The organism is Nitrosospira sp. CT (assembly GCF_059489795.1).
In genome coordinates this window covers 1-89,708 of record NZ_JCAHZJ010000050.1, presented here as the reverse complement: position 1 = coordinate 89,708, position 89,708 = coordinate 1, and the positions used below count along the sequence as shown (strand labels likewise).

General features: G+C 53.9%; 84 protein-coding genes, 1 tRNA gene and 2 pseudogenes. 28 read left to right on the top strand and 59 right to left on the bottom strand.

The window, feature by feature from the left end:
* The 4 genes from AC52W5_RS08780 to AC52W5_RS08765 form a co-directional block, all read right to left on the bottom strand.
* A partial coding sequence (locus AC52W5_RS08780; RefSeq protein ID WP_495670719.1) for a hypothetical protein occupies positions 1-445 on the bottom strand: 445 nt, incomplete at its 3' end.
* A 472-nt stretch (positions 446-917) separates the two neighbouring features.
* Positions 918-2,300 (bottom strand): erythromycin esterase family protein, encoded by a 1,383-nt coding sequence (locus AC52W5_RS08775; protein WP_495670718.1) that lies wholly within the window; start codon positions 2,298-2,300, stop codon positions 918-920.
* Positions 2,301-2,491: 191 nt separating this feature from the next.
* Positions 2,492-3,070 carry a phosphoribosyltransferase gene (locus AC52W5_RS08770; protein WP_495670717.1) on the bottom strand — a complete coding sequence of 193 codons (579 nt, stop codon included), beginning with the start codon at positions 3,068-3,070 and terminating at the stop codon, positions 2,492-2,494.
* 26 nt (positions 3,071-3,096) lie between these two features.
* The gene (locus AC52W5_RS08765) at positions 3,097-3,762 is read right to left on the bottom strand and encodes a dienelactone hydrolase family protein (protein WP_495670716.1); all 666 of its coding nucleotides are present in this window, start codon (positions 3,760-3,762) and stop codon (positions 3,097-3,099) included.
* A 275-nt stretch (positions 3,763-4,037) separates the two neighbouring features.
* Here AC52W5_RS08765 and AC52W5_RS08760 point away from each other — a divergent pair, with 275 nt between their 5' ends.
* Positions 4,038-5,594: a LodA/GoxA family CTQ-dependent oxidase gene (locus AC52W5_RS08760; RefSeq protein ID WP_495670715.1), complete on the top strand. Its 1,557-nt coding sequence runs from the start codon at positions 4,038-4,040 to the stop codon at positions 5,592-5,594.
* A gap of 68 nt (positions 5,595-5,662) precedes the next feature.
* Here AC52W5_RS08760 and AC52W5_RS08755 read toward each other — a convergent pair whose 3' ends face one another.
* The 16 genes from AC52W5_RS08755 to AC52W5_RS08680 all read right to left on the bottom strand — a co-directional run bounded on the left by AC52W5_RS08755 (position 5,663) and on the right by AC52W5_RS08680 (position 27,099).
* Positions 5,663-7,024 carry a sigma 54-interacting transcriptional regulator gene (locus AC52W5_RS08755; RefSeq protein WP_074974327.1) on the bottom strand — a complete coding sequence of 454 codons (1,362 nt, stop codon included), beginning with the start codon at positions 7,022-7,024 and terminating at the stop codon, positions 5,663-5,665.
* A gap of 14 nt (positions 7,025-7,038) precedes the next feature.
* Positions 7,039-7,581, bottom strand: coding sequence for a dihydrolipoamide acyltransferase (locus tag AC52W5_RS08750; RefSeq protein ID WP_495670714.1), 543 nt, complete (start codon positions 7,579-7,581; stop codon positions 7,039-7,041).
* The gene (locus AC52W5_RS08745; protein ID WP_495670713.1) at positions 7,578-9,080 is read right to left on the bottom strand and encodes a HAMP domain-containing sensor histidine kinase; all 1,503 of its coding nucleotides are present in this window, start codon (positions 9,078-9,080) and stop codon (positions 7,578-7,580) included. Before AC52W5_RS08745 ends, AC52W5_RS08750 begins: the two co-directional genes overlap by 4 nt.
* Before the next feature lie 200 nt (positions 9,081-9,280).
* Positions 9,281-9,694: a hypothetical protein gene (locus AC52W5_RS08740; protein WP_074974330.1), complete on the bottom strand. Its 414-nt coding sequence runs from the start codon at positions 9,692-9,694 to the stop codon at positions 9,281-9,283.
* A 121-nt stretch (positions 9,695-9,815) separates the two neighbouring features.
* Entirely contained in the window at positions 9,816-10,181 is a 366-nt protein-coding gene (locus tag AC52W5_RS08735; RefSeq protein WP_074974331.1) for an arsenate reductase family protein, read from the bottom strand.
* 95 nt (positions 10,182-10,276) lie between these two features.
* A complete protein-coding gene (locus tag AC52W5_RS08730; protein ID WP_218155117.1) occupies positions 10,277-12,037 on the bottom strand; it encodes a cation:proton antiporter domain-containing protein in 1,761 nt (586 codons plus the stop codon).
* 375 nt (positions 12,038-12,412) lie between these two features.
* Positions 12,413-13,528, bottom strand: a complete 1,116-nt coding sequence (gene ald, locus AC52W5_RS08725) for an alanine dehydrogenase (RefSeq protein WP_495670724.1) — start codon at positions 13,526-13,528, stop codon at positions 12,413-12,415.
* A gap of 193 nt (positions 13,529-13,721) precedes the next feature.
* Complete coding sequence (locus AC52W5_RS08720; protein WP_495670712.1) at positions 13,722-14,480, bottom strand: dienelactone hydrolase family protein; 759 nt, start codon at positions 14,478-14,480, stop codon at positions 13,722-13,724.
* Between the two features lie 48 nt (positions 14,481-14,528).
* Positions 14,529-15,908, bottom strand: a complete 1,380-nt coding sequence (locus tag AC52W5_RS08715; protein WP_074974335.1) for an NAD(P)(+) transhydrogenase (Re/Si-specific) subunit beta — start codon at positions 15,906-15,908, stop codon at positions 14,529-14,531.
* Between the two features lie 3 nt (positions 15,909-15,911).
* Entirely contained in the window at positions 15,912-16,217 is a 306-nt protein-coding gene (locus tag AC52W5_RS08710; RefSeq protein ID WP_011380496.1) for an NAD(P) transhydrogenase subunit alpha part 2, read from the bottom strand.
* Between the two features lie 104 nt (positions 16,218-16,321).
* Positions 16,322-17,449, bottom strand: a complete 1,128-nt coding sequence (locus AC52W5_RS08705) for a Re/Si-specific NAD(P)(+) transhydrogenase subunit alpha (RefSeq protein ID WP_495670711.1) — start codon at positions 17,447-17,449, stop codon at positions 16,322-16,324.
* Positions 17,450-17,825: 376 nt separating this feature from the next.
* A complete protein-coding gene (locus AC52W5_RS08700; RefSeq protein WP_495670710.1) occupies positions 17,826-21,404 on the bottom strand; it encodes an FAD-dependent oxidoreductase in 3,579 nt (1,192 codons plus the stop codon).
* A 262-nt stretch (positions 21,405-21,666) separates the two neighbouring features.
* Complete coding sequence (gene cysN / locus AC52W5_RS08695; protein WP_495670709.1) at positions 21,667-22,956, bottom strand: sulfate adenylyltransferase subunit CysN; 1,290 nt, start codon at positions 22,954-22,956, stop codon at positions 21,667-21,669.
* A gap of 141 nt (positions 22,957-23,097) precedes the next feature.
* Entirely contained in the window at positions 23,098-24,033 is a 936-nt protein-coding gene (cysD, locus tag AC52W5_RS08690; RefSeq protein WP_495670723.1) for a sulfate adenylyltransferase subunit CysD, read from the bottom strand.
* Positions 24,034-24,240: 207 nt separating this feature from the next.
* Positions 24,241-24,963 (bottom strand): phosphoadenylyl-sulfate reductase, encoded by a 723-nt coding sequence (locus AC52W5_RS08685; RefSeq protein ID WP_495670708.1) that lies wholly within the window; start codon positions 24,961-24,963, stop codon positions 24,241-24,243.
* Positions 24,964-25,005: 42 nt separating this feature from the next.
* The gene (locus AC52W5_RS08680; RefSeq protein ID WP_495670707.1) at positions 25,006-27,099 is read right to left on the bottom strand and encodes a nitrite/sulfite reductase; all 2,094 of its coding nucleotides are present in this window, start codon (positions 27,097-27,099) and stop codon (positions 25,006-25,008) included.
* A gap of 185 nt (positions 27,100-27,284) precedes the next feature.
* Between AC52W5_RS08680 and cysB the strand changes: the two genes are divergently transcribed.
* The 11 genes from cysB to AC52W5_RS08625 all read left to right on the top strand — a co-directional run bounded on the left by cysB (position 27,285) and on the right by AC52W5_RS08625 (position 35,153).
* Positions 27,285-28,211 (top strand): HTH-type transcriptional regulator CysB, encoded by a 927-nt coding sequence (cysB, locus tag AC52W5_RS08675; protein WP_107761446.1) that lies wholly within the window; start codon positions 27,285-27,287, stop codon positions 28,209-28,211.
* Positions 28,208-30,058 carry a DNA mismatch repair endonuclease MutL gene (gene mutL, locus AC52W5_RS08670; RefSeq protein ID WP_495670706.1) on the top strand — a complete coding sequence of 617 codons (1,851 nt, stop codon included), beginning with the start codon at positions 28,208-28,210 and terminating at the stop codon, positions 30,056-30,058. Before cysB ends, mutL begins: the two co-directional genes overlap by 4 nt.
* Before the next feature lie 141 nt (positions 30,059-30,199).
* Positions 30,200-31,336 (top strand): JmjC domain-containing protein, encoded by a 1,137-nt coding sequence (locus AC52W5_RS08665; RefSeq protein ID WP_495670705.1) that lies wholly within the window; start codon positions 30,200-30,202, stop codon positions 31,334-31,336.
* A 263-nt stretch (positions 31,337-31,599) separates the two neighbouring features.
* Positions 31,600-32,109, top strand: a complete 510-nt coding sequence (locus AC52W5_RS08660) for a hypothetical protein (RefSeq protein WP_495670704.1) — start codon at positions 31,600-31,602, stop codon at positions 32,107-32,109.
* Positions 32,110-32,156: 47 nt separating this feature from the next.
* Positions 32,157-32,432 carry a permuted SH3 domain-containing protein gene (locus AC52W5_RS08655; RefSeq protein ID WP_495670703.1) on the top strand — a complete coding sequence of 92 codons (276 nt, stop codon included), beginning with the start codon at positions 32,157-32,159 and terminating at the stop codon, positions 32,430-32,432.
* A 105-nt stretch (positions 32,433-32,537) separates the two neighbouring features.
* Positions 32,538-32,924, top strand: coding sequence for an efflux RND transporter permease subunit (locus tag AC52W5_RS08650; protein ID WP_495670702.1), 387 nt, complete (start codon positions 32,538-32,540; stop codon positions 32,922-32,924).
* 106 nt (positions 32,925-33,030) lie between these two features.
* Entirely contained in the window at positions 33,031-33,225 is a 195-nt protein-coding gene (locus AC52W5_RS08645) for a P-II family nitrogen regulator (RefSeq protein WP_495670722.1), read from the top strand.
* A gap of 390 nt (positions 33,226-33,615) precedes the next feature.
* A complete protein-coding gene (locus tag AC52W5_RS08640; RefSeq protein WP_074708697.1) occupies positions 33,616-33,840 on the top strand; it encodes a hypothetical protein in 225 nt (74 codons plus the stop codon).
* A 178-nt stretch (positions 33,841-34,018) separates the two neighbouring features.
* A complete protein-coding gene (locus AC52W5_RS08635; protein ID WP_113066760.1) occupies positions 34,019-34,228 on the top strand; it encodes a hypothetical protein in 210 nt (69 codons plus the stop codon).
* Between the two features lie 174 nt (positions 34,229-34,402).
* Complete coding sequence (locus AC52W5_RS08630; RefSeq protein WP_074974347.1) at positions 34,403-34,708, top strand: hypothetical protein; 306 nt, start codon at positions 34,403-34,405, stop codon at positions 34,706-34,708.
* Positions 34,709-34,946: 238 nt separating this feature from the next.
* Positions 34,947-35,153: a hypothetical protein gene (locus AC52W5_RS08625; RefSeq protein WP_495670701.1), complete on the top strand. Its 207-nt coding sequence runs from the start codon at positions 34,947-34,949 to the stop codon at positions 35,151-35,153.
* Between the two features lie 81 nt (positions 35,154-35,234).
* Here AC52W5_RS08625 and AC52W5_RS08620 read toward each other — a convergent pair whose 3' ends face one another.
* Positions 35,235-36,002: an MBL fold metallo-hydrolase gene (locus AC52W5_RS08620; protein ID WP_495670721.1), complete on the bottom strand. Its 768-nt coding sequence runs from the start codon at positions 36,000-36,002 to the stop codon at positions 35,235-35,237.
* Positions 36,003-36,261: 259 nt separating this feature from the next.
* Positions 36,262-38,559 carry a GGDEF/EAL domain-containing response regulator gene (locus AC52W5_RS08615; protein ID WP_495670700.1) on the bottom strand — a complete coding sequence of 766 codons (2,298 nt, stop codon included), beginning with the start codon at positions 38,557-38,559 and terminating at the stop codon, positions 36,262-36,264.
* Positions 38,560-39,036: 477 nt separating this feature from the next.
* Here AC52W5_RS08615 and AC52W5_RS08610 point away from each other — a divergent pair, with 477 nt between their 5' ends.
* Positions 39,037-39,441, top strand: a complete 405-nt coding sequence (locus AC52W5_RS08610; RefSeq protein WP_074974351.1) for a phage holin family protein — start codon at positions 39,037-39,039, stop codon at positions 39,439-39,441.
* 86 nt (positions 39,442-39,527) lie between these two features.
* Here AC52W5_RS08610 and bioD read toward each other — a convergent pair whose 3' ends face one another.
* The 5 genes from bioD to bioB all read right to left on the bottom strand — a co-directional run bounded on the left by bioD (position 39,528) and on the right by bioB (position 44,311).
* On the bottom strand, positions 39,528-40,208 hold the full coding sequence (bioD, locus tag AC52W5_RS08605) for a dethiobiotin synthase (RefSeq protein WP_074974352.1): 681 nt from the start codon (positions 40,206-40,208) through the stop codon (positions 39,528-39,530).
* Positions 40,209-40,222: 14 nt separating this feature from the next.
* Positions 40,223-41,146, bottom strand: a complete 924-nt coding sequence (gene bioC / locus AC52W5_RS08600) for a malonyl-ACP O-methyltransferase BioC (RefSeq protein ID WP_495670699.1) — start codon at positions 41,144-41,146, stop codon at positions 40,223-40,225.
* Positions 41,133-41,945 carry an alpha/beta fold hydrolase gene (locus tag AC52W5_RS08595; protein ID WP_495670698.1) on the bottom strand — a complete coding sequence of 271 codons (813 nt, stop codon included), beginning with the start codon at positions 41,943-41,945 and terminating at the stop codon, positions 41,133-41,135. Before AC52W5_RS08595 ends, bioC begins: the two co-directional genes overlap by 14 nt.
* Before the next feature lie 72 nt (positions 41,946-42,017).
* On the bottom strand, positions 42,018-43,208 hold the full coding sequence (bioF, locus tag AC52W5_RS08590; protein ID WP_495670697.1) for an 8-amino-7-oxononanoate synthase: 1,191 nt from the start codon (positions 43,206-43,208) through the stop codon (positions 42,018-42,020).
* Between the two features lie 74 nt (positions 43,209-43,282).
* Entirely contained in the window at positions 43,283-44,311 is a 1,029-nt protein-coding gene (gene bioB, locus AC52W5_RS08585) for a biotin synthase BioB (protein ID WP_495670696.1), read from the bottom strand.
* A gap of 177 nt (positions 44,312-44,488) precedes the next feature.
* On the opposite strand from bioB, the pseudogene AC52W5_RS08580 reads away from it, so the two are divergent.
* The 3 genes and pseudogenes from AC52W5_RS08580 to trmL form a co-directional block, all read left to right on the top strand.
* Positions 44,489-44,635 (top strand): annotated as a pseudogene (locus AC52W5_RS08580) (double zinc ribbon domain-containing protein); the annotation flags it as partial.
* A 48-nt stretch (positions 44,636-44,683) separates the two neighbouring features.
* Positions 44,684-45,160, top strand: a complete 477-nt coding sequence (locus tag AC52W5_RS08575) for a ComF family protein (RefSeq protein WP_495670720.1) — start codon at positions 44,684-44,686, stop codon at positions 45,158-45,160.
* A gap of 22 nt (positions 45,161-45,182) precedes the next feature.
* Positions 45,183-45,644: a tRNA (uridine(34)/cytosine(34)/5-carboxymethylaminomethyluridine(34)-2'-O)-methyltransferase TrmL gene (gene trmL, locus AC52W5_RS08570; protein WP_495670695.1), complete on the top strand. Its 462-nt coding sequence runs from the start codon at positions 45,183-45,185 to the stop codon at positions 45,642-45,644.
* Between the two features lie 58 nt (positions 45,645-45,702).
* Here the strand turns inward: trmL and AC52W5_RS08565 are convergent, their stop codons facing one another.
* From AC52W5_RS08565 to AC52W5_RS08545, 5 genes are all read right to left on the bottom strand, one after another.
* On the bottom strand, positions 45,703-46,704 hold the full coding sequence (locus AC52W5_RS08565) for an NAD(P)H-dependent glycerol-3-phosphate dehydrogenase (protein WP_074974359.1): 1,002 nt from the start codon (positions 46,702-46,704) through the stop codon (positions 45,703-45,705).
* Complete coding sequence (locus tag AC52W5_RS08560; protein WP_495670694.1) at positions 46,701-47,186, bottom strand: SH3 domain-containing protein; 486 nt, start codon at positions 47,184-47,186, stop codon at positions 46,701-46,703. Before AC52W5_RS08560 ends, AC52W5_RS08565 begins: the two co-directional genes overlap by 4 nt.
* Positions 47,187-47,193: 7 nt before the next feature.
* A complete protein-coding gene (gene secB, locus AC52W5_RS08555; protein ID WP_495670693.1) occupies positions 47,194-47,673 on the bottom strand; it encodes a protein-export chaperone SecB in 480 nt (159 codons plus the stop codon).
* Positions 47,674-47,827: 154 nt separating this feature from the next.
* Positions 47,828-48,097, bottom strand: coding sequence for a glutaredoxin 3 (gene grxC, locus AC52W5_RS08550; RefSeq protein ID WP_074974362.1), 270 nt, complete (start codon positions 48,095-48,097; stop codon positions 47,828-47,830).
* On the bottom strand, positions 48,094-48,504 hold the full coding sequence (locus tag AC52W5_RS08545; protein ID WP_074974363.1) for a rhodanese-like domain-containing protein: 411 nt from the start codon (positions 48,502-48,504) through the stop codon (positions 48,094-48,096). The genes grxC and AC52W5_RS08545 overlap by 4 nt, the downstream gene beginning before the upstream one ends.
* Positions 48,505-48,904: 400 nt before the next feature.
* Between AC52W5_RS08545 and gpmA the strand changes: the two genes are divergently transcribed.
* The 6 genes and pseudogenes from gpmA to AC52W5_RS08515 all read left to right on the top strand — a co-directional run.
* Complete coding sequence (gene gpmA, locus AC52W5_RS08540) at positions 48,905-49,660, top strand: 2,3-diphosphoglycerate-dependent phosphoglycerate mutase (protein WP_495670692.1); 756 nt, start codon at positions 48,905-48,907, stop codon at positions 49,658-49,660.
* A gap of 133 nt (positions 49,661-49,793) precedes the next feature.
* Positions 49,794-51,077 carry a murein hydrolase activator EnvC family protein gene (locus AC52W5_RS08535; RefSeq protein ID WP_495670691.1) on the top strand — a complete coding sequence of 428 codons (1,284 nt, stop codon included), beginning with the start codon at positions 49,794-49,796 and terminating at the stop codon, positions 51,075-51,077.
* 36 nt (positions 51,078-51,113) lie between these two features.
* Positions 51,114-52,559 carry a S41 family peptidase gene (locus tag AC52W5_RS08530; RefSeq protein ID WP_495670690.1) on the top strand — a complete coding sequence of 482 codons (1,446 nt, stop codon included), beginning with the start codon at positions 51,114-51,116 and terminating at the stop codon, positions 52,557-52,559.
* Between the two features lie 309 nt (positions 52,560-52,868).
* Positions 52,869-53,630: a HesA/MoeB/ThiF family protein gene (locus AC52W5_RS08525; RefSeq protein ID WP_495670689.1), complete on the top strand. Its 762-nt coding sequence runs from the start codon at positions 52,869-52,871 to the stop codon at positions 53,628-53,630.
* A 316-nt stretch (positions 53,631-53,946) separates the two neighbouring features.
* Positions 53,947-54,117: a type II toxin-antitoxin system RelB/DinJ family antitoxin gene (locus AC52W5_RS08520; RefSeq protein WP_256210384.1), complete on the top strand. Its 171-nt coding sequence runs from the start codon at positions 53,947-53,949 to the stop codon at positions 54,115-54,117.
* 166 nt (positions 54,118-54,283) lie between these two features.
* Positions 54,284-54,385: pseudogene (locus AC52W5_RS08515) on the top strand (type II toxin-antitoxin system mRNA interferase toxin, RelE/StbE family); the annotation flags it as partial.
* Between the two features lie 38 nt (positions 54,386-54,423).
* Here the strand turns inward: AC52W5_RS08515 and slmA are convergent.
* The 5 genes from slmA to AC52W5_RS08490 all read right to left on the bottom strand — a co-directional run bounded on the left by slmA (position 54,424) and on the right by AC52W5_RS08490 (position 61,926).
* Entirely contained in the window at positions 54,424-55,026 is a 603-nt protein-coding gene (slmA, locus tag AC52W5_RS08510) for a nucleoid occlusion factor SlmA (protein WP_074974367.1), read from the bottom strand.
* 399 nt (positions 55,027-55,425) lie between these two features.
* Positions 55,426-56,310: an acetylglutamate kinase gene (argB, locus tag AC52W5_RS08505; protein ID WP_177219713.1), complete on the bottom strand. Its 885-nt coding sequence runs from the start codon at positions 56,308-56,310 to the stop codon at positions 55,426-55,428.
* Positions 56,311-56,442: 132 nt separating this feature from the next.
* Complete coding sequence (locus AC52W5_RS08500; protein ID WP_495670688.1) at positions 56,443-59,565, bottom strand: efflux RND transporter permease subunit; 3,123 nt, start codon at positions 59,563-59,565, stop codon at positions 56,443-56,445.
* Positions 59,566-59,569: 4 nt separating this feature from the next.
* On the bottom strand, positions 59,570-60,721 hold the full coding sequence (locus tag AC52W5_RS08495) for an efflux RND transporter periplasmic adaptor subunit (protein WP_495670687.1): 1,152 nt from the start codon (positions 60,719-60,721) through the stop codon (positions 59,570-59,572).
* The gene (locus AC52W5_RS08490) at positions 60,718-61,926 is read right to left on the bottom strand and encodes a TolC family protein (protein WP_495670686.1); all 1,209 of its coding nucleotides are present in this window, start codon (positions 61,924-61,926) and stop codon (positions 60,718-60,720) included. Before AC52W5_RS08490 ends, AC52W5_RS08495 begins: the two co-directional genes overlap by 4 nt.
* Between AC52W5_RS08490 and AC52W5_RS08485 the strand changes: the two genes are divergently transcribed.
* Both AC52W5_RS08485 and nhaR read left to right on the top strand, forming a co-directional pair.
* Positions 61,925-62,125 carry a hypothetical protein gene (locus tag AC52W5_RS08485; protein WP_495670685.1) on the top strand — a complete coding sequence of 67 codons (201 nt, stop codon included), beginning with the start codon at positions 61,925-61,927 and terminating at the stop codon, positions 62,123-62,125. The two genes, AC52W5_RS08490 and AC52W5_RS08485, sit on opposite strands and share 2 nt — an antisense overlap.
* Before the next feature lie 352 nt (positions 62,126-62,477).
* A complete protein-coding gene (nhaR, locus tag AC52W5_RS08480; protein ID WP_495670684.1) occupies positions 62,478-63,386 on the top strand; it encodes a transcriptional activator NhaR in 909 nt (302 codons plus the stop codon).
* Positions 63,387-63,440: 54 nt separating this feature from the next.
* Here nhaR and htpG read toward each other — a convergent pair whose 3' ends face one another.
* On the bottom strand, positions 63,441-65,363 hold the full coding sequence (gene htpG / locus AC52W5_RS08475; protein WP_495670683.1) for a molecular chaperone HtpG: 1,923 nt from the start codon (positions 65,361-65,363) through the stop codon (positions 63,441-63,443).
* A 165-nt stretch (positions 65,364-65,528) separates the two neighbouring features.
* On the opposite strand from htpG, the gene AC52W5_RS08470 reads away from it, so the two are divergent.
* From AC52W5_RS08470 to AC52W5_RS08455, 4 genes are all read left to right on the top strand, one after another.
* Positions 65,529-66,644: a PQQ-dependent sugar dehydrogenase gene (locus tag AC52W5_RS08470; protein ID WP_495670682.1), complete on the top strand. Its 1,116-nt coding sequence runs from the start codon at positions 65,529-65,531 to the stop codon at positions 66,642-66,644.
* 76 nt (positions 66,645-66,720) lie between these two features.
* Positions 66,721-67,701, top strand: coding sequence for a serine/threonine protein kinase (locus AC52W5_RS08465; protein WP_495670681.1), 981 nt, complete (start codon positions 66,721-66,723; stop codon positions 67,699-67,701).
* A gap of 108 nt (positions 67,702-67,809) precedes the next feature.
* Entirely contained in the window at positions 67,810-68,262 is a 453-nt protein-coding gene (locus AC52W5_RS08460; RefSeq protein ID WP_495670680.1) for a YchJ family protein, read from the top strand.
* A gap of 384 nt (positions 68,263-68,646) precedes the next feature.
* Positions 68,647-69,756, top strand: a complete 1,110-nt coding sequence (locus tag AC52W5_RS08455; RefSeq protein WP_495670679.1) for an SLC13 family permease — start codon at positions 68,647-68,649, stop codon at positions 69,754-69,756.
* Positions 69,757-69,931: 175 nt separating this feature from the next.
* Here the strand turns inward: AC52W5_RS08455 and nuoN are convergent, their stop codons facing one another.
* The 21 genes from nuoN to pstC form a co-directional block, all read right to left on the bottom strand.
* Complete coding sequence (nuoN, locus tag AC52W5_RS08450) at positions 69,932-71,377, bottom strand: NADH-quinone oxidoreductase subunit NuoN (protein ID WP_495670678.1); 1,446 nt, start codon at positions 71,375-71,377, stop codon at positions 69,932-69,934.
* A gap of 34 nt (positions 71,378-71,411) precedes the next feature.
* A complete protein-coding gene (locus tag AC52W5_RS08445) occupies positions 71,412-72,899 on the bottom strand; it encodes an NADH-quinone oxidoreductase subunit M (RefSeq protein WP_107761414.1) in 1,488 nt (495 codons plus the stop codon).
* An 84-nt stretch (positions 72,900-72,983) separates the two neighbouring features.
* Positions 72,984-74,936: an NADH-quinone oxidoreductase subunit L gene (gene nuoL / locus AC52W5_RS08440; protein ID WP_495670677.1), complete on the bottom strand. Its 1,953-nt coding sequence runs from the start codon at positions 74,934-74,936 to the stop codon at positions 72,984-72,986.
* A gap of 66 nt (positions 74,937-75,002) precedes the next feature.
* Positions 75,003-75,308 carry an NADH-quinone oxidoreductase subunit NuoK gene (nuoK, locus tag AC52W5_RS08435; RefSeq protein WP_177171084.1) on the bottom strand — a complete coding sequence of 102 codons (306 nt, stop codon included), beginning with the start codon at positions 75,306-75,308 and terminating at the stop codon, positions 75,003-75,005.
* 46 nt (positions 75,309-75,354) lie between these two features.
* Positions 75,355-75,960 (bottom strand): NADH-quinone oxidoreductase subunit J, encoded by a 606-nt coding sequence (locus AC52W5_RS08430; RefSeq protein WP_074974382.1) that lies wholly within the window; start codon positions 75,958-75,960, stop codon positions 75,355-75,357.
* Between the two features lie 10 nt (positions 75,961-75,970).
* A complete protein-coding gene (locus tag AC52W5_RS08425; protein ID WP_495670676.1) occupies positions 75,971-76,156 on the bottom strand; it encodes a hypothetical protein in 186 nt (61 codons plus the stop codon).
* Positions 76,153-76,641 carry an NADH-quinone oxidoreductase subunit NuoI gene (gene nuoI, locus AC52W5_RS08420; protein WP_011380443.1) on the bottom strand — a complete coding sequence of 163 codons (489 nt, stop codon included), beginning with the start codon at positions 76,639-76,641 and terminating at the stop codon, positions 76,153-76,155. The genes AC52W5_RS08425 and nuoI overlap by 4 nt, the downstream gene beginning before the upstream one ends.
* A 14-nt stretch (positions 76,642-76,655) precedes the next feature.
* Positions 76,656-77,756 (bottom strand): NADH-quinone oxidoreductase subunit NuoH, encoded by a 1,101-nt coding sequence (gene nuoH / locus AC52W5_RS08415; RefSeq protein ID WP_495670675.1) that lies wholly within the window; start codon positions 77,754-77,756, stop codon positions 76,656-76,658.
* A gap of 22 nt (positions 77,757-77,778) precedes the next feature.
* Positions 77,779-80,220 carry an NADH-quinone oxidoreductase subunit NuoG gene (gene nuoG / locus AC52W5_RS08410; RefSeq protein ID WP_495670674.1) on the bottom strand — a complete coding sequence of 814 codons (2,442 nt, stop codon included), beginning with the start codon at positions 80,218-80,220 and terminating at the stop codon, positions 77,779-77,781.
* A 61-nt stretch (positions 80,221-80,281) separates the two neighbouring features.
* Positions 80,282-81,559, bottom strand: a complete 1,278-nt coding sequence (gene nuoF / locus AC52W5_RS08405) for an NADH-quinone oxidoreductase subunit NuoF (protein ID WP_107761408.1) — start codon at positions 81,557-81,559, stop codon at positions 80,282-80,284.
* A complete protein-coding gene (nuoE, locus tag AC52W5_RS08400; RefSeq protein WP_074974388.1) occupies positions 81,556-82,032 on the bottom strand; it encodes an NADH-quinone oxidoreductase subunit NuoE in 477 nt (158 codons plus the stop codon). The genes nuoF and nuoE overlap by 4 nt, the downstream gene beginning before the upstream one ends.
* Positions 82,033-82,059: 27 nt before the next feature.
* Complete coding sequence (locus AC52W5_RS08395; protein WP_074974389.1) at positions 82,060-83,313, bottom strand: NADH-quinone oxidoreductase subunit D; 1,254 nt, start codon at positions 83,311-83,313, stop codon at positions 82,060-82,062.
* 21 nt (positions 83,314-83,334) lie between these two features.
* A complete protein-coding gene (locus AC52W5_RS08390; protein ID WP_074974390.1) occupies positions 83,335-83,952 on the bottom strand; it encodes an NADH-quinone oxidoreductase subunit C in 618 nt (205 codons plus the stop codon).
* Positions 83,953-83,960: 8 nt separating this feature from the next.
* Complete coding sequence (locus AC52W5_RS08385) at positions 83,961-84,437, bottom strand: NuoB/complex I 20 kDa subunit family protein (protein ID WP_011380436.1); 477 nt, start codon at positions 84,435-84,437, stop codon at positions 83,961-83,963.
* Between the two features lie 4 nt (positions 84,438-84,441).
* Positions 84,442-84,798, bottom strand: a complete 357-nt coding sequence (locus AC52W5_RS08380; RefSeq protein ID WP_074974391.1) for an NADH-quinone oxidoreductase subunit A — start codon at positions 84,796-84,798, stop codon at positions 84,442-84,444.
* 102 nt (positions 84,799-84,900) lie between these two features.
* Positions 84,901-84,985 (bottom strand) — tRNA-Leu (locus tag AC52W5_RS08375).
* 97 nt (positions 84,986-85,082) lie between these two features.
* A complete protein-coding gene (gene secG, locus AC52W5_RS08370) occupies positions 85,083-85,436 on the bottom strand; it encodes a preprotein translocase subunit SecG (protein ID WP_074974392.1) in 354 nt (117 codons plus the stop codon).
* Between the two features lie 17 nt (positions 85,437-85,453).
* Complete coding sequence (tpiA, locus tag AC52W5_RS08365; protein WP_074974420.1) at positions 85,454-86,209, bottom strand: triose-phosphate isomerase; 756 nt, start codon at positions 86,207-86,209, stop codon at positions 85,454-85,456.
* Positions 86,210-86,415: 206 nt separating this feature from the next.
* Positions 86,416-87,225, bottom strand: a complete 810-nt coding sequence (pstB, locus tag AC52W5_RS08360) for a phosphate ABC transporter ATP-binding protein PstB (RefSeq protein WP_074974393.1) — start codon at positions 87,223-87,225, stop codon at positions 86,416-86,418.
* Positions 87,219-88,145 (bottom strand): phosphate ABC transporter permease PstA, encoded by a 927-nt coding sequence (gene pstA, locus AC52W5_RS08355; protein ID WP_495670673.1) that lies wholly within the window; start codon positions 88,143-88,145, stop codon positions 87,219-87,221. The genes pstB and pstA overlap by 7 nt, the downstream gene beginning before the upstream one ends.
* A 113-nt stretch (positions 88,146-88,258) precedes the next feature.
* On the bottom strand, positions 88,259-89,191 hold the full coding sequence (gene pstC / locus AC52W5_RS08350; protein WP_495670672.1) for a phosphate ABC transporter permease subunit PstC: 933 nt from the start codon (positions 89,189-89,191) through the stop codon (positions 88,259-88,261).
* Positions 89,192-89,708 lie beyond the last annotated feature (517 nt).

Here is an 89,708-nt window from a genome sequence, read left to right as displayed (position 1 = left end):
TCGTATTGCCCACATTGATGATGCGCCCATCCTCAATATCCTTGCGCGCCCCGCCAGTGATGGACAAACCACCATCAAACTGAGTCGTGGCCGCACCCCTGATGCTTCCGCCAGTCCAGGTACTCAAACCGCTGAGCGTAAGGTTTCCTGTACCTCCAAGGACGCCTCCTGATAAATCAAGACTGGTTATCGCCGTGTTGATTGACAGAGTGGAGTTCCCGCTATTGATAACTGCCTTATCACCGCTGCCCGGCACACCCGTGGGCGACCAGTTCGTATCGACTCCAAACTCTCCCGTGCCACCAAACCATGTGCGATCGACAGCAAAAGCGGGCTGAATAACGCCGGATGCAGCCATTGCTGCTGCGATCGGCAGTATCTGAAAAACGTTGCGACCCACGGATTCAATTTTTATACCCTGATGATTATTCTTTGTAGTTTTCATTTTATGCCTCCTCCGAGTTCATTTCATTTTTGTCTGTTCACGGCTCTTTTTATCTACAAGGGCAGCATTTTTAAAAATAGACCGCATTTTTCAAAAAGCAAGGAAATCGAGGCATTGAGTATGAATACATACGGAAGTAGCGGAGGCGGATTTTCGCGTAGTTGGAATCAGAGCGGACCGGTTAGATAGGAACTTCGCCAACTATTCGCACACAGGAGAAAGGAGAAGATTTATTCGGTTCGCCGACAGGATGAAGATACCGGAATTCAGGGCAAAGCCGGTCCTATTCACGCACTGACGTCTGCCCACCGGGAGACCGGCAAACGAATATTTTTCAACTTTGAGGGATGGAGTACGGGAGGAGACGACTTACTCAGCTCTCCACGCAGGCGGTTCGCTTGAACGGTCGCGATGCAGGGCGCTTCGCTTCCTGCACGCACCTTAAGAATTAAGAATTGAGAAAGACGATCTCCTACAAGCCTGAAGGATAAGTCTCATCCATTTCACCGGCCCGGCGGTGGACGAATGCGGGCAACGGTTGCAGCGCTCCCGTCTTGTCGATATGAATCATGAAATCGAATTGCCGCGGGAGACAGGCATAGAAGTAATGGCTCATGCGCTCGGTTTCAGGCCGGTAGATCACGCCAATCGCACGCTGCAGCCGCTCCTCCTCCAAAAATCCTACGGCTTCACCTCCAGCGGTGAGGTCGAAAAAGAAGCGTTTCTTTTCGAGTTGCGAAAAAATTTCTTCGTAACTGCCCGCAAGCGGTTCGCGGACAGTCTTCGTTTCGGCGGCTCCGTCCCAGTCGGTCGCCGCTGTCACTGTTCCGCGGCTGGTTGAAAACCCGACGCGCAGCGACTTATCCCGATATTTCTCGGTAACGAGCTGGCCGATGTTGAATTCGCCGCGGTGCCCCATCTCGGTGGCCGCCGCATTGCCAAGATGAGAATTGTGAGCCCAGACAACAATGCGCGCTTCCCGCTTCAGTTGGTCTTCCAGATGGCTCGCGAGCTTTTCGAGCGTCTGGAACATATGCTGGTCTCTCAGGTTCCAGGTATTGGGTCTTCCCCTGAACATGGCGCGATAATATTCCTCCGCATTTTTTACCAGCTCAGCATTCTGCTGCGCCGAGAAATATTCGTTTCCGGCAAACGCGCCATCCTTTTCAACGTAAAACCGCCCTTTCCGCTGAAGCTGCATGAGCTGTGCGATCACTTCCTGCTCGCACGAATCCCATCGCCCAGATGCAATGGCATAACCGTACGCCTGCGGATTTTCGATGAATTGGCCGAAGCAACCGTAGCGCGCCCGGGCGGCGAGAGCTTCTTCCGGATCGACCTTATCCAGATATGCCAGCACGGCCTGCATCGAAGTTGTCATGCTGTATAAATCGAGTCCATAAAACCCCACTGACCCCACCGGTGCCTGCTGCTCGCGCTTGTATCTCCCCGTCTCCTGGTTATAGTTGCGCAGCCATGTGATGAAAGCGAATACTTCGGTATTCCTCCACATCCACGTGGGAAACCGTTCGAAATTGGACAAGGCCGCATCCGCATCCTTGTCTTCCGACCGGCCCGCAACAAAGCGGTTAACCCGATAGGCATCCGGCCAGTCCGCCTCGACCGCAACAGCGTCGAATCCGTCCTCGACAATGAGGTGTTGAGTAATTTCAGCACGCAGGCGATAAAATTCGGCTGTACCGTGGCTCGCTTCACCGATCAGGACAAACTTTTTTCCCTTCACATGCTCGCGTACCGCGCGTATCAACTCACGGCCAGCATCGTACTCCGCCACAGGGCGAGCGTCCTGCTCCAGCACATCGATCAAATGGTAATCAAAATCGATATCAGCCATAATGAAATCCTCCTGGACCCTCAGGCGAGGGAGTCCTGCAATTCCCTCAGTCTCCCCTGAGTGCCTCCCTTGAATCCCCCCTTAAGCCGCTCCCTTTGGAGCTTCGGTTGTTCGCCGATGGGTTGTTTCCTGTCCCAGGAGCGCCAGTACCTCCTCATCCGGAGTTTGCATGAAGTTGTCATACCATTGCCCTACCCCGAAAAAAGGTTCGGGTGTATACAGGCACACGAGATCGTCCGCCTCCTGGCGTATTTTCGACATGCCGATGTTGTGCCGACGGGTACAGCCACAACGATTCTTGCAGCACCGGCGTCGTGTAAAGAAACAATAGCAGCATGCATGGTCGCACCCGTAGCCAGGCCGTCATCGACGAGAATGATTGTTTTCCCCTGAATGTCCGGGGCAGGCATGCCTCTGCGATAAAGTTTGTTGCGCCGTTCCAGTTCAGTCCGCTCCCTGGTTATGGGCGCATCGATGGAAGCCTCATCGATATTCAGAAGCTTGATGATTTCCTTGTTGAGGACAAGAGGGTCTGTCCCTGCCATCGCTCCCATTGCCAGTTCCTCCTGGCCTGGCGCACCTAGTTTCCGTACAAGCCACACATCCAGCGGTACGGCCAGCATCCGCGCAATCTCGTAAGCAACGGGCACCCCACCGCGTGGAAGCGCCAGAACAAGCACGTCGGTTCTTCCCGCGTAGACCGACAACGCTTCCCCCAGCATCCTCCCTGCTTCGGCTCTGTCTGCGAAGTGATATTCACCGCCTGGCATGGCTTTATTGCCTGTCTATTACTTGTCTAGCAATGGCCCTGAAACCATTCGGCGGCAAGACCGGCGGCTGCCTCCAGCGTTCCCGGTTCTTCAAACAGGTGAGTGGCGTTCGGCACGATCTCCAGCTTCGATTCGGTATTGAGGCGGGCGAGCGCTTCCTTGTTGAGTTCCAGAACCTGAGGGTCGTTTTCCCCTACGATGAGAAGTACAGGCGCTACAACCTCCGGTAAATAAGCACCTGCGAGATCGGGACGTCCGCCTCGTGAAACCACGGCCATGATATTTTCCGGACGCTGCGCCGCTGCAATCAGCGCTGCCCCAGCGCCGGTGCTCGCTCCAAACCAGCCTATTTTCAAATCTCTCGTCTGCGACTCCTGCTGGAGCCAGGTAGCGATATCGATCAACCTGTCCGCCAGCATCGGTATATCAAACCGTAGATGCCGCGTGCGCATGTCTATGACTTCCTCTTCTTCAGTCAGGAGATCGGCAAGGAGAGTGGCGAAGTTATATGTGTTCAACATTTCAGCCACGTAGCGATTGCGAATGCTGTGGCGGCTGCTGCCGCTGCCATGAGCGAAGGCGACAATGGCCCGCGCGTGGGGCGGCATCGTCAGATCGGCATTCAGCACGACCCCGCTTGCCGGGATGCGAACAGCCCGGGCTTCAGAAACATCATCATACAAGGAACTCATAGCGCACATCCCTAGTGATTAAACGCAGGTACTTAACAAAAAAAAGCAAAAGGAGCAATGCGACAAAATGATCCGTTATGTGAATAGTTTGTAGGACGCTGGCTTCCTTTTCCGTTCGTTGCCGAACATAGTCAACTCCCGGATATTTCACCAAACCAGCCTGAGAATTAGGAAAGCGGTAGCAACAAAGAAAGTATGGAAATATTTGTGGCAGCAGCTATGATTTGGAGTAACCGATATTCGCCGCACAATCAACGGAAAGGGAAGCGACTCGAATGAAAACGGTCTATCGCATTTATCCGGCAGTAGGAATTGCGCGCATAGGAAACAGCGAGAGCGCGTATTTTTTTGGTCCCGAATCTCCCGGAATCGTTCCCCCTGGACCCTATCGCGACAATTCCGGAAAAATAAAGCCGCAGGCAGCCCGATTCAGGATTTATAAATTTATCAGGGATGATTTCGGCAAGGAAACCATTGACAGCGAGATCGTTGCGAATGAAAAAACAACGATTACATGGAGTGTTCACCTTGCCAATCGAAAAGCGGCGGGAGGGAATTTTCCTCCGGGCGGTCCTGGAGGTTCGCCGCGGAATCCAGGATATGATCGAGCGGGACTGGTCGTGGATGCTACGTTGCGGTCAATCTCGGGAAAGAGCAAACCGGCTGTCCCCTTGAACGGAGAAATAGATTTCATAAAGAATGGCAACATGGAAGGCAGCGCAAAAATCGATCTCGGACGGCTGCTTACCGATGAGAACGGGCGGCTGATCATTATTGGCGGCCCAGGCAAGTCAGGCTCTCCCCTTGGCAAGGGATTGAACAGTTTTGCCAACAATGATGGCTGGTACGATGGGGTTTCCGATGGTCCGGTGAATGCCGTGGTGGAGGTCGAGGGAGAAGCGCCCGTCACTGCCGAAGAAGGCGCCTGGGTTGTCGTCGCCCCGCCTTCCTACGCACCAGGCATCGAAAACGTAACCACCTGGTACGATCAGGCCGTCAATGTTGCCTCCAGAAATTTCTCTCCTCTCCTGATAAAAAATGTGCCTTCGTTCACTCGCCATATCTACCCGATACTGAAGCGCGTAGTCCTGATTCACTGGGTAGTCGAGGAGAGAAACCGGCATCACGGGGGTGCCGGCAATTTTCTGAATCCGGCTCGATTGAGCAAACTCGCGGACAAGACCGAGAATGGAAGGTCCGCGCGCGAGACGGTCTTGAGCTGGCTGACAAAACCCAACACGCGTGTCGATCCCAATACCCCGCCGCGCCAGACGCCACCCAGCATGCCTAAAGTGAACAGCGGACTGGATCCGGACAACCCCGAGCGAGGAGAATACACCGCACTCACGGAGTATCAGTACACCCTCATGGAGAGATGGGCACGGGGTGATTTCGAAGCGGACTGGACGAGTGAACCAGCGCCGGTTGCTTTCGACGAATTGCCATTGAATCAGCAGCCGGACGCTTTGACCCGTGCTGTCCTGGAAGGATGTATCGGAGCGCCGTTCTTTCCGGGTATCGAGGTCACATATGTGATCGCGCAGGCAGCAACTTACCAGGCACCCTTTCGGATCAGGCAGACGCTTCCTCCGGGTTTTCTGACGGAACGGATGGCGTTACCTTGGCAGGCGGATTTTCTCGCTTGCGGAGAGCTGTGGTGGCCGGCTCAACGCCCTGTCGATGTTATCACCGCCTCCGGTCTGCAGCCGTTTTCTCGCGGCATAGATGACTATGTTGACATGGTCCGGTGGTGGACCGAACTGGGCTTTATCGTGAAGAAAGGCGACCAATATGTCGAGGATGAGCGCAGACCCATCGCGGGTCAGACCTGATCCGGTCAGAAAGGGAAAAAGGAGGACGCCAGTGGAACCTGTACCGCTTAGTCCAGTTCCTCTTTTTCTCAGATCTGCGCCTGCTTGAAGACGGATGGATCGAGCTGGTATCGCTGCAGCAGCTTGTAGAACTCCGTCCGATTACGCTTGGCGAGGCGTGCTGCCTGGGTGACGTTTCCTCCCGTGATTTTAAGTACGCGCACCAGATAATCCCGTTCAAAACTTCTGCGCGCATCCTCGAAAGACACGAGTTGCTCTTCTTCCCGGTGCATTGCATCGTAGACCAGCACCGGCGAGATAAGGGGTGCAGTACTCAAGGCAACGCATCTCTCGACGACGTTCATGAGTTGGCGCACATTGCCGGGCCAGGATGCGGCAACCAGTGTTTCCATGGCTTCGGGAGAGAAACCATTGATATTTTTCTGGTATTTCTCTGAAAACGTGCTGAGAAAGTAATTTATCAGTAAGGGAATATCTTCGCGCCTCTGCGCCAGAACCGGGATGGTAAGTGACACTACGTCCAGCCTGTAATACAGATCTTCCCGAAATGTTCCAGCAGCGATTTCTGTTTTCAAATCGCGGTGAGTGGCCGAAATAATACGCACATCCACCGGGATCGATTGCGTCGATCCAACCGGTCGAACTTGCCTTTCCTGCAGAACGCGCAACAGCTTGACCTGAAGCAAAACCGGCATATCGCCGATTTCATCGAGGAAGAGAGTGCCTCCCTCAGCCAGCTGGAATAAACCCTTATGATCCCTGACAGCTCCGGTAAATGCTCCTTTGACATGCCCGAACAGCTCGGATTCCAGCAACTGTTCCGGAATGGCCGCGCAATTGATGGCGACAAACGGATGGTCGGACCGTTTGGATGCATCATGTATGGCATGCGCGAACAGTTCCTTGCCCACGCCGCTTTCTCCATAGATCAGCACGCTGGCGTCACCTTCCGCAACCAGTCCTGCCCGAGTGAGAATATCCTCCATGACAGCGCTCTGGGTGATGATATTCTTGCGCCACGATGCCTGCGACAGTTCTTTCTGCGATACGGCGCCCGGAACGAACTTGAGCGCCTGACTGATATTGGCCAGCAACGTCTTGCTGTCAAAAGGTTTGGCAAGATAACCGAATACCCCTCGCTGGACAGCCGTGACGGCATCGGGAATCGTCCCGTGCGCCGTGAGTATGATCACCGGCAAGGTTGGCAAGGTGCGATGGATTTGCTCAAATAATGCCATGCCATCCATGCCACTCATCTGCATATCGCTGATGACCAGTTGCGGACGGGACACATCCAGATAGTTCAGGGCAGCCTCTGCGCTTGGGACGGCGTCCACTTTGTATCCCGCCGCCGTAAGGCGCATGGTCAGCAGCTCAAGCAGATCGGTGTCGTCGTCAACGATCAGAATTTTGGGTTTTGCATCGGACATGATTTTACGTTTCTTTACAATTCTTTAAGCAGATTCTTTTCCATGCTTTTTATGGCATCGATCTGACTCTGCAGGGTTTCTGCACGCTTCTGCTCATCTTTCAGTTTCTGCGAAAGTTCCTCGATGCTGTGACTCAGCCGTTGTTGCTCTGCGAGCAAGCCGGCCAGCAGGTTTCTGAAACTCTGCAAATTATTTGCCGATTTCGAGTCTTTCGGCCATTCGTTGAGCAGATGGGTTGCAGAGGTAACGTCTCGAAAGGACGTATTCGGCAGGATGAGGAGCAGTACCAGACGGGCGCGGTTGGTGTCGCTTTTGTTCCGTATGAAGCTCTGTTTCGCCTTGTCGTATACCCGGCTCACCTCCGCCGGCGACTGCTTGCGGATGGAATCATAAAACTCCATCATATCATCCATCTGCCCGGTCACAACCAGTTCGGCCGGCGGCGGCTCGACAGCCCGGGGGCTTTCAACGCTTTCAATGGCTGCGCACCCGGCCAGAAACATCAACGCCGCTACCGGAACCAGCCATAATCCTCCTATGCGCAGCACGCTCCTCATGCTGATCCCTCAGGCACATCATGAACGGGGAGGGTAAGCCGGAAGTGGGCGCCGCGATTAGCCAGCGGCACAAGCTCGATGTTCCCGCCGTGCGCAAATGCATACTCCCGGGCGATCGACAATCCCAGGCCCGTTCCCCTCACGTGGCTGTCGAGCACTTTTCGCCCCTGGTAGAACGGTTCGAATACTTTCTCCCGATCGGCGTCATCCACTCCGGGTCCAGCGTCCACTATATCCAGTTGCGCAATCCCAGCTGTCTCACTTGTCCAGATGCGGATGCATCCTCCCCTGGGTGAGAATTTCACGGCGTTCGATAAAAGATTGTCCACGATCACTTTGACTTTTTGCGGTTCGCACTCCAGCATCACTTCCGGACAAGACAAATCCATTCTCAGGCCTTTGTTCATAATGATGAGATTCTGATCGTGCAATACCGCATCCAGAATCTTCTTCAAACTCACCTCCTGTTTCACCAGCGCGGCTTTCTCGGTCTGGAGGGCGCTATAACTCAGCAAATCCTCGATGCGCCGCTGCAACTGCAGGCTATTGCTGTGAAGGATGCTGGCAACGCGCTGCTGCTCTTCCGTCAGCTTTCCAGCTACACCTTCCACGAGCAAATCCGCCCCTTCCCGCATGGCCGTCAGCGGGGTCTTGAGTTCGTGAGAAACATGCTGCAGAAACCGCGTCTTCTGCTCTTCGAGCTTTAGCAGGCGCTGCCTCATCCAATCCAGTCTTTCGCCAAAATAAACCAGGTCCTGGGGGCCATCCACCCGAATCGCCTTATGCAGCTTCCCCTGCCCCATGCTGCGAATGGCCTCTTCAATCTGGCGGATCGGGCGGGCGATCCGGAAGGAAAAAAAGAAGGCGAGCAATATGGCAAATGGAATCAGTGCAAGCAGTTGCCAGCCAACCGTAAAGCGCGCGGATCCGGCCATATCCTGCATTTCGTCCACCTCGCGCTCTATTAGCGCGTACCCGAGCGAGAAAAAGAAGCGTGCGGAATCCCGCAGGTGACCGAAGTTGCCGATTAGTTTACGCAGCTCTTCCGGTGATTCCTTGACGGCAGAAACCCTTTCGAAAATGACAGCTTCCTCTGATTTCAACTGCACCAGCAATCGTCCCTGCTCGTCGCTGAGAGAAAGCTCGGCAAGGCTTGCAGCGATTTTCTCGAATCCGGCATGCCCGCGGAAATAACCCTCCAGCAGAGCAGTATCACCCAGAATGTGAGTCTGACGCACCGCCCGCTCCATATTCGCGATTTCATCCGCAAGAGCGCGGCTGCTGTGCGCAATCTCCGCCGCCTGATATACAGCCTTCCGGCTCTGGTTCGCCAACCGGTCAATGGAAAAAGCGCTATTGATGAGCGCAACGATCAGCGGCAAGCCGACCAGGGCAAAGCCCAGCAGAATGAGTTTGACAAAGGATTTGGGCTTACGCCGCAGCCTTACCCACGAACCGCTTGCGCTATCCTGTCTTCCGGACTCCCCGGGGGCAATCATTTCTCTTCTTTGGTTCCTTTGAGGAATCGGAGCAATTTTATTTGCCCTTGCCTCATACTGATCCTGCCACGCAGGCCTGGAAAACCCCATTGAGGCAGTTCAAACGATCGGAAGTGCCGGGATCCGGCAGCGATGATGCAGGATGCTTACTGTTCTATCCAGTACGCTATCCAGTCCGGGCATGCGGCCTTTTCTGATTTCTATTTTTTCGTCCTGGATGAATTCGCTGGGGCACTGGAGGCGCCGGGAGCAAGATAAGATTTGCAATAATGCTTGGAAGGAAACTCCTTGTTCCGTCGTGAATTCATGACAACGTCACCACCATTTCTTACACATTCCATGATCGATTTATCCAGGCTCGCATAATGCTCGTCCGGGTCGGTATTTGCGGAAACCGGTGGCACTTTTTCCCTGATCTTGCGACAGACATCCGACTCGTCCTGCATCGCAGAAGCATTTTTTGATGAAGGTGGCAATGGACACAATCGGCAGGGATTTCCAGGGCAAAGGCATCCGGAACATTCGGCTTCCGCAGCAGTAGCAGTCGCTCCCGCCAGGGCAGCGGGAATAAGGCAGGAAATTATCCTTAACGCTTTGATTAATCTGAAATTCATTATCGCTTTCCGTACATGGTTAGCATATCACAAATTGATTCGCGAGTTTCCCCAGCTCCAGGGTGCATCCCTTTCATGGGTGCAAGCCGCGTCAAGGGATGCCGGCTTTGAAGAGGATATGTTACAACAACTTCGTTACATTCTCCGGGGGACGGCACAGCACCGCCTGATTGCCTCTTACAACGATCGGACGCTGAATCAGATCCGGGTTCTCCACCATGATTTTCATCAATTCCTCATCGGATAACTGCCCTGCCTGGTGCCGCTCGACAAGCTTGAGGTCGTGTGCGAGCGATTCCTCTCGACGCAATACATCCATTATCGGAATACCAAGCTTGTCAATCAGTTCGCGCAGCCGTTCAACGGTCAGCCGTGCGTCATAATAGTTCACTGCATCGAACTCTTCCCCGCTTTCTTTCAGCAGAGCGAGCGTCGCCCTGCATTTACTGCATGTCGGTTTCTGATAAATGGTGATCCTGTCAGTCATTGAATTCTCCTTCCTATCTCCTTCCTGGATCCCGAACCTCTACCGGGATCCGGTAATTCACCCTGCGAAACGATGAAAACGCATTCAAATCAAACCTAAGTCAAACCTTGAGGCCGCTTTATCTGTTCGTGTACCTCATGCTCGGCATCCATGTCGGCTTTGGGGAAGTTCGCCAGCACATGCCGGACCATGCTGGATGCAAGTTCGTGTTCCCCGAGAAACACCATTCCCCCGCTTTCCTTTCTCAGTAGCGCTGCCTCTTCTTCGTTGTGCGTACGCACAATAATCCCGATCGGCGGGTTAAGTATACGTGCAGTTTCGATCATTCGGCGAGCGCGTAGTGTATCGGGAACCGCGATCACCAGCATCGCGGCCCGCGCGATATGCGCCTGGATAAGCACCGCAGGCTCCGCGGCGTCTCCAGCGACGGCGTGAATGCCGCGCTTGCGCAACCCTTCGACGGTCTCCCGATTTTGCTCGGCCACAACCAGGGGAATACTCTCTTTCCTGAGCGTTTCACCGATGCGCTCGCCTACGCGTCCATATCCCACCAGCACGACGTGACTCGTAACATAACTTGATGTGACAGTGGTCGGCAACTCCGCCAGGGGATCGTCCGAACGTTCAAGGATACGCGCCACTCCGGAACGGGAACGTATCCATGCCTGCGCCGGTTCAATCAGCTTGAATACCAGCGGATTCAATGTGATTGAGATGAAGGCTCCCGCGAGTATTAGACTCTGCGCTTCAACCGGCAGGAGTCCGAGCGACACTCCCAGACCGGCAAGGATAAACGAGAATTCACCGATCTGTGCCAGGCTGGCTGATACAGTAAGCGCCGTATTCAAGGGGTAGCGGAAGGCGAGTACCAGCAGGAAGGCAGCGAGCGACTTGACAATGATGATGATGCCGAGTGTGGCGACCACGTGAAAAGGTTGCTCTATCAGTACATCGGGATCGAACAGCATTCCCACGGAGACAAAAAATAAAACCGAGAATGCATCCCGAAGGGGCAGCGATTCATGAGCGGCGCGATGACTGAGATCCGATTCCCTCATGACCATGCCGGCAAAGAATGCGCCCAGCGCGAACGAAACGCCGAAGAGCATGGCTGAGCCATAGGCGATGCCTATCGCAACAGCGATCACACTCAGGATGAAGAGTTCGTTGGAGTTGGTGCTGGCAACATACCAAAGCAATCTGGGAAAAACACGCCTCCCCACGACAAGCATCAGCGCAATGAAAATGGCCACCTTGCCAAAAGTAACCAGGACCGAGATCAGCAAACCCAGGCTCGATACACTCGTTTTGGCACCGCTCACGTCGCTGTGCAACCAGTCCGCAAGCGGGGGCAGCAATACAAGAACAAGAACCATCGCCACATCTTCAACGATCAGCCATCCCACTGCAATCGAACCATTGACTGATTTGAGCAAGCCCCGCTGCTCCAGCGCTCTCAGCAATACAACGGTGCTCGCGGTCGAAAGCGACACGCCATATACGATACTGATGGCCGGATTCCAGCCCCAGGAGAGAGCAACAGCGGCGCCGAAGGCCGTAGCGACGCTAATCTGAACGAGGGCGCCAGGCAAAGCGATACGGCGCACCGCCAACAGATCCTTGAGCGAGAAATGCAATCCCACCCCGAACATCAGTAAAATGACACCGATTTCCGCCAGTTGACCTGAAAGCTCCATATCGGCCACGAACCCCGGTGTGTTGGCGCTCATGATGACGCCTGCAGTCAGATAGCCCACCAGGACGGGCAACTTCAGCCGATTGGCGATCACCCCCATTAGCAGGGCAAGACCGAAGCTGACAGCAATGGTAGTGATCAGGGTAAAACTGTGAGGCATGGGATTTGCCGGAGATAGTAAGGAGACCATGATAAACCCCTTTTTCTGCCGGGCTTATCGGGAATTCGCCTGAACAGGGTCAAGAACTGATACAGGAACGCGATCAGCGGTATGGATTCGGCGTGCGCCGACATGGAAAGACGATGGTTTATTTTATTATTATGGGTGCGTAAAAATGCTTGGGCTAAATAATCCGGGCGTATCGAGACCGAGTTGACGTGAGCCTCTGCGTCGAGGCGCGCTTGGCTGGCCAGGTAATCCCAATCCGGCAAGCATCATGGCTCGGATTTCCGTCTCCGGTACCGGAGAAGCATCTCAGCCATTCATGGGTGCATGATCCATTCCATAAAATATTTGCGCAGGTTAGGGTTTTATTCAGGCATTCCCCAGCGCCTGCAAGGGATCGACATATCGCATATCAAATTCCTGCGCAATAGCGGGATAAGTGATCGATCCACGATGCGTGTTCATTCCGTATTTCAATGCCGGATTTTTTCCGACCGCATCCAGGCCTTCATCTGCTAACTGTACGGTATAGATCGCCGTCTGGATATTAAGTGCGAAGGTGCTGGTACGAGGAACGGCACTGGGCATGTTCGCGACACAATAATGCACCACCCCGTCGATCTCATAGGTTGGATTGCTGTGGGTAGTGGGTCGGCTTGTTTCGATGCATCCCCCCTGATCCACGGCCACATCGACGATGACCGATCCTCTTCGCATTTTCGGCAACATATCCGCCGTTACCAGCCAAGGGGTTCGTCCCCCTGGGATCAAAACCGCACCGATGACAAGATCGGCATTGTAGACCGCCTCCTCGATATTGTATTCATCGCTGAAGCGCGTCTGCAACTGCCCGCGATATATGTCATCCAGGTATTTCAGACGGTCGTGGCTCACATCCAGCACGGTGACCTGGGCCCCACATCCCGCGGCGACGCGCGCAGCATTCGTTCCCACGATGCCCGCACCGAGAATGGCGACGTTGGCCGCGGCCACACCAGGAACGCCGCCCATCAACACGCCTCGCCCCCCTTGTGTTTTTTGCAGATAGGTCGCGCCGATTTGAGTAGCCATGCGTCCCGCCACCTCGCTCATGGGCGCCAGCAGTGGCAATTTCCCATCTGTGGTTTGCACCGTTTCGTAAGCCACAGCGGTAACGCCGCTCTCGAGCAGAGCCTCGACAAGCGGACGGTCTGAGGCCAGATGAAGATAAGTGAAAAGGATCATGTCCCGATGCAGATAACCATATTCCGCAGGAATCGGCTCCTTGACCTTGACCACGAGTTGCGCTGCCCACGCATCTTCCGCCCGCGGAACAACCGTAGCCCCTGCTGCGCGATATTCGTCGTCCGAAAGGAAACTGCCTTCTCCTGCTCCGCTTTGCACAAGTACGCTGTGACCACGCCGCGTGAGTGCCTTTACGGTACTCGGGGTCATGCCGACTCTGTTTTCAGAGTCTTTCGTTTCTTTGGGCAATCCGATCAGCATCGGCATATATAACTGGGTAATCAGAAAATGAGGAAAGCGTTTTTTTATTGTACGACTGAACCTCGGAAGGTTGGCAGAGATGGCGCATAAATGGCTACAACTGCCGGGAAGCGCCTCCCATCACTCTCACAAGTATACAACCGGCGTGAAATCACTCGAAAAAAATATTCGACGGGGGTTGCAACGGATAGAACTATGGGGAGCGGAGCAATTGTTTACGCAAGTGCTGGAGTACAGCCTTTCGCGTATCGACTCCACCTTTGAGAGCTGTCGGATAATCCAGCGTGAGGGTGGAATGCGCTTCCCCGGGTACCGTAACAGAGTGAAAGCGCGGAACGGATGATCCCGGGGCAGATTGAAGTGAGGCTTCCAGCCGCCTGAATCGAGCTGCGGGACAATGCGCATCATCCTCGAAACGGAGTCCAAGTAACGACATCGTATCCTTGCGGCTGGATGCAAAGGCCAGCACTTCGGGTTCGACATCGAGCCCTGCGGGCCGACAGAGCGGCAAACTCGGCTGTGCGGCGACGGGCGCGAGGAGGGATGCTTCGAGCATCATGGCCAGAACGAATCCCCCCGTATAGCACATACCGATGGCGCCCACACCGGGACCGCCACATTCCGCATGTATTTTTCGGCACAAAGCCCGAAGCGGTACTGTGATGCTGCTCGATTTGCCAGCAGCAAGAATGTTGAACTCCTTCCGTATGCATACGAAAGGCGCTTTCAGCAGGCCGAGCGTTACGGACTGGAGCGGCCTGCCGAACAGAAGTGGCATGACAACGTGAAATCCCCGATCTGCCAACCACTCCGCAAACTCGACAGTCTCCGATGTGAGGCCCGGCAGTTCGTGCAGGAGGATGACGCCGTACCCTCCACCTTTCCGGAAAATCGGGAATGTATGGTCGCCCGCAGTGAACAGTTCTTCCGAAAAGCCCTTGACTGCGCTCACTGCGTCATTACATCCGGCATCATCATCCAATTGCAGTTGATGTTCGACCTATAGAGCCTTGACCATGTCTTCAACGACCTTCTTGGCATCCCCGAATATCATCATGGTCTTGTCCATATAGAAGAGATCGTTGTCCAAGCCGGCATAACCCGCAGCCATGCTGCGTTTGACCACCATTACCGTACGCGCTTTATGCGCGTCCAGAATGGGCATGCCGTAGATCGGGCTACCCGGCACATTTGCCGCCGGATTCACCACGTCATTTGCGCCAAGCACAAGCACCACATCGGTATTGGAAAAATCGCTGTTGATCTCATCCATCTCCAGCACCTGCTCATACGGTATCTCGGCTTCCGCCAGCAGCACGTTCATGTGCCCCGGCATGCGTCCTGCAACAGGATGGATGGCAAAACGCACGTTCACGCCTTTCTTATGCAGCATTTCCGCCAGTTCCTTCACCGCATGCTGCGCCCTGGCTACGGCCAATCCGTAGCCTGGCACAATGATGACGCTGTCAGCATTTCCCATGATGAAAGCGGCATCGTCCGCGCTGCCGCTGCGGTAGGTTTTCTGCGTTCCATCTCCTGCTGCAACGGCCCCTCCCTCGCTACCGAATCCCCCCAGTATGACGGAGAGGAATGGGCGGTTCATCGCCTTGCACATGATATAGGACAGGATCGCGCCTGAACTGCCCACCAGTGATCCCGCGATGATCAGCATGGGATTGCCAAGCGAGAACCCGATACCGGCCGCGGCCCAGCCAGAGTAGGAATTAAGCATGGAAATGACCACGGGCATGTCAGCGCCGCCAATCGGGATGATGATGAGAAAGCCGAGCACGAACGCAATCGCGGTCATGGTGGCGAAGGCAGTCCAGTTCGTGGTGGCGCTGAAGAAAAACCACAGGCCGAACCCAACCATGATGATCGCCATGACCAGATTGACCCTATGCTGACCGTTGAAGGTGATGGGTGCACCACTCATCCGGCCTGACAATTTGAGGAAGGCTATCACCGAACCCGACCAAGTCATGGCGCCGATGAATGTGCCGAGGAACAGTTCCAGCTTGCTGCCCATCGGCAATATCTCGGGCAGGCCAAAGGAAGCGGGATTATTGACTGCGGCGATGGCGATGAATACCGCCGCCAGACCGACGAGGGAGTGCATGAACGCAACCAGTTCCGGCATCGCGGTCATCTGCACACGTCGCGCCACAACAGCACCAATGGCGCCCCCCAATGCGATACAGACAATGATCAGCGCCCAGTTCCTGGTGATGGTAAGCGTGGTAATGACCGCGATTACCATTCCGATGATCCCGAACATATTCCCGCGTCGGGCGGAGAGCGGCGAGCTTAAACCTTTTAGCGCCAGGATGAAGAAAACCGAGGCGATAAGATACGCGAGAGCGACCGTATTTGCCGACATTGACTAGCTTCCTTTTTTATCTTTTTTTCTGAACATTTCCAGCATCCGCTGGGTAACAAGAAATCCGCCGAATACGTTGATTGCAGCCAACGTTACCGCAGCAGCCCCCAGCCATACGCCCCAGTCGGTTTCCGCCGGTCCGGCGGCGAGCATGGCACCGACGAGAATAATGCCGGAAATCGCGTTGGTCACCGACATCAATGGCGTGTGCAGGGCCGGAGTCACATTCCAGACCACGTGATAACCCACGAACACGGCCAGCACGAATACCGTGAGATTAATAATGGTTGGGTCAATTTCGCCAATCATGATCGCTCCTTCTAATCTATTAATTTTTTACCAGGACCGAGCCAGGGGAGGAAAAGCAGCGATAAAAACTTATGGACTGCTTTTCAGTCTAGGCCCGTGTCCTTTCAGGTTTTCCCGATAACTTCCCCATTGGCGCACACCAAGGTTCCGGTGATGATTTCGTCTTCACGATTTATGTTGAGTTCGCCCGTCTTTGCATCGAGCATCAGGTTGAGGAAATTCATCAGATTGCGTGCATACAGGGCGCTGGAATCGGCGGCTACCAGTCCGGGCAGATTGGCAATGCCGACGAGATGCACGCCATGTTTCACGACGACCTTGTTCAATTCAGACAAGGGACAGTTACCGCCGGCTTCAACCGCCAGGTCGACAATGACAGAACCCGGTTTCATCGCACGCACCGTTTCTTCCCTGATCAACACAGGCGCCGGGCGGCCGGGAATCAGTGCCGTCGTAATGATGATGTCGGCTGCTGAGGCACGCTGGTGCACCAACTCACCCTGACGGCGTTTGTAATCCTCTGACATTTCACGTGCGTACCCGCCCGTGGTTTCCGCTTGCGCCTTTTCCTCGTCGCTGAGCGAAACCTCGACAAACTTGGCGCCCAGGCTTTCCACCTGTTCCTTGGCCGCCGGGCGCACATCGAATGCTTCGATTACCGCTCCCAGCCGTTTAGCGGTGGCAATGGCCTGCAATCCCGCTACCCCTGCGCCCAGAACCAATACTCTCGCCGCCTTTACCGTACCCGCCGCTGTCATCAGCATGGGAAAAAATTTCTGATAAATGTTGGCCGCCATGAGCACCGCCTTGTATCCGGCGATGTTAGCCTGCGACGACAGCACGTCCATGCTCTGGGCACGCGAGATACGCGGCAGCTTTTCCATCGAAAAAGCGGTAATGCCGTGAGCGGCGAGTGTTTCGATGCCCTCGGTCTGATGCGGAGAAAGCAGTCCAATCAATACCGCATCCTTGCGCATCAATGCGAGCTCAGCCGCCTCGGGCGCGCGCACCTTGAGCACGATCTGAGACTGGCCATACAACTCACCGGGATCAGTCACAATATTTGCGCCGGCAGCCTGGTATTCCGCGTCCGGTATGCTCGCGCCCGCACCCGCGCCGGACTGTACCAGAACGACATGCAAACCTTTGGCGGTAAATTTCTTGACCGTCTCCGGCGTGGCGGCAACCCGGGTCTCTCCCCCACGGGTCTCTGCCGGTATTCCTATATGCATGAATATCTCCCTTTATCTTTCTTGTATGCGCCACGCCCGGTGGCGAGGTGAAAAGCCCCTGGCACCTGTCGCGGAGCCCTGTTCCAACAAAAACCCCGAATTATAAATGAACCTGGGCACAATGCAGTGCTCGATCAAATGAAAACCGATTCTTTTCTCCAACTTTCCGATAACCATTCCTGCAGAGGGGATCAGCGCAGGCATGAAATGATTCCGATTCCAGATTCGCGCACTTCTGGCTGTAAAATTCATGGAAGTGCAGAAGCGTAGGTGGGAGCTCTGCCCCACAACGTTTTCATTGTCCGCCAGAGCCGACCTACACTTGTGCTGGTTTGGAAAAGGCCCGGATTCCCGCTTTCTTGAAAGACGATGCTTCCTATTTAACGAGCGGCTCCGCAGAAACTTCGAGTTCCGGCTGGCCCGTCTCTTTCAGGCAATGGCTGATCCAGCGGGTGGTCAATTTCTCCTGCACGCTGTTCTGGCGCAAACGCGACGCCAGTCCGCCGAAATCGACCTGGTCGAGTGGTTGATCCTGATTGAAGCACGAAAAAACATACGTAACCTCTCCGCTCTTCGGGTCCTTATGCGGTTGCAGGCATTGAGCACAGATTTCTTTCATCATGCACTGCATAGGCGAGTTGATGGAGCCAATGGCGAAATGGTCCGTTTTCAGGTAGGGTTTCAGCTTGGCATGGCGGGCCGCGCCTACAGCCGCCATCATCCTGTCGGAACCGATGGCAATGATACGGTCGGCATCCGCCAGACGGATTTTCTGCGGTCCCAGCGCGCCGCTTCCATAAGCGGCCATTGCCTCGACGATATTCCCCACAAAACTATAATCGCCCGGCCTGGAAGGCGTGAAACCCGGTGCTTCATCGCAGCACCAGATCACCACGTCGGCCGCAGCCTCGATTTCGGCCACCTTGTAACGGTCGATCAGCTTCTTGTACCCTGCAAAATACAGGATTTTCGATCCCGCAGCCCGTGCCGCAGCGCCGATGGAGAACAGCACAGCGTTCCCGAGTCCCCCGCCCACCAATGCCACGGTCTCATCCGGCAGAATTTCTGTAGGCGTGCCGGTCGGGCCCATCAGAACGACAGGATCTCCCGGATTAAGTCTTGCACATAAATCCGCGGACCCGCCCATCTCCAGTGCAATGAGCGAAACCAGCCCGCGGGAAACATCCACCGAAGCGCCAGTAAGCGCAATGCCTTCCATCGCAAGTTTGGTATCGCCTGCGGTTGTGGCAAGCGTTGCAAAATTCTGGAAGCGATAGAATTGCCCCGGATGAAAGCGTTCCACTGCCATCGGCGCATGCACGACGACCTCCACGATATTGGGCGTGAGGCGTTCGACTTTGTGCACGGTTGCGCGCAGCCTGCCATTGATCTCTGCAAAAAACAGCCAGGCGGGCTTCGTGGAAGCAGGTGCCAGGCGTTCAAGCACGTGACTGACCACGGGATAACCCTGCTTGGCGCTGGACATCGCTTTCACCACATTCCCCGAATAGGACGGATGCAGGTCGCCGAAGAAGCTGATGAAACGCCCATCCTCGTTACGACTCAGCAGTACGGTGGGATGCTCAGGCTTGGGATTCCCGCGGGCCGGACTTGCCGGATCGCCGTTTTCATCGCAGGCGGCAAAATAGCGCCCATGCAGCTTGAAATGTTTATCGTCCTCCCGCGCAAGCACCGTATTGGGCTGCGTTCCCGCCGCGACCAGAACAGCGCGGGCAGGCAATACGGCTTGCCCAGTTTTCTGCCAGGAGCCGGTTTCGTCGAGCGCCTGTACCGCAAAATGCACAGCCTTTGCATGCTCCCATCTATCGGTATCCACACGGACGGGAGTGAGCCCTTCGGCAAACCATATACCCTCCTCCATGGCTTTTTCGACTTCTTCATGGTTGAGCGTGTAGGAAGGGCTGTCGATGAGGCGTTTTCGATAAGCGATCGTCGCGCCCCCCCAGGATTGTAGCAACTCCAGTATTCGCGGGGCGCGTCCTTCCCGTTCCGCTTCCTTGCGCTCTGCCCGAATAGCGCGGGCATGGTTGAGAAACTCCTCGGCAATTTCGCGTTCTTCCTCATCCCAGGCTCCACGAATCGCTGCTTCGCCCTGAACGGCAACAAGAATTTCATAGCGGCGGAGGAACTTGTCGACTTGTACGGGATAGTATGCCAGTGCTTCGGTCGCGGTATCGATGGCCGTCAGCCCACCCCCGATGACCACCACCGGCAGGCGCAACTGCATATTGGCAACCGAGTTGCTCTGAGCCGCCCCGGTCAGCTGCAATGCCATCAGGAAATCGGACGCAGCGCGAACTCCCCGCGCCAGACCATTGGGCAAATCGAGCACGGTAGGACGTCCTGCTCCTGCAGCGAGCGCTACATGATCGAATCCCATGGCGAACGCATCATCCGCAGTGAGTGTTCCGCCGAAGCGGACACCGCCAAAAAGCGCAAACTCTTCCCGCCGCTCCAGAAGCAGGCGGATTAGTTTGAGAAAGTTCTTGTCCCAGCGGACGGTGATGCCGTATTCCGCAACACCGCCGAAACCGCCAGGCATGCGCTCATCCAGATTCTCTGCCAGCTCATCCGTATTGCGGACGGCCCTGAACGGAACGTGCTCCCCCTGCTTGTTCACGCCGGAGAGTTCCGGTTCCAGGGGTTCGATCTTGAGACCATCGATTCCAACCACGGTATGACCGTCATTCATCAAATGATGCGCCAGGGTATATCCCGCCGGCCCCATGCCCACGACCAGCACCTTGCGGCCCGTCGGTGCCTTCGGCACAGGTCGGCGCAGATTGAGCGGATTCCAGCGAGTCAGGAGGCTGTATATCTCGAATCCCCAGGGCAGTTCCAGGACATCCTTGAGGGTGCGCGTCTCGGCCTGCGGGATATCGACTGGTTCCTGCTTCTGATAAATGCAGGATTTCATGCAGTCATTGCAGATACGATGACCCGTGCCGGCACACATGGGGTTGTCGATGACAATCATCGCGAGGCCGCCTATCGCCACGCCCTGCGTCTTGAGTTTGTGAAATTCCGAAATGCGCTCTTCCAGAGGACATCCTGTCAGCAGCACGCCAAGCTGGCTTTTCTTGAAGGTAACAGGCTCATCGGGTGTTTTCTGTTTTTCTTTCATCCCCTTGGAACAGGAATCCTTCCCCTGTTCATGGCACCAGATGCAGTAATTCGCCTCATCCAGGGCTCCCACCAGGTCAGTTCCCCGGTCGGTGAGGGAAAATCCTTCCCGGCGGCGTATATGATGAAGCTTGTGAATCGTATAACCTGCCGACGTGTCCGTTTCTGTTGACAGCAGATGCAGGAAATCGAGCTTGGCCGGGGCCTTGAACAATACGCCAGTTGCATTGCGCTCCCGTCCGGCAGGAGTCTTCAACGCCCAGGCGGCATACAGCAAGGCATCCTTGAGGCGATCTTCATTCGCGCTCTCGTTCAGCAGCCACTCCGACACTTTTGTCGCAAAAACCAGTTCTGAGAAAGAAGTGCCGAATTCAGCCGCCAGTTTTGCTTCCAGTGCAACGCCATCCACTGCGGCAGCATCCGCCTCACTGACCTTGTTCATGGCGCGCCGCTGCACGAACAGCCTCTTGCAGGAATAAAGGGGCGCGAGCTGATGATGACGTGCAGCAAGCGCTCCGGCTTCTTTCTCTATGCCGAATAGCTTGGCAATGAAATCCTCCATCCAGGGCCCGACTTCAATCAGCAGTGCAGCTTCTTCCTTGCGATCGAGATAATCGGGTTGGATTCGCGCATGCTCCAGACGAACACGTAGTCCCGGCTCTCCTTCATCGAGAAAACCAAGGAATGCCTGATCCAGTCTCACCAGCCCTTCCCGACGATACAGGTCGGCAAAAGCCATGCCAAACCCCAGCGCCGGAGATGGAACGTCAGATGCCTGTGCCGGGTGAAGCGCCGATTGTAAACTTGTCATGATAAAGTCATTCAAAAGTTATAAGTGAAATCAAAAAGAGGAAAAAATCATCAGCTATCAAAACTGATTACGTACGAAAAGTTTTATATCCCTTTTCAGTTTGTGCTTTTTCCCGCTTTAAAAATACAAAAGCGGCAAGGTCCTGTTCCCCTTATCCGCCCTTATCTCCCATACGCCTTATTGAGCTTTCCGGACTGCGTGTTGCTGCCAGTCCTGCAGCATTAAACACCCCGGCTACTACCTAGCAGCCTCGGGCTTACCGTCAGCCCTGGCCTTTAGAAGGACAGATCATCCCCGCGGCCACGGTATTGTTCGTAACCTCATCAATCACGATGAAGCTGCCGGTCGCATGGTTACGCTGGTATGCATCCCATACGAGAGGTTGATGGACCTTGAGCGATACCCGCGCAATGTCATTCATTTTGAGAATATCGGCGGCTTCATGTTTCAGGGTATTGATATCCAGCCGATACTCTATGCGGGATATGACGGCTTTTACCAACCGTGTAGAGTGCTTGATCAGGTATTTGCGTCGGGGATCAAGGCTCTGCTCAGACAACCAGCACAGCATCGCATCAAATTCTTTTGTAACCTGGGGAAGCTGGGAAATTTTTACCAGCATGTCCCCCCTTGATATGTCCAGATGATCTTCAATCGTCAGCGTTACCGACTGGGGCGCAACCGCACCCTCGACATTTCCTTCATAGGTAACAATCTCCTTGATGCGCGAAGTCAAGCCGGAAGGCAGAACCTGCACCTCGTCACCCACACTGATGGAACCGGATTCGATACGCCCCATGTAGCCCCGGAAGTCATGCCATTCCTCCGTTTGCGGGCGGCACACCAATTGCACGGGAAAGCGAAAATCTTCAAGGTTGATGTCATGGTCAACCGGAACCTTTTCCAGTAAATCCATCAACGTCATGCCTTCGTACCAGCCGAGGTTGTTGCCGCGCTCGACCACCATATCGCCGTTCAGCGCAGACATCGGAATATAGGCGATATTTTTTAGATTGAGTCCGGCAACGAAACGGTGAAACTCCTGGCAGATTCGTTCAAATACGTCCTGGGAGTAATCCACCAGATCCATCTTGTTGACCGCCACCACCAGATGAGGAATACCGACGAGGCTGGCGAGGTAGGCATGACGACGGGATTGCGTGAGCACGCCCTTGCGCGCATCGATCAGGATAATGGCAAGATTGGCGGTGGAAGCGCCGGTCACCATGTTGCGGGTATATTGCTCATGGCCCGGCGTGTCAGCAATGATGAACTTGCGCTTGGGCGTGGCGAAGTAACGATAGGCCACATCGATGGTAATGCCTTGTTCGCGCTCTGCCTGGAGGCCATCGGTGAGCAGCGACAGATCGACAGCTTCCATCCCGCGCTTGCGCGAAGTATGGGTGATCGCGCTCAACTGGTCTTCAAAAATCGATTTCGAGTCATGCAGCAAGCGGCCGATCAGCGTGCTTTTGCCGTCATCCACACTACCTGCGGTAATGAAACGCAACAACTCCGAATGATCGAAAGAAATATTTTCAATAGCTGACATTTAACACTCGTCTTGAAATTCTGCTTTCCCGTTACTTTATAAACTGAAACAAGGATGAAACAAGATCGGAGATTACCCGCTTTCCGAAGCTGTCATCTTAAAAAAGGAAAACCGGAGTCCCGCGGGAGATGGCAAGACCTCTCAGAAATATCCTTCTCTCTTGCGCAACTCCATGGAAGCCTCCGATGTCTGGTCGTCCATGCGCGTTGCGCCCCGCTCGGTAATTCGCGTAACCGCCGTCTCTGCAATGATTTCCCCAATACCGACCGCTGCCGACTCCACCGGGCAGGTGCAGCTCATGTCACCCACCGTGCGGAAGCGCACCATGAGATTTTCAACCTTTTCCCCTTCCTTCGGCTGAACCAGGTGGGATATCGGCAAAAGCCCACTGCCGCGCCGGATGACATCACGCCTGTGGGCGAAATAGATATGCGGCACCTCCAGCCCCTCGCGTGAAATGTATTCCCACACATCGAGTTCCGTCCAGTTGCTGATGGGAAATACGCGGATATTTTCTCCCGGATGAACCCTTGCGTTGTAAAGATCCCATAATTCCGGGCGCTGATTCTTCGGATCCCATTGGCCGAATTCATCCCGGAAGGAGAATATGCGTTCCTTTGCCCGAGCTTTCTCCTCGTCGCGCCGGGCGCCGCCAATACAGGCATCGAAACCATGTTCGGCGATGGCATCCAGCAGCGTCACGGATTGAAAGGGATTACGGCTTTGATTTTCCGAGCGCAGCACCACCCTTCCCTGCTTGATCGAGTCTTCCATGCTGGCAACAATCAAGCGCTCACCGAGCTGTTTGACACGGCGGTCACGAAACTCGATCACTTCCGGAAAATTATGGCCGGTATCGACATGCATCAAAGGAAACGGGAAACGTCCTGGACGGAAAGCCTTTTCCGCCAGACGCAGAAGAACAATCGAGTCCTTGCCACCGGAAAAGAGTAGAGCTGGACTGGCACACTCGGCCGCGACCTCGCGCATGATATGGATTGCTTCGCTTTCCAGTGCTTCAAGGTGGCCAAGTTGTCGCGCGACACGCCGCTTGATGACCAGCGGTTCATTCTTCATCACAAGACCTGCAACCGGTCCTGCAGCAGGTGCAAATTCATCCATTTGATTCAAAATAACGTCCATCAAACAATCCCCATTCAGTTCAGGGCGCTTCATGCGATTCCCTTGTCTCTGCTATCCCTGCTGCGCCCGCTGCCGCCTTTTATTCCCGCTCTCCGGAACCTGCATTCAGTCTGAAACAGCCAGATCCTTTACTGCCGCGCCTTAACCGGCAGAGGTGGCGCTGGCGGCATTATGGGTGCCGCTTTTTTTGCCGGGGTGCAGGCCACATTCCTTGATTTCCGGATCCTCCCACCACCAGCGCCCGGCGCGAACATCCTCACCAGGGGTAATAGCGCGCGTGCAAGGAGCGCATCCGATACTCGTGTAACCTTTGTCGTGCAGAGCATTGTATGGCACATCGAACTGCTTGAGATACGCCCACACGTCAGCCTGACTCCAGTCCAGCAGAGGGCTGAATTTTTGCAGGCCGTTCTCGGCATCGAACTCCGATTCGGCCAGATCCTTCCGACTGGGCGCCTGGTCCCGGCGCAAGCCGGTAATCCATGCCTGCTTACCCCTCAAGGCCCGTCTCAATGGCTCCACCTTGCGAATGTGGCAGCACTTCTTGCGCAAATCCACGCTGTCGTAAAACGCATTGGGACCATTCTGCACCACGTACGCTTCCACTGCGGCAGTATCCGGAAAATAGACTGGAATCCGGCTGCCGTACCGCTCGGTAACCTGCTGCATGAGGTCATAGGTTTCCTGCGGAAGCCGCCCGGTATCCAATGTGAACATTTCGATATCCGGATAATGCCGCGCAATGAGATCGGTCAGCACCATATCCTCAGCGCCGAAACTGTTGGCGAAGGTGGCAGGCGAATGGTCTTTCCGCACCTTCTCCAGCAATGTTCGCGCCTCTGCAATTTTTTGATCCAGGCTCATGCCCCCAACCAGTTATTCCCAGTCAATCATTCATCGGGTTAATCAGACAGTCGCCGAGGAAGGCGCCCGTCCCAACGCGGATCTGACAGGAAGCGGCCTCGGCAGCGCACCCTCCAGATCGAGCCCGCGGTCGAAATCCAGGCAGAACTGCGCGACCTCCATCGTCCACGTATCCAATTCGGCAAACCACTCGGTCAGGCGAGCGTCATTCAACTCTTCCGCGGGGCTCGCGAAATCTTCTGCGAATTTGGCCAACGACCGGGACAACTGCGGTTTGGTGGGCAGCAAACGTCGGAATTCCTCCGCTAAACTCGACAGGTCGTCGCGCTTCTCACCGCCAATCAGTTCCAGCGTGCCTTGTGCGAGCAAGCGCGCAATCTCTTCGGCGCACCCAACAGAATCGGCAAATTTCAGTTGAAACTTGAGCGCATCCCGATAATTGCGCTCATGTGCCGCTTCGAAAAAGCTCGTACCAGTCCTTGTTTGCACTATGCCGGCACACTCACCCCCGCCCAATTGCAACACCTTGAAATCAGCCTTCTGGCCATGATCGCGTAGAACAGATTCCACTTGTTCGGGCTTGACCTCCACCAGATCCGCCAGCAGATCATTGAAATAGGCCTTATCCTTCCGATGCGCCCAGGAAAAGAATGGCTCATCCGCCTCACGTGTGGCTGAAAAAGCCGATTGCACACGTTTCACCGCCTCCTCGATACGCGCTGTCGGTATCGATGGACCTTTGAACGCCAGGGCGCCGCGCGCCATCCCATTACCACCGAAATGCATCTGGTAATGAGGCACGAGTTTGCCGTGCATACGCTTGCCTTCACCGTAGATACCGATATCTCCCGCTTCCGGCTGCGCGCAGCCGTTATGACATCCTGATACCCGTATCTTCAGGTCGTGCTCGCCCCCGCTCAGTTTGGGGCCCACGATCGTGCTGGAAGTAATCCCCAAACGGCACGTCGATGTTCCTGGACAGGCCACTACATCATCGCCTGCCTTCGGCACTCCCAGTCCCAATGCAGCAAGAGCAGCGCGCAGGGGCTCGATTTTAGCTTCGGGTACGTCGGACAGGAACATGTTCTGATCCTGGCTGGTGCGGATATCGGGCAACTCGAAGGTGTCGCAGATATCGGCAAGGGCGCGCAATTGGCTTGCGGTCAGGTTGCCCATCGGCACGCTAATGGGGAATACATAGTAGCCTGCCTGTTTCTGCGGAAAAATGCGGCGGGGAGCGCCAATGCCCGGCGCTTCCCCATCCTTGCCGGGGCTCCATTCGCCTTTGGGGTAATCAATGTTTGCCAGTGCCGATTTGGTACGCACCAGCTCTTCGCGATATTTTTCGACAAACCCTTCAGGACCGAATTTGTCCACCAGAAACTTGATTCGCGATTTCGCACGTTTGGTACGATCCGAATAGCGGTTGTGCAGTTGAATCACTGCTTCCATCACCGCCAGCAGGTCCTTCTCCTCGATGAATTCTTCTACAACGATAGCTTCATGCGGCTTGTGGCCGAGACCACCGCCCGCGACCACCTTGAAGCCGAAGCGGTCCCCATTGCGTACCGCGATGACGCCGAGATCATGCATCATCCCCTGCGCACAATCAGCCTCGCACGCTGACAGGCTGATCTTGAATTTGCGCGGCATCTGCTGCGTCAGGGGATTGCGCAGCATATGCCGAACCGTTCCCTCCAGGTGACGGGTGACGTCGGTATGCTGGCGAGGACACACCCCCGAAAGCGGACAAGTCGTTATATTCCGTATCGTATTGCCACAGGCTTCGCGGGTGGTCAAGCCACCCTCCGCCAGGTGGCGCAAGGTTGCCGGCGTCTGTTCCAGGGGCACGTAATGCATCTGGATATCCTGGCGCGTGGTGATATGGACCACATCATGCCGAGAGAATTTCTCCAGGGCGGAGGCGATCGTTCTCAGTTTCGGTGCGGATACCCTCCCTCCGGGCAGCTTGATACGCACCATGTTGACCCCTTCCTGCCGCTGGCCGTAAATCCCCATCTGCAGGCGACCGGCAGTAAAGCGCGTAACATCCATTTTCAGATCGCGATACTCCTGTACCGACTGATCGTATAAAGCTATTTCCCCGTCATTTGCGAGGTTATCCAGATAACCCATTTACATCCTCCCCTATTCCACTATGTATGCCATACCCCACCACCTCTCCTCACTTCACCCACGCATGCGAGGAGCAGGAAACCGCGCATAATGCATCGAAAACGTGATAATAGCAATGAACATATATATCGCAAAAGAATATTATGTTAGATTAACATAACCAAACATTATTTAGATTACGACTCATGAAATTGCAGCAATTGCGTTATCTATGCGAAGTCGCTAACCAGGGGTTGAACTTATCCAAGGCGGCAGAAATTCTCCATACCTCCCAGCCTGGCATCAGCAAGCAGATTCGCCTGCTGGAAAACGAACTGGGGGTGGATATTTTTGTACGGAACGGCAAGCGGGTGGTTGAAACCACGCCGCCCGGCCGGGCGATTCTCGAAATTGCCGAAAGAATGTTAAGAGACGCAAAAAACCTGAAGCAGGTGGGGCAGGAATTTGCCAATGAAGCCAGCGGCTCTCTGACTATCGCGACGACCCATACACAGGCGCGGTATGCGCTGCCTTCCGCAATCCAGCATTTTACCGCACGCTACCCCAAGGTGCGACTGGTTTTACGCCAAGGCAATCCGACACAGATCGCTGAACTGGTCACCTCCGGGGTGGCTGACATAGCAATTGCCACAGAAGCGATCGAACTATTCAGCGAACTCGTCATGCTGCCCTGTTACCAGTGGAACCGCTGCGTAATCGTTCCGGCCAGGCATCCGCTGCTCAAACTCAAGGAATTGACACTGGAAGCGATCGCCGAACACCCGATCATCACTTATGATTTTGCATTTACCGGCCGCTCGAAGATCAATCAGGCATTCGATGCAAAAGGCCTGGTCCCCAATGTCGTGCTCACGGCGATTGATGCGGATGTCATTAAAACCTATGTGGAACTGGGGCTGGGAATCGGGATACTGGCGCAGATGGCGTTTGAGCCTTCACGCGACAGGCATTTGAGAGCCATCGACGCCAGCCACCTGTTCGAACCCAGCACGACACGCATTGGTATCAGCCGCAACAGTTATCTGCGCAAATACGTGTATGATTTCATCGAAATGTTTGCCCCACATCTTGATCGGGCAACCGTTGCGGCGGCCATGACGGAACGGCCATGAATGCGATCCAACCCCTGCCCGATCTTCTCATCAGCCAGATTGCAGCGGGAGAAGTCGTTGAACGCCCCGCTTCGGCACTCAAGGAACTACTGGAAAACAGCCTCGATGCGGGGGCAACCGAAGTAACGGTGCAGCTTTGCCAGGGCGGCGTCAAACTTGTGCGGGTAGCAGACAATGGAGCGGGAATTCCCGGAGAAGATCTGCCCCTTGCACTTGCCCGCCACGCCACCAGCAAGATAAGGACTCTGGAGGATTTGCAGAATGTGCCAAGTCTGGGTTTTCGCGGTGAAGCGCTTGCAAGCATAGCTTCCGTTTCCAGACTGGCTCTGGTAAGCCGCAGTGCGGGAGATAAGCATGCTTGGCGGATAGAGGCGGAAGCAGGACGACTCACCCTGCCTGAGCCTGCTGCATTCGCCCAGGGAACAGCCGTGGAAATGCGCGATCTCTACTTCAACACTCCTGCCCGGCGGAAATTTCTGAAAACAGAAGCTACCGAATTTGCGCATTGCGAGAGCGTGTTCAAGCGTATTGCTCTGTCACGACCTGGCGTCGGTTTCACCTTACAACATAACAGTGTAGTACGCAGCCATTTGCGGACAGCGGATGCAAGGTTGCGCATTGCGACAGTATTAGGAGATGAATTCAGTCAGGCCTCGGTATTCGTCGATGATCAGGCAGCAGATCTACGGTTATGGGGCATGGCCGCACTTCCTGCCTACAGCCGATCTTCCGGTGATGCCCAATATTTCTTCGTCAATGGGCGTTTCGTGCGTGACAAACTCGTTGCTCACGCCCTGCGCGAAGCCTATCGCGACATCCTCCATCTGGATCGGCATCCGGCATTTGTACTATTCCTGGAAATAAATGGTGGCGGTGTGGATGTTAACGTGCATCCAGGCAAAACAGAGGTGAGATTCCGTGATCCGCGTGCACTCCATCAATTCATCTTCCACACGGTTGACAAGGCTCTGGCCATGCCGCACTTGACGAGTGGAGCAGCAGTAACTGTAGCCGGAAAACTTCCTGAATTCACCCGGAAGGCAGCCGGAGAAGTACCCGGTGCGCCTCCCGCTTATTCCCGGCAGGACGCGATTCCTTTTGCCTCGGCGCCGCCTCAGATAAAAGCGGCTCAACCGCAGGCGTTCTACCAGGTGCTTTTCGGTTCCGGTTCCGAGGCCAGCGCTCGTCAAACGGGATATCAGGCTAGGTTCAATGAGCAATCTGCCTCTATGGAGCCGGAAGGGGCTATTCGGGAGCCAGAAATCCCGCCATTGGGGTTCGCGCTGGCGCAGCTTCTCGGCGTCTACATCCTGTCGCAGAATGAAAGAGGCCTGCTTATCGTGGATATGCACGCCGCGCACGAACGCATCCTGTACGAGAAACTCAAGTCGGCACTCGACAACCACACGCTCTCCATGCAGCCCTTGCTGATTCCGGCCACATTTCGGGCAGATAGCCAGGATATTGCTACGGCGGAAGAAAACAGTGCTGTTCTGCATGAAATCGGTTTCGAGATCTCCCCGTTCTCACCGACGATGCTCGCGGTACGAGCCGTACCTGCCGCGCTCAAGGATGCCGACGTGGTCACGCTCGCGCGTGACGTGTTGAACGAAATCCGGGAATTTGGAGGGAGCCAGGTACTCGTCGGCAGGCGAAACGAACTCCTCGCCACGATGGCCTGCCACGGAGCGGTTCGGGCCAACCGCAGCCTGAGCATTCCGGAAATGAATGCACTGCTGCGGGAAATGGAAATAACCGAACGTTCCGGTCAGTGTAATCACGGCAGGCCGACATGGTTTGAGATCAGCCTTGCTGACCTGGATAAGATGTTCATGCGTGGCAGGTAAGAGAATGGCTTGCACGATTATCACCGGGAAGGTCCGAAATGATTGCACCGTTAATCCGCTGCACCTGTCTCTGTCTGTCGTTGCAGTCATTGTTACCTTTACCCAGACGCTCACACCCGATTGCTTACACCCGATGATCCCATGACGAAAATCCGGCTTTTAGGCGGCATCTCGCCAGACCACTTCCTGCGGGATCATTGGCAGAAAAAACCATTGCTGATACGCGAAGCCTTGCCGGATTTCAGAGGGCTGCTGGATGCGACTGAGCTTATCGACCTGGCCTGTCAGGAGGATGCGCAGTCGCGTCTGGTTACCCGCAGAAACGGCCGGTGGGAGGTAAGGCATGGTCCCTTCGCGCCTCGCACTTTCGTACGCTTGCCGAAGAAAGGCTGGACTCTGCTGGTGCAGGACGTCAATCACTTCTTTCCGGCGGCGCGTGAACTGCTGCTGAAATTCAACTTCATTCCGCATTCCCGTCTCGACGATCTGATGGTCAGCTATGCTCCCGAAGACGGAGGCGTGGGACCGCACTTTGACTCCTACGACGTTTTTCTGCTGCAAGGGACAGGCCGCAGACGCTGGCGGATATCGGACCAGAAGGACAGAACGCTGCTGGCCGCCGCGCCGCTCAAGATTCTGCAGGATTTCAGGCCGGAGCAGGAATGGGTACTGGAACCGGGCGATATGCTGTATCTGCCGCCCGGCTACGCGCACGACGGCGTGGCGGTGGAACCCTGCATGACCTACTCCATCGGCTTTCGCGCGCCAACCTATCAGGAGCTCGCGACACAGTTTCTCGTTCATCTCCAGGATAGCTGCGAAATGGCGGGCATGTACGAGGATCCGGATCTCAGGATTCAAACCCATCCCGGACGAATCAGTTCCGCGATGCTGGACCAGGTTAGCGCGGCGCTCGGCAAAATCGAGTGGGACAACGTGGAAGTGGAACGTTTTATCGGTATGTATTTAACCGAGCCCAAACCTCACGTTTTTTTTACGCCTCCCCCGGAGCCGATATCCGAACGGGAGTTCGCGCGTCGGATAAGAAAGGGGAAACTGCAACTGGATCTGAAAAGCCGCATGCTCTTCAGGGCAAACAGGATTTTCCTGAACGGAGACGTATATGAAGTTGGAAAAACTGCACAACGGATATTAGGAGAGCTGGCCGATCGCCTTGCCTTATCTCCTGTGAAGGATATCGATGCCGAAGCACAGGCACTGCTTTATCAGTGGTACCTCGATGGTTACGTTTATGTTGAAGATATCGAAGCAGATTGATCAAAACCAGGAATCGATAATAGAGAAATGACCTGAAATTATCAAACCGACTGGCAGGTGAGTAGATCCATGAATTCCGGGCTCCGTTACCTTATCTGTTTAGCGGTCGGGTTATTGAGCCTGCTTTTACCGGGCTGTCGATCCAGTCATGAGCCGCCAAAATCGAGCCAGACCTCCACGAATGATGAAGTAATACTTGGCGGTGATTCCCCGAAACGCAAGTACATCAAGGACAAACCGTCGAACCGATCCGACGCCCGCTGATGGAGCCCGTCACAGGTAAAATAGTTTACGGCGAGAGCAATACCGCACGCATTTCCTCCCCTGTTTCCGGCAGGGTGACAGCAGGCGCAATTGCCGCGCTGGGCGACCAGATCCACAGTGGCGACACCTTAGCAGAGATCGACAGCCCGGAGTTGGGACAGGCGCAGTCCGCCTACAGAGATGCAGTAGCCGATCTCAAACTGGCCAATCTGGGCGCGGATAATCTGCGCCTCGATAACCGCTTCGCTTTACATTCGCCGATTTCAGGGATAGTTACCGAGCGTAATATCAACCCCGGCATGGAAGTAAGACCCGATCTGCCCACGCCCCTATTCGTCATTTCCGACCTGGATCAATTGTGGGTCCAGATGGATATTTTTGAAAAGGATATCGGATTGATCTATGTCGGCACTACGGTATTGCTGGAGGTGCCGGCCTATCCGGGAGAGGAATTTAAAGCGACAGTCGGCTATATCAGCAAGGTGGTGGATGAAACACGCGAACTGTAAAAGTGCGATGCATTGTACCCAATGTGGAAAGAAGACTTTTGCCCGCGATGTTTGCCCGCCTCCCGGTACTGAGCAATATTGACGATTTATCGATCGTCGTTCCGCTGGACGCCCTGTTTGTCGAGGATGAATCCGACTGGGTATATGTGAACGCGGGTGACTATCACTATCAGTTGCGCCCGGTCAAAGTAGGGCTCCGCCTCAAGGATCGCGCGGTCATCCTTTTCGGCCTGAAGCCGGGTGAGCGACTCGTGGTAAACGGCGCCTTGATGCTGCGCGCCGAGCAAAAGACAGAGCAGCAAGCCAAAAAAGGCAGGCAGTGATTCACAGAATCATTGCGTTTGCCTCCAGCAACGCTTGCTGATCAGTACTGCCCTGCTGCTCTTCATTATCGGTGTTCTGTCTTTCGAGTGCCTGCCGCATTGATCGTGCCTTTTTCCCTGATTGGAAGGCTCGTGGCATTGCTGTTGACAGGCATACACTTAAGTGTATCGGCAGCGAGCGGATTCATCGCTCTTTTCGGCATTGCCGTGCAAAATGTTGTTATTCTCCTATGGCAAATCAATCTGATGCGACAGGAAGGCGTTCCCGTGCAGGATGCAATCCTGCAAGGTTTCCTCAGGCGGCTGCACCCTGTGGTGATGACAGCCCTGATGGCGATGCCGGGTTTGTTGCCGGCGGCCCTGTCGGCAGGCGTCGCTTCGGAGATGGTCAAGCCTTTTGCGGTCGTGATCATCGGTGGATTACTTACTGCGACACTGCTGACCTTGACCATGCTTCCCGCCCTTTATCGCACGATCGAAGAATGGGCGTAACCGGAAGCCTCTTCATGCAAGAAATCCGTGCCTATATCCAGCCATTCATGCTGCCAAGAGTTACCCAGACATTACTTAAGATACCTGGCTTCCCTGGCATGAATGTATCCGACCGCGAGGGATTCGACGGAAGCGCGACGGATATGGTTTTACCCCTTATACCCCAAAAAAACGCATTGAAATATTTGCACCTGACGAATTGGTAAAAATTATATTTGATACCCTGATACAAGCAGCAAATACTCATCACTCCGATGCAGGAAAGGTCTATCTCATCGAAGTCAGCAAAACGAGAGAATAAACGCGGGGCAAGCGGGAACTCGAGTTAATGCAAGAGCGGAGTCAAACCACTTTCACGTCATCCCCATCATTTATGCGACCACCGATGCGGCTACCTCTGGGCATGGGGCATTTCTCCCAGGACAAAGAAATGCAATCTGCGGGCTCTCTGAGTTCCATTCCAGTTAAAAATGGATATCTCAGCCAATCCCTCAGTGAGAACCAAAACCATTACGGGGAATGACGTAAGCACAATGACTAGACAATATTTCCTAATTCTGCTATTAAAGTAATGGCAATTCTGCTATTACGATAGGTGCTGCTAGATGGTGGTCCGCTCAGATTTGAATGGCCGAAACGCTCTTGTAATTTACCCATGATTTGTTATAAACCTTATAAGGAGATTAAAAAAATGAAGTACTCGCTCCTCGCTGCCGCGTTGGTGACACTGACATTTTCCGCCTGTGATCAAATGAAGGAGCACAAGGCGGGAGAAGGAAAACCCGGCCAATATCCACCCAGCCTCTGGGAGAAACGTGAAGGGCAACTTAGCGATGCGGATATTGAAGCGGCCCAGAAAGAAGGTGCCGGGACGGAGACAAAGAAAGATGAACCACCGAAAGACGAGGCAAAGTAACAATACGCCTAACCAAGCATTAAAAAAGGCCGTCCCCCGGGACGGCCTTTTTTAATGACCTAGATCCAGGTTCCGTTGTATTTCCGTTCCAGGAAGAAAAGGACCAGAATAAGGGGATTTGAATCCTCAAACGCTTCTGTTAAACTATCGTTTTTGTACTCTATAGGATGATTGAATAATGAAATACTCACTCCTTGCCATTGTCTTGGCGGCAGTTATGCTGTCCGCTTGTGAATACAAAAAACATCCTATGGATAAACCGCCTCCCTCGGCAATGGCCGAACGCGACTCAGCGCCCGATTTTAGCGAACTTGATAAAGAAGAACCTGCTGGCAATGCACCAGCACCTGCCGGTGGTGATACTAAGCAGGAAGCCCCGGCACAATAACCAATAACGGCAGATAACAAGTAATCAAGTAATTTTCGTCAATCGAGAAAGTGCAATCCGTGAACTCGATAACTCGATGCTTCAAGAGGCAGGAAATTTCGATTGAATGGAAATTTTTTACTATATAATATGATTCCCGTCATATCTATTTCATTTTACTAAGGACGCTCGACAATGAAACTTTCGCTTCTCGCCGCCGCTTTGATGGCAGCACTTGCTCTTTCCGCATGCAAGAGACCGGAACAGGCTTTGCCTGCCAATTCGACAACCTACGGTACCCGCACTGAAGAAGGTACAACTCTGGATCAAGAGCGTGGCGACAAGACTTCAGCAGCTCCAGCCGGTGAGTCAACCGCTGCAGCCGCTGGCACAAGTCCGGATGATGAATATTCCGGCCAGGCTGTTCTCCCTGGGCATAAACTCGACGGCAACGGCAATCCTTTGCCAGAGGGACAAAGCGCAATACCGGAAGGGCACTAAGCCCAGGTATCAGGCAAAAAAAACCATCCCTTCGGATGGTTTTTTTTTGCTCCAGATATTCCAGATATTCGAGATCCCCGGGTGACAGGAGCAGGCGAACGGCACTTGCCTGTTCGCCTGCTATCTTTCCCCACCGCTTATCAGCGATCCTATCCTCCTTATTCTCCTTGTCTCTTGAAGCAGACAGACATTCCGAGGTAGAATGTCGATTTCATAATTAACTATTAAGAGGGAATAAATGATAAAACTCTCGCTTCTGGCTGCCACCGTGGTACTGACAATGACGGCTTGTGGCAAGCCGAACCAAGCGCTTCCCGAGCAGGAAAAGGAAAACTATTCGAAAATTATGTCTCAGGAATCTTCAGCCCCGAATCAGTCGGCTGCCACACCTGAAGCAGGCGCTGCCACAGGTTCCGACACTTCCTCAGACGAAGCTCCCAAGTAAAGTAAAACGCTTTATAGCGTAATAAACGAAGCCGTCCCAGGACGGCTTTTTGCTTTGCTGCTCCTGAGTTTTGCTGTTCCGTCAGAACAACTGGCGCCATCCAAAGCCCTCGCTCTGGGTAGCTACGCCAATCCAGGCTGCTTCACAGTTTAAAGCATCGCTCAGCATTCCCTGCACAAGCAGAGGTGTATTGTTCTTCTGGCTCAGATGGGCTGCTATGACATGCTGCAGGCGATTGCAATTGAGTCTGGCGAGAAGACCTGCCGAAGCAGCATTCTCAAGATGACCGAAACGCCCTCCCACCCTTCGCTTCAGGCTTTCCGGATAGTCGCTGTTTGCCAGCATCCGGGCATCATGGTTGCATTCCAGCACGAGAGCGTCACAGTCACTCAGGACCGCCTCGATATGGGGAGTCGAGCAACCTGTATCAGTCAATACGCCCAGTCGCAGCGAACCGTTTCCAAACACGAATTGCGCAGGCTCCTGTGCATCATGCGGGACCGGGTAAGGCTCTACCTCAATGTCCCCGATGGAAAAACGCTGGTAACCCTCTATGATATTGACTCCTGGCAATTTCCCGAACGCTTTTCCCGCACTGCGCAACGTGCCATGTGTCAACCAGACAGGGATGCCGAACTTGCGTGCAAACCGGGCAACACCGCAAATATGATCGCCATGCTCATGGGTTACGACAACCGCATCTATCGTGTCCGGTTCGAGACCAAGCCGGGCGAGGCGAATAACGGTTTCCTGGAGCGTAAAACCACAATCCAGCAACAACCGGGTGTTCCCTGCTTCGACTACCAGAGCGTTGCCCTGCGAACCACTTCCCAAGCAGGCAAAGCGCATGCTCATGAACAAGAAAAATTATGAGAGATAACAGAAAGGAACAGGTACATATTTTACCCGTTCCAGATCCCAACAGTAATGCTATCTGTTCTGATCCTGAATTTATTACTCCCCTTCTTCTTTTCCCCTTGCGCTCGGCTTGGCTGTGGCGCGCGATCAGCGACCGTCGAAGCATATTCAATACAGATGAAGGAACCGCTGAACAAATCACTCCAGGGGGAAGTGGCGGAAGAATCTGTCAGGTGCTCAGGCGGGGAGATCAAGGATTACAAGCAGATTCGCCGGCATTGGGCCGGCATGGAGTTGGTTTAAGCCGACGGTTTCCGCTCAACAACAATTGGGATATTTCGTTTGCCGGGAGCGGAGGTGAAAAGTAGAAACCCTGCACTTCGTCGCAGCCTCTTCCTTTCAGGAAATCAAATTGTTCGGCGGTTTCCACACCCTCCGCTACTACTCTCACATGAAGGCTGTGCGCCATATCGATGATTGCAGTCGTAATGGCGGCATCGGCGGAATTTGTAGTGATCTCCTGGATAAAAGAACGGTCGATCTTTAACACATCTATTGGAAACCGTTTTACGTATGACAAGCTTGAATAACCGGTTCCAAAGTCGTCGATCGAGATCTGGATTCCCAGCACCTTCAACCTCTGCAGAATACTTACTGTCTTTTTTGCATGCGTCATCAAAGAGCTTTCCGTCAGTTCCAGTTCCAGCAGATCGGAATCAATGCTGTTTTCCCGCAATGCCCTTTCCGTCTGCAATTCGAATTCGAGCAGTGCGGGCTGGATACCGTTGGCCTGAGTTGCCCGAATAACATCCTGGTTCAAAGTGCTCCGCGAAAACTGTCTTCCCGAGACATTGACCGAAACCGGGATTTCTCCTATCCCCGCATGCCGCCACTCCGCAATCTGCCTGCATACGCTCTCGATTACCCAGGCGCCCACTTGGGTAATCAACCCGGTCTGTTCGAGTGCCGGAATGAATTCCAGCGGCCCCACCACGCCATGTTCGGGCCGTTTCCATCTCAGGAGGGCTTCCATGCCGGTGACCCATCCGCTGGAGAGATCCACCTTCGGCTGATAATGCAAGACGAACTCATCCCGATCGAGCGCCTTCCGCAACGCATTTTCCTGGTCGAGTTTCTCGATTGCGCGGGCATTCATTTCCGGCGTAAAGAAGCGGTAAGTGTCCCTGCCTGCCGTCTTCGACCGGTACATCGCAATATCTCCATTTTTTACGAGCGTATCGGCATCGATCGAATCTATCGGGTACACACTGATTCCAATGCTCGCTGTTACCGTGACCTGGTGACCCTGTAGATCGAAGGGTTGGCGCAATGCTTCCCTGATCTTGCTTGCAACCACGCCCGCATTCCCCAAACCGTCAGCGCTGACAATAATGCAACCGAATTCATCTCCTCCGATGCGCGCGATGATATCGGTTACACGCAGGCATTCCAGCAAACGAAGACTGAACTCACGCAGCAGTTCATCTCCCAGCGCGAAACCCAGCGTGTCATTTATATTTTTGAAGTTATCAATATCGAGAAACAGTACTGAAACGATCCGGTGATTCATTTCAGATTGTTTGATTACCTTGCGGAGTGACTCATAGAACAGGACGCGGTTGGGAAGATGCGTAAGCGCGTCATAATGGGAAACCTGCAGCAACTGCTGATCAGCCTGCTTGCGGTGGGTGATGTCATCCATTACACCCACGATTCGATGCACGCCGGTTGAATCCTTGATCGGGAAAGTGCGCGAGTGGACCCAGCGTATCGACATATCTGGTAATAGCAAGCGGTAATCATGATCCACGCCCCCGAGCGGCAGATCTGCCGCTTCGCGCAAGACACGTTCCATGTCTTCCGGATGCACAGGTTCGAAAATCGTTTCCAGCTTATCTCCCTGGACAACCCGCTGCCCCGTCATTTTCTCCCACTCAGGATTAATATAGCGAAAGGTTTTGTCATGGACATCCCAGATCCAGAAGACCTGGGGAAGATTACCCGCAAGCTGATCAAACAAATCTCCAGTTTCCGGGGGAAAAGTTTTTTCCCCTGGCACGACTTCACTGCGCACAGCAAATTTCTGCAGCTTTTTCTGTAACTGCCTGATCTCAAGCACGTCGTGAATATGGGTCAGCATCTGCAGACGGTCAAAAGGCTTGGTAATAAAACCTTTTGCGCCTGCCTGCAAGGCTCTCTCCTTATGCTGCGGCTGGGCAGTGATTACCAGGACGGGAAGAGCAGAACGCTCACCTTGAGATTCAACCTGAAACCCGCTTTCATATCCTGCTTCCGATTCTATTTGCGCTTCTATTTCTCTCAAACATTCCATCACCTGAAATCCATCCATTCCCGGCATCATCAGATCGAGGAGAATGAGATCGTACCGATTGGTGCGATGAAGATCGCACACTTCCCAAGGATTCATGGTGCAGGCGATTGAAGTGTAACCCGCGCTCGAAAGCATGCCGTGAAGGAGCTCGACATTACCTTTCCGGTCGTCGACCACTAAAATCCGGGCGTTAAGAATATCGGCAGAAGACGTCATCGAATTTTCCGTTTTAATATTTGTTTAATGCTGGCGCCGTCCATGGCTAATAAATTTTTGTTCCGATTCTCAACCCAATCTGTTGCTTTGCATATAGCATCGCTCGTCCGCTTGCATGCCAGATTGATTACCCGGATTTACCCCTTATGTAGATGGGGGCGAAGACGCCGCATCATAATCCTGTTCACACCACCCTACAACATCTGTGAAAGGTGGAAATACCACAGGACAAATACCGCAGGACTCTCAATACATCAGAACCGATACCGAAACGCCGCACTTTAAAAATAAGCAGGATCTGTGCCATCCGCTTGACCTCGCCATGCAGGCCGTTCTTCACAAACGACAGTCAAATCGCTGTAAAATTTACCGATACCCCTGAAGGCAAATGTACTATCATGCCAAACTTTCTGCGCTCACCTGGCGGTAGCTGTTAATATACCAATCAAATATGACCCCGGAAATCAGGACTGAAAAATGCTGGATAACATGATGGCATTTCTGGCTCATTGGGGCGTCACATCGCTCTCGCTATGGATAGCGAGCCTGATGTTTCAGGGGATTTCATTCAGCAGTAAAAAATCTCTGTTCATATCCGCCTTGCTGTTGGGCCTGGTCAATGCTGTCGTGAAACCAGTCATCATCATTCTGACCATCCCGCTGACATTGATCACCTTTGGCTTTTTTTTGCTGGTTATCAATGCCCTTATGATGATGCTGGTATCGGCACTCGTGCCCGGATTCAGGATTTCCGGATTCTGGACTGCCTTTTTTGCAAGTATCGTTGTCACAGTCGTCAGTCTGTTCATCGGCACGATGGTATTTCAACCCGAAAAGAATTATTTCGAGATGCCCACTCAGCAAAAAGGCGTGATGATCTGAGAGCAATAAACCAAAGTTCGCGCCCTCACTCTCGTATATTGATAAAGACTCTGAGCAGATCCTGGGGGGACGCATTTCTGTATTAGTCATGAGCCCATCCTGATTCTTGCAATATCCAGCAAGGGCGACAAATCCCTGGCACTATGACTCCGATCGTAAGGCAATATGCCAAGCAATGGACAGTCAAGCCGCCGCTCCAGAGCCAATACATTCTCCTCGAAAACCGTCATTTCGGGATCGATCCGGTTTGCCACCCATCCCGCCAGGGGGACTTGGGCTGCTCGAACGGCATGAGCCGTCAACAGTGCGTGATTAATGCAGCCAAGCCGCATCCCGACCACCAGCAGGACCGGTAGACCCAAAGCCTGTACCAGCGCGGCGCTGTCCTCATGGTCGTTCAAGGGGACGAGAAACCCTCCTGCTCCTTCCACGATCACGATATCCGCTTTTTTTCTCAGCTCAAGGTGTGCCTGATGAATCACTTCAAGATCGATTTCAACGCCTGCCCTATCTGCAGCAATGTGGGGAGCAATCGGAGGAACAAGCGCATAAGGATTAATATGCTCGCGTCCCACGGAAACGCTGCTTGCCGCAGCAAGTAATTCGACATCAGGCCATGTCCCGTTTTCGCTTCCGGCTGCGACGGGCTTCATTCCCGCCACAGTTTTTCCCGCGGCAGCAAAGGCATGCAGCAGAGCGCAGCTCACGCGCGTTTTACCCACGCCGGTATCTGTCCCGGTGACGAAATACCCGCTTCCCATTCCCATAAGGCGAAATACCCTTATTCCAGACCGATGTGGCGGCGTGTTTCCGGTGTAAGAATGGATGTTCGAGACCCGGGTTTCCACGCATGGCCATACACCACTTCAAAAGTCGCTGGCAATTTCCCCCCTGAACGCAGCGCCTCATAATGGCCGACCGCTTTTTGCCATACATTTTTTCCGGTCAGGCCGCGGGGCCGCGCCCCAGTGGCGTTATGGGCGCCGATGGCTTTGAGATCGCGCATCACACCGATTACTTCATCATAGGTCAGCGTAATATATTCCATATCCATAACCGGAGTTGCAAAGCCGCTATGCACCAGCATGTCGCCAATGTCGTGCATGTCCGTAAAGCGATTGACGTGGCTGTAATCATCCGCCTGGCGAAAAGCCTGCCGCAACTCTTTCAGCGTATCCGGCCCGAAAGTGCTGAACATGAACAAGCCGCCGGTTTGCAGGATACGCCGTATCTCGTCAAAGGTTTTTTTGAGATCATTGCACCATTGCAGTGTCAGGTTGGACCAGGCGAGACCGGCGCAGGAATCTTTCAACGGTAGTTGTTCGATATCGCCTGCGACATATCGGGTCCGGCTTATGCCTTGGTTGCGGCCCATCCCGAGCAGCTGGCGCCAGCGCGGGATTGTGGAATTTACTCGATGTCGAGCCTGCCAGTGCATTCCGGGTGCAATATCGATGGCAAGCATGGATGCATCCGGATAGCGTTCAAGCAGTTTACGCGTCCCATAGCCGGTGCCGCTTCCCGCATCGAGAACAACACCGGGTGTATATTTGATGTATTCAAGGCGGGACAACATCCGGTCGCACACTTCGCGCTGGAGAATCGCGGCCTGGTCATATAAGGGTGCAGCCCGTTCGAACGCCTTACGCACCCGGCGCTTATCGATGAAATGGTCGTGATTCACTGCAGGCTCATTTGAACTCATCTGTGAAGCGAACGATATTCGCAACGAATTTATCAGGATAGGACAGGAACGGCACATGACTGCAATTCGGTAGCATGACTAGCTCGGCATCCTGAAACTGCTGCTTCATCCATTCCGCTGCCTCAGGATAGGCAATAACGTCGTTCTCACCGTGTATCAGCAAAGCGGGTTGAACGATGCTTCGCAGCTTTCGGCGAAGGTCGTTCGCAAGCACTATCTGTAATCCCGCTTCCAATGCTTCCGGCTCTGGCACACTGCGCTCGAACAAAAGTCTTCGCATCTCGGGCAATACCTTCCCGGCATCTCCCCTTCCATTCACCTGCAGGGTAAGAAATCGCTTCATGGTGGTGCTGAAGTCTCGTTTGAGATTTTCCGCAAACGCCCTCAATGTCAACTCCTCCATTCCCCATTGCCAGTCCTTGCGTTTGACGAAGCTGGGCGTGGTGGAAGTCAATACGATTTTCTTCACGCGCGCCGGCTCGCGCAATGCGAGTTCGATTGCGAGTTGGCCGCCCAGCGACCATCCACAAATTACACAGCCGGGAGGCAGAACCTCCACCACCCTCTCGACCATGCACTCGCCGACATCAGTTTTTCCTCCCGTTTCATAAAGGGAGGGGAACCGGCTGAACCCATGGCCCGGCAAGTCGATGAGATGCACGCGGAAATGCTGCGCCAGAAATTCCGGGGCTTCCCCCCACATTCCGCTATGCATGGCCCACCCATGCAGTAGAACGAGATCAGGGCCTTCACCAAGAGATTCAACATAAAGGCTCACCTCGCCCATCCACCATCCCACATTGTATCCGCGAACTTCACCCTTACAAGGCGAATGTCATATCGGGTGTAAAGGTGCTGAGTCATTCTATAGTCATTCCATATCCCGGTCGATTTCCCGTAGTGCTGCGCCCAGTTGCACGACATCCTCTATATCATGTGAACTGGATAACGAGATGCGCAAGCGCGCTGCCCCCTGGGGCACAGTAGGCGGTCGAATGGCGGTTACCAGAATACCTTTCTGGCGCAACGCTTCGCTGACCTGCAGAGCCTTGGCATTCTCTCCCATGACCAGTGGCTGGATGGGAGTATCCGACGGAAGCAGTTTCCAGGGCAGGGAACGGCATTCCTGCTTGAGCAGCCCGGTGAGTCGCGCCAGTTTTTCACGTCGCCACGCACCGCTTCCGATCAGCTCCAGGCTTTTCAGCAAGGCATGAGACAGGAACGGCGGAGTCGCAGTGGTGTAGATGTAGCTTCGCGCACACTGAATGAGCATTTCGATGATTTCTCCCTGGGCGGCTACGAAAGCCCCAAATACACCTGCCGCTTTGCCGAGTGTCCCTATGTAGATAATGCGCGGCGAACTGATATTGAAGTGCGCCAGGCTCCCCCTCCCCTGATCGCCCAGCACTCCGAACCCATGCGCATCGTCGAGCAACAACCAGGCGTCGTATCTTTCACACAACTCCAGCAACTTTGGAAGCGGTACGATATCTCCATCCATGCTGAACACCGCGTCCGATAACACGAGTTTGCGTTTGGCTTGAGATGCGGCAAGCTGCCGCTCCAGAACAGCCAGATCCAGATGGGGATAACGGCTCAACCTCGCGTGCGATAGAAGCGCTGCATCGTTGAGCGATGCATGATTGAGTTTGTCCGCGAATATGGCATCACCCCGCCCGGTCAACGCTGTTACTACGCCTGCGTTTGCCATGTATCCGGTAGAAAACAGCAATGCCCGAGGATGCCGGGTAAAGGATGCTAGCGCTTCCTCCAGCAGATGGTGGGCCCGCGAATGCCCGTTGACAAGATGCGACGCACCTGCTCCCACCCCATACTGCGCCGCACCTTCGCAAACCGCTGCAATCAGTTCGGGATGATTGGCAAGACCGAGATAATCATTACTGCAAAATGCAAGGTATTCACGACCGTTTACCGTAACCCGAGGAGCCTGGGGACTCTCAAGTGTCAGGCGGTAACGATACAGGCTCCGGTTTTCACGGCTGCGCAGGTATTCGCGCAGGTCTTCACCCGGTTGATGGATTGAATCCGAGTCGTTGAGCATACGAGCAGAGGTTGCCCGATAAGATCATTTGCCGCAGGGTAGGGGAAAATAAAGGAGATCGGGGTGAAAAGTTGCTATATGGAATGCAGCCCCAGCCTGTCAAATAACGCTTTATCCCGCTCGGCTTCAGGATTGCCGGTAGTAAGCAGCTTATCGCCGTAGAAAATGGAATTGGCGCCAGCGAGAAAACACAGTGCCTGCATTGCATCCGGCATTTCTCTCCTTCCGGCTGATAACCTTACCATTGCCTTCGGCATGGTAATGCGCGCGGCCGCAATCGTGCGCACGAATTCCAGAGGGTCCAGCGCCTCTGTTCCGTGAAGCGGTGTGCCTTCAACCTGCACCAGATGGTTGATGGGAACGGATTCGGGATAAGGATCAAGATTGGCCAACTGGGCGATTAGTCCGGCGCGGGCGCGACGCGATTCGCCCATGCCCACAATGCCTCCACAACACACGTTGATACCCGCATGACGAACCTTTTGCAAGGTGTCGAGCCGGTCCTCGTAATCGCGGGTGGTAATGATCTCCCCGTAAAATTCGGGTGATGTATCGAGATTATGGTTGTAATAGTCAAGACCCGCCTCCTGAAGCTGTTCCGCCTGTCCTGGCTTCAACATGCCTAACGTCGTGCACGCTTCAAGTCCCAATGCTTTTACAGCCCTCACCATTTCCACCACGCTTTTCATATCCCGCTCCCTGGGACCGCGCCAGGCTGCGCCCATGCAAAACCGCGTGGCCCCCTGCGCTTTGGCGGCTGCCGCTGCTGCTATCACATCTTCAACCGTGAGCATGTCCTGATTTTCCACATTCGTATGATAGCGCGCTGCCTGCGGACAATATCCGCAATCCTCGGGACAGCCCCCGGTCTTGACGGAAATCAGTGTGGAAAGTTGTACTCCGTTGGGATCGTGATATTGACGATGAACCAGTTGCGCCCGATGAATCAGATCGCTGAACGGCAGATCGAGCAGCGCTTCGACACGGCGAACGTCCCACCGCCGAAAATCAGCGCTGATGCCGGAAAGTTTGGCAGCGAAACTGTCGACTGCTTCGCCCGAAGGCGTTTCCATGTCAACGACACCGGAAGCTGATTGACTCATACCCTACCCTTCAATGTTTGACAATCGATTTGTCTGAACCCTGTTCACGACAGACGAACTGAAAGCCAAATGGCTCTCATTTTCCCGCCTCGTCTTCAGCAGCGAATGGCATAATCACAAATCGCGCCATTGTTGTCAATTTTTTCCTGAATTTTTTTGAACTACCGATCAAAAATAGTGCAGTCATTATTCGGGAGAAACTGCCTCCTCTGTGGAAGTGCCGCTGCTGAAGACCTTTGCACGCCTTGCTGGAACAGTCTGCCCTATACTTCACCGCAGCATTGCCCGATCTGTGCATTACCGACGGAGGAAGATCGCGTCTGCGGTGCTTGCCTTGCTCATCCTCCGGCCTTTGATCGTACGTTCGCCGCCGTGAATTATGCCTTTCCGATCGATGCGCTTCTCCACTCGCTCAAATACCGGACTAATCTTGCCCTGGCACCGGTCCTGGCAGATTTGCTGGTGGCGCAGATCGACAAGGCTGTATTACCGGATTTCATCATTCCGATGCCGTTACACCCGGTGCGATTGCGGGAACGGGGTTTCAACCAGGCGATGGAGCTAGGTCGGCAGATATCGAAAAAATCGGGCGTTCCCCTGCTGCCCGCGCTATGCCGTCGCGTCAGGGATACAGCCTCCCAAACCGGACTTCCATGGAAGGAGCGGGGAAAAAATATTCAAGACGCATTTGACTGCGAGGGAAAATTAAACGGAAAGCGTATTGCCATCGTCGATGATGTAATGACCACGGGCGCAACGTTGAACGAACTGGCAAGGGTATTGCGTAAATGCGGCGCGGTTCATATCAGCGCGTGGGTAGTTGCACGCACGCTTCCCGGCACTCTATAAAAACATGTAAGACAGAATCGATATGTTCGATGTAATTCTGTATCAACCCGAGATTCCACCCAATACCGGCAATATCATTCGCCTGTGCGCCAATACAGGCACTCGCTTACATCTGGTCAAGCCCCTCGGCTTTACGCTGGAAGACAAACAACTGCTTCGTGCCGGACTGGATTACCACGAATTTGCCAGTATCAGCGTGCATGCAGACTGGGTGGAATGTATGAACGAACTCGGGGACAGGGGCAGACGCTTTTTTGCGATTTCCACCAAAGGAAAACAACGCTATGACCTTGTTACCTATTCGCCTGGCGATGCATTTCTTTTCGGCCCTGAAAGCCGCGGCCTCCCAGCTGATCTGCTGGAAAATTTCCTTGAGCAGCACCGCCTTCGCGTACCGATGGCGGAGGGAAGCCGCAGTCTCAACCTGTCGAATGCTGTTGCCGTGATAGTCTATGAGGCGTGGCGCCAGATGGAATTCGCATAGCATTCGCGTAGCGCTGGATGAGTTGGGTGTACTCCTTCTCTATTGGCTTTTGATCCGCTCAATAGATTTCTGATTTCGGTTCACGACTGAGCAACGCTTCTACCGCCTGTCCAGCCGGAACACCGTCATCCAATATACTGCAAACACCCTTTGTGATGGGCATTTCAATGCCCATCAGGTGACTTAATCGCAATACCTCGCGGGCCGTTTGGACGCCTTCGGCGATATGCCCCAGTTCCTGCAGAATGTCAGGCAGGGAGCGTCCCGCTGCAAGCGCCAGCCCAACCCGGCGGTTGCGCGACAAATCCCCTGTGCAGGTCAGTATCAGATCACCCACCCCGGTCAAACCCAGGAAGGTTTCCATACGTCCTCCCAGTTTTAAACCCAACCGGGTAATTTCCGCCAGCCCACGCGTAATCAAGGCCGCGCGGGCGTTGTACCCGAACCCCATACCGTCGCAAATACCTGCGGCAATCGATATGACGTTCTTGACTGCGCCACCCGTTTCCACACCCACTACATCGGTACAGGAATAAACGCGCAACCGCGGGGCGTGCAATTGTGCGGCAACCTCTCGTGCGAATTCCCCATCCTCGGAAGCCAGAGTCAGGGCGGCAGGCAAGCCTTGCGCGACTTCAAGTGCAAAACTCGGTCCTGATAGGACGCCATATGGCGCTTCTCCGGCATATTCCTCCTCGGCCACCTGGTGAGGCAGCTTTGCCGATTGCGATTCAAATCCCTTGCATCCCCAAATTACAGGGACCTTTTTGCCGCTTGCTGCAATTTCCCGTAAAGTCTCACGCAAACCCGAAACCGGCACAACGATCAGGGCGAGGTCGGCATCCTCGACAGCCTCTTTGAGCTCTGCGCTCAACCGCAACGATGCCGGTAAAGGAAAAGCGGGAAAATAGCGGCGATTGATACGTTGTGAAACGAGATCAGCCAGATGCTGACGCCTGCGGGTCCACAATGTTACCTGGTGGGAAGAGGCGGTGCTTGCACAAAGACTGAGAGCCAGCGCGGTGCCCCATGCGCCGGCTCCCATCACCGCTATTCTCATGAGCCCCAGACCTGACTGGTCCTGACGTACCCGGTTTGACCGTCACGGTGCCGCACCCTCACCCACCCGTTGGCCGGGGGCTCAAGCCACTCCAGAATTACACCTTGCTGTACCTGGAACATCAGGGGCGAATTGGTAGTTGCCACCTGATAGACGTCCGCCAGTGGCGAGGTGACGATGATATAGCGCTTCTCACTCAGGGCTTTTTCTTCTACCCAGGCAAGCGCTCCCTCACTGTCGCGAACCTTTACCCATCCGTCGACTTTTACAATAGCCTCAACTGGCAGATTCCGGCTGGCCACATATAACTTCCCCGCTTTGAGTGACGGCGCGTCATACATTATTGCGACGTTGTCATTGATCGAATAAAACTCCAGCGCCGCAACGGCGAGCGATGGAAACATCGACACCGCCATTCCGAGAATAGCCAGTCCCCGGCCCAGTGAGGATGATATTTTCGATGCACCGCGCACAAGCCCCATTTTTATTTTAATGTGTGATTTGCTGTGTCTCTAGAGCTTGCGGGGCCGCCGAATTCTCCGCCTGCTGCTTTCTCTGGTAGTAAAGTGCCTCGAAATTCACTGGATTCAAGATGACCGGATGAAATCCCGCGCGCGTCACAGTATCCGAAACCGCCTCGCGCAGGTAGGGGAAGAGAATATTTGGGCATGCAATACCGAGCACAAGCTCCATTTCAGCTTCCGGGACATGACGAATCTGAAAAACACCACCTTGCTGTATCTCCACCAGAAACATCGTCTTGTCCTTGACCTTTGCGGTGACGGTCGTTGTCAACACGACCTCATACAAGGTTTCATCGATGCGCTCGCTCTTGCTATGCAGTTGGATGTTCACTTCAGGCGTCTCGCGCTCCAGGTATATTCTGGGCGCGTTTGGTATTTCAACAGAAAGGTCCCTGACATAGACCTTTTCGATGCTGAAAACCGGTTGCTGCTGCTCGTTGCTCATGTCGGATTCCAAAGAATGATAAAACTGTGAATCAGGTGAACATTAATCCGAAACCATAATCCCCGGAAATAAAAACTGTTCACAAAAAGGTGTTCCCATCCTGCTCAAACTTGCTGCAACCCTCCTCCCTGCCTCGCCCTTTTCGAGAGGCAACTCACGTTGCGAGGAGCTTTGCCAGCCCTTCACTGCGGTCAAGCTTCGCCAGATCGTCATAACCGCCCACGTGCATATCACCAATATAGATCTGGGGAACCGTGCGGCGTCCCGTTTTCTCCATCATCTCCACTCGGCGCGCGGGTTCAAGATCCACCCGTATCTTTTCTATTTCCTCCACGCCCCTGGCTCGCAACAACCGTTCGGCCATGACGCAATACGGGCAGAAACCGGTGGAGTACATCAATACCTTTGCAGACCCCTCGCTCATTTTTTTATTACCGGCAAATTGGCCTGCTGCCAGGCATCAAAACCACCCGCAAGATTGTGCACGTGCTGAAAACCCTGGTTCCGCAGAAGGAAACCCGCCTTGCCGGTGGTATTAGCCCCACTGCGATGGATCAATATTACCGGCTTGTCCTTGAACTTATCCAACTCCTGCAACCGCTGTTCGAGCTTGTCGGCTGGAATATGCTTTGAATTGGGAACGTGTCCCGACTCATATTCGCTCCCTTCGCGTACATCCAGCACCAGCCCCTCCTTATAATTGATGAGCTGCACCGCTGCCATCGTATCCACTTCTTTTCCACGCCGCGAAACCAGCGGCCATAACAGCAGGATACCGCTCGCGAGGGCAGCAACAATCAGCGTAATGTTGTTCTGTAAGAATGATGACACAGCAAGTCTCCTAAAAATCCCTTTAGTCTCTGGCTCCCGTCTCTGGTTTCCTTGACTTTCGTAACCGATTATTCTATCAGAGACAGAAGGTGTACGGAATTCTCACGCTTCACTCCTTTTTCAGTCTTTGTTTCGCATGGTGGCTGTGCCCCAGAGCACGTGTGAAAGAATCCCGGGCAAGGCAAAGATGCGGGCAAGTTGTCCTGTAAAGCATCCTGCCGGTGGCAGGGATCAAGATATTCCGACGCGCCAACTACTTGCCCCAACCACTGCCCTAACCACTTCCTTCTGGCAGCTGGTTTCTGGCAGCTGGTCAGTTGCTCTGGCTGCTGCGGTAGTGTCGAAAATACGGTAAAATTTAAAGTTTTCCCATCGCGGAAAATATTATCTGCTCAAGAACATGAAAAAACTCGTTCTCCTGCGACATGGAGAAAGCACCTGGAACAAGGAGAATCGCTTTACGGGCTGGACAGACGTGGACTTGACTCCAAAAGGAGCGGAGGAGGCCCACAATTCCGGACGCCTGTTGCGGGAAGCCGGATTCACTTTCGATATCGCCTACACTTCGGTACTGAAGCGCGCCATTCGCACATTATGGATCGTGCTGGATGAAATGGATCAGATGTGGATTCCCGTCGAATTATCATGGCGGCTGAATGAGCGTCATTATGGCGCGTTGCAAGGCCTGAACAAACTTGAAACAGCAGTTGCATATGGTGAAGAACAGGTATTGATCTGGCGGCGGAGTTACGATATTCGCCCGCCTGCGCTCATCCCCGATGATCCCCGTTATCCCGGCTCCGACCCTCGCTACCGGAACTTGCCAAAGCTGGATATTCCCCTTACCGAGTGCCTGCGGGATACCGTGGCACGATTTCTGCCCTACTGGCTTGAAAGCATTGCCCCGCAGGTCAAAAGTGACAAAAGCGTGCTTATCACCGCGCACGGAAATTCGCTGCGAGCCCTCGTCATGTATCTCGATAATCTTTCCGAACAGGAAATCATGGAGCTCAATATTCCGACCGGCGTTCCACTCGTATATGAGCTTGACGACAACTTGAAACCGGTCCGCAGCTATTATCTCGGAGACCAGGCAAAAATCGAGCAGGCCATGCAGGTCGTCGCGAATCAGGGAAAAATTCTGCCCAACCTTTAACTTATGGTTTAATCTCTGTTTTTCCTGTTGCCGTACTTGCCGTGTCTGTTCTTTATAGCATACTCTCTGACTTCTGATCCGGCTGCCTTTTCCTTCTCATCCCACTGCTCGATGGCGTAGGATCCGCTCACGCTTGATACGTTTGAAAATTTCAGCCTCAATCCGTATTCGTCTCTGGCTCAAGGTCTGCCGCACGCTTATCCCTGCCTGCGCGCTGTTAATCTGGCAAGCACCTGTGGCCGCGGAGCCATCCGATAGTGAAGAGTTGAAACAACTGAGAAACAAGATCGAGACGCTGGAAAAGGAACTCACGGATACGGAAGGATACAGGTCCGAAGCGGCGGGAGCGCTGCGCGAATCGGAAAAAGCGATCGATGCCGCTAACCGGCGGCTTGCGGAACTCGCCAAGCAGCGGCGTGCAGCGAACAGCAAGCTTGGCCAGCTGAAAGCGCAGTCTGCCCAGATCAAGAAGGAAATAGCGGCGCAGCAACTGCAGTTGAGGAACCTGCTTTACGGGCTCTATATCGCCGGAGGCGGACGAAAAGAGTACTTGAGTCTCTTGCTGAGTCAGCGGAATCCTAATGAAATAGCCCGCAATCTCCACTATTACGAATATTTCTCACGCGCTCGCAAGGAAGGTATCGATGGCCTGCGTGCGAATCTTGAGAAGCTCAATACGCTCAGCCTCGCCAGCCGGGAAAAAAGTGCCGAGATCTCGGGTGTGCACGCACGGCACGCCGAGCAGAAAGTACAGCTCGAACAACAAAAAGACGGTCACGCGAAGCTTCTGGCAGAAATATCACTGCAGGCCGAAGAGCAGCGGCGCGAAATCAACCGGCTCAGACGCAATGAAGACCGTCTCACCAGGCTGGTGGAAAAACTTACCAGGATGCTTGCGAAGAAAAAGAAATTCGAGGCATCTGAAAAACCTTCCGAGCCAGGCGTACCCCCTGCTCCTGCCAGCAACAGCAGTTCCCCCGATTCATCGGAGAATGCGATGCCATTCACGAATGGAACGTCCTTCTCCTCCCTCCGCGGCCGCCTGAATTCACCAGTACGCGGGGAACTTGCGAACCGCTTCGGGAGTCCACGTGCAGATGGTGGCGTTACCTGGAAAGGGTTGTTCATCCGCGCCGCTGGCGGCGAGAGTGTAAAGGCGATTGCAAATGGACGCGTCGTATTCGCCGACTGGCTCAGAGGGTTCGGCAATCTGATGATTCTGGACCACGGCGACAGCTATATGAGTCTTTATGGAAATAATGAAGCGGTCCATAAGCGGGTGGGAGACGTGATCAATGCCGGAGAGACGATAGCCACAGTAGGCAATAGCAGTGGAAACTCCGATACCGGCCTATACTTTGAATTGCGCCATCAGGGCAAACCGTTTGACCCTTTGAACTGGGTCAGAATAAAATGATCTAAGCAACAATTTGACTTGTTTGGAGAATATTTAATGGGCGACAAAATGCGGCAGTTCGGCCTCGTCATTTTCGGTGCAATCACCGGCGTGATGCTGAGCCTCAATTTTTCTGCTGTTGCCGATAAGGAACCGCAGGGGGTCCTGCATCCCCTTCCGGTGGAGGAACTTCGCGCCTTCACAGAAGTGTTCGGCCGGATAAAAAATGATTACGTCGAACCGGTAGAAGACAAAAAGCTCATCACCGAAGCCATCAATGGCATGCTGACGGGCCTCGATCCTCATTCCGCCTATCTTGATGCAGATGCGTTCAAGGAGCTGCAGATTGGCACGCAGGGCGAGTTCGGTGGCCTGGGCATCGAAGTCAGTATGGAAGACGGGTTTGTCAAGGTCATTTCTCCTATAGAGGATACGCCCGCTTTCCGCGCCGGGATAAAACCGGGAGATCTTATCATCAAGCTGGACGATACGGCAGTCAAGGGTCTCTCGCTTACGGAGGCCATCAAGCGCATGCGCGGCAAGCCCGATACGCCTATTACCCTTACCGTCGTACGCAAGGGTGAGACCAAGCCGATTGTGTTCCCGTTGGTTCGCGCCGTCATCAGGATACAAAGCGTGAAGTCGAAAATGATCGAACCCGGCTATGGGTATATTCGTATCACCCAGTTTCAGGAACAGACGGGGGAAAATCTGGCAAAAGCGATAGATAAGCTTTTCAAGGAAAATGCCGGGTCGATGAAGGGACTGGTGCTGGACCTGCGTAATGACCCGGGCGGCCTGCTGAATGGGGCAGTGGCAGTATCTGCGGCCTTTTTACCGGAGGATTCTCTGGTTGTCTATACTGATGGCCGTAGCGAAGATGCAAAGATGAAACTCAAGGCCAGTCCTGAGTTCTATCTGCGCGATACGAAGAATGACTATGTCAAGCGGCTCCCACCGGGGATCAAGACAGTACCGATGGTGACGCTCGTAAACGGCGGCTCGGCTTCAGCCTCGGAAATCGTCGCCGGCGCATTGCAGGATCATAAACGGTCGATCGTGATGGGAACGCAAACCTTCGGTAAAGGTTCGGTGCAAACCATTTTACCGCTGGGGAACAACACAGCCATCAAATTGACCACAGCGCGGTACTATACGCCAAATGGGCAATCCATCCAGGCCAAGGGAATTACGCCTGATGTCATGGACGAGTTGGCAAAGGATGAAGTCGAGCGCCTGCGTGAAGCTGATCTCGATCGTCATCTCTCCAATGGCAAGGCAGAAGAGTCGAAACGGGAAGCGGAAGCAAAGGTAGTGCCGGAAGCTAAGGTGGCGCCAAAAACGGGAGTCAAGCCGGCCAAGCCCGAGAACGAAGAAGACAAGAGCAAGAAGCGTGAGTCACCTCCTGAATTCGGCTCCAGCGATGATCTGCTGCTGGTTCAGGCGATCAGCTATATCAAGGAAAATTCAGGCAAGCGGGCAACTGCAAAAATAGAAAACTGAGGCAACTCCTGAACATAAGGCAGCGAAAGAATCGAGGCGAAATGCCATAATTCTTCCGCTGCCTGCCTCCCTGCAAAGTCCACAGATGCTGTGCATAAGGTCGAGCACGTTTAGTGCATCGCCCCGCTTATTTATTACGCCCCCCACCTTTCCCCTATCTCCGGGAAATTCACATTGATACACTGCCCATCTGATTGCCTCGCATCTGTCCTTATGTCCCCGTATGCCTCACTTATGCCCGCTACTCCCATCTTCTGAAAAAGGGGGATATCCAGTAGCATTCCCGGACGGCGGCGAATCATCTTCCAAATGAATGACGATCAGTTGCTGCGTTACAGCCGTCACATCCTGTTGCCAGAGATAGGAATACAGGGTCAGGAAGCGTTGATCCGGTCGCATGTACTGGTAGTCGGCGCGGGGGGCCTCGGCTCCCCTGCCGCCATGTATCTTGCTTCGAGCGGGGTGGGAAGACTCACCATCTGTGACAATGACAGAGTTGACCTGACGAACCTCCAGCGCCAGATCATTCATGGTACAGACGACATCGGCGCCCCGAAAACACACTCTGCCAGAAAGACCCTTGCGAAAATCAATCCTGAAGTCGAAGTAATCGAACTGGACGAGCGCATGGATGAAAAAAGATTGCTGCAACTGGTCGGGGACGCCGATGTGGTCGTGGACGCGAGCGATAATTTTCCCACCCGCTATGCCATCAACCATTCTTGCGTCCTTCGCCGCAAGCCGCTCGTATCAGGTGCAGCCGTGCGTTTTGAGGGGCAAGTCGCGGTGTTCGATCGCAGACATTCGAACAGTCCATGCTATCACTGCCTGTTTCCAGCAGGTGGCGAAGATCAGGACATGCGTTGTGCATTGATGGGCGTGTTTGCGCCGCTGGTAGGAGTCATTGGCTGCATGCAGGCTGCGGAAACACTGAAAATTCTCACCAACACCGGCCAGACCTTGAACGGTCGCCTGCTTACGCTGGACGGTCTTGCCATGAAATGGAAATCGTCCGAACTGAGAAAGGATCCAGCATGCGAGGTTTGCGGAAACTGCGTAACCAGTGTTTAGCCCACGGTGTGATCGTGGAAGCCCGCCCTGCCCGCTCACATTCGCCTGAGCGCTGGCACCTGCAGCAGCCAACCAGCCCACACGATATCACCAGAGGGGGAATATCTTCCCTGCTGCGATTCCAGGTGGCCTGCTGATGCTGCCGTTTCAAACGATATTAAAAACTGTGGTTCGTTTGTACCACAATATGGTTTTAATCGAGAATGACCCAAATGGCAAAAACTGAGATCGTACGCGCCCGGATTGACGCGCAAGTGAAAGAGGAAGCAAGCCGCATTCTAGAACAAATGGCCTTACCCCTTCGGATGGAATACGCATGTTTCTGACCAGCGTCGCCAAGAAAAAGGAACCGCCGTTTCATCCGTTCGATTTTTTTGAGCCGAACGCTGAAACCATCAAGGCCATGGAAGAGCTCGAGCGGGGGGAAAATATAACCCCGTTTGAAACCGTAGAAGATTTGATGAAGCATCTGAATGCGCCGGATTAGGTTATCGCATACCTTCAGGCGCGACTTCAAGCTTGTGAAGGCTGATTCGTCGCATCGTGATATCAATTCTCTACTGGAAGCCGTAATGAACCTGCTGGTAAGGGATGTGCTCTTACCAGCTCGCTGTGTGGACCATGGAATGAAGGGTAAATGAAAAGGGTATCGCGACTGTCACATAAAACCCCACATGGTGCTCATTTACCGCAAGAGGGATGTTGATACTCTGGAACGGGTGCGTCCTAGTTCGCACAGTGAGCTTGAAATTTGATGGGCTCCCCGAAAATCGAGCGTAAGCATGCCGCAGTACTACGAAACCACCTGCCCGAAGGAATTGCTGGAAGCTATCTCTCTAAACTGTGCTTCCCAATATTCCATCGGATCGCGTTTGAAGCCGCTTTTGGCAAACTGGTGCCAGCGACCCACAACATAGCATAGCAGCATATTTGCGTGAGCGGATACGTCCAAGTCCTCTACTATTTCCCGCTCGCTTACTGCAAAACGTAACGCCTGCTTGAGCGTGGCCTCCAGCCGGTCGTGCAGTTGGTTGACGCGATTTTGCAAACGCTCATTCTCGTTTATCAAGGCATCGCCGATCAACACCCTGGTCATTCCAGGATTTTTCTTTGCAAAACCAAGCAATAGGGCAAGGATGCCTTCAATCTGCCTGATGCCGCTCTTTTCTTCCGCTATCATCTTATTGATGAAGGTGAGCAGGGTTTTTTCTATGAATTCGATCAAATTGTCAAACATTTGTGCTTTGCTGGCGAAATGACGATAAAGGGCGGCCTCGGAAACATCCAGTTTTGCCGCCAGCGCCGCTGTGGTAATCTTACCTGCTCTAGGCTCTTCCAACATCTCTGCCAGAACCTGCAGAATCTGATCTTTTCTTTCCCCAGGCCTGCCCGTCATTGATCCCTCGCTTCATCAATACCGAATTTCAAGCTTTGCCACTTCACTTATATAATAACTAGCACACGCAGCATACCAAGGCAGGCCGCAGCGCTGAGATCATCCTGTAAAACAAGTGTATCTCCCGGATTACACTTGCTTCGTTCCGTGTACCTTGTCGTATCTATTGATCCGGCCAGAAAGCACCATGTATCTCGTCATTCCGGGCCTGACTCGGAATCCAGCAAACCGAAATCCAGTCCAAACTGCTCACCGAATTAATAAAACTCAACTTCAGGTGTTCGGTCCTTACCAGGAAATTTCGGTGACCACCTCACTCGAAGGAAATCCATAAGGATTTTGAGGGATATTTGGCCAGAAACCGCACGTCGCCCTGTCGGATTACCATGAAGCAGTAAATCAGTTCGCCTTTATGAGTGTTCCAACTCCCTCATCCGTCAGCACTTCAAGCAATAATCCGTGCTCTACACGTCCATCGATGATGTGACACGATTTGACACCGCTTTTGACTGCATCCAGCGCAGAACTGATCTTGGGAATCATTCCTCCTGAGATGGTACCATCGGCAATTAATTCATCCACCCTCTGTGCAGTCAATCCTGTCAGCAAATTCCCTTCCCTATCCAGTACGCCTGGTGTGTTGGTAAGCAGTATAAGTTTTTCCGCGTTCAAAACCAGCGCCAGTTCCCCCGCGACCAGGTCAGCATTGATGTTATAGGATTCGCCGCGGTTGCCCACGCCCACGGGGGCGATTACCGGGATGAAATCCCGGGTTTCGAGCAACTCGATCAGGGCAGGATCGATGTCCTCGATTTCTCCAACCTGGCCGAGATCGACCCACTCGTGCGCTCTCTCTTTGTCGCGCATCAGCATTTTTTTTGCACGGATAAAACTGCCGTCCTTGCCTGTCAGGCCAACTGCGCGGCCACCGTGCTGATTGATGAGATTGACGATTTCCTTATTGATCAATCCCAGCACCATCTCTACGACATCCATGGTTTCCGCATCGGTCACGCGCATTCCCTGAATGAAGGCGCCCTGCTTGCCCACCCGCTTCAACATATCGTTGATCTGGGGGCCTCCTCCATGAACGATTACCGGGTTCATCCCTACCACTTTCAGCAGCGCTACGTCATGAGCGAAACACTTTTTGAGATTCTCCTCAGTCATGGCGTTCCCACCATATTTGATGACAATGGTTTTCCCGTGAAAGCGTTGAATATAAGGCAACGCTTCAGCCAGAATTTTTGCTTTGTCTTTTGAGGAGGGTTGAGATGACAGCATGTTCTTACTTGATAAAATTTTCTGCGCTATTTTACCTTGAGTAGCGTGTTGCCGGGCTTCAAAAATTAGACATTCTCCGGCGACAGACAGGGCAAGAGGCCAGTCATCAGCAACAAGGGTCTTGATTCCTCCTCAGATTTCTACCGGCTTCTCGTCAAACCAGCGGTATAAAGTCGGCAATACAACCAGTGTCAGCAGGGTTGAGGTGATCAATCCACCAATGACCACCACGGCGAGGGGACGTTGCACTTCCGAACCCGGACCGGTCGCGAAGAGAAATGGTATCAAGCCAAGCATCGCAACTGTTGCCGTCATCAGCACTGGCCGGAAGCGTTGCTCACAGCCCTTGATGACCGATTCCGCTATACTTGCTCCCTGCTCGCGCAGCTTCCGGATATAGGAAATCAGCACGATCCCATTGAGAACTGCAATACCCCATAACGCGATAAAACCGACGGAGGCCGGCACTGAAAGATATTCGCCGGTGACAAAGAGTCCAATGACTCCGCCGATGGAAGCAAATGGCAGCACGAGGATGATGAGTCCGGCGAGTTTGATCGAATTGAACAGCACAAACAGCAAGAAGAAAATCACAGCGATGGTAAGCGGGACTATTATCGAAAGTGTTTCCATTGCGCGTTCCATGTTCTCGAACTGGCCACCCCAGACAAAGTAATAACCTGTTGGAAGCTGTATTTCCTTCGCGATGCGCTGCTGCACTTCTTCAACGAAGCTCCCGAGATCGCGTTCATGCACATTAACGCCTACCACTACGCGTCGTTTCGCATATTCACGCGATACCTGCGCCGGCCCATCGACAACGCGAATATCCGCAACGGCACTCAGCGGCACCAAGACGCCTCCATTTGCCAGGACGCCATCCGCACCACGTACGCCCGGACGCCGCAGCAGAAGATCGCGAATCGACTCTACGTCGTCGCGAAACTGCTCCGGAAAGCGCAGAATGAGCGAGATGCGTCGTTCACGCTCGAATACGGTCGTCACCGCCTTTCCCCCGATGGCCGTCTGGATCAGTTCATTCACATCGGCAACATTGAGACCATGGCGCGCGATCGCGTACCGGTTGATATCGATGGTCAGGGATTGCTGTCCCGATAAACGCTCGATGCGAAGGTCGCGCGCGCCGCGTACAGACTTCAGGATGCGCGCCACCTGTTCAGACAGTTCGCGCAACTTTTCCAGATCATCGCCAAAAATTTTGACGGCAACCTCCGAGCGTACACCGGTCACCATCTCGTCAACACGTTGCGCAATAGGTTGGGACAACACAATGGATACACCGGGTAAGACAGCCAAGGCCTTGCGAATATCCTCCTCGACTTCCGCCTGGGTTCGACCGGATTCCGGATCCAGCGCAGCAATGGGATCAGACTCGTTCTGCGAAGCCGGGTCAGCAGGAGACTCCCCACGACCAAGCTTCGATACCACGGTCTTGACACCCGGCACTGCCGCAATCAGCGCCATTGCCTCCGATTCGATTTTGATAGCCTCATCCAGCGAGATCGAAGGCACCCGGATGATGACAGGCGTAATGGAGCCCTCCTGCATGGTCGGGATGAAGGATTTTCCGAGGAGCGGAAACAACGAAAACGATAATGCGAGCAGACCGATTGCAGTGACGATCGTGGTTTTCTCGTGCGCCAAGGCCGAATTCAGCAACCGATGATAAGTCGATTTGAGTAAGGCTATGATCCGAGTATCTTTATCGGCGCCCCCCTTGAGAATATAGGCACAGAGCACGGGTGAAAGCGTCAACGATACGACCAGCGACACCGCCAACGCGATCGCAATGGTGAATGCAAGCGGGCTGAAGGTCTTGCCCTCCATGCCCTGCAATGCCATGAGCGGAAGAAATACCAGAATGATAATACAGATACCGAAAATCACTGGCGTTCCTACCTCGACGACCGCATCGAGGATGATTTGCAGTCTGGATTCACGCGTGCCGCTCGCATGCCCAAGGCGATGATAAACATTTTCCACCACTACCACGGTAGAATCGACCATCAAACCAATGGCAATGGCAAGTCCTCCGAGCGACATCAGATTGGCGGAAATCTCCTGCTGGTTCATCACCATAAAGGTGACCAGCGGCGTAATGATCAGCGTCGCGACGACGATCAGGCTGGAGCGGACATCTCCCAGAAATATGAACAATACGACCACAACCAGAAAAATACCTTCCATCAGGACTTTGCTTACCGTCCACAATGCAGCATCCACGAGGTCGGTACGATCATAGAATGGAACGATCTGAAGACCGCCTGGTAACAGCTTGCGATCGTTGATTTCGGCAACCTTTGCCTTTACTCGCGCGACAATTTCCTTCGCATTCCCGCCACGCAGCATCATCACAATACCCGCGACGGACTCGGTATATCCACCCTTGATACTCGCGCCCTGCCGCACTTCCGCCCCGAATTTAACCTCGGCAACGTCCCGTACGAACACAGGAACGCCGTCGACTTCTTTCAGAACAATGTTTTTGATGTCGTCCAACGACTGGATCAGTCCGACGCCCCTGATCAGGTACTGCTCGGCATGAAGAGGCAAGATGTTGCCACTCGAGTTGGCGTTATTACTCGCAATCGCCCGATCCACCTGCGACAAGGTCAGATCGTAGTGGCGCAAGCGGTCAGGGTTGACCAGCACATGGTATTGCTTGACGTAACCCCCCTGCGAATTGATTTCGGCCACGCCCTGCACAGAACGCAACAACGGCCGTACTACCCAGTCCTGTATGGTGCGCCGCCGCGTCAGCTCCTCCACTGAAAGCGCTTGCTTACCGTCATCGGGATGCTCCAGGGTATATTGATAGACCTCCCCCAGGCCGGTAGTGACAGGTCCAAGTACCGGTGTAATACCAGGCGGCATCTTGCTGGCAACGCCAAGCAACCGCTCCATCACCAACTGGCGCGCAAAATAGACATCCGTCTCATCCGTGAAAACCATCGTGATGAGCGATATTCCACTCTTGTTCAGGGAGCGCATCTCCACCAGCCCGGGCAGCCCAGTCATCGCAATTTCCACCGGTACAGTGACAATCCGCTCGATTTCTTCCGGACTGCGGCCCGGCGCCTCGGTGGCGACCTGCACCTGAACGTTGGTCACATCGGGAAAGGCGTCAACCGACAGCTTGGTTGACGCGCGCATGCCGGCAGCCACCAAGCCGAGCGCGACCACCACCACTATCAGGCGTTGCTTGAGCATTGCACGAATGATTGATGCCAGCACGGGACTATTCCAGTTCGGCGAGCTTGCGCTCGTTTTCCAGGTGAAATGCGCCGTCGACTACAACGGTCTGATCGATGGAAAGTCCTTTCAGCACAGGACGCACATCGCCTACTTCCGCACCCAGTTCGACGGGGACGCGCAGAAACCGGTTGTCGCCCTGGGCAAGAAATATATAGTCCTGATTGTTTTCGCGAACTACCGCCGTCTCCGGCACCACCAGACTTTCAACCGGATTGTCGAGAATATGCATGCTGGCAAGCATGGCTGGCTTGAGCTTTCTCCGCGGGTTTTCTACAACGGTCCGCACCATCACTGTTCTTGTCAACGGATTCACGGTATCGGCGACAAAGATGATCAAACCGTCGAAGCTGATATTTCCCAGCGCTGGAACGTGAATCTCCACGTGCTGACCAACCTGCACATGGCGCGCAATCTGCTCCGGCACGTCACCCACGACCCATACAGAAGAGAGATCGGCAACCTGAAACAACAAGTCGGAGGGTTGGACTACCTGCCCAATGGCGACATTCCGCTCGATAACGACGCCCGGCTTGGAACTCTTGATCGCTACTGAGGGCATGAGGGTTCCGTCTTTCCCAAGCTTGCTCAGGGCTCTGCTGTCCATGCCCAGCAGGCGCAATTGATCCGCCGCTGCGCCCAACTCTGCCCGCGAAACCTGCAGCTCGGACTCGCGCCGCTGCATTTCCGCAATACTGATGACGTCTGCGGCGAGCAAATGGCGCGCACGCTCGGCCGCTTTTTCCGCCAGGGTTTCAAGGGAGAACGCCCGCAGGTAAGCCAGTTGCGCCTGAGTCAATTCCGGACTGGAAATACGAGCGAGTTCGGCGCCCGCCTCGACGTTGTCGCCCAGCATGGCGTACACATCGATAATTCGGCCGGTGACGTTAGCCCCGACACGAACCAGCCTGTGCTCATCCACCTCGACCTGGCTCGGCGCCTGCAGCTTGTCGGCGATATTGATCAAGGTGGGTTTCCCAACCTTGACGTGATGCATCTTTTCGGGCTCCAGTGTGACGAGATTCGCGTTTTCCGGCTCCTTTGCCACAACCTCCTCTTTGACTGCCGGCTTGCCGCCCCCGCACCCGGAAACAGACAATACAAGCAGGATGCCGATTAACGGCATAGTGATTTTCATTCGAAGTCTTCCTTGGGGTAATATGCCCGGAGGCGGTCAATCTCGGTAACCGCGGCCTGCAAATCGAACCGCGCCTGCAAGAAGTCCGAAAGCACTCCGCGCAGCACGCGCTGCGTATCGAGCACTTCGATCAGGCCGCGTTCGCCAAAGCGGTAGGCTGCCTGCGCAATTTCCAGCGCCTTTTCAGCTTCCTTGACCAATCCGCCGTCGAACATGTCCACCCTGCGCTGGGCGATCTGCTTGGCCTGCCAGGCGGATTCCAGCAGCTGTCCTATTTCAAAGCGCCGAAACTCCAATATTCCGCGCGCCCGCTCCGAGTCCGCAACAGCCGCATTGATTTCGCCGCGTCGCTGATAGAACAATGGGATGGTCACATTCAGGCCGGCGAGGTTCGAGGTATACTGCGCCTCCTGGAAATTACTGAGCAATACGGTTAACGATGGCAGCACCGCGGCGCGTTCCTGGTCGATCCGCAGCCGCGCCCGGTTCCATTCGGCCTGCAGGCGCGTAATTTCCGGATTGACTGCCGGTACAGTTTCGCGCAACTCTTCCAGGGGGGGAAGGTTCACGGGCTGTGCGAGCGATCCCTGTATCTGGAAATCAGGCTGCAAGGCGCCAGCAGTGAGTTGTATCAGGGCAATACGCGCTCTTTGGGCATTCAAGTGCGCCGCTTCCTTACGTGAAGCCGCGGCCAGAACTTCCGTTTCGGCCCTGATCAGTTCGAAGCGTGGCGCCTCCCCCACATCGACACGCACCTTGACGCGACGGCGTATTTCCTCCATCAGATCGGAAACGCTTGCCTCCACTCGCGCCACTTCCTGCCGCAGGATCAGTTCATAGGCAGCGACACGTAACTGCGCCGCCAAATCCGCCCTCACCTGTTCCAGGCCTGCATGACTGGCATCCACCCCTGCTTCTGCCGAGCCGATGCGCGCACTCCGGAGGAACGGATTCTCGATCGTCTGGGATATGGTAAATTGACGGTGGCTGTTTGCAGGAAGGGCCTGGGGGACAACACGCGCATGCTGCGGACCCGCCATGAAGGTCAGTTGCGGATTGGGATAAGCCGAGGCACCCACGACGCCCGCTTCCGCAGCTCTTATTTGAAAATTCGCTGCCTGCACCAGGCCGTTGGCCTTCAATCCGAGCCGCTGCAACTCCTCAATGGTAAGGAGCTGGGAAGGCGGTGTAGCTGGCGTAGGCATGGTTGGAGCAGGTGCGGCAGGAGCCAGCAAGCCAGGCAACCGTCCCGTTGCCGGTCCCGGCACGGTTGGGCCGGGCGCAGTGGCCGGTGGCAGGGCTGGCGACCGGGGCGCAGGCATGACAGGTGGCGCAGGAGCAGGCGCCATAGCCGGCGGAAGCGCCGGAGGTTGGGTAATAGCAGGGATCGTTGAAGGCTGCTGAGCCAAAGCCGGCGGGAGTGGCGAAACAAGGATCAGGGCTGGCAGAATACGGCAAAGACGTGATATATGCATGTGCTACCCGTTGATTTCTTCGAAGCAATGCCTGAACGATTGCACCGGACGCATTAAGACTACGGAAAAGAAGGTCTCAACAACAGCGACGACAGCAGCTTTGCTGCCAGTTGGAGCGGCGAAAGGAACAGCATATAAATATGAACGCGCGATACGCGAGACGGATGACACGGCAAAGCTCATCCAATTTAGTCTAGAGGAGAAATTGCATCAAGAAAAGTAGTATCTCGCTGATGATATAATCGGTTTTCACGAAGTATCGAGTTTGCCTGCACACTGATATGCTTAATTACAAGCAATTACACTATTTTTGGGCAGTGGCCAAGGCAGGCAGCATTGTCCGCGCCAGCGAACGCTTGAACCTTACGCCCCAGACTCTGAGCGGCCAGATCGGATTATTGGAAGACGCACTGAGGGCGCCACTTTTTTTACGAGTGGGGAGACGCCTTGAATTGACCGAAACGGGACGGCTTGCCCTATCATATGCCGACGAAATCTTTCAGATTGGAAACGAACTGGAAGAAGCATTGCGGGCCCGCCCGGAACGCCACGCCATTCCATTCCGGGTGGGCGTCGACGATGCGGTCCCCAAGTCCATCGCCTACCGATTGTTAACACCTGCCATGGAGCTTGCTTCGCCTGTACGCATCGTCTGCCGAGAGGACAAACTGGTGCGGTTGCTGGTGGAGTTGGCGATCCAGCGAGTCGATTTGATACTGGCCGACCGACCCATGCGGGATGAAGCAAATGTGAAAGGCTACAGCCATAAGCTGGGAAACTGCGGCATTACATTTTTTGCCGCACCACATCTTGCAAAAACGTTCAAAAAAAAGTGGCCCCATGTTCTCGATGCGGCCCCCTTGCTCATTCCCGGTAAAGACGCCGCCATACGGATACCATTGATGCGATGGTTCGACGTCCACCAACTCCGCCCCCGCATCGTGGGAGAATTCGACGACAGCGCACTGATGCAGGCATTCGGCCAGGCAGGTATCGGCATTTTCATTGCCCCATCCGTAATAGCCGACGAGGTGCGGCGTGAACATGGCGTTGTTGTTGTCGGCCGCACTGACGAGGTTACCGAACAGTTTTACGCTATCTCGCTGGAACGCCGTCTTACGCACCCCGCCGTCGTCGCCATCAACGACACAGCCCACCGGGAGCTATTCGCGACCCTGGTTCCTTCCTAGCGGGCTTCAAAAACATAGTCCACGTCACACATCGGATTTACGCTGCCGGCCGCGTCATGCCGTGTTCCCGCCGGTGCTCAGAAACAACTGATTGATACGCTTCACGAAACTGGCGGGATCATCCAGTTGCCCGCCCTCGGCCAACAACGCCTGGTCGAACAAAATGTGGCTCCAGTCGGCGAAATGAGTCTCCTCCGATTTCAGGCGCTCTACCATGGGATGGTACGGATTGATTTCCAGGATAGGTTTGGTATGCGTGACCTTCTGCCCGGCAGACTTGAGCAGGCGCTCCAGGTTTCCGCTCATGTCATGGGTTTCCGCCACCAAGCAGGCGGGAGATTCGGTCAGACGCAAGGTGATCCGCACATCCTTTACCTGCTCGCCGAGCGCTTCTTTTATCTTCTCGGTAAGCTCCTTGTATTCACCCGCTTCTTTTTCCTGCTCCTTTTTCTCCGCCTCGTCCTCCAGTTTACCCAGATCGAGACTGCCCTTTGCTACGGACTGCAGGTGTTTACCCTCGAACTCAGGCAGATTCGCAACCAGCCACTCATCCACGCGATCGAACAACAGAATGACTTCAATGTCTTTCTTGCGGAAAATTTCGAGGTGCGGACTGCTTTTAGCCGCCGTGAGACTGTCGGCCGTGACATAGTAGATCTTTTCCTGCCCGTCCTTCATGCGTCCTACATAATCGCTCAAGGAGACGTCCTGCTCTTCCGAATCGGAATGGGTAGAAACAAAGCGCAGCAGCTTGGCGATGCGCTCGCGGTTGGCATAGTCTTCCGCTACCCCCTCTTTCATAACCTGGCCGAATTCCTTCCAGAAGGTCTTGAATTTGGCCTTCTCGTCGTCCTTTTCACCTTGCGCGAGGTCATCGAGTAATCCCAGCACCTTTTTCACCGAGCCGGCCCGCATGGCTTCAATGTCCTTCGATTCCTGCAATATTTCGCGGGAGACATTCAGCGGGAGGTCATTCGAATCTATTATTCCTCGTACGAAACGCAGGTAATTGGGCAGCAACTGTTTGGCATCATCCATTATGAATACTCTTCTGACATACAGTTTGATGCCGTGGCGGGATTCGCGATCATACAGATCGAACGGAGCGCGGGAGGGGATGTAAAGCAGTTGCGTATATTCCTGCTTGCCCTCTACCCTGGCGTGAACATACGCCAGCGGAGGTTCGAAATCGTGCGCGACATGCTTGTAGAATTCGTTGTACTGCTCTTCGCTGATCTCGTTTTTCGGCCGCGCCCACAAGGCGCTTGCCTGATTGATGGTTTCGTCTTCCTCGGTGATCGTATTTTCATTTTTTTCCTGCGACCATTCCTCTTTTTTCATCACGATGGGAAGGGTGATATGGTCCGAGTACTTGCGGATGATGGAGCGCAACCGCCAGCCATTGAGCAGCTCATCCTCTCCTTCGCGCAAATGCAGGGTCACCTCGGTGCCGCGGTCAGGTTTCTCGATTGTCTCAAGAGTGTAATCTCCCTCACCGCCCGATTCCCAGCGAACACCGTGTTCGTGCGTCAGGCCGGCGCGCCGCGTGGTAAGCGTCACTTTGTCAGCAACAATGAATGCGGAATAAAAACCCACCCCGAACTGGCCGATCAGGTGCGCATCCTTGGCTTGGTCGCCGGTTAATGCGTCGAAAAATTCACGTGTGCCGGATTTGGCGATAGTGCCGATATGATCTATCACCTCCTGTCGCGACATGCCTATGCCATTGTCCGCAACAGTAATGGTGCGCGCCTCCTTATCGTAACTTACACGTATTTTCAGGTCCGAATCGGATTCGTACAGCGCCCCATCGGTCAAAGCTTCGAACCGCAGCTTGTCGGCAGCATCCGATGCGTTGGAAATGAGTTCGCGCAAGAAAATTTCCTTGTTACTATACAAGGAATGAATCATCAGCTTGAGGAGTTGCTTGACCTCGGTCTGAAAATTCAAATGTTCTTTTGTAGCTGTTGCTTCCATTGTTTTCCTCCAAAAAAAATGCAATAAAGTAAATGAGGGCAAATTCGGGATTTTCAAGCTGAAAAGCTTCATATCGATTATTTTCCACGCTATCTCTCTGCCCTACTCCTTCATTTGCCGCACACCCGATTTGATTTCTGAATATCGTTAAACCGGAGTCTCACCATGCACATCACTAAAATTCTCATACGTTTCATGGCCGCCTGCTTGCTCTGTTGCGGCTTACCTGCCGTGGCGGACAACAAAACCGGCAAGCTGCCCCTGGACAAGATCAAATTACCAGCCGGATTTTCGATCGAAGTGTGGGCCGAAGTGCCGAACGCGCGTGGGCTGACGCTGGGAAAAAAAGGTACGGTGTTCGCAGGCTCAGCGGATGAAGGCAATATCTACGCGATTACAGATAAGGGGGACACCCGCGAGGTAAAAACCATCGCCAGAGGGCTTAATCTTCCCATAGGGGTCGCCTTTCGCGATGGCGCGTTATATGCTTCATCGGTCGACCGCATCCTGCGTTTTGACGATATTGAGGAAAAACTCGATCAACCCGGAAAACCGTACGTTGTCACCGAACGATTTCCCAACGAGAAACACCACGGGGGCAGATATATAGGTTTTGGCCCCGATGGTCTTCTATATGTTGCGGTTGGAGCGCCGTGCAATGTCTGTGAAACCGAGCCGGAGAAGTTTTCGCTGATTTCCCGCATCAATCCGGATGGTTCAAACTATGAGGTCTTCGCATACGGAGTACGAAATTCCGTTGGATTCGACTGGCATCCCGAAACAAAGGAATTGTGGTTTACCGATAATGGCCGGGACTGGATGGGCGATAATCTGCCACCAGATGAGCTCAACCGTGCGCCAAAAAAAGGATTGCATTTCGGCTACCCCTATTGTCATTCCGACGATATCCTTGACCCGAAGTACGGTGCAAAGCGGGATTGCCGCAAGCTCGTTTCACCCGCAGCGAAACTTCCTCCGCACGCGGGCGCCTTGGGGATGCGCTTCTATACAGGGACCATGTTTCCTCCCCAATATCGCAATAGCATTTTTATAGCTGAACATGGCTCATGGAACCGGCGCAATAAAATCGGCTACCGCATCGAGCTCGCAAAGATAAAGAACAACAAGGTGGTAAAACAGGAAGTGTTTGCCGAAGGCTGGCTGGAAAATGAAAAAAATTGGGGAAGGCCTGTGGATGTGCTGGTGATGCCGGACGGGGCACTGCTTGTGTCGGATGATTTTGCCGGGGTAATTTATCGGATCAGTTATAAGAAACCTTGAGCAGACTGAGCAATGCAAAACGAGCGCAACCAGCAATTCAGGAGCAGCCTTCATTTGAGTGACGGGTGGAGGAACAGTGGATAATCTGACTTCAATTGATTTTTCCACGCTTTCCCCTGAACGCGTGCTGGACGCTCTGGAAAGCCTCGGTTTCCGCAGCGACGGGCGGCTGCTGGCACTCAACAGCTACGAGAACCGCGTCTACCAAATCGGTCTCGAAAATGATGCACCAGTCGTAGCAAAATTCTACCGCCCGGGACGCTGGACAAACGGGGCCATTCTCGAGGAACACGCGTTCGTGCACGAACTGGCCGAGCACGAAATTCCTGTCGTACCCCCGTTGGTGCTGCAAGGAACATCGCTGCATTATTCTGAGGGATTTCGTTTCGCTGTTTTTCCAAAGCACGGCGGCCGCGCCCCGGAACTGGAAGATCCCCACACGCTGGAATGGATGGGCCGTTTCCTTGCGCGCATTCATGCTGTCGGTGCGCTCAGCCGCTTTCATGAACGCCCTGAATTGAATATCGCCAGCTTCGGCGAACAACCGCGCGACTATCTGCTGGGGCATGGATTCGTTCCACCTGATCTTGAGGCTGCTTATCGCAGTGCCGTGAATCAGGCGTTGGAGGGTGCGCGGCACTGTTTTGCACGTGCAGGGGAAGTGCGCGCGTTACGCCTGCACGGCGACTGTCATGCAGGCAATGTTTTGTGGACTGACGATGGCCCGCATTTCGTCGATTTTGACGACAGCCGCATGGGACCCGCAGTACAGGACTTGTGGATGCTGTTATCCGGCGACCGGGCCGACATGAGGAAGCAGTTGGACAGCGTGCTGGCCGGGTATGAGAGCTTCTTCGATTTCGACGAAAGGGAATTGCATCTGGTCGAGGCGTTACGCACTCTGCGCCTGATCCACTACGCGGCATGGCTTGCGCAGCGGTGGGACGATCCGGCCTTCAAGCGGGCGTTTCCCTGGTTCAACACCCAACGCTACTGGCAGGATCGCGTTCTCGAATTGCGGGAGCAGATCGCCCTTATGGATGAGCCGCCGCTATGACAGGATTTACAGGCATGATCGTTGTTCCCAAGTTTATTGTTCCACACGCACCCGATCGTGATCGTGGAAAATTGAAGTTTCCATTTTAAGTCTTTATGACAAGTTTATATGGATGCAAAAACGACATCCTGTCCGTGCGGTTACACGGAGATAACAGCGAGACCAGGGGGAACTCGGCAGGCTCGTCCTTCTACGAATAGCAGCAGAAAGTATGCTGACTGCTGCGGCCGCTACCTGGATGACGGCGAAACGGCTCCCACAGCGGAAGCATTGATGCGTTCGCGCTATACTGCATACGCCCTCGGTCGTGAAGAATACCTGCTGGCAACCTGGAGTCAAGACACGCGCCCAGCATCACTTGGATTGGAAAGTAAACAGCATGGAAAATGGCTGAGACTGGAAGTGAAACTTCATGAACAGTCAGCGCCCGATCATGCCATGGTGGAATTCGTGGCACGTTACAAGGTAGATGGCCGCGCGCACCGGTTGCATGAAATCAGCCGCTTTGTGCGTGAGGGCGGGCAATGGTTCTATGTGGATGGCGATATTATAAGATCTTGAGATTGAAAAATGATATCGCGTACCTGGAACATTGAGCGGTTACCTCCCCGACGGATATCTGGACTACAGGGTCTCGAACGCTAAGCGCCATATTTGCCTTTGGAGATCATGCGGTATATCAGCTTGAGCTTGAAGCTAGGCTTACCGGAGCTGCTCCAGATTCCTCTAATCGTTTACATCTCAATAGAATTGCAGTGGCAGGCTTGAAAGGCGATTACTGCTTGCAAAAATCCTGGAGGATGAAGCAGAAAAAAACAGCAAATCTGGCGGTGAATTACTGCGGAAGAATGAGACTGCCAAGCCAACATTGCGTCAAATCAACAGCATTGCTGTAAATTTGGAAGCCTGCGATTTGTTCAGCGTTTCCTCAGGTAAGATGTGCGAATGGTTCAATTATCCATTCAAACCTGGAGAAAGGATTATCTGCTGTGGTTTCTTGCCGGACTCCTCATCGCCCTGACCATAGCGGAACCTGCACGACTCTTTTCATACCCTCGCCTCGTAGATTGGCCCACCATCGGTGGCGTAGCGGGATTGCTCGTACTTGCCAAAGGTATTGAACTCTCCGGCTATCTGCACCGCCTTGGCAAACGACTGATAGAAATCATGCGCACCAGCCGGTCCCTTGCAACATTGCTCGTTCTGGCAGCAGCGTTACTTTCTATGGTGCTGACCAACGATGTCGCCCTGTTCATAATGGTGCCGTTGACCACAGGCCTGCATGGTGTCGGCGTGATTCCTGTGACGCGACTTATCATCGTGGAGGCATTGGCTGTAAATGCAGGTTCAGCTCTTACACCGATCGGAAACCCACAAAACCTGTTTTTGTGGAAAGTATCTGGCGTATCCTTTCATGAATACGTACAAGCGATGCTGCCTCTAGCGCTCATCCTGATCACCAGTCTCCTGGTGTTGATCGCATTCATGTTCGACAGCAATCGCATTCAGGTCAGGGAAGAGGTTGATATGCCAATAGCGAACAACAAGCTATTCCATTCATCCTTGATTCTCTATCTACCATTTCTGATTCTTATTGATCTACATCAGGCGGAACTGGCAGTTTTGCTGATACTCATGGTCTTCTTTATCCGGCATCGCAACATTCTCGTGAATGTGGATTGGGGACTCATTCTCGTACTTGCCCTCATGTTCGTGAACATGCGCCTTATCACTGATAACCACACTATTCATTCATTTTTTACAGAATTGAGGCTGGATGAGCACGAACGGCTTTACTTTGCGGGTATTGCGCTTGCACAGATCATGAGCAATGTGCCCGCTGCAATTTTGTTGGCCGATTATTCAAGCAACTGGAAACTGATTGCCTATGCGGTGAATGTTGGGGGATTTGGCTTTGTATTGGGCTCTCTCGCCAATTTAATAGCCCTACGGCTCGCCCGGGACAGAAAAGCGTGGCTGATATTTCATGTCTATTCCCTGCCATTTCTGCTTGTCACAGGCACTTTTGTCTATCTGTTGCTATTTATCGGTTAACATTCCATTGGATTTGCCCATTGCCGCACCTCTTCTAGAAGGAAGAGAGAGCAGCCAGGGTTCTATATGCGATAAATGGAAGCCTCTTCACGCGTCCAAATACGGAATCATCTGCAAGCGCAGCCTATCCCTCATGCAGGCATAAAAACGGCTCGGCGGCGATGCAGAAACGCAGTTAAGTAGAGTGTTGTATTGCGTAGGAGCAGAGGGCGATAAGTGATTGGGGGAAGATGCCGAATGCGAGTATTGCGATTCCGTTGGCGCTCAGCAATATCTTGACGTCGCCTTTCGGCACGATGACCACATCGGTTTCAGGTTCGTCGAAATACATGAGCTTGACGATACGCAGGTAATAGAATACCCCGATCAGCGAAAGGAGCACAGCCAGCACGGCGAGCCAGGTATACCCTGCGTTCAGCACGGCCTGAAGCACTGACAGCTTGGCATAAATGCCCACGGTGGGCGGGATGCCGGCCATGGAGAACATCAGCAGCAGCATGATAAAGGCATACCACGGGTTGCGCCGGTTGAGCCCTTTGTAATCATCCAGTTTATCCGCTTCAAAGCCTGCGCGTGAGAGAAGCATGATAATGCCGAATGTACCCATTGTCATGAGCACGTAGACCACGATGTAAAACATTGCGGCACTGTAGCCGTTTTCATTCGCGCCGATAATGCCAAGCAACATGAATCCCATGTGCGAGATGGTGGAATAGGCCAGCATGCGCTTGATGTTGCTCTGGGCGATAGCGGCAATATTGCCGATCACCATTGACGTGATTGCAAGTATGATCAGCATGCCCTGCCAGTCGCCCGACATTGCACCCAGACCTTCCACCAGCAGGCGCATGACAAAACCGAATGCCGCGAGTTTCGGCGCCGAACCGATAAACAACACCACTGCTGAAGACGACCCTTCATAAACATCGGGCGCCCACATATGGAAAGGTGCTGCGCTCAGCTTGAAACTGATGCCAGCCACAATGAAAACCAGACCGACAACCAGCACACCCTGGCTGATTACTCCACCTTCGATAACTTCTCTCACACTAGCAATATGGAGCGAGCCAGTGGCCCCATAAATCATTGACATCCCATACAGCAGAAAGCCGGACGCCAAAGCACCCAGGACAAAAAACTTTATTGCCGCCTCGGTGGCCCCTGCCGAGTCGCGCCTCAACGCAACCATCGCATAGAGGGACAAGGAAAGGAGTTCCAGCCCCAGGTAGAGTGTCATGAAGTGACTGGCGGAAATCATGACCATCATTCCGAGGGTCGCGAACAGCGCGAGGCTGAAGAATTCTCCGCTCAGTATTCCCCGATCCGAAATATATGTGCGGGAATAAACCAGCACTACGGATACGGTGACATAAACCAGCATCTTGAGAATGTCAGCTAGCGTGTCATCGACAAACATGCCGGAAAATGTATGGACAACATCGGGTCCTGAAGTACCGAAGGTGATCAGCATGCAGCCGAACAGCGTCAGTTGGGCTAAAAGATAGGCAGTGCCGGGCTTCTTGCCGCCCCATGCAAGATCAGCCATTAATACTCCGCACACCATCACCAGAAGGAATATTTCCGGATAGGCTGGCGCGAAATCAGGCAGCATAAAATTCATTTATCATCCTTAGCCGAGTCGGGGCGCGCTTCGCTCACTGCAATTTGCTGCGAGCAACATGCGCAAGTAAATCATCAACGGTGGTATGCATGACTTCCGTCAAGGGGAGCGGATACACTCCCATCCCCAATACCGCCGCCGCGAGTACGGCCAATACAAGAATCTCGCGCGCGCCGATATCTTTCATTTCCTCCACTGCCGGGTGCACAACGGAGCCGAATATCACGCGCTTATACATCCAGAGGGTATAAGCGGCGCCTGTGATGAGGGTCGTAGCGGCCAGAAACGCGTACCAGAAATTCACTTTCATTGAAGCCATGATGACCATGAATTCGCCGACGAAACCGCTCGTGCCGGGCAAGCCGGAGTTGGCCATGGCAAACAGCATGAAAAAAGCGGCGAAGGCAGGCATGCGGTGCGCCACTCCCCCATAGTCCACGATCTGGCGTGAATGCAGCCTGTCATACATGACGCCAATGCAAAGGAACATTGCAGCTGAGATAAAGCCATGCGAAACCATCTGGACCATGGCGCCTTCAAGGCCATAACTGTTGAACAGGAAAAAGCCGAGCGTGACGAAACCCATATGCGCCACGGAGGAGTAGGCGATCAGCTTTTTCATGTCGGCCTGCACCAGGGCAACCAGACCGATATAGACGACTGCGATCAGCGACAATGCGATCATCATGCCCGCGAGCTGGTGGCTTGCATCCGGCAGGATCGGCAGCGAAAACCGCAGGAACCCGTAGCCTCCCATTTTCAGCAGGATGGCGGCAAGCACCACCGAACCTCCAGTTGGCGCTTCTACGTGCGCGTCGGGCAGCCACGTATGGACGGGCCACATGGGAACCTTGACTGCGAAAGCCAGCAGGAAGGCGATGAATATCAGGATCTGCGATGCCATCGACAAAGGCAGTTTATGATATTCAAGTATCGAGAAGCTGCCCTCGGAAACCTGGTAAAGATAGATGAATGCCACCAGCATCAGTAGTGAACCGAGCAGCGTATAAAGGAAAAACTTGATTGCCGCATAAACCCGGTTGGGTCCGCCCCACACGCCAATGATGAGAAACATCGGAATAAGCGAAGCTTCCCAGAAAACATAGAAGAGGATTGCATCCAGCGACGAAAAAACACCGTTGACGATGCCGGACATGATGAGAAAGGCGCCCATGTATTGCGATACGCGCCTGGTAATCACTTCCCATCCCGCAATCACTACCAGGGGGGTGGTAAAAGCATTCAGCAGTATCAGGGGCATGGCGATTCCATCCACCCCGAGGTGATAGTGGACGTTGAAGCGTTCGATCCACATATGGTTTTCGACGAACTGCATGGTGCTCGTCAACGGATCGAAGCTGGTATAAAGCGGAATCGCCACCAGAAAACCCGCAACCGATCCGACGAGTGCGATCATGCGCGCCAGTGGGGCATTACGATCTCCACCGGTAGCGAGTACAGCAACACCGGCGAGGATAGGCAGCCAGATAACCAGACTTAACAGGGGGAAACCAAACAACATGTCTATTCCATTTTTTTCATTAGCGTGCAGCGGATGCGGGATGGTCCCACAACTAACATTTTTATTGTATTTTTCGTTGTCCCATTACCAGAACAACCACAAACTCATCAGTATAAACACGCCAACGATCATGGTGAACGCGTAGTGATAGATGTAGCCGGTCTGGAAGCGGCGCATCAATGTGGAGGCTCCGGCTACTAACCCCGCCGTGCCATTCACAAAGAACCCGTCAATTACCTTGACATCCCCGAACTTCCATAATCCCCGGCCAAGCAGGCGCGCACCGCCCGCAAACAGCCAGGAATAGAGTTCGTCTATGAAGTATTTGCGCTCGAGCAGCGTTGCAAACGGTCCTGCCGCCCCCTTGATTTTCCCGGGCAGATCGGGTTTTGCAATATAGAGATACCAGGCGGCAAAGATACCTGCAACGGATAACCAGAAGGGGATGGTGGAAAGCGCATGCCTCATCATCTCCGGTATGCCGTGAAACTCCGCTGCCAATTTCACCATTGCTTCGTGTTGAGGCGCGATCTGTATCGTATTGGCAAAGTAATCGCCAAACAGCATCGGGCCTATCAGCCAGCCTGCGGCAATGGTCGGTATGGCGAGGGCAACGAGAGGCAGGGTCACCACCCAGGAAGATTCATGCAAATGCTCTTCAGTGTGATGGTCCATGCGCGGCTGACCGTGGAACGTCATGAACAGCAGGCGAAAGGTATAAAATGCGGTTACGAAGACAGTAGCCACGGCACAGAAATAGGCAAAGCCGGCACCGGGGATATCGGCAAAGTGCACCGCTTCTATGATCGACTCCTTTGAGAAGAAGCCCGAGAGGCCCGGGACACCGGCACTGGCGAGTGCGGCAACAAACATTGTCCAGTAGGTAATGGGCATGTATTTCCTGAGTCCGCCCATCTTGCGCATATCCTGTTCATGATGCATTGCAATAATCACGGAACCTGCCCCAAGGAACAGCACTGCCTTGAAAAAGGCATGCGTCATGAGGTGAAAAATCGCGGCCGGATAAGCGGACGCCCCGAGCGCCACCGTCATGTAGCCGAGTTGCGACAGGGTCGAGTATGCCACGACGCGCTTGATGTCGTACTGGACGATCGCCACCAGCGCCATGAACAAGGTTGTGATGCCACCTATCACCAGCACCACGGAGAGTGCGGTCTCGGTCAGTTCGAACAGGGGTGACATACGTGCCACCATGAAAATACCGGCGGTGACCATGGTTGCAGCATGAATCAGCGCCGAAATGGGCGTGGGACCTTCCATCGAATCCGGCAGCCATACATGGAGCGGAAACTGAGCCGATTTACCCATGGCGCCGACGAAAAGCAGGATGCAGATGACGGTCAGTATTGACCAGGGTGAACCGGAAGTGATTTCGATCGTCTCAGCCGCGACGTTGGGCGCCTGGGCAAACACGGCAGCATAATCCAGCGTTCCGAAATACACCAATACCAGACCGATGCCCAGGAGAAAACCGAAGTCACCGACACGATTGACCAGGAACGCCTTCAGATTCGCGTAAATGGCCGTCGGGCGCGTATACCAGAAGCCAATCAAGAGATATGAGACCAGTCCTACCGCTTCCCATCCGAAGAACAATTGGAGGAAATTGTTGGACATCACCAGCATCAGCATGGAGAAGGTAAAAAGCGAGATATAGCTGAAAAAGCGCTGATAGCCAGGGTCGTCATGCATATAACCGATGGTATAGATATGCACCATCAGCGATACGAAACTCACCACAACCATCATGGTCGCGGAAAGCTGATCGATCAGAAATCCTACTTCGAAACGCACGTCACCCGATGTCAGCCAGGTATAAACCGTGCCGTTGTATACGTTCCCTTTCAGCACATCGAGGAACACGGCAATCGACGCTGCCACGCAGACGAACATAAGGGCAATGGTGACGCGATGGCTTGCTGCAGGACCAATCACACGTCCAAGCAGGCCGGCTATGAGGGCCCCCGCCAGCGGCGCCAGAGGCACCAACAGGTATAGATTTTGCATCTCAGTCATGAAATTCAGGTTTTTGTTTTTGAACCAGCGATACCGACTCCGAACTATTGAACCTGGCGATTAGCCTCAGCCTTTAAGCCTGTCCAGGTCATCGACATCAATGGTGCGCAGGCTGCGAAACAGCACAACCAGTATCGCAAGTCCGATGGCAGACTCCGCTGCAGCAACGGTAAGGATGAAAAACACGAACACTTGACCGGATGCGTCCTGGAGATAATGCGAAAAAGCAACAAAATTCATGTTTACCGCCAATAGCATCAGCTCAATGGCCATCAACAGGATGATCACGTTCTTTCTGTTGAGGAAGATCCCGACAATACTGATGGCAAACAGAATCGCACCGATAACAAGATAATGGGATAACGAAACCACTACACCCCCTTTCATGGCGGCGTAAAAACGCCGCAATATATTACTTTTATTCTTTCTTCTCGGATGCCATCGACACGATGCGGATGCGGTCTTCACGCTTCACCGCTACCTGTTTGGCGACATCCATGGATTTGCTCCCACTGCGCTGACGCAAGGTCAGCGCGATTGCAGCCACAATCGCGACTAGCAGAATCACCGCAGCGAGTTCAAAGGCATAAACGTATTCGGTGTAGATCAGGCGCCCCAGTTCCTTGGTGTTGCTGTAGTCGGCCGCCCGCGCCGCCGGGACGGGGAGCTCGTCGGCACCGAACTGCTTGCCTGTCAGGACCATGGCCATCTCGATCGACATCAGCAAGCCGAGCAATAATCCGAACGGAAACCACTTCCAGAAGCCTTCCCTAAGCCGCGCAAGATTGATGTCGAGCATCATCACGACGAACAGAAACAGCACCATCACCGCTCCTACGTAGACCAGCACCAGGGTAATGGCAAGAAATTCCGCTTCCAGCAGCAGCCATAATCCGGCGGAGGCAAAAAAGGCCAGCACCAGCAACAATGCCGAGTGCACCGGATTGCGCGCGGTGATAACCCCCAGGGCCGAGGCCACCAGTACCGCGGAAAAAAAGTAGAAGATTATATCTGCAAAACTCATATAGGTACTTCTAGAAATCCGGGAGTCTGGAAGGGTCCAGGTAAGATAAAAATGAGCTCATGAAAATGTCTCCCGCTTGTTTCTGCGGATAAGCGTGACGAGTGCGACAATCCAGCGCTCCCGTAACGAAGGCAGTATATGCCTCGACCTGATGAAAATATCCACGGGCAATATTGGCGAGCCAGGCGCGATTCATCGGTAACCTGCATCGGCTGCCCGATCCTTTGCTATCTGTTCCTCATACCGGTCCCCCACCGCCAGCAGCATCTGCTTAGTATAGATGAGGTCCCCACGCTTCTCCCCGTGGTATTCCAGGATGCGCGTCTCCACAATCGAGTCCACCGGACAGGATTCCTCACAGAAACCGCAAAATATGCACTTCGTCAGATCGATGTCATATCGCGTGGTACGCCGCGTTCCATCCTCGCGCTGCTCGGATTCGATGGTAATCGCCAATGCCGGGCATACCGCTTCGCACAGCTTGCAGGCTATGCAGCGCTCTTCTCCGTTAGGGTATCTGCGCAAGGCATGCAAACCTCTGAAGCGAGGAGATTGCGGCGTCTTTTCTTCGGGAAAATACACCGTGATCTTCCGCGCGAACATGTTTCGCCCCGTCAGCATCATTCCTTTGATGAGCTCGAACAGCAGGAAAGTACGGAAAAAATCCTTGATTCGGTTCATGGCTTCCTCCCGTGTCAGTGAAACCACAAGTTAAGCGGGAATGCGCTCCGAATCGACGCCGGAAGCTGCATCACCAGGCCGAGCACCACTATCCAGACGAGCGTGATCGGAATGAACACCTTCCAGCCAAGACGCATGATCTGGTCGTAGCGATAACGTGGAAACGTAGCGCGGAACCAGAGAAAACAGAACAATAGAAATGATGCTTTCAGGACCAGCCAGATGAAGCCGGGAACCAGGGTAAACGGCGCAACGTTGACAGGAGGCAGCCATCCACCCAGGAATATGATGCTTGCAAGCGTGGCCACCAGGATCATGTTGGAATATTCCGCCAGGAAAAACACCGTGAACGCCATGCCTGAATACTCGACATGAAAGCCCGCCACGATTTCGGATTCACCCTCGGCGACATCGAATGGAGCACGATTGGTTTCCGCGACGCCGGAAATGAAATAAACCAGAAACATGGGAAACAGCGGTATCAGATACCAGTTCAGCATGCTGGCGCCTTGCTGGCCCTTGACGATGTCACCCAGGTTCAGGCTCTGTGACATCATGAGCACGCACACGAGCGCAAAACCCATGGCCAGCTCGTAAGAAACTACTTGAGCCGCCGAACGCATTGCTCCCAGGAATGCATATTTGGAGTTGGAAGCCCATCCCGCAATGATGATGCCATAGATCCCCATCGAGGTCATGGCCAGAATATAAAGCAGGCCGGCGTTGATGTCCGCCAGGACCACATCCGGAGAAAAGGGAACGACTGCCCAGGCCGCCAGCGCCGGGGCGAACGTCAGTATGGGCGCAAGCACGAACAGGATTTTGTTCGCTCCACTCGGGATGATGATTTCTTTCATCACCGCCTTTACCGCGTCGGCAATGGGTTGCGCCCACCCCCCCAGCCAGGGGATGCCAAAGAAGGTTACCCGATTGGGACCCACGCGCAGTTGCATATAGCCAATGATTTTGCGTTCGGCGAATGTGAGATAGGCGACCGCCAGCATCAGTGGCAGCACGATGGCCACAATCAGAAGGACATTCTTCACCAGCAGGAAAAGAGCAGGTCCCCACTCAGGACCAAAAAAATCCCCGAACAGTTGTTGCGCGTATTCCATCAGATAATCCGAGTACCGTTCGTCACGATTTTTCCACCGTGATCTGATCAAACATTCCACCCAGCGCAGCAGTCGAAGGGTGAGCGGAGGCAACCCTTATGCAGTTGGCTGGCAAGCTGTCGTCCTGCGCGACAGGCATCCGCACCTCACCTTCTCCCTGCTTCAGCCGTATGACTTCGTCGGTCCGCAGGTCCAATTGCGCCATGAGGCTGCCCGCCATCCATGCTAAAGGCGCAGCCGCATCGCGCGTGCGCTGCAACGACCCCGCACGGCGCACGATGAGGTCGGCCTGGTAAATCGGAACCTCACCAATACGTTGCAACCCTTCGCTTCCCTTATTTTCCTTACTGGCTTCAATGGGACTCACAGCAAGACTTCCCAGACTATTATTCAACCATGCGCTGACGTCGTTTCCGGCCGGAAGAACGTCCGCCCGCACCTGCTCCGACGTTTCATAATCGAAGCCATCAAGTTGCAGAATATTACCCAGCACCCGCAATACCTTCCATGCGGGACGCGTTTCCCCGAGCGGCGCAACCACACCGTTGAAGCTTTGCACCCGCCCTTCCGTGCTGATGAAAGTACCCGAGGTTTCTGTGAAGGGTGCAATCGGCAGCAATACATCCGCATAATTATCCTGAATGGCGGCGTGGCTCTTGTATGCGCTCATCATTACAACCAGATCGGCCGCCGCCAGTGCTTTGACGGCACACTGGGAGTTGTAGCTATCCAGCTCCGGCTCCAGGTTCAACAGAATGTATGCCTTGCATCCGGTCCCGCTCGCCGGGTCGTCCATGCCGAGCATTTGTGACGCATTGGCGCCCTGCCCTCCATGCCTGCCTCCGGCAGTATCCGCGTTACGGTTACCAAAGCGGTTATCAAAGGGAACCGCACCGGCAATATAAGCTCCGACGCTGTTGGCAGCCTCTCCCAGCACCCCGAAGCGGATGTCGGAAATTTGTGCGATATGCTGGGCAAGCTTGCAGATATCCGTGTAGCGGGGGTGGTGTTGCGCGAGATTTCCGATGAAAATTGCAGCGGGTTTGTTGTCGCTGAGACTGATCGCCATCGCACGGGCAGTGTCGCTCGCACTGACAGTGCTCAAGGCGTTCTTGGCGTCATCGGGAATCTCCACACCCTTCAACTCGGCAACAGCTTTCAACACCTCTGCCAGCATGGATACCATTTTGTCGGGCGCAACAATAGCACGATTTCTTACCTTGGTCAGCAGATCATCGTCGATCGGGTTGATCACATTCAATTGCGCGCCGTGCTTCACGGCATGGCGGATACGGTGCGCAAGGAGAGGATGGTCCTTGCGCAAGGTGCTGCCTATGACGAGCAGTGACTTCAACTGCGAAATTTCGGCAATGGGCATTCCCAGCCAGGGAGCGCCCTGTATCTGCGAGTCCGCACGGAAATCGCTCTGGCGCACGCGATGATCCACACTTGCACTGCCTAATCCCCTTGCAAGTTTCTGCAACAGGTAAAGTTCTTCAAGCGTGCTGTGAGCAGAACCCAGCGCCCCGATGCTTTCCGCTCCATACTTTTCTTTCACATCTTTGAGGCCATTGGCCACAAACTCCAGCGCAGTTTGCCAGTCGCATTCCTGCCACACGCCTCCCTGCTTTATCATCGGCCTGGTAAGACGCTCCTCGGAGTTTAACCCCTCGTAGGAAAAACGGTCTTTGTCCGATAGCCAGCACTCGTTGATTTCCTCGTTCTCGCGGGGCAGCACGCGCATCACGCGATTCTGCTTTATCTGGACGATGAGATTGGAGCCAAGACCGCAATGCGGGCTTATGGATTTCCGGCGTGACAGCTCCCAGGTGCGCGCGGAATAGCGAAAGGGCTTGCTGACAAGGGCGCCTACCGGGCACAGATCGATCACGTTGCCGGATAACTCCGAATCCACGGTTTTACCGACAAACGCCAGGATCTCCGCGTGCTCGCCACGTCCCGCCATGCCCAATTCCATGATCCCCGCGATTTCCTGCCCGAAGCGCACGCAACGCGTGCAATGGATACAACGGGTCATGTCGGTAGAAATCAGCGGCCCGAGATTCTTGTTGGCCACCACACGCTTGGCTTCGGTATAGCGCGACGAACTCGCTCCGTAGCCCACGGCCAGATCCTGCAACTGGCACTCCCCACCCTGATCGCAAATCGGACAGTCCAGCGGATGATTGATGAGCAGAAATTCCATCACACCTTTCTGGGCTGTTACTGCCTGCCCGGAGTGGGTGAAAACTTTCATGCCCTCCATCGCAGGCGTGGCACACGCAGGCAGCGGCTTGGGCGCTTTCTCCACCTGCACGAGGCACATGCGACAGTTGGCCGCAATGGAGAGTTTCTTGTGATAGCAGAAATGAGGAATGTATATGCCGAGCTGATTGGCGCCATCCATTACCGTGCCATTCTTGGGCACGGACACCGGTTTACCGTCGATTTCGAAATTGATCATTACGTATGTGCTCCGGGGCAACAAGCAGCCGCAAACAAGAAAAGACTCATGACTTCACGTGTTACACCAGACATTTCTTGTGTTCGACGTGGTACGCAAATTCATCACGAAAATGCTGAATCATGGCACGCACGGGCATGGCAGCCGCGTCACCCAATGCGCAGATCGTGCGTCCCTGAATGTTGTCGGCGAGATTATTGAGCAGATCCAGGTCTTCCAGACGACCTTTTCCTGTTTCGATCCGATGGACGATACGGTAAAGCCATCCCGTGCCTTCACGGCAGGGCGTACACTGGCCGCAGGATTCTTCATAGTAAAAATAGGATAAGCGCTCCAGTGCCCTGACCATGCAGGTCGTATCGTCCATGATAATGACCGCGCCTGAACCGAGAAATGATCCCGCCTTGGCAATCGAGTCATAGTCCATATCAGTCTGCATCATGACATCGCCCGGCAATACCGGCATGGATGAACCACCTGGAATGCACCCTTTCAGCTTGCGCCCGCCGCGCATGCCGCCAGCCATCTCCAACAGGGTTGCGAACGGCGTACCCAGCGGCACTTCATAATTACCAGGCTTGTTCACGTGACCGGAAACAGAAAAAATCTTGGTTCCACCGTTGTTTGGCTTACCCAGTTGCAGAAACTTGTCACCGCCGTGGCGGATAATCCACGGTACCGCCGCAAATGTCTCCGTGTTGTTGATGGTAGTCGGTTTACCATAGAGACCGAAACTTGCAGGAAAAGGCGGCTTGAAGCGCGGTTGACCTTTTTTGCCTTCCAGCGACTCAAGCAGCGCTGTTTCCTCGCCGCAGATATAGGCGCCGTAGCCATGATGGTTGTATAACTGGAAGCTGAAATCGGAACCGAGGATGTTATCCCCCAGATAGCCCGCCGCACGGGCTTCATCCACTGCCTCTTCCATGCGCTCGTAGACGTCCCAGATTTCGCCGTGCACGTAGTTGTAACCGGCCCTGATACCCATCGCATAGGCTCCGATCAGCATGCCCTCGATCAGCATATGCGGATTGTGACGCATGATGTCGCGATCCTTGAAGGTACCAGGTTCGCCTTCATCCGAATTGCATACCAGATATTTGTCGCCTTCGTACTGCTTGGGCATGAAGCTCCATTTCAGCCCGGTCGGAAAACCGGCGCCCCCACGACCTCGCAAGGCAGATTTCTTTACCTCCTCGATAATCTTTTCCGGGGGAATTTTCTCGCTCAGGATTTTTCTGAGCGCAACATACCCTTCACGCTGTTCGTAATTCTTCAGCCGCCAATCATCGGGATCCGATGGGCTCAACCCGGCCAGCAGTATCTGCGCAGGCTGGCTCATTTGCTCAAATCCTCCAGCAACTGGTCAATCTTGTCATTGGACATGAAGCTGCACATGCGTTTGTTATTGACCAGGAGAACCGGCGCATCTCCACACGCACCCATACATTCCCCTTCTTTCAAGGTAAACTTTCCATCCGTAGTGGTCTCGTTGAAGCCTATTCCCAACCTTTCCCGGAAATGGGCGACTGCCTCGTTCGCACCGGACAGCGCACATGGAAGATTCGTGCAGACCGTGATCTTGTATTTTCCGATTGGCTGCAAATTGTACATATTGTAGAAAGTAGCCACTTCGTATACGGCGATCGACGGCATGTCCAGGTACTCCGCCACAAAATCCATCGTTTCGGTGGTCAGCCACCCTTTCTCATCCTGGGCGATGGCGAGCGCCGACATTACCGCGGATTGCTTCTGGTCTGCGGGATATTTGGTCAACTCGTAGTCGATTTTTTTCAGAGACTCTGCGCTTAGCATGTTGATAGCCGTTTCACCTTCAGTGTGTCATCTGTCTATTTCACCAAACACAATGTCCTGGGTACCAATGATGGCAACCACGTCGGCAATCATATGGCCGCGCGACATTTCGTCCAGCGCTGCCAGATGGGCAAAGCCCGGAGCGCGGATTTTCATGCGGTAAGGCATGTTGGCGCCATCCGATATCAGGTAAATGCCGAATTCCCCTTTCGGGTGCTCGACTGCCGCGTAGGTTTCACCGGGCGGCACGTGAAATCCTTCAGTGAAAAGCTTGAAATGATGGATCAGTTCCTCCATGTTCTGCTTCATGTTCACACGAGAAGGCGGCGCGACCTTGTGGTTATCCGTTATGACCGGACCCGGATTCTTGCGCAACCAATCGATGCATTGCCTGATGAGGCGATTGGATTGCCGGAATTCTTCGATCCGGACCAGATACCGGTCGTAGCAATCTCCATTGACGCCGACAGGTATATCGAAGTCGAGTTGATCGTAGACCTCATAGGGCTGCTTCTTCCGCAGATCCCACTCGACCCCGGACCCGCGCAGCATGGGACCTGTGAATCCCAGAGCCATTGCCCGTTCGGGAGAAACCGTTCCGATGCCTACCAGCCGCTGTTTCCAGATACGATTGTCGGTAAGCAGGGTCTCGTACTCATCGACGTACGTTGGAAACCGGTTGGTGAAATCTTCGAGGAAATCGAGCAGCGAACCTTGGCGGTTCTCGTTGCGCGCCTTGATTGTTTTTTCGTCGTGAATTTTCGACGCCTTGTATTGCGGTATCGAATCCGGTAAATCCCGGTAAACGCCGCCCGGCCGGTAGTAGGCTGCGTGCATCCTTGCGCCTGAAACCGCTTCATAAGCATCCATCAGGTCTTCCCGGTCACGGAATGCGTAAAGGAATACCGTCATCGCGCCCACGTCCAGGGCATGTGCTCCCAGCCACAGAAGATGATTGAGTATCCGCGTGATTTCGTCGAACATCACCCGGATATACTGCGCGCGTATTGGCACTTCGAGCTGAAGCAGCTTCTCGATCGCCATTACATACGCGTGCTCGTTGGACATCATGGAGACATAGTCCAATCTGTCCATATAAGGGACCGACTGGATATATGTCTTGTATTCGGCAAGCTTTTCCGTTGCACGGTGCAGCAGCCCGATGTGCGGATCGGCGCGTTGTATGACTTCTCCGTCGAGCTCCAGCACCAGTCGCAAGACACCGTGGGCGGCCGGATGCTGCGGGCCGAAGTTCATCGTGTAGTTACGTATCTCAGCCATCGTTAACAGACCACAAAAATCTCATTCAGAGTCCCCATAATGCTCTTCCCGGATAACACGGGGCGTGATCTGGCGCGGTTCTATGGTGACCGGCTGATAGATGACCCGCTGTTGGTCGGGATCGTAGCGCATCTCCACGTTGCCACTGAGCGGAAAATCCTTACGGAATGGATTGCCGATAAATCCGTAATCTGTGAGGATACGGCGCAGGTCGGGGTGACCGGTGAACACGATGCCAAAAAGATCGAATGCTTCGCGTTCAAACCAGTTGGCAGAGGGCCATATATCTATTACCGAATCCACAACCGGAAATTGGTCATCCTCGGGGAATGCCTTTACACGCACTCTGCGGTTATGCCGGATCGAAAGCAGGTGATAAACGACAGCGAAGCGTTTGCCCTCGCGTCCTTGCTCCGAAGTAGGCTCTACCCCATAGATGGAGTAATCCACTCCACACAGGTCGATGAGCATCTCGAAACCCAGTTCGGGATGGTCTCGCAAGGCTCTCATCACCGGCAACAGGTTAGCTGGAAGCACCGTAATGATGAGCTGGTCCAGTTGCTGATCAATGTTGGCAAGTTTATCCGCCAACACATTCTGAAGGCAAAGCGCGAGCGTTTCCAGACGAGTGGACGACATAGATGAGCCTAACGAGCGATGGTATTGGTGCGGTGGATCTTGTTCTGGAGCTGGATAATGCCGTACAGCAGGGCTTCCGCGGTAGGCGGGCAACCAGGGACATAAATATCGACCGGGACGATACGGTCACATCCGCGCACCACCGAGTAGGAGTAATGATAATAACCGCCACCATTGGCACAGGAGCCCATAGATATCACCCAGCGCGGCTCTGCCATCTGGTCATATACCTTGCGGAGAGCAGGCGCCATTTTATTGCAAAGGGTTCCGGCAACAATCATGACGTCCGACTGACGCGGACTGGGACGAAACACAATTCCAAAGCGGTCAAGATCGTAACGGGATGCGCCTGCCTGCATCATTTCGACGGCGCAGCATGCCAGGCCAAAAGTCATCGGCCACATCGAGCCGGTACGCCCCCAGTTGATGACCGAGTCGAGGCTTGTAGTGACAAAGCCTTTTTCCATTACTCCGTTCGTACTCATGGCCTCAATCCCACTCCAGAGCGCCCTTCGTCCACTCGTAAATGAAGCCGACGACAAGGATGCCGAGAAAAACCATCATGGCAATAAAACCGAACAGGCCGATTTCATTCAATACCACTGCCCATGGGAACAGGAACGCTATCTCCAGATCGAACAGAATAAACAGAATGGCTACTAGATAGTAGCGCACGTCGAATTTCATGCGGGCGTCTTCGAACGCCTCGAACCCGCATTCATATGGAGACAGTTTCTCGCTATCTGGACGATTGGGACCGAACAGCCAGCCAAATCCCATTGCCAGAGCCCCTATGACAAGGCCAAGCAGGATAAACAACAGAATAGGAAAATAGTTTTCGAGCATGTGATGTGTTAGCTATCGAACAAATATAAGACTCGTTTCCAGGTAACATTTATACCTTATCGGTATCTCCGTTGGCCTGATGCTCAGTCCTGTCGCTGCAAATGGTGCCGACGGCGAGACTCGAACTCGCACAGCTTTCGCCACCGCCCCCTCAAGACGGCGTGTCTACCAATTCCACCACGTCGGCAGCTTAATTTGAATGCCGTTTAATTTGAACGCCGATTCGGAACGTAATCTGGTTAGAACACAGTTCCAGCCGGTTGTTCAATTAACTCAGCATTAACTTACTCAGGTATTTCTGTTGCCTTGGAAGGCCCCTCTTCTGCCGCAGGCGCTGCCGGAGCGGGCTCTGCAGGTTTGACAGATTGGATCGGCGCAGCTTTGTCCATTACTCCTCCACTCTCGTTCCTGTTAGTGGAAAGATAGGTCAGGCCAAGGCTGGTCATGAAAAATACGGCAGCTAGCACGCCCGTCGTCCGGCTGAGGAAGTTCGCGGAACCACTGGCGCCGAACAAACTTCCTGATGAGCCGCTGCCAAAAGCCGCGCCCATATCCGCACCTTTGCCGTGCTGCAGCAGAACCAGGACGATTACGCCCGCTGCGGACAAGACATGTAGTATCCAGATCAGTGTTTCCAAAGTTGCTCCAATAAGAATTAATCTTTCGCGGCCCGGGCAATGGCGATAAATTCTTCGGCAACGAGCGAAGCGCCGCCAATCAATCCGCCGTCTATGTCGGGCATGGCGAATAGTTCAGTGGCGTTAGCCCCTTTGACACTGCCGCCATAAAGAATTTTCAGTCCCTCAGCTACTTCCGCTGCGTCGGCAGCAATTCTGCCGCGAATAAACGAATGCACCTCCTGAGCCTGATCGGGGCTCGCGGTCTTGCCGGTACCAATGGCCCACACCGGCTCATAAGCCAGCACCGCCGTATTCAAGGCATTTATCCCCGCCGACTTCACCACCGCCTCCAGTTGCTCTGCCACAACCTGCTCCGTAACCCCGGCCTCCCGCTGCTCGAGAGTTTCACCAACACATAAAACAGGGATCAGGCCAGCGCCTTGAGCCGCCTTGAATTTGAGCGCTACGGTGTGGCTATCCTCACCATACAGCGCTCTGCGCTCGGAGTGGCCGACAATCACGTAGCGACAGCCAAAATCCAGCAGCATGGATGCTGAAATTTCACCAGTATAGGCGCCTTTTTCGTGCTGGCTTACATTCTGGGCACCCCAGGAAACCTGCGTACCTTCCAAAATCGATTGCGCTTGGGGTAAGTAAGGATAAGGTACACATACCGCCAACTCGACTCCGCTCAAGTCTGCCGTTGCAGCAAGAACTGCATTCAGCAAATCCCGGTTCTGCAGCGTTCCGCCGTGCATTTTCCAGTTACCCGCAACCAGCCTGGAACGTATAGCCATGAAGGACTCGCCTTTTAACTTGAAAGCTGCGAATGTTACCTGTGAATGGATACGGGGTCAATCGGGGCTGCGTCGAAGCTTTGAACCGCTGACGAGGTAAAGTATTATTACCTGCCAGCCAGCAAAGCCTTACGGCTGATGAATAACAATTTCCTGGCAGCTGAAAAAGGGAAAGAGGGAAAAGTTGGCTGAAGCACTCCTTATCCGAAGCGCCCGGTAATGTAATCTTCCGTCTGTTTGTTTTTAGGTTTGATGAAAATCGTATCCGTCACCCCAAACTCGATCACTTCGCCCAGGTACATGTAGGCGGTGTAATCCGACACACGGGCAGCCTGCTGCATGTTATGTGTGACGATCAGGATCGTTACCTTGTCTTTCAGATCGGCTATAAGTTCTTCTATGCTGGCTGTGGCAATGGGGTCAAGGGCAGAAGTGGGTTCATCGAACAGGAGAATCTCAGGGTCGGTTGCAAGTGCACGCGCGATGCACAACCGCTGTTGCTGTCCACCCGAAAGATTGTAAGCAAGCTGATGCAGGCGATCCTTCACTTCATCCCACAGGGCGGCACCCCGGAGTGCGTCTTCCACTTTTTCATCCAGTATCGCGCGGCGTCTGACCCCCCGGACCCGTAAACCATAGGCAACATTCTCATAAATGGATTTCGGAAAAGGATTGGGTTTCTGAAATACCATGCTGATGCGCATGCGTACTTCAATAGGGTCCACGCTCCGGGAAAGAATATTGACATTATCCGGGTGAAGGATAATGTCCCCCATGTAGCGATTCCCCGGATAGAGATCATGCATGCGGTTGAAGCAGCGCAGGAAGGTCGATTTGCCGCACCCCGAGGGACCGATCAAGGCGGTCACCTTTTTTTCATGCAGCATCATGTTGATGTTCTTGAGCGCCGAAAATGAACCGTAGTAGAAACTCAGGTTCCTGACTTCGGACTTGTATTGGGACGGCGAAACATCTCCCCCCGGATGCTCGGACGAAAAATCTTCTACCATTTGAGATTCTTGCGCATCCGGTAGCGGAGATAGATCGCGAGCGCATTCATGGTGAGAGTCATTACCACCAGTACCAGGCCAGCCGCGGCTGCGTTCACCTGAAACGCTTCTTCCGGGCGCGATACCCAGTTGAACATCTGGATAGGCATGACAGTAAATGGCGCCATCAGCCATTCGAAGGAAATATAAGGAAACTCCTCCTTGAAGGAGGATGGCGGTAGGAAAGCAATAAAGGTCAAGGCACCGATGGTGATAATGGGAGCCGTTTCTCCAATTGCACGCGCAAGGCCGATTATGATGCCGGTGAGAATCCCGGCTGCGGAATAAGGCAGAAGATGGTCAGAAACAGTTTGCCATTTGGTTGCACCCAGCGCATAGGCGCCTTCACGTATGGTAACCGGGATGGCGCGTATCGCTTCCCGGGTCGCAACGATGACGATCGGGAGGATCAGCAAAGCCAGCGCAAGTCCCGCGGAGAGAATGCTCTGGCCGAATCCAAGCTGGTGAACAAACAGGCTCAGCGCCAGAAGCCCGTAGATAATCGATGGCACGCCGGCAAGGTTGGTCACATTGATCTCGATGATCTCGGTAAGAATATTTTTAGGGGCATATTCTTCCAGATAGATGCCTGCTCCAATCCCCAGAGGCACCGCTGCTGCGGCTGTCACTATCATTACAAGAGTGGTCCCCACCCAGGCGGAGAGTATGCCTGCCGATCCTGGACGCCGCGAGGGGAAGGATGTAAAGAAATCCCAGGACAAGCGAGGAAGGCCGTCAATGAGCATGTGCGAGAACAAGGCGATGAACGTAAGTACGGCAATCATCAGCACAAGCAAACCGGTAACAAGGAAGATCATATCCCCCAGCTTGTGCCGGGCGATGATAGCGCGGATTTCCCTCAGATTTCGAGCGTCACTCATGAGTACCTTCTCGCAAAGGGAATGGAAACCGGGGAGCTTGATTCAACAGGAACCACCTACGGAATTTTAGAAATGAAACGAGCTGGTCATGGAAACAGGGTTCGAAACATGCTTCAATATACTTCGCGGAAGCGCTTGCGCAGAAGATGCCCGATAATATTGAATACCAGCGTTATAAGCAGCAGGGTCAATCCCGCTGCAAAGATAGTCTGGTATCCGATACTGCCATGCGGCAGATCGCCCAGGCTTACCTGAACGATATAAGCGGTGATGGTAGCGGCAGGTTCCATCGGATTCCACGTGAGATTTGGCTGCATTCCCGCTGCTATCGCAACCACCATCGTTTCCCCCACTGCCCGGGAAATACCCAGAATATAAGCTGCGGCAATGCCGGAGAATGCTCCAGGCATTACCACGCGAACAGCAGTCTGGAACCGGGTCGCACCCATTGCATAAGAGCCTTCCCGCAGATGCATGGGTACCGCGCGCATCGCATCTTCCGCCATGGAGCTTACGTAGGGAATGATCATGATACCCATCACCAGCCCTGCCGAAAGAAGGCTGAAACCGGGTAATTCCGGAAAAATTTTCTGCAATAGAGGCGTAACAAACAGCAATGCAAAGTAACCGTATACAACTGTTGGCACGCCACCCAGCAGTTCAAGAAAGGGCTTGGCCACCTCACGAACGGTGAAAGGCGCAAACTCGGATAGATAGATGGCCGTGATGGTGCCCATTGGGATAGCAACAAGCAAGGCTACAGCAGAGCTTACTACGGTGCCGGAAACAAGTGGAAGTATACCGTAATGCGCATTATCGAACAGAGGCGTCCATTGCGTGTCAGTAAGAAACTCCCAGAGAGATACATGCTCGAAAAATGAAAGGGATTCCGTGACCAGCATCGCGACGATCGCAAGGGTAATGGCGACGGAAATGAATGCCGTCAAAAAAAGCAAGGCTTCAATAAAACGCTCACTCAGATGACGGCGATAGTTATATCCAAGTGCACTGGGGTCGGAAGTATTATCGGAGCGGCGCGCTGTCACCGGGAACTGCACCTTGAAGTGAGACCATTGGGAGGGCCTAAATAGTATGATGGAAATGTTACAGTTTCGTGACAACCATTCACCACAAGAAATCCGCCTCTCCCTACGGCGAGCCAGAAGATCATTCAGTGATTAGGCTATCGAGGTAAATCCCGGACACTGTCACATGCAATATAAGTGCAGCGTCCTGAGAATAAACCGTAACGACAGAAATCGAATTCTCGATCAGGAAATTCAGGCTGAACTGATTAAGCGTGAAGCATAGCAGACAGCAGGCTGTTTTCGCTGGATTCAGCCTGGAATCCAGCGAAAACATGCAGAAGCATGGAGATAGTATAAACCGGATCGGTAATTACAGTAGGAAAGAACGCACTGCAGTTCTTTCTGCCGATTCCGGCTTACTCCTCGTCTTCCTCTTCCTCGTCGTCATCCTTCTTTTCGGGCTTGAGCACCATCTTGCCCTGCTTGATGCTCTCGTTCAGGTCGGTTTCTGCAACCTCCTTGTGCACCAGGTTCT

Bases quoted from the DNA above. Each gene is read 5' to 3' on its own strand.
- AC52W5_RS08775 (WP_495670718.1), bottom strand. From the start codon at position 2,300: ATGGCTGATATCGATTTTGATTACCATTTGATCGATGTGCTGGAGCAG.
- AC52W5_RS08770 (WP_495670717.1), bottom strand. From the start codon at position 3,070: ATGCCAGGCGGTGAATATCACTTCGCAGACAGAGCCGAAGCAGGGAGG.
- AC52W5_RS08765 (WP_495670716.1), bottom strand. From the start codon at position 3,762: ATGAGTTCCTTGTATGATGATGTTTCTGAAGCCCGGGCTGTTCGCATC.
- AC52W5_RS08760 (WP_495670715.1), top strand. From the start codon at position 4,038: ATGAAAACGGTCTATCGCATTTATCCGGCAGTAGGAATTGCGCGCATA.
- AC52W5_RS08755 (WP_074974327.1), bottom strand. From the start codon at position 7,024: ATGTCCGATGCAAAACCCAAAATTCTGATCGTTGACGACGACACCGAT.
- AC52W5_RS08750 (WP_495670714.1), bottom strand. From the start codon at position 7,581: ATGAGGAGCGTGCTGCGCATAGGAGGATTATGGCTGGTTCCGGTAGCG.
- AC52W5_RS08745 (WP_495670713.1), bottom strand. From the start codon at position 9,080: ATGATTGCCCCCGGGGAGTCCGGAAGACAGGATAGCGCAAGCGGTTCG.
- AC52W5_RS08740 (WP_074974330.1), bottom strand. From the start codon at position 9,694: ATGAATTTCAGATTAATCAAAGCGTTAAGGATAATTTCCTGCCTTATT.
- AC52W5_RS08735 (WP_074974331.1), bottom strand. From the start codon at position 10,181: ATGACTGACAGGATCACCATTTATCAGAAACCGACATGCAGTAAATGC.
- AC52W5_RS08730 (WP_218155117.1), bottom strand. From the start codon at position 12,037: ATGCCTCACAGTTTTACCCTGATCACTACCATTGCTGTCAGCTTCGGT.
- ald (WP_495670724.1), bottom strand. From the start codon at position 13,528: ATGCTGATCGGATTGCCCAAAGAAACGAAAGACTCTGAAAACAGAGTC.
- AC52W5_RS08715 (WP_074974335.1), bottom strand. From the start codon at position 15,908: ATGTCGGCAAATACGGTCGCTCTCGCGTATCTTATCGCCTCGGTTTTC.
- AC52W5_RS08710 (WP_011380496.1), bottom strand. From the start codon at position 16,217: ATGATTGGCGAAATTGACCCAACCATTATTAATCTCACGGTATTCGTG.
- AC52W5_RS08705 (WP_495670711.1), bottom strand. From the start codon at position 17,449: ATGCATATAGGAATACCGGCAGAGACCCGTGGGGGAGAGACCCGGGTT.
- AC52W5_RS08700 (WP_495670710.1), bottom strand. From the start codon at position 21,404: ATGACAAGTTTACAATCGGCGCTTCACCCGGCACAGGCATCTGACGTT.
- cysN (WP_495670709.1), bottom strand. From the start codon at position 22,956: ATGTCAGCTATTGAAAATATTTCTTTCGATCATTCGGAGTTGTTGCGT.
- cysD (WP_495670723.1), bottom strand. From the start codon at position 24,033: ATGAAGAATGAACCGCTGGTCATCAAGCGGCGTGTCGCGCGACAACTT.
- AC52W5_RS08685 (WP_495670708.1), bottom strand. From the start codon at position 24,963: ATGAGCCTGGATCAAAAAATTGCAGAGGCGCGAACATTGCTGGAGAAG.
- AC52W5_RS08680 (WP_495670707.1), bottom strand. From the start codon at position 27,099: ATGGGTTATCTGGATAACCTCGCAAATGACGGGGAAATAGCTTTATAC.
- cysB (WP_107761446.1), top strand. From the start codon at position 27,285: ATGAAATTGCAGCAATTGCGTTATCTATGCGAAGTCGCTAACCAGGGG.
- mutL (WP_495670706.1), top strand. From the start codon at position 28,208: ATGAATGCGATCCAACCCCTGCCCGATCTTCTCATCAGCCAGATTGCA.
- AC52W5_RS08665 (WP_495670705.1), top strand. From the start codon at position 30,200: ATGACGAAAATCCGGCTTTTAGGCGGCATCTCGCCAGACCACTTCCTG.
- AC52W5_RS08660 (WP_495670704.1), top strand. From the start codon at position 31,600: ATGGAGCCCGTCACAGGTAAAATAGTTTACGGCGAGAGCAATACCGCA.
- AC52W5_RS08655 (WP_495670703.1), top strand. From the start codon at position 32,157: ATGTTTGCCCGCCTCCCGGTACTGAGCAATATTGACGATTTATCGATC.
- AC52W5_RS08640 (WP_074708697.1), top strand. From the start codon at position 33,616: ATGAAGTACTCGCTCCTCGCTGCCGCGTTGGTGACACTGACATTTTCC.
- AC52W5_RS08635 (WP_113066760.1), top strand. From the start codon at position 34,019: ATGAAATACTCACTCCTTGCCATTGTCTTGGCGGCAGTTATGCTGTCC.
- AC52W5_RS08630 (WP_074974347.1), top strand. From the start codon at position 34,403: ATGAAACTTTCGCTTCTCGCCGCCGCTTTGATGGCAGCACTTGCTCTT.
- AC52W5_RS08625 (WP_495670701.1), top strand. From the start codon at position 34,947: ATGATAAAACTCTCGCTTCTGGCTGCCACCGTGGTACTGACAATGACG.
- AC52W5_RS08620 (WP_495670721.1), bottom strand. From the start codon at position 36,002: ATGCGCTTTGCCTGCTTGGGAAGTGGTTCGCAGGGCAACGCTCTGGTA.
- AC52W5_RS08615 (WP_495670700.1), bottom strand. From the start codon at position 38,559: ATGACGTCTTCTGCCGATATTCTTAACGCCCGGATTTTAGTGGTCGAC.
- AC52W5_RS08610 (WP_074974351.1), top strand. From the start codon at position 39,037: ATGCTGGATAACATGATGGCATTTCTGGCTCATTGGGGCGTCACATCG.
- bioD (WP_074974352.1), bottom strand. From the start codon at position 40,208: ATGGGAATGGGAAGCGGGTATTTCGTCACCGGGACAGATACCGGCGTG.
- bioC (WP_495670699.1), bottom strand. From the start codon at position 41,146: ATGAGTTCAAATGAGCCTGCAGTGAATCACGACCATTTCATCGATAAG.
- bioF (WP_495670697.1), bottom strand. From the start codon at position 43,208: ATGCTCAACGACTCGGATTCAATCCATCAACCGGGTGAAGACCTGCGC.
- bioB (WP_495670696.1), bottom strand. From the start codon at position 44,311: ATGAGTCAATCAGCTTCCGGTGTCGTTGACATGGAAACGCCTTCGGGC.
- trmL (WP_495670695.1), top strand. From the start codon at position 45,183: ATGTTCGATGTAATTCTGTATCAACCCGAGATTCCACCCAATACCGGC.
- AC52W5_RS08565 (WP_074974359.1), bottom strand. From the start codon at position 46,704: ATGAGAATAGCGGTGATGGGAGCCGGCGCATGGGGCACCGCGCTGGCT.
- AC52W5_RS08560 (WP_495670694.1), bottom strand. From the start codon at position 47,186: ATGGGGCTTGTGCGCGGTGCATCGAAAATATCATCCTCACTGGGCCGG.
- secB (WP_495670693.1), bottom strand. From the start codon at position 47,673: ATGAGCAACGAGCAGCAGCAACCGGTTTTCAGCATCGAAAAGGTCTAT.
- grxC (WP_074974362.1), bottom strand. From the start codon at position 48,097: ATGAGCGAGGGGTCTGCAAAGGTATTGATGTACTCCACCGGTTTCTGC.
- gpmA (WP_495670692.1), top strand. From the start codon at position 48,905: ATGAAAAAACTCGTTCTCCTGCGACATGGAGAAAGCACCTGGAACAAG.
- AC52W5_RS08530 (WP_495670690.1), top strand. From the start codon at position 51,114: ATGGGCGACAAAATGCGGCAGTTCGGCCTCGTCATTTTCGGTGCAATC.
- AC52W5_RS08525 (WP_495670689.1), top strand. From the start codon at position 52,869: ATGAATGACGATCAGTTGCTGCGTTACAGCCGTCACATCCTGTTGCCA.
- AC52W5_RS08520 (WP_256210384.1), top strand. From the start codon at position 53,947: ATGTTTCTGACCAGCGTCGCCAAGAAAAAGGAACCGCCGTTTCATCCG.
- slmA (WP_074974367.1), bottom strand. From the start codon at position 55,026: ATGACGGGCAGGCCTGGGGAAAGAAAAGATCAGATTCTGCAGGTTCTG.
- argB (WP_177219713.1), bottom strand. From the start codon at position 56,310: ATGCTGTCATCTCAACCCTCCTCAAAAGACAAAGCAAAAATTCTGGCT.
- AC52W5_RS08495 (WP_495670687.1), bottom strand. From the start codon at position 60,721: ATGAAAATCACTATGCCGTTAATCGGCATCCTGCTTGTATTGTCTGTT.
- AC52W5_RS08485 (WP_495670685.1), top strand. From the start codon at position 61,925: ATGGTTGGAGCAGGTGCGGCAGGAGCCAGCAAGCCAGGCAACCGTCCC.
- AC52W5_RS08490 (WP_495670686.1), bottom strand. From the start codon at position 61,926: ATGCCTACGCCAGCTACACCGCCTTCCCAGCTCCTTACCATTGAGGAG.
- nhaR (WP_495670684.1), top strand. From the start codon at position 62,478: ATGCTTAATTACAAGCAATTACACTATTTTTGGGCAGTGGCCAAGGCA.
- htpG (WP_495670683.1), bottom strand. From the start codon at position 65,363: ATGGAAGCAACAGCTACAAAAGAACATTTGAATTTTCAGACCGAGGTC.
- AC52W5_RS08470 (WP_495670682.1), top strand. From the start codon at position 65,529: ATGCACATCACTAAAATTCTCATACGTTTCATGGCCGCCTGCTTGCTC.
- AC52W5_RS08460 (WP_495670680.1), top strand. From the start codon at position 67,810: ATGGATGCAAAAACGACATCCTGTCCGTGCGGTTACACGGAGATAACA.
- AC52W5_RS08455 (WP_495670679.1), top strand. From the start codon at position 68,647: ATGGTTCAATTATCCATTCAAACCTGGAGAAAGGATTATCTGCTGTGG.
- nuoN (WP_495670678.1), bottom strand. From the start codon at position 71,377: ATGAATTTTATGCTGCCTGATTTCGCGCCAGCCTATCCGGAAATATTC.
- AC52W5_RS08445 (WP_107761414.1), bottom strand. From the start codon at position 72,899: ATGTTGTTTGGTTTCCCCCTGTTAAGTCTGGTTATCTGGCTGCCTATC.
- nuoL (WP_495670677.1), bottom strand. From the start codon at position 74,936: ATGACTGAGATGCAAAATCTATACCTGTTGGTGCCTCTGGCGCCGCTG.
- AC52W5_RS08430 (WP_074974382.1), bottom strand. From the start codon at position 75,960: ATGAGTTTTGCAGATATAATCTTCTACTTTTTTTCCGCGGTACTGGTG.
- AC52W5_RS08425 (WP_495670676.1), bottom strand. From the start codon at position 76,156: ATGAATCGCGCCTGGCTCGCCAATATTGCCCGTGGATATTTTCATCAG.
- nuoI (WP_011380443.1), bottom strand. From the start codon at position 76,641: ATGAACCGAATCAAGGATTTTTTCCGTACTTTCCTGCTGTTCGAGCTC.
- nuoH (WP_495670675.1), bottom strand. From the start codon at position 77,756: ATGGAATACGCGCAACAACTGTTCGGGGATTTTTTTGGTCCTGAGTGG.
- nuoG (WP_495670674.1), bottom strand. From the start codon at position 80,220: ATGATCAATTTCGAAATCGACGGTAAACCGGTGTCCGTGCCCAAGAAT.
- nuoF (WP_107761408.1), bottom strand. From the start codon at position 81,559: ATGAGCCAGCCTGCGCAGATACTGCTGGCCGGGTTGAGCCCATCGGAT.
- nuoE (WP_074974388.1), bottom strand. From the start codon at position 82,032: ATGCTAAGCGCAGAGTCTCTGAAAAAAATCGACTACGAGTTGACCAAA.
- AC52W5_RS08395 (WP_074974389.1), bottom strand. From the start codon at position 83,313: ATGGCTGAGATACGTAACTACACGATGAACTTCGGCCCGCAGCATCCG.
- AC52W5_RS08390 (WP_074974390.1), bottom strand. From the start codon at position 83,952: ATGTCGTCCACTCGTCTGGAAACGCTCGCGCTTTGCCTTCAGAATGTG.
- AC52W5_RS08385 (WP_011380436.1), bottom strand. From the start codon at position 84,437: ATGAGTACGAACGGAGTAATGGAAAAAGGCTTTGTCACTACAAGCCTC.
- AC52W5_RS08380 (WP_074974391.1), bottom strand. From the start codon at position 84,798: ATGCTCGAAAACTATTTTCCTATTCTGTTGTTTATCCTGCTTGGCCTT.
- pstB (WP_074974393.1), bottom strand. From the start codon at position 87,225: ATGGTAGAAGATTTTTCGTCCGAGCATCCGGGGGGAGATGTTTCGCCG.
- pstA (WP_495670673.1), bottom strand. From the start codon at position 88,145: ATGAGTGACGCTCGAAATCTGAGGGAAATCCGCGCTATCATCGCCCGG.